Genomic DNA, 115,343 nt, shown 5'->3' on the forward strand with positions numbered 1-115,343 from the left:
ACCACCGACAGCAGCAGGCTGCCCAGTGCCGCCAACGTCCACTCGGGGCGGGCCCAGCGCCACCGATCCCACCGGCTCGGCGTCCGGTCGTCGGACGTCTGTTCGGGGCTCGTGTTCTCGGCGGTTGCTGCGGCGCCGGTGGACCGGGTATTCACGCGATAGATCCTGTCCGATGGTGGGAACCTTGTCCATGCTGTCCGACGCATGGGTCCGCGCCGTGTCGCGGGCGGGAGCCGTACGGCGTGGTGACGCGGTGGTCACTCATTGAACACGAGGACCCAGTCGGCCACGCAGGCCGGCTTGGTCTCGCCCTCGATCTCCACCCGCACCTGCACCACGACCCGGCACGCGGCGGCCATCCGGCGGGCCTCCAGGAGGGTCGCGACGCCGCGCACCCGAGCGCCGGCCGGGACCGGGGCGCGCATGCGCACCTTGTTCAGGCCGGCGTTGATGACCAGGCGGACGCCGTCGACCTCGACCAGCTCGGACAGGAAGGTGGCGCAGAGCGAGAGCGTGAGCATGCCGTGCGCGACCGTGGTCCCGAACGGACTTTCCGCCGCCGCCCGCTTCTCGTCGACGTGGATCCACTGGTGATCGCCTGTCGCGTCGGCGAACGCGTTGATCCGGGCCTGGTCGACGAGGTGCCATCCGGTGGTGCCGAGCTGCTGGCCGGTGTGCTCCAGCAGGGCGTCGATGGTGTCGTAGCGGCTCACCGCGCCCACCCTGCCGGCAACTACGGTCGGTGCGCAACCCTGCCGGTCCTGGTGACGAGGTCCGGGTGGCGGCCTCGCCGGTCTCCGCCTACTCCCGCCAGCCGGTCAGCTCCACCCCCTTGGCGAGCTCCACCCGGAAGCCGATCGCGATCTCACCGCTGTCGCCCGGCGCGAGCGACAGCCGCCAGGCCAGCTCTCCCAGCTCCGTACGCTCCGCCGGAGGCGGTGCCAGGTTCGTCTCCCGCACCACCACCGCCTCGTCGCGGGACACCGGCACCTGGTCGCGTACCTCGATCGTCGCCGTCCGCGGCGTGTGGTTGGCGACGGTGATCCGGTAGTCCATCTCCCGCCGCCGCGTCGACCCGAGCGCGGCCCTGGTCTCCGAGCGCCGGTGCAGCTTCCGCTCCACCCGCAGCCGGTCGTCGACGCCGAGCCCCAGCTCGATCTCCTCGCCCGGCGCCCACATCGGCAGCCCGATGGCCGCGACGAAGTCGGCGCCGTGGAACACCGCCGCCGGACCGGGCAGCATCGTGTGCTCCGACGTGTTGCGTACCGTGGCACGCAGGTGCGCCTCCGCGGCGCGGACCGGCACGGTCACGTGGTCCAGTCGGGCCGGCACCTCCAGCACGGCGATTGTGGCGCGGTGCGCGCTGCCGTCGGCCGGCACCGCCGCCGGCCGGGCCGGCCGATAGGTGGCGGCGCTGACGCCCTGCTCGACCTGGGCGACGCTCTCCTGCAACCGGGGCCGGGGCGCCGCCGCGGACCGGGCGAGCGCGCCGCCCGGTGCCGGTGGCGGCATCCCGACCGGCATGGCCGCCGCCGCGCCCGCGACCGGCATCGGTCGAAGCCGGTCGAGATACCAGGGCGACAATTCGGGTACGGCTGTCGTCGCGGCAGGCCGGGCGGTCGAGAGTTGGAGCTCGCACTCCGGCCAGTCCTCCCCGGTGTTCTGGCTGACCAACCCGAACCAGGTGACGGTGATCGTGTCCTCGACCAGCCGCAGGTCGTAGGAGGGCTGCCACACCGCGCCGTCGACCAGATAGGTCAACTCCAGTTCCACCTCCGCGTCGTCGGCCGCCACCGAGACCGTCACCTCGGCGGCCAACCGGTCCGGCGTCCGCTTGCCCCGCGCGGCGTTCAGGTCGCGCTCGACCGCGGCCACCTGCGCGGCCAACTCGGTGCGCCGCCGCGACAGCCCGCGCCGCCGGCCGCGTGACTCGGCGAGCTGACCGGCCACCGAGTCGCTGAAGGCCGCCACGTCGGTCGGCGCCGCGTCACCGGAGGCCAACGCGCGGGCGTACGTGCCACCGGCTCGCTCGGCCAACCGGGTGAGGAACTCCCCGCGCTGTTCCTCGATTTCGTCCGCGTCCGAGACCTCGGCCAGCTCGTCGACCAGCTCGCGGCGTCGCTGTTCGAGGTCGACGATCTGCGGGTCGGCGCTGCGGGCCTGCCGCCAGGTGGTCACGTCCACCCCGAGGACCGTGGCCGCGCCCCGACCACCGACCCGAATGGAGTCGCGCCGCAGGCCGAGTGGGAGTGGCGCGATGCGGACGCGGTGCTCGCCGGCGGTCAGCCGAGGGCTGCCCCGGCGGGTGACCCGGGCCCGGTCCGGGTAGACGGTGACACCGACGATGGGCGCGTCAATCTCTGTGCTCTCCACGGCGCGAGGGTAATCCAGGCGCGCGCACCACCACCCGGCCATCCATCCGTCGCCCCGACCGCCCGTACGCTCGGCCGGGCGGGCGCCTGATCCGCGAGACGAGGGGGAGGTGAACCGGTGGTGCGTGATGACGTGGCGGAATTGGCGGAGATCTGGGGGCCGCCAACCTGGTCGGCTCCGGTCCGCGCCGAGCGGCTGGCTCAGTTCGCGGGCGCGGTGCCGGATCTGCTGCTGGCGTGTTGGCGTAGGTACGGATTCGCCGGCTTCGGCGACGGGCTGTTCTGGTTGTGTGATCCCGAGGTGTGGCAGCCGGCGGTCGACGCGTGGACGAACGGCCTTGTCCTACCGAGCGAAGAACGATGGATCGCGGTGAGCCGCAGCGCGTTCGGCGATCTGCAGGTGTGGGGGCAGCGGACGGGTGCGCGGTTGTCGATAAGCGCGCAGCACGGGTGGGTGATCCATACGGATCGGTCGGCCGGCGAGATGTCGGACGATCGCCGCGACGACCGGCTCTACGCGCTGCTGATGTGCCAGGACCGCCGCAGTGTCGACCTGTGCGGCGCCGATGGAGAACCGTTGTTCGACCGGGTCCTCGCACTGCGTGGCCCGGTCGGCCCCGACACCGTCTACGGCTTCGTCCCGGCCCTGGGTCTCGGCGGGGCGCTGCGCCCCGACCGGGCGGAGATCTGCGCCGGACCCGTCCATCTGGAGCTGCTCGCCGAGCTCTCCGAGCGTCGCGTCATGGACAACGAAGATCTTCTGCACCTGTGGCTGGACCGATGACGGTGTGGCGGCGAGTGCGGGCCACCGACACGGGCCTCGACGGGCGTGCCGCGCGCCTGCTGACCAGTGAGCCGACCGACGACGCGGGATGGCCGGCCGACCTGCCGGCCGGTGCGACGGAGGTGGTCATCGTCGAGGACACCCCCGGCCCGACAGCCACTCTGCGGGTGCGGACCAGTGGGGACGACGCGCCGAGGAGTGCGCGGGTCAGGTTTGACCAGCTCGCCGTACCTGACTTGGACGGAGCAGGGTGCTGAGGTGCCTAACCCTGGCAGGATGTGGTTGCCGCCGGGAGAGGTCGCAATACTTCGAGTCATGAACGCGAGAGGACAGCTCGGCGATTTCCTCCAGGCCCGACGCTCCCAGCTGAGGCCGGAGGACGCCGGCGTGGTGACCTACGGCGACCGGCGGCGCGTCCGAGGGCTGCGCCGGGAGGAACTGGCCCTCCTGGCCGGAGTGAGCGCCTCGTACTATTCGCGCCTGGAGCAGGGTCAGGCCGTCAACGCCTCACCCGAGGTCCTGGAGGCGCTCGCTCGGGCCCTACAGCTCGACGAGGCGGAACGTCGCCACCTGACCGAGCTCGCGGCCGGGACCCGGCGTCGGCCCGCCGTCCGGCGTCCGCCGCCGGAGCGGGTGAGCCCGGCGGTACGCCAGCTCGTGGCGACGCTCGGTGACGTACCCGTGGTGGTGCTCGGTCGTCGTGCCGACGTGCTGGCCTGGAACGTCGGAGGCCACGCCCTGTTCGCCGGCCACCTGGACGCCACGCTCCCCGAGCGGCCGGACCAGGGCCCGAACATGGCGCGGCTGGTCTTCCTGGACGCGCACACACGTGACCTGTACGTGGACTGGCCCGCCAAGGCCCGCGCCGTGGTGGCGACGCTGCGGATGGTCTCCGGGCAGCACCCGAACGACCCGTCGCTGGCGGCGCTCGTGGGGGAGTTGACGGTGCGGAGTCCGGAGTTCGGCGCCATGTGGGCCGACCACCGGGTCAAGGCCGGCGGTGGCAGCGCGTACGAGATGCGCCATCCGCTCGTCGGCACGATGACCGTGACCCAGCAGGCCCTGCGGACCGAGGACGGTCAGACGGTCGTCGTCGCCACCACCGAACCCGGCTCGGCGTCGCACGCCGCGATGACGTTGCTCCTGCACGGTGCTGTCACCTCCCGCGCCGGCACTCGGCAGCAGCCGGCCATGCGCGAATAGCGCCCTTTCCCAACGACTCGAAGACGAGGTGCTCCGCAAGGAGCGCCGGACCCTTCGCGCCCTCATCAGCCGCAATAACACGGCTTTCCGGAAGGAACAGAAATGCGCAAGAGAATGATGACCCTCGCAGTGGCCCTCGCGGCGGCCGGCGTCAGCGTCGTGACGGTTGCGCCGTCGAGCGTCGCTCAGGCGGGTACCGCACGGGCAAGCGCCGTCGGACCGTCGACCGCGCCGCTGCCCTCGCGGATCGCGGTCCACTTCGATCTGGCGAACGGGCAGATGCCGGAGAACATCGCGATGGGCCCGGACGGCACGGCGTACGTCACCTTCGCGGCCGCCCGGCAGGTCGCCGCCGTCACCCCGTCCGGTGCGACGCGGATCCTGGCGACCCTGCCCGCGCCGGCCGACGGCGGCGTGAACACGCCGGTGCTCGGGTTCGCGCTGACCACCGGCATCGTCCGGATGGCCGACGGGACGCTCTACGTCCTCTACGCCAGCGGCGACGCCGCCACCACCGGCCTCTACCGGCTGCGTCCGGGCCGGGTTCCGCAGCGCGTCGCCGCCCTGCCGGCTGCCGGACTGCCCAACGGCCTGGCGTTCGACGCGGTGGCGAGAAGGTTCTACGTCACCGACTCGGTGCTGGGCACGATCTCGACAGTCCCCCTGCGGGGCGGCCACGCCGAGGTGTGGTCCTCGGCGTCGGAGCTCGCCTCGACGGGTTTCCTCGGCGCCAACGGCATCAAGGTACGCCCCGACGCGATCTGGGCGACGAACCTCGACCAGGGAACGTTGCTGCGCATCCCGCTGCGGCACAGCCGTCCCGGACCCGTCCGGGTGGTGGCGACCGGCCTCGTCGGCATCGACGACTTCGCCTTCGTGGGCGCCGGTGACCACCAGGTCGTCGCCGCGCTCAACGGGCCGAACACGCTCGTGAGCATCGACGCCGCGGGCCGTTCCCGAACGCTGATGAGCGGTGCCGACGGATTGCAGAATCCGACCTCGGTGGCCGTGTGGGGCCGCACCCTCTACGTGCTCAGTGCCGCGTACACCACGGGCGCCGACCCCAACCTGGCGCTGGCCACCCTGCCGCGCCGCTGACCCGTCACCTTTCAGGAGATCCCCTTGCTCTAGGTCACGCAGTGGGGTCGGTTTCCCCGGTACTGAACACGCGGGTTTCCCGCCGCCGTCGTACGACGGCGGCGGGCGCTCGTGCGTCGGGGCTTTCCCGTCATCGGGTCGGGTTGGTGGTCGCGGTGCGCCAGGCCAGCCAGCCGCGGCAGAGCACGTAGGCCGCGGCGACGACGGCGACCAGCCCGATGTCGATGAAGGCCGACAGGCGTGCCTCGGCAACGTCGCCGATCGCCAGGCCGAACACCACGAGGGCGGTCTTACCGGCGAGCAGGATCTCCCAGACGCCCGCCGACTGGCGCGGCCTGATCGCGAGCAGGGCGAAGAGCCCGGCGAAGATGGCGAAGCTGGAGACTCGCCAGCCTTCGATGAACAGGCGGTCGTCGGGCGCGTCGAGGGTCAGCAGGACGCCGTTGACGAACGCCCCGAGGGTGGCGAGGGCGGCGACGGCGGCGAGTCCACGACCGATGCGGTCGGCGGAGGGGGCGGTGGTGTCGGTGCGCAAGGCGGTCGCGGTGGTCATGAGAACCCCATCTCTGCGATACGAATAGAACTTACATCCGTTAACTTACGCGCTTAGCTAACGGCTGTAAAGTGATGGGCCGTGGCAAGTCGAGGGGGCTGCGGGTGCGACCGCGCTCCATCGCTGCTCGGCGGGCAGGTCGGCCACCCGGCGAACCGCCCGCGCCGTGCGACCCGTGCGTAGGCGGCGCCGGGCCTCGGCCATACCCTGGCACCCGGAAGAGGGAGGTGGCGCGCCGCACGCGTCAGGCGGCGCGGCCCGCTCCGTTGCGACTCAGGGCTGGGTAGTGCATGCGCGTCATTCCGGGCAGGACTCCGAAGTACATGGTCATCCGCGACGACCTGATCAAGCGGATCAGCAGGGGGGAGTTCGCCCCCGGTGACGCGCTGCCCGGCCAGCGACACCTGAGCGAGCAGTACGGCGTCAGCCTCATGACGCTGCGCCAGGCACTGGACGAGCTGTGCGACCGGGGAGTGGTGGATCAGCTTCCCGGTAAGGGCACCTACGTCCGGGCGATGCCGGTCCCGTACTCGATGGGCAACCTGCGCAGCCTCGCCGACGACCTGCGTGCGCACGGCATCGAGGTGCTGACCCGGGTGCTGGCCCGCGACGTCGTCGCGGTGCCCGACGAACTCGCCGCGCGGTTGGGGATCGCCGTGGGCGACAGGGTGCTCACGCTGGAGCGGGTCCGGGTCGTCCGGGGCGCTCCGCTGATCCATCAGGTGTCCTATGTTCCGCAGCCCTTCGGCGACCTGCTCCAGGGCGTCGACTTCGAGAAGAACGAGCTGTACGCCGTGCTCGCCGAGCGGGCCGGCGCGGCGGCCGTGCAGGCCGAGGAGACGATCTCGCCGGTGCTCATGCCCGAACGCATCGGTGATCTGCTCGGGCTGCCCGAAGGCGTGCCGGCGATGCGCAGCGAGCGGATCACCCGCGACGCCGACCGGCGCACGCTTGTCGTCGACGTCGCCATCCTCGCGGGAGACAGCGTCGTGATCAGGAACATTCGCGAGGTCGGCGGCAATCAGATCAGCTACGCGGTCGGTGATGGCGCCGGGCTGCCCGGAGCCACCGGCCCCGGACCGGGCTGACGGGTGGGGTGGCGGGAGCCGCCGCACGCTCGCCTCAACTGTTCTAGAACTATTTACCGACAGATCTAGAACACTGGTCGGTCGCCCTGCTATAAAGACCTCATCGTTCTAGAACTGTGAGGGGATGTGCCGTGGATCAGCTCCTACGCTCCGCCCGCCCAGCAGCCCAGGTCGACCCCCGTCGACCCTCGGGGCTCGGCAGGTTCGGTGACTACGGCGGACGCTTCGTGCCGGAGTCGCTCGTTCCGGCCTGTGTCGAGGTCGAGCGGGCCTTCACCGAGGCCTGGGCGGATCCGCTGTTCCGCGGCGAGTTGAACCACCTGCTCTCCGTCTACGTGGGCCGGCCGACGCCGCTGACACCCGCGCTGCGCCTCTCCGCGGAGCTGGGCGTCAACCTGATGCTCAAGCGGGAGGACCTCACCCACACCGGCTCCCACAAGATCAACAATGTGTTGGGGCAGGCGCTGCTGGCCCGGCGGATGGGCAAGCGGCGACTGATCGCCGAGACCGGCGCGGGCCAGCACGGCGTGGCAACCGCCACCGCCGGTGCCCTGTTCGGCATGCCCACGACCGTCCTGATGGGCGCGAAGGACATCGAACGGCAGCAGCTCAACGTCTTCCGGATGAAGATGCTGGGCGCCGAGGTGGTGCCCGTGACCTCCGGCAGCCGCACCCTCAAGGACTCCTGCAGCGAGGCCCTGCGCCACTGGGTCACCTCCGTCGACGACACCTACTACTGCTTCGGCTCGACGATGGGCCCACACCCGTACCCCTGGATGGTCCGCCAGTTCCAGCGGGTGATCGGTGACGAGGCCCGCGCGCAGTGCGCGGCCGACCTCGTCACCAGCACCCCCGACTACGTCGTGGCCTGCGTCGGCGGCGGGTCCAACGCGGCCGGCACGTTCGCCGGCTTCATCGACACGCCGGCCCGGCTGGTCGGTGTCGAGGCGGCCGGTGGCGCCGCGGTCAGCGCCGGCACCCCCGGCGTGTTGCACGGCTTCCGCTCCCTGGTGCTCCAGGACGAGCACGGGCAGATCAGTGAGGCCCACTCGATCGCCGCCGGTCTGGACTACCCGGGCGTGGGGCCGGAGCACGCGTACCTGGCCGAGTCGGGTCGCGCCACCTACGTGACGGTGGACGACGCCGAGGTGCTCGCCGCCACCCACCGGCTGGCCCGTGCGGAGGGCATCCTCTGTGCGCTGGAATCCGCCCACGCGGTCGCCTGGGTGATCCGTGCCGCCGGTGACGGCACGATCCCCCCGGGTGCGACGGTGCTGCTCACCCTCTCCGGGCGGGGCGACAAGGACATGGCGACCCTGATGGAGCTGTCGTGAACGCACTGGAGATCCGGGCCCGCGCCGCCAAGGCCGCCGGCCGCAAGCTGCTCGTGCCGTACCTGACGGGCGGTGTCACCGACAACTGGACCGACCTGTTGCGGGCCGCCGTGGACGCGGGCGCCGACGCCATCGAGGTTGGCCTCCCGTTCTCCGACCCCATCCTGGACGGACCCGTCGTGCAGGAGTCGTCGCACCGGGCCCTGCTCCGGGGCGTCACCACCCGGCAGATCCTCGACGAGGTCACCCGACTCGCACTGCCCGTGCCGTTGATCGCGTTCACGTACGCCAACCTGGTCCTGCACGGCGGGGCCGACCGGTTCTGCGCGGCGCTCGCCGACGCCGGGGTGGACGGTCTGATCGTGCCGGACCTGCCGGTCGACGAGATCGAGCCGGTCTCCACGGCGGCGGCGGGCAGCATGCTCGACCTCGCGCTGCTCGCCTCCCCGGCGACCGTGCCGCAGCGCCTTGACGAGATCGCCACGCGCAGCCGGGGCTTCGTCTACGCGGTAAGCGTCATGGCGACCACCGGCGAGCAGTCCACGTTGGGCCAGGCCGGCGAGCGGTTGGTGACATCGCTGCGACAGGTCACGGATCTGCCCGTGGTCCTCGGCTTCGGGATCTCCGGTCCGCAGCAGGCCGCCGAGGCCGTCGCTTACGCCGACGGGGTCGCGGTGGGCTCGGCGCTCATGCGTCGCGTGCTCGACGGGGCCTCGGCGGCGGAACTTGGTGATTTCCTGGCGCAGCTTCGGACGGCGCTGGACGCGACCGCCAACGGCTGACCACTGCGGCGGAGCGACTCACCGGGTCCGACGGCAGCGGTGCCGTCGGACCCGGCCGCTCAGCGGTCGTGACAGCCGACCTCGTCGCCGATCTCCGCCGGGATGCCGAACGGGCTGCACTCGAGAGCGCTGCCCTCGCCCAGCTTCCGCCAGGTGCCGTCGGAATACTCGAACACCATCACGCCGTCGCCCTGCATCCCGGGGTCGACGGCGCGAATACCCGCGGTGGCCCACCGGCGGGCGCACTTGATGTGGTCGGGGTTGATCCGGTGGGTGCTGCTGTTCAGTCCGGACGCCCGCTGCAGGGTCGCGGCGCCGACGGGACAGGCGGCCTCGGCGGTGGTGGTCGGCGTCGCGGCCACCGCGCTGCGGGTCGGCGACGCGACGGTGGTCGGCGCCGCAGGGGAGGCGGAGGTGGCGCTGGGTACGGGTGACGTCGTGCTGTCGCCGGCTACCGGAGTGGCCGGGGCTGTGGTGCAGGCCGCCAGGCCTGCCAGCAGGGTGACGGGTACGAGGGCGCGGAGCGCGGTGCGGGTCATCGTTCCTCCAGATCAGCAGGGATGGCGGTTTCGCGCTACACGCGGTGGAGTCGACTGTGGTTGCAGTCGATCTGACCTGCTGCGCGTTGCTTGCTCGTGACGATCCGCATACCGCTGGTCCCCTTACTCTTAAGCTTCTTTGAAGTCCCGTGGCTCAGCGTGGTGGCCGGCCGGCCGGCTTACTACCCTCGTCCCGTCTGGATCATCCCTGCTCCGCGAGCGGGGCTGAACGTCCTTCGAGGAAAGTTGCCACCCGCATGAGGCTGTCTCGCCGTACCCTGCTCGGCACCGCGATGGCCAGCACCGCGGCCACCGTCGCCGGGGTCTCCTTCGACGGCTCCGCCGCTGTCGCGGCGAGCCCGCCCGGCGACGTCGTCGGAAAGGTCACCGTCGGGTACCAGGGATGGTTCACCGGGGCCGGCGACGGGAGTCCGTTGACCGGGTGGTGGCACTACGGCCAGGACTGGCAGAAGACTCCCTCGCCGGTCAACGAGGCCCTCAAGTCGTGGCCGGACGTGCGCGACTACGACCGGGTGTACAAGACCGGATATCAGAACCTGGGCAACGGGCAGCCCGCCTCGCTCTTCTCGTCCTACGACCAGCAGACCGTGGACACCCACTTTCGCTGGATGCAGGAGAACGGGCTGGACACCGCCGCGCTGCAGCGCTTCAACCCGGTCGGCGGCGAGGGTCCGATCCGCGACGCCGTGACGGTCAAGGTGCGCAACGCGGCCGAGCAGTTCGGCCGCAAGTTCTACATCATGTACGACGTCAGCGGCTGGACCGACATGCAGCAGCAGATCAAGGACGACTGGGTGGGCAAGATGAGGGCCTACACGGCCTCCCCGGCGTACGCGAAGCAGAACGGCAAGCCGGTGGTCGGCATCTGGGGGTTCGGCTTCAACGACGCCAACCACCCGTGGAGCGCCGCGGTCTGCCTCGACGTCATCAACTGGTTCAAGGCGCAGGGCGTGTACGTCATGGGCGGCACGCCGACGCACTGGCGCAACGGCGACAGCGACTCGCGGCCCGGCTTCTCCGACGTCTACCACGCGTACCACATGATCTCGCCGTGGATGGTGGGCCGGATCGGCGACGTGGCCGGGTCGGACTGGTTCTACACCAACGTCACCCTCGCCGACGTACGGGACTGCGTGGCGCACGGCATCGACTACCAGCCGTGCGTGCTGCCCGGCGATCTGCAGGAGCGGCAGCGCGCACACGGCGACTTCATGTGGCGGCAGTTCTACAACGTGATCCGGGCGGGCGCGCCGGCGATCTACGTCTCGATGTTCGACGAGTACAACGAGGGCAACCAGATCGCCAAGACGGCCGAGAGCGCGGCGTTCGTTCCGGCCGGTTCGACGTTCCTGCCGTTGGACGAGGACGGCACGGCGTGCTCGGCGGACTACTACCTGCGGCTCACCGGTGACGGTGGCCGGATGCTCAAGGGCGCGATCACGTTGACCGCCACCCGGCCGACGGCACCGGTGATCGGCGCCGTCCCGACCCCGCCCACCGCCGTCGGCGTCAGGTCCCGCGCCAACGGCCGCTTCGTGGGTGGTTCGCCGTTGGTCGCCTCGCTGCCGTCGGCGTCGGAGACGTTCACCGTGGTCGACGCCGGTGGCGGTCTCGTGGCCCTGCGGTCCACCAGGACCGGGAAGTACGTCTGTGCGCAGCAGGCCGGCGCGGCGGCGCTGGTGGCCGACCGGGACGTGATCGGCGGCTGGGAGACGTTCACGCGGGTGGCGAATCCGGACGGCAGTGTCAGTTTCCGCAGCAGTGCGAACGGCAGGTACGTCTGCGCGGAGAACGCCGGCGCGGACCCGCTGATCGCGAACCGCACGGCGGTCGGCCCCTGGGAGTCCTTCGACCTGGTCTGATCGACACCCGGCGCGGGGCATCCGAGGCCGGAGACCCCGCGCCGATTTCGCCTGCTCGCCGCCGTACATCTGATGTATGTGTCGCCGGAGCGGCGTCCGCCGGCATCTTGCCGGCGCTCGGCGTCGCCGGGTCCGCTGCCATCGTGACGATCATCGATGATGGCAGGGCCCGGTGGTGCGGATTGTACCCGTCGATCGATCGTTGCCTATTGTGTGGCGCCGGAGTAACCTTCGCGAAACACATCAGATGTCTGGCTGACTCGGGCCCGGCGCTGGCCTGCTCCACAAGGGCCTGGTCGATCCGGGAAGCGGACCCATCTCGGTTACCACAGTTGTCACGCATCGGGGTGGCCGGATCGGTCACCGTTTGGAGGATCGATGTCAGACCTGACCCGACGCCAAGCCCTGAAGATCGGTGCGGCCGGCGCGGGCGGTGCCCTCCTGCCGCTGCCCTGGACGGCCGTCGCCAACGCGGACTCGGTGGCGCCGCCGCAGGTGCTGGCCGCCGGTGACCTCGCGCTCTGGTACGACGAAGGGGCCGGCACCGACTGGCTGCGGGCGTTGCCGATCGGCAACGGCCGGCTCGGCGCCATGGTCTTCGGCAACGTCGACACGGAACGCCTCCAGCTCAACGAGGACACCGTCTGGGCCGGTGGGCCCCACGACCCCAGCAACCCCCGAGGCGCGGGAGCGCTGGCCGAGATCCGGCGGCTGGTCAACGCGAACCAGTGGACCCAGGCCCAGGATCTGATCAACCAGACCATGATGGGGAACCCCGGCGGCCAGCTGGCCTACCAGACCGTCGGCAACCTCCGGCTCGCCTTCGGCTCCGCCAGCGGAGCGTCCCAGCACACCCGGACGCTCGACCTCACCACCGCCACCGCCACCACGACGTACGTGCTGAACGGCGTTCGACACCAGCGGGAGGTGTTCGCCAGCGCGCCGGACCAGGTCATCGCGATCCGGCTGACCGCCGACCGGACCGGCTCGATCAGCTTCACCGCCACCTTCGACAGCCCGCAGCGCACCACGGTGTCCAGCCCGGACGGCACCACCATCGGCCTCGACGGCGTCTCCGGAAACATGGAGGGCGTCACCGGCGCGGTCCGCTTCCTCGCCCTGGCCAACGCCACCGTCAGCGGCGGCAGCGTGTCCAGCTCCGGCGGCACCCTGCGGGTGACGAACGCCAACAGCGTGACCCTGCTGGTCTCCATCGGCTCCAGCTACGTCAACTACCGCAACGTCGGCGGCGACTACCAGGGCATCGCCCGGCAGCGCCTCACCGCCGCGCGGGCCAGCAGCTACGACCAGCTGCGCAGCCGGCACGTGGCCGACTACCAGGCGCTGTTCGGCCGGGTCACCCTGGACCTGGGCCGCACCTCCGCGGCCGACCAGACGACAGACGTCCGGATCGCCCAGCACAACAGCGTCAACGACCCGCAGTTCTCGGCGCTGCTGTTCCAGTTCGGGCGGTACCTGCTGATCTCGTCCTCGCGGCCCGGCACGCAGCCGGCAAACCTCCAGGGCATCTGGAACGACTCGCTGGCCCCGTCCTGGGACTCGAAGTACACGATCAATGCCAACCTGCCGATGAACTACTGGCCGGCCAACACCACAAACCTCGCCGAGTGCCACAACCCGGTCTTCGACCTGGTCCGTGACCTCGCCGTCACCGGAGCGCGCACCGCCCAGGTGCAGTACGGCGCCGCCAGTGGCTGGGTCACCCACCACAACACCGACGCGTGGCGGGCCACCGCGGTGGTGGACGGCGCGTTCTGGGGCATGTGGCAGACCGGTGGCGCCTGGCTGTCCACGCTGATCTGGGACCACTACCTGTTCAACGGTGACATCGAGTTCCTGCGGACGAACTACCCGGCCATGAAGGGCGCCGCGCAGTTCTTCCTCAACACCCTGGTGACCGAACCGACCCTCGGCTACCTGGTGACCAACCCGTCGAACTCGCCGGAGCTCAGCCACCACGCGAACGCCAGCGTGTGCGCCGGCCCCACGATGGACAACCAGATCCTGCGGGACCTGTTCGACGCCTGCGCCCGCGCGAGCGAGATCCTCGACGTGGACAGCACCTTCCGGGCCCAGGTACGCGCCACCCGGGACCGCCTCCCACCGATGAAGGTCGGCTCGCGCGGCAACATCATGGAGTGGCTCTACGACTGGGTGGAGACCGAGCCCAACCACCGGCACATCTCGCACCTGTACGGTCTGGCCCCCAGCAACCAGATCACCAAGCGCGGCACCCCGCAGTTGTTCGAGGCGGCCCGGCGGACCCTGGCGCTGCGCGGCGACGACGGCACGGGCTGGTCGCTGGCCTGGAAAATCAACTTCTGGGCTCGGATGGAGGAGGGTAAGCGGGCCCACGACCTGATCCGTTACCTCGCCACCACCGCACGGCTCGCGCCCAACATGTTCGACCTGCACCCGCCGTTCCAGATCGACGGCAACTTCGGCGCCACCGCCGGCATCGCCGAGATGCTGTTGCAGAGCCACACGGGCGAGCTGCACGTCCTGCCCGCGCTGCCGCCGGCCTGGCCGAGTGGACGGGTGGCCGGCCTGCGGGGTCGGGGCGGGCACACGGTCGACGTCACCTGGAGCAGCGGTCAGGCCACCGAGATCCTCGTCCGACCGGACCGCGCCGGCACGGTCCGCCTGCGCGCCCGGATCCTCACCGGCACCGTCACCGTGGTCGACACCGCCGACGGTACGGCGGCCCGGGTCACCCGGATCGAGTCCGACCTGATCGAGGTCACCGTGCAGGCCGGGCGCACCTACCGGGTCACCAGCACGGGCGTCGCCCTACCGACGCTGGAGCAGAGCTTCAGCAACGTCGGCATCAGCAGCGACAGCAACACAAACGTCGCGAACATCGACGGTGGCGGGGCGTCGTTCTCGGCGCAGGCCCTGGCCGCCGCCGGTGCCAGCCCGGGCGGCACGGTGAGCCGCAACGGCGTCAACTTCCGGTGGCCCAGCGTCAGCTCGGGCGCCGCCGACAACGCCATCGCCTCGGGCCAGACGATAAGCGTGACCGGCACGGGCCGGACCCTCGGCTTCCTCCTGACCGGCACCTACGGCGCCCCGTCGGGCACCGGCACGGTGGTCTACGCCGACGGCACCCGCCAGACGTTCACGCTGAGCACGCCGGACTGGTACGGCGGGCCGAGCTCCGCGGGGACCGCGGCCATCGTGTCGGCGTACCAGAACCGGCCCAACAACCAGCGGCAGAACACCGCCGCCTGCGTCTACTACGTGGGTGTCGCGTTGCAGAGCAAGGCGGTCGCCTCGGTCGTGCTGCCCAACATCAGCGCCCGGCCGGCGACGAACGTGTCGACGATGCACATCTTCGCCATCGCCATCGGGGGCTGACGGCGACAGATCCCGCTCGGGGGAGCGAGACCGGGCCCGTCCCCACTGGGGACGGGCCCGGTCGCGGCTTTCGGTGCCGCGATGGCTCCCGCACGTCGCGCCGCGCGCCGTCCGGGTCCGGCGTGTCACCGGCCCGGCCGACGGTCGGGCTAGCGGACGCGCTCGCCTCGGCTCTCGACCCGGAAGTAGTCGAAGGCGACGTCGAGGTCGGTGGAGGTGCCGGCCCGGTTGAAGGCCACCAGCCCGGCCTTCGTCGTCTCGACGTTCAACGTCGTGGAGCCGATGTAGCGGTAGACGCTCCCGTCGCGTGAGTAGTAGGCGCGGTAGCTGTCGCCGATCTTGGTGAGTCGGAGCCAGATGGCACCGTCGGCCCCGACGATCCGCTGGGCGTCCGCGCCGGTGATCTCCACGGTCGACGTCGCGCCGTTCTGCTCGCGCAGCAGGACGAGCCGGACCTTGTTGACGGCCGCGGTCGCGCTGCCCATCTCCCAGGCGAGCTTCACGTAGTTGTCGTCGTCGGCGTACCCGATGACACCGCCCTGTTCGTTGTTGGCGGCCAGCGGGCGGGAGAAAACGACCCTGGACTCGGCCGTCCAGTCACCGTCGACGTCCTGCAGGGCCAGGTTCTTCGCGGTGTTGGTGGTGCCCTGCAGGTCACCCTGCTGTGCGGTGATGACGAGCGACCCGTCGGCCAGACGCCAGCGGCTGTCGTCCGGTCGTACCCACTGCCACTGGGCGCCGAGGGCGGCCGAGCCGAACTCGTCGCTGCCCGTGCTCGTGGTGTTCAGGTCCACCGTGTAGACCGACGTCGCCGCGCCGTTCGTGACGGTGACCCGAGCCTGCCCGGTGGCGCTGTTCGCCTGCTCGACCGCGACGGTGGCCGCGGGATCGGCGGCCTCGGCGGTGACCGTCGGCACGGCCGTGGTGCCGGCCGGCAGGAGGGCGTTGTAGTGCAGCGTCGTCGGCGCGAAGGAGGTCAGCGGCTGACCGCCGACGCGCAGGCTCGTCAGCGTCGTGTCGGGCACCAGGTTGAAGACGTAGTTCTTCACCAGCGGGCCGAAGAAGCTCTCCGTCGTGACCTTGACGACCGCCTGCCCGGGAACGCTCCCCGCCTGGGACACGATCTGGTAGCGCGCCTTGGGATCGGCCGTCCGCACCTTGGTGATGGTGGGGGAGCCCCCGGCGCGAACCGGGATGGTGTACGAGGCGTCGGACAGGTTGAAGCCGCCGAACGTCTTCCCGTTCACGACGATCTTCGCCGAGAGGGGCGCGTCGTCGACCGGGATGTCCCGCCCGCTGAACTCCTTCCAGTAGTTCACCGACGTGTCCCGCCAGTCGGCGGCGTCCGTCTCGTGGACGGCCAGCTTGGCGCGTACCTCCGCGAACCGCCGTGCGTCGATGTCGGCCTGGAGCGTCTCCCAGGTCTCCCGCATCCAGGTCACGTACTGCACGCCCATCTGGTAGCGGTAGACCAGCTCGTCCCAGAACGGCCGACCGCTGTCCATCCGATGGCCCCACGGCACGTGGTGGAACCACATCAGCAGGTTCTCCGGGACCGAGTCGATGTCTCCGTAGCGCCGCTGGAGCCGGGGGAAGTACTGGGCGGCGAGGTTGCTGCCGGTGGGGGAGCGGTCGTAGCCGAGGCCGACGCTGTCGGCCTGGTTGTAGTAGACCGGGCTCCAGTCGTCGCGGCCCGCCCAGTCGGCCGGGTCGGGACGGTAGTGCGCGCCCTCGGCGAACTGGTGGCCGATGCCCAGCGGCGTCTGGTAGCTCACCAGCGCCTCCCACGACCCCATCATCATCGTGCGGATGGTGTCGACGACGCGCCTGTCGTTGCCCCAGGTCATCCGGACCCAGTCGGTCGCGATGTCCGCCGAGTCGAGCGTCCAGTCCCACGCCTGACGGCCGAAGGCGAAGAGGTTGGCCTGGGCGAAGTGGTGCCCGGTCAGGTTGTCGGCGTTGCCGAGGTTGGCGACACCCACGATGGCGGTGTCCGGATGGTGCTGGGCGCTCCCGTCGACGATGTTGCCGACCAGGCGCTTCTTGAGCAGCTTCCCGTTCGCGTCGGTCGCGTACGTGTCGGTTTTGAGGATCTCCTCGTACATGGGGCCGAGGTAGGTGAGCATCCAGTTCTGACCCGTGTACTCCTGCGTGATCTGGAGTTCCAGGGCCTGGTTGGTGTTCTCCATCCGGCCGAACATCGGGTGGATGGGCTCCCGCGCCTGGAAGTCCAACGGCCCGTTCTTGGTCTGCAGGAACACGTTGTCGGCGAAGCGGCCTCTGCTGCCGTCCGGCTGGACCTCGTCGTCGATCGGCCCGAACTCCAGGTAGGCCCGCTTGAGCCGGTCGTTGTCGACCTCGGCGTTGTAGACGAACGTCCGCCAGTGGACCGTCATCCCGAGTGGCGCGACGGCCGCTCCGATGGCGTTGGCGCCGTCGCCGTGGTCGTACCCGAAGTCCTGCGGGCCGGGCTGGCCCTCCGAGTTGGCCTTCACGGTGAAGCCCATGAAGTCCGGGATGGCGGCCTGGATCTGCTGCGCCCGGCGGTGCCACCAGCCCCGGAAGTCGGTGCCGTACGGGTCGAGTTGGCTGTTGGTGAGCGTGTCCGGTGCGAACCGGGTGTCCGTGGGGGCGGTGTAGCGGATCGACAGGCCCAGCTTGATGCCGTACGGACGCAGCGCGTCGGCGAGGGCCGCCTCCTGCGCGATCCGGGCGCTGGTCAGGTACGCGTTGTCGGCGTTGACGTTGTTGATGGTGATGCCGTTGATGCCCAGCGACGCCAACGCGCGTGCCACGACGACGTAGCGGTCGAGGATGACGGGCAGGTTCCTGTCGGCACTCGGCCCGGTCGCCGCGAAGTTGAAGATCGCCCCGCTCTCACCGTTCACCCCGCCCAGTCCGGAGGCGTTGTTGCCGGCGTAGAGGCGCTCGGTCTCCCAGTTGTTCAGCAGTCGATGCTTGATCTTCGGGGACTCCGCGACCCGGAGGTGGTCGATGGGTTTCTGGGTCTGCATCAGCCGCAGGAACGCGTAGGTCCCGTAGAGCGCGCCGAGGTCGGTGTTGCCGGCGATGACGGTGAACCGTGTCTTCCCGCTGGTCACCGAACGGACGAGATAACCCTCGTCGCCGACCTTGGCCAGGTCCCGCGCCGGGACGGCACGGCTCACCAACGGCGAACTCGTCGGCGTGCCGACGACCACCGCACCGTCCGGCACGCGGTGACCGTCGACCGTCGTCACGGGGGTCGGTTGGCCGAGCAGCCCGCCCAGCCCGCGCACCAGCTCGTCCCGGGCCGCGCCGAGCGTGCTCTCGGCCAGCTTCTCACCGGACCCGGGTGCCATGGCGAGATCCGGCGTGTGCCGGTGGACCTTCGTGGCGTCGGCGTTCTCGACCACGATCCCGGTGACCGTGCGGCGGTAGTCGCGCAGCAGCTTCGGGTCGCTGACCGGCACGTATCGCAACCACAGGTCGGAGCCGCTGTAGTCGTCGGGTGAGGGGGCGGCGGTGACGGGTGTCGTGGTGACCGTGAGGGTGGCCGCGACCGTGGCGAGCACCGTGCCCAGCACGATGAGGGTCCGCCGTAGCCTGGGCGTCGAGCCTCGGATCATCGCCATCTCCTCGTTCGTACACTCGGGACGCCGTGCGGCCCGGCGTGCGAGCACGACGACGTCAACAGATGGATACGCGTCGATGGTGAGCGGCGCGACAATGCTTCGGCAACGAGTTGTCGTTTCTTGTCGCGGCCCGCAGCCTCAGGGCGACTCGGCCGGTGCTGGACCGGGTCGCGGCCCGCGACGGATCAGTCGTCGCTCACGGACGTCAGGGACGCGGCGGACCGGCGGATCCTCAGGCGTAACGCAAGTCCCGCTGTCCGCAGTCAGCCTCGTGCTCAGGGAACCACTATGCGAGCTGTCTCCGCACCCCGCGATGTCGCGACACGACGGGGAGCCAGGGCCGGCCCGTTCGAATCGGGTAGCCTCGCCGGCTGCCTCGTGAAACTGTCGCCGGATGATTCAACCGACTCTACGTACCGCCCGTCTGCTGATGGTTCCCCTCGCGGATCGGCACTTCGAACTGGAGGTCGAGCTCGACTCCGACCCGGAGGTGCTTCGCTACATCACCGGGCGGGCGCGATCCAGGGATGAGGTGGCCACGTCTCACGCGCAGAGGTTGGCGCTGTCCGCCAAGGTGGACGGCCTGGGCTACTGGATGGCGTTCGGGTCCGATGGCGGCGCGCGTGGCACGGTGGCGCCGGAGCATGAGGACCAGGGCGATGTCGTCGGGCTCATGATGCTTCCGCCCGCACACGGCCCCGACCAGCCCGACGATCCGACCGTCGCGGAGTTGGGCTACCGGCTTGCCCGCCGCTGCTGGCGTAGAGGTCTGGCCAGCGAGGCATCCCGGGCCCTGCTGCGGCATGCCTTCGACACGGTCGGGCAGAGTCGGGTGATCGCGCAGACCATGACGGTGAACGTCGGATCTCAGGGCGTGATGAAGGCCGTCGGCATGCGGTACGTGCGCACGTACTTCCCTTCCTGGGACGACCCGGTGCCAGGAACAGAATCCGGCGAGGTGGAGTATGAAATGACCCGTGAGATGTGGGAGGCGCATCGCGGGATATCGTCTCTACAGCGAGATGAGTAGCGACATCCGTCAACACTGGCTTGACCACGGCATCCCGGACGCCGTTGTCGACCGGAGGGTAGAGCTCAGCTCTTCAATGACCCCGAACTGCAGGTTGCCGCGGTCTACGACGGGATTGTCGAAGCCCCGATCTGCCTGGAGAGCGCGCGGATGCTCGGTGAGGATCCGGATGCCGATCCCTGGCACTGATCGTCGGCGACCGCGGGCGACACGGGCACGGCGCCGCGTTCGGCGTCGCCGGTGTTCTGCTCGCTGAACTCGGTCACGGAGAGCGCCTGGTCCACCCAGCCGGCACCGCCGGGTCGGGTGCGGGCTGTTGACGTACCCACGGTCGGGCGCGACCCGCGCTCCGACGGACGGCCGTCGAGTGGCGGACCACGAGGCGTACCGGCAGGACCATCGGTCGGCCGGCGTGCCCGGGGGCGCCCTCGATCATCGTGAGGAGGTGCCGGGTTGCCGCCGAGCCCTCCGCGTAGAACGGTGCCGCGACAGTGGTCAGCCCGGGTGTGACGATGTCGGCGGCGAGGGTGTTGTCGAAACCCACGATGCTGACGTCGCCCGGGACGTCGACGCCCATCCGGGTGAGGCCGCGGATGAGCCCGATCGCCATCTGGTCGTTGAAGGCGAGGACGGCGGTCGCGGGACGGGCACGGAGTTCCTCGGCGGCTCGCTCGCCGCCCTCGATGGTCGGGCTGAACGGGCCGATCTGACGCACCTTGATCTCGAGTTCCATGCCGGCTTCGAGCAACGACCGCCAGCGGATGCCGTTCGGCCATGACGCCTGGGGCCCCGCGACGTAGGTGATGTGGTCATGGCCCAGTTCCCCGAGGTGCTCGGCGGCCCGCCGGACCCCACGGGGGTTGTCGGTCACGACGCAGGGCACGTCGGCGACGGCGCGGTTGAGGACCACCACCGGCCGCTGCTTGGCGAACATCCGGATCGCCGAGTCGGACATCCGGCTGCTGGCCAGCACGATGCCGTCGACCGTCGACATCGTGCGTTCGATCGCGGCCCGCTCCAGCCGGTCGGACTCCTGGCAATCGATGAGCACCGTGGTGTACTCGTCGTGCATCGCCGTCTCCTGCGCACCGCGCACGATCCCGGCGTAGACCGGGTTGGTGATGTCGGCGATGACGAGCGCGATCATGCGCGTGCGGGACGTGGTGAGGGCTCGGGCGAGCGGGTTGGTCCGGTAGCCGAGCCGCTCGGCGACCTGCCGGACCCGCTCGGCGGTCTCGGAGTTGACGCGGCTCGGCCTGGAGAAGGCGCGGGACACCGTGGACGGTGAGACGTCGGCTTCGCTCGCGACGTCGTAGATCGTGACCCTCTTGTCGGGCGGCCTGGTGTGGTCGGGCATCTGCATGCTCCTCCCGGCTACGCGCCGTGATCATGGTATGACGGCGGTGAGTGCTCGGCAATGCCCTCGTAACAAACCAGTGCCGTGAACGCATTCGCGCGAGGCAATACATGGCAACCCATTGCCGTCACGTCACGCCGGCTGCCTGAATCAGCGGGGATGACACCTGGCGGAGGGAACAGCTCATGGGTATGACGCGGCGCGGCGTTCTCCTGGTCACGGCATCGTCGGCAATCGTGGGCGCGGTCGGGTGCGGGGCACCGGACGGTCCCGGCACGTCCACCGGCGACACCACGGGCGAGGTGCCGCAGCGGCCCGGCAAGGCCGTGACGCTCAACGTCCTCGACGTTGCCGGCAACCTCCAGCTGACCCAGGGGATGATCGACGACTTCGTCGCCAAGAACCCGGACACGATCTCCCGGGTGACCTATTCGAAGGCGCCGGCGCCGGAGCTGGCCGGCAAGATCAAGGCTCAGCAGGGCGCGAACCGGGTGGACATCGGCCTCGTGCTGACCGGCGTCGACGGGCTGGCGGCCGGGATCGAACAGGGGCTCTGGCTCGACCTGTTGCCGACGTTCCAGGACCGCCTCGGCGGCATGCGCGACTACCTGGAACCGGCCGCCGCCATGCAGAAGCTCGCCGGCAACTCCGGCGTCACGGTCACCTACTATCCGTCCGGCCCGCTGCTGGAATACCTGCCGTCCCGTCTGGCCACGCCACCGACAAGCGCGCCGGCCCTGCTCGCCTGGGCCAGGGCCAATCCCAAGAAGTTCCAGTACGCCCGGCCGGCCAACTCCGGCCCCGGTCGCACGTTCCTGATGGGGCTTCCCTACATCCTGGGCGACGCCAATCCCAAGGACCCCACCGCGGGGTGGGACAAGACCTGGGCCTTCCTCAAGGAGCTGGGCCAGTACGTGGACTACTACCCGTCCGGCACGACCGAGACGATGAAGAACCTCGCCAACGGCACGGCGCACCTGATCGTCAGCACGACCGGCTGGGACATCAACCCCCGGGTGCTGGGCACGGTGCCGAAGGAAGCCAAGATCACCCCGATCGAGGGATTCCACTGGGTCACCGACGCGCACTACGCCGTGCTGCCCAAGGGCGTCTCGACCGACACCCAGGCGGCGGTGCTGGCCCTGCTGGCGTTCATGCTCACCCCCGAGCAGCAGGCCAAGGCGTACGACGAGGGCTACTTCTATCCGGGCCCGGCCGTGAAGGACGTCGGGCTCGCCTCGGCGCCGCAGAAGAGCCAGGACGCGATCCGGGAGTTCGGCCGCCCCGAGTACGAGGCGCTGATCGCCGGGAACCCGACCGAGGTGCCACTCGACGCGAAGAGCCTCGTGGCCGCGTTCAACCGCTGGGACCGCGAGATCGGCGGCGGGAAGGTCAAGCAGGGATGAGTGCCTTCTCCCAGCTGCGGTTGGACGGGGTGTCCCGGCGGTTCGGCGGCCAGGACGCGCTCACCGAGCTGGACCTCACCATCGAGACGGGCGAGTTCATCGCCCTGCTCGGCCCGTCCGGCTGCGGCAAGTCGACGGCCCTGAACTGCCTGGCCGGGCTCCTGCCGTTGACCCGGGGGAGCATCTGGCAGGACGAGCGGCGGATCGACACGCTGCCACCGGAGCGGCGGGGCTTCGGCATGGTGTTCCAGAGCTACGCCCTCTTCCCGCACCTGACGGTGCGGGCGAACATCGCCTTCGGGCTGCGCATGCGGCGGCTGCCGAAGGAGGAGATCCGCCGGCGTACGGCGGAGGCGGTGCGTCTGGTGCGGCTCGAGGACCACGTCGACAAGCTGCCCGGCCAACTGTCCGGCGGTCAGCAGCAACGCGTCGCCATCGCCCGCGCCGTCGTGTTCGAGCCGTCGCTGGTGTTGATGGACGAGCCATTGAGCAACCTCGACGCCAAACTGCGGCTGGAGATGCGGACCGAGATTCGCCGCCTGCACCAGTCGCTGGGGCTCACCACCGTCTACGTCACCCACGACCAGGAGGAGGCGCTCTCCCTGGCCGACCGGCTGGTGGTGCTGCGCGAGGGGCGGGTGCAGCAGATCGGGTCACCGCGCGAGCTGCACACCCGCCCGGCGAACTGGCACGTCGCCGACTTCATGGGTTACCGCAACCTGTGGCGGGGCCGGGTGGTGCGGCGTGACGGCAGCGGGGCCACCGTCGAGTCGTCAGGTCACCGCCTGCTCGGCGAGGCCGTCGGCGACCTTGCCGACCACGCGGACGTGGTGGTCGCGGTACGCCCCGAGGACATCCGCGTCGACGCCGCCGGCGAGACCTCCAACGCCCTGTCGGCGACCATCGAGGTGGTGGAATACCAGGGCCGCGAGTTGGCGGCCGAGGCGCGTACCGACACGGGTCAGTCGCTGCACCTGCGTACCGAGCAGCGGATCGCACCCGGTGACCAGGTCAAGCTCGCCATCGACCCGCGGCGGCTGCTCGTCTATCCCGCCGGCGCGACAGCGGAGACCGACCGCCTCGCGGACGCCGCGGTGGTGACGCGGTGAGCGGCCCCGGGCCGGGCCGACCGTTGGCGCACTGGCAACACCGCCTCGCCGAACGGGGCATCGATCGCCAACTCTTCCTGTTGGTGCCGGCGCTGGTCTTCGTCATCGCCCTGTTCCTCTACCCGTTCTTCTACGGGCTGTCGCTCTCGTTCCAGCCGACCGACGGCGGGCCGTTCAGCGACTACGCCAGGTTCTTCTCCGACGCCTACGAGCGGGGCACGATCTGGATCACGCTGCGGATCGCGCTGCCCGCCGCGCTCCTGAACGTCCTCGCCGCCGTGCCGATCGCGTACCGGATGCGCGGCCGGTTCCGGGGCAAGCGGCTGGTCACCACGCTGCTTGTCGTGCCGATCACCCTCGGCACCGTCCTCACCGCCCAGGGGTTGCTCAACTTCCTCGGCCCGACCGGTTGGTTCAACCGGATCCTGCTCGCCACGCACCTCGTCGACGAGCCGGTACGACTGACCCACAACTACTGGGGCGTGTTCTTCTCGCTGGTGATCACCGGCTTCCCGTTCGCGTTCCTGCTGGTGCTCTCCTACCTCTCCGGGATCGACCCCACCCTGGAACGGGCCGCCGCGACGTTGGGGGCGGACTGGCGTCGCCGGTTCACCCGGATCACCCTGCCGCTGCTGATGCCGGGTCTCGCCACGACCTTCTGCCTGACGTTCGTGTTGGCGTTCAGCGTGTTCCCGTCGGCCGTCCTGGTCGGCAACCCGGCCGGTGAGACGCGGGTCATCTCCCTCGCCGCGTACCAGGCGGCGTACGAGCAGTACGACTACCCGTACGCGTCGGCGATCGCCATGATCATGGGGTTCGTCGAGCTGGTCGTCATCGCGGTCGTGCTGGCCGCGCGCAGCCGTTTCTACACCGGCGCCACCGGAGGCAAGGGCTGATGGCTTCGATCACCCAGGCGCCACCGGCGCGACCACCCGCCACCGACCAGCGGCGTCGACGCGTCACCGCGCGCCCGGCCGCCTGGATCGTGTGGGGCGTCGTCATCTTCTTCTTCCTCAACCTGCTGGGCGTCGTGGCGTCCGTGCTGGTCAGCTCGTTCGGCCAGCGCTGGTTCGACACCTGGCTCCCGGACGGCTACACCACCAGCTGGTACGGCCGGGCCTGGGACGAGTTCGCCCTCCTGCAGGTCATCGTCGTGACGCTTGAGGTGTCCGTACTCGTCGTGGGCCTCTCGCTGCTGATCGGTGTGCCGGCGGCCTACGTCCTCGCGCGGCGGTCCTTCCCCGGCAAGCGGCTGATCTTCCTCGTGTTCCTGCTGCCCATCCTCATGCCCCCGATCACGTACGGCATCCCGCTGGCGACGGTCCTCTACAAGTTCGGGCTGGCCGGGAACATGTCCGGTGTGGTGCTCGCCAACCTCGTACCCTCGGTGCCGTTCGTCATCCTGACCATGACCCCGTTCATCGAGCAGATCGACCCGCGCATCGAGAGCGCCGCGCGGATGTGCGGCGCGGGCCTGCGTACGGTGTTCCTCCGGGTCCTCACGCCATTGCTCGTGCCGGGCATCCTCGCCTCGGCGATCCTCGTCCTCGTCCGGACCGTCGGCATGTTCGAGCTGACCTTCCTGACCGCGGGCCCCGACTCGCAGACCCTCGTCGTGGCGCTCTACTACTCGATGTCCGCGTCCGGGATCCGGGCGCAGCAGTCGGTGGACGCCATGGCGGTCATCTACACGTCGATGATGCTCGTGCTGCTCGTCGTCGCCCTGCGCTACGTCAACCCGACCCAGCTCGTGGCCCAGGTCAAGGAGGACCCCGAGCACTGACGTCCGGCGACCGGCCCGGTCAACCGCCCACCACGTCCCGGGACGACGTGGTGGCCCGCCAGCCGACGCCCGGCCCGGCCGCCACCTCGTCGAGGATCTCGCCCGCGCGGCCCACGACCGTGCGGAGTGCGGGCAACTTCGCGCGCAGGCCGCGGTAGGTCGCGGCAAGGGTCGGGTCGACCGCGACCGGCTCGGCGCGGGCACTCGCAGGACTGAGCAGAGTGACGGCCTCGTTCAGATCGGCGGCCAGGCCGATCGCGAAGAGCCCGAGCGCCGCCGCGCCGAGGGCGGCGTCATCGTCCTCGCCGGCCACCTGGGTCGGACAGTCCAGGACCGCGGCCATCACCGCACGCCACAGCGGAGATCGGAACGCGCCGCCCGCCAGCCGAACGCTGCTGACCGGCGTCAGCTCGGCCAGGCGGTCCCGGACGCCGCCGAGGTGCAGACACACAGCCTCCACCGCGGCCCGCACCAGGTGACCGCGAGAGTGCTCGCTGCGCAAACCCAGGTACGCGCCCGGCGGGCCGGGATCCACCGCCGACGCCCGGTCGGCCAGCAGATAGGGCAGCATCACCAGGCCGTCGCTGCCCGGGGCGACCCGTTCGGCGAGCGCCAGCAGCTCGGGCGCGGCGAGCTGGTCGTCGGACGCCGGGCGAGGATCGGGTTCGAGGGCGCCACCGGCCCACCGCACCACGTTGCCGCCGTTGTTGACCGTCGCGCCGACCACCCAGGCGTCCTCGGTCAGCGCGGCGCAGGAGAAGATCTCCGCGGGGTCGACGAGCGGAGCCGCGACGACAGTCCGCAGGGCCCCGGTGGCCGCGAGCGTCAGACCGGCGACGGTGCTGTCGATCGCCGCCATGCCCAGGCTGCTCGACGGCCCGTCACCCGCCCCCACGACGACAGGTGTGCCGGACGGCAGGCCGACCGCCTGCCCGGCCGCCGAGGAGAGCCGCAACACGCCCGTCGTGGGCAGGACTGGGGGCAGCTGGCTGCCGGACACCCCGACCAGATCGAGTACGCCCGCACTCCACACCCGCCGATGCACGTCGAACATGCCGGTGCCCGACGCCGACGACAGCTCGGTCACCAACGTCCCGGTCAGCCGGTGGACCAGGTAGTCCTTCAGGCCGACCCACCACCGCGTCGAGGTGCAGAGGTACGGCTCGTGGCGGGCGAACCAGATGAGCTTGCACAGCGGGCTTCCCGGGTGCACGGGCGTGCCGGTGACCCGGTGCAGCTCCCGGCTCTGGCCGGAGACCCGCAGGTCGCGGGCCACCTCCGCGGAGCGCGTGTCCCGTCCGGTCAGCAGCGGCGTCACCGGGCTGAGTGTCGCGTCCAGCCCGATCACGCCGTACCTGGGGGAGCTGACCGCGAGGGCGACGACCTCCGCCCCGGCGGCGTCGGCGACACACGCGGACACCGCCGCCAGGGTGGCCGCCACCAGCACGTCGGGGTCCTGCACCTGCCAACCGGGCAGCGGTTGGAGCAGCGGGTACGCCCGCGCCCGGACGTGTCGGGCGGAGCCGTCCACCGCGAACGCGCCCACCCGTACGGCGGTGGCGCCCACGTCGACACCTAGGATGACACGACGCTCCGGCCCCATGAGCACATGGTCGAGCGGTGTTCGACGGGTGGGCAAGCGGTTGCGCGCTGTTGTCGTGGCGGGGACGCCGCCGAATGCCGTGTGGTGCCGGTGATCGTTGGAGGCGCGGCGTACTTCTGCCCGGCGGTGGTGCCGGCGGTGGTGCCAGAGCCGGGGTCAATGGCCGACGACGCGGCCGAGGAGGCGCTCACCAACCTCGGCGATGTCGTCGGCGGTCCACTCGAGGGCGGGGGTGGCGACGGTCACCTCGGTCATCGCCATACCCGGCACGGCTGTGTCCTGCCACCCGGCGACGAACCACACCTTGTCCTCCTCGGCGAGGGCGAGCGCAGCGTCGTTGAGCGCCTGCGCCGGATGGGGCAGCCAGAGCCGGAATCGATGGGTGTGCGGAGGTTCTGGATACACCCGCGCGCCGGGAAGCGCGCTGAGTGCCGCGGCGACTGTTCGCGCGTGCCGCACGTAGTCGGGGATGCGTGGTAGCTCCCTGTCGAGGCCGGCGAGTGCGGTCAGAGCCGCTGGCCACTGCTGGAACACCTCGCCGCCGCAGCGGTGTCGCCAGATGCGGGCGTAGGAGGCGAGCTGCGTGGTGCCCGCGAGCGCCGCCCCGCTGATACCGCCGATTGTCTTGTAGAACGAGACGTAGGTGCTGTCGGCGAGGTCGGCGATTTCGCTGAGGGTGTGTGCCAGGTGGGGGGTGGATTCCCAGATTCGGGCGCCGTCGACATGGACGCGGGCGCCGATGGCGCGCGCTGCGGCGGATGCGGCGGCGAGCTCGTCCCAGGAGGGGAGGACGAAGCCGGCGTCGCGTAGCGGGAGTTCGATGACGACGGTGCTCACGGGTTCGGCGAGGGCGGTGATCTCGTCGGCGGTGGGGTTGCGGGGCGCGGTGGTCGGCCAGGTGCTGCGCAGGCCGCTCAGATGGGCGTAGGCATGCCGTTCGTCCATCTCCAGGTGGCCGAGCGGGTGCAGGGCGACCGTCGGGTGCCCGGTGCGGTCAGCGCCATAGCGCAGCGCGACCTGCTGGGCCATCGTGCCGGTGGGGAAGAAGACGGCGGCCTCGGTTCCCAGCAGTCCTGCCACGCGTTCTTCCAGCGCGTTCACCGGACCGTCGCCGTAGAAGTCGGGTTGGCCGTCCAGGTCGCCGCCTGCGTCCATGTCCGCGAGCCGCTCCCTCATGGTCGTGGGCCGGATGCCGGAAAGGATCTGGTCGCAGGCGCGCAGCGCGGCAAGCCGACGCTGCCTGGTGTTGGCAGACACCGGCGGATCGTCGCATGTCAGCGCAACAGGGACCAATCGGTTTTCGGCGGCGGGTGATCGGCGTCAACGAACGAGCTGCCCCAGTCGGAATCGGCCTGGCTGGACGACATCGGCGTAGGTCCCGAAGCAGGCTGCCCGCCCGAGCCCGGCCACCGGGATGCGGTAGTGCCGGGCCAGGGTGCTCAGCACCGAGAGGTCGGCCGGCAGTTCGGCCTGGGAGAGTCCGGGGATGACGCACCTCGGAGTGGGCAGGACCACCCGGAGCACGACATCGCCGAGGCGTAGCTCCTGCCCCGGTTCCGGGTCACGCGGTGCGTCGATGACCAGGTTCGGGCGAAACCGCGCCGCGGCCACACTGCCACCTCCCATGCGCTCACCCAGCAGCGACAACGCGCCGGTGGTCACGATGTGAACGGCGCCGAAGTCGACGAACCGGCCGACCCGCCCCGCGCCCGCGATCGCCGTGATGGTGTCCTGGCCGGGCCGGGCGTCGCCCATCCAATCCGGCACCATACCTACGTCGTCAGGCAACGTCCGGTGCAGTCTCGCGTCGGGCGGCAACTCGCGGCTCAGCCGCACCGGGCGGCCCAGGTGCTTGCTGAGCGCGGCATCTGCCGCCGCGCTTCCGGCTGGCAGAGACGCGCCGTCGACGTGCAGCGTCAGGGTCGTCTCCGGGCCGTCGTCCCGCATGCTCGTGCCGACCTCGAGCAGGCGCCCCCATCGTCGTGGGTGTTTGGCGCTGCCGACCGTCCCGTCGACGCTGTCGACACAGGCCCACGTCCGGTCGCCGCGCAGACCGGTCTGCTCGACGTCGGCCGCGGTGAGCACCTCACCCCGGGCGCTCTTGAGCGGGTAACGCCGGAGTGCGACAACCGTCTGCATGACGGTCATGCTGCCTCACCGCGTCACCACAGACGGGTGGCGCGAGGAACATCCGCTCCATGCCGCCGAGCGGGTGTTGCGGTTCGACATTGCGGAGGGCCGAGACCCGGTCGTTGGGGCGCTAGCGGAGATGTTTCGCTGGTGACGGCGCGCATAGTTGACGGACGCTTGCGGTAGCCAGGTGTGGCGGCTGCCAGTGACCACATCTGGCACCCTTACTCACGCTTCGAACTTGCCGGACTTGATCCCCTGGACGAAGTCAACCCACTGACTCTCGCTGAATGCTAGCGCCGGACCGTGACGGTCCTTCGAGTCTCTGACCATGACTGTCGGAGCTGGCGTGGCAACCTCGACACAGTTCCCCTCGTTGCTGCGGGTGCTCGTCTTCCACTTGAGCGTGGTCATGTTAGTTCCTCTGCGATCGATGCCATGAGTTTGCGAGACTGCGCTTCGGTCAGCGCCGGGCTCTCCATGATGTCCCACGCCTCCCCGTACGCTGCGACCTCGGCGGGCTTGTCGAGGTAGAGCGCACCGGTGAGGCTGTCGGAGTAGATGATCGACGGCTCGGCTCCCGCCTCGAATTCGAGGATCGTGAACGTGCCGCTGGTCATGTTGCCCCGGTGCAGGCCACCGGCTAACGGAATTACTCGCAGCGAGACGTTCGGCTGTCTGCTGACCCTGATCAGGTGTCGCAGTTGCTCTGCGTCCACCCCTCGCCGCAAGACAGCCTCCTCAAGCAAGACGTCGAACTGCGGAGCGGGTGGCGCCGAGCGCGTCAGCAACGCCTGGCGACCGAGACGCACGGCCAGCCGTCGCTCGATCTCCGCCCGGGTGATGTCTGGACGGGCCACCTGCAAGACGCGCGTAGCGTACGTCTCGGTTTGGAGCAGGCCCGGAACAAGCTGCGCTTCGTACGTCCGCAGTCGAGCTGCTGCGGCTTCCAGCCCTACGTACAGCTCGAACCACTCCGGGATGGCGTCGCCGTAGGAGTGCCACCAGCCTCGACCCTTCGTCTCCTTCGCGAGGCCCATCAGAGCCTCGGTCAGTTCTGGTGACGCTCTGTAGATTCTGCACATCGCTTCTACGTCGAGCGATCTCATCGAAGTAGCGCCGGTCTCGATGCGCCAGATCTTCGGTGTCGACCATTCCAGCGCGTCGGCCGCTGCCTTGACCGTCACGCGGGCTTCCTCGCGAAGCTGCCGCAGGTACCGCCCTAGCTGTCGCCTCGGCACCGTAGAGCCGGTGTCTGTCGTCACTGCCGCTCTCCTTCCCGTGACTACATATCGGGCGCAGCTTGCACTCGATATGTAACTCCTGCCGATCACGCTTAGCAATGAAATCTATCAAGATGAAATCTACTCTTACGTTTCATCCAAAATGTAATATTGCATATCTGTGTTGCTCGGTAAACCATTGCGCTGGGTGTGGTGGTCGAGCAACTGTGGGTAACCGTGCTGCTGCCGCAACCCTCTACGAGGGAGGGCAGATGGGCCGGCACGTGCCTTACGGCAAGTACCTGGCGGCGGTAGCGATGACGCTGGCGCGCAGGCATCGGCCGGTGTGGTCGTGGATCAAGTGGCGCAACGTCTGCAAGTGCGGGAACGAACTGCCGTGTCGGGCCAGACACAGGGTCCCGATTAACCGGGGCCACTGGCCGGGTGAGAGCTGATGACCGCGCACGGCCCGGTCCTGCCGCTCTGGCTGTGCGAGGGATGCGACAGGCCCTGGCCCTGCGCCATACGCCGCGTCGAGCTGCTGGATGAGTACGCCACGTCTCCGGTCGCACTGGCCGGCTACCTGGGGTCGCACCTCAGCGTGGCCATGCAGGACATGTCCTGGGCTCCCGCCGACACCGTGTACCGCAGGTTCCTCGGGTGGCTGCCGTGAAGTCGGGAGACGTCGTACTGATCGGGGCGGCCTGCTCGGTGCAGTTCTCGCGGGACCGGGCCCTGATGCTGCGTCTGGTATCGATCGGCGAGACCGACCCGTACAACGACTGGATCTGGATCACCGGGTACGTGCTCGACACGAAGGGGCTGGCCACGGCCAAGCGCGACCTGTACGTCTTGAGGGCCGGGTTGCGCATGCAACGGCGTTCCGCCCCGGCGGGTGTGCAACCGAGGCGGTCCGGTTCGCGCGTGACTGCCTGAGCCGTATCGGCGAATATCCCATGGGGCAATCAGACCAGGAACTCCTCCCGCATCCGCGCGCCCAGATTGATGCCGCCGACCGCCCGTGGGCCGGCCGGATCGTGCACGGCGACCGTGTTGTTGCGGCGCATCAGTTCCCGGACGGCGGGCGGCAGTCGCGGCGGGTCGTCCATGGCCGCGAGGACCTGCCCGGCACTGGAGATCAGTCGATCGGCCAGGGCTGCGGCGTCGGTGTCCACCCGCACCCGGCCGTACTCCCAGCCGGCGGTGGTGAGGTCGAGCACCTCGAACACCCGGGTCAGCAGCGGGTTCGGGTCGGTCACCCGGTCGAGCCGGGGTGCCCGGCTGCCGACCACCGTGACAGCGGCGGCCACCTGCGCGTACGGGTGGAAGCCGGACGGCAGCGCGAACAGCGGCCAGCGCAGTGCGGGACCGGCCTCCCGCCACAGCGGCCGGTAGTTGCGGCGGTGCACCAGCAGCCGCCGGCCCGTCCGGCGGTGGATCTCCTGTGCCTGGGACTGCAGGTCCACGTGGGCCTCGTCGGCGACCTGACCCACGATCTGGGCCGCCACCACCAGGCCGTCGTCGCTGTCCAGCGTCGTGGTGAGCGCCTGGACCTGCTCGGTGAACCGGATCCGCGCGTGGGGACCGTACCGGGTCTGCACGTCGTGCAGCAGCGCCTGCTGGCGTCCCGGATCGAGCTGGACCCGCCTGCCGCCCAGCAACCGCCGGAGCCAACGCATGTCGCCTCGTTTCAGCAGAGCCGTCGTCGGACGGCGGCAATGTTAGTGCGTCGGCCCCACCCCGTGTGCCGACGGGTGCCCCCGGGCCGCACTGACGATCATCGACGGCGGGGCGTGACGAGTCCCGACTCGTACGCCCACACGACGAGTTGGGCGCGGTCACGGCAGTGCAGCTTCGCCATCGCCCGATTCACATGTGTCTTGGCGGTCAACGGGCTGATCACCATGCGTGCGGCGATCTCGTCATTGCTCAGTCCGCCCGCGACCAACTCGACGATCTCCTGCTCGCGGGCGGTCAGCACGTCCCGCCCGGCCGTCGGCTCGGCCGGCGGTGGGCCGGACACGAACTCGCTGATGAGCGTCCGCGTCACGGCGGGTGCGAGCAGTGCGTCGCCGCGCGCCACGACGGCGATGGCCTGCAGCAGGTCGGTGGGGTCGGCGTCCTTGAGCAGGAAGCCGCTGGCGCCCGCCCGGAGGGCGGCGAAGACGTACGAGTCGAGCCCGTAGTTGGTCAGGATGAGGACGTGGATCGCGGCGAGGTCGGGATCGGCGGCGATCCGCCGGGTGGCTTCGATACCGTCGAGCCCGGGCATCTGCACGTCCATGAGCACCACGTCCGGGCGCAGGCGTCGCGACAGGTGCACGGCGGCTACGCCGTCGGCGGCCTCGCCGACGACCTCCAGGTCGTCCTCGGCGTCGAGCAGGGCCCGGAAACCGGCTCGCATCAGCGCCTGGTCGTCGACGAGCAGGACCCGGATCATCGCGGCTCCGCGGCGCGCTGAGCTGGCGGGACCTCGCGCGGGCGCTCGGTCGGGCCGGGGCCGTCCAGCGGGATCGTGGCCCGTACCGTGAATCCGTTGTCGTCGTTGGCGGCGGCCCGCAGGGTGCCGCCGAGCCCGGTCACCCGCTCCCGCATGCCGCGCAGGCCCACGCCTGGTGTCATCGGGTGCGCCGGTGACGCCTGGCCGTCGTCGGTGACCGAGACGGTGAGCCGCGCCGGGGCGTACTCGACGTGGACGCTCGCGGTGGCGGGGCCGGCGTGGCGTGCCACGTTTGTCAGGGCCTCCTGGACGACCCGGTAGCCGGCCTGGTCGACCTCGGCGGGCAGGTCCCGGGGCTCACCGGCGACGGTCACCCGCACCGGTACGCCGACCGCCCGGGTCCGCTCGGCCAACTCGTCCACCCGGGCCAGCCCCAGGCGGTCCTCGTCGGAGGGTGAGCGCAGGATGTCGAGGGTGGTGCGCAGCTCCCGCATCGCGGCGCTGCTGGCCTCCTGGATCGCCAGCAGGGTGGCCGACGGCTGCTCGCCGTGTTTGCGCGCGAGGTGCACGGCGATCCCGGCCTGCACCTTGATCACCGAGATGCTGTGGGTCAGGGAGTCGTGCAGGTCACGGGCGATGCGCAGGCGTTCCTCCCCGGCGCGACGCAATGCCATCTCCTCGCGGGTGCGCTCGGCCTCGATCGCCCGCTGCTCGACCTGTTCCAGGTACGCCCGGCGCTGCCGCGCCACAAGCCCCGCGATGTTGGCCGCCACGAACCAGCCCAGCAGCAGGGGCGTTCGCTCGACGACGAGATGGCCGGCCGGGGCCGTCGAGATGTCCCGGGTCAGGAACCCACCGAGGAAGGCGAGACTGGCGAGCGCGGCGGCCGCCCGCTGCCCCCGCCAGGCGGCGACGTAGACCGCCGCGAGCACCGGGAACGCGGCGGACACCCCCGGGTGCACCCGGACGTGCACGGCCAGCATGGCGACGGTGACCACGCCCAGCGCCACCACCGGATACCGCCGGCACGCCGCCAGGGCGACCGCCATGGCCACGACCAGGGCGACATCGAGCGCCCCGACCGTGGCGTCCGGGGTGAGCGCGGCGTTGCCGAGCAGGAGGGCACCGAGGACCAGGCCACCGAGGGCGTACGGCAGATCGCGACGCATTGTCGAAGAGTAGAACGGGCCGTCCGCACCGAGCATCCACCGCACGCAGTAGGAGGGCGTACCGCGGACGCGGTAGCGGCAGATGGTCAAGTGCCTGCGACGGCACGACGTTTTCCCAGCTCGCCGAGACGAGCATCGAACCTATGACATACCGCTTTACCACCCCAGTGAAAGCGTCGGCCGCGACCGGCCGGACCGCGGAGGTCTACCGGCAGATGTCGGACGACTTCCTCGGGCCGCTGCCCACCTTCCAGGTGCTCGCCGCCGTGCCGGAGGTGCTGGCGGCGACCTGGGCCTTGATGCGCGAGGCCCTGCTCGCCGGGGACGCCTCCCGGGTCGAGCGCGAACTCGTCGCGGCGGCGGTGTCACGGGCCAACCGCTGTCAGTTCTGTGTGGACTCGCACGCGATGCTGCTGCACGCCCTTGGCGAACCGAAGCTGGCCGAGGCCGTCGTCCGGGACGGGACACCACCGCAGCCGGGGCATGCCGCGCTCGTCGGTTGGGCGCAGGCGAGCCGCAGCCCCCGGGCCACCGACTGGGCCAGCCCGTACGGCCCGGAGGTCACCGGCACCCTGCTCGCCTTCCACTTCATCAACCGGATCGTGTCCGCCCTGCTCGCCCCCGACCTGCTCCCCGCTGGCCTGCAACGCTCCCCACTTGTGCGCTCGGTCGGCGGCTGGCTCTCCGCCCGGGCGGCCCGGGATCCGAAGGAACCCGGCCGAGGCCTCGCGCTCCTGGACGCCGGCACGACGGCGGCACCCGGTTGGGCGGGGTACAGCCCGGTCGGCGTCGCGTACGCGGCCCTGACGGACGCCGCCACGCGGGGCGGGGACCTCCTGGGCGACGTGGCGCGCCAGACCGTCACGGCCACCGTGCGGTGGGAGGACGGGCGGTTTCCGGCCCGGCCCGCGGACTGGGCCGTCGACCTGGTCCGGGACGTGCCGGGCGTCGATCGCGTCGGCACGAGGATCGCCCTGCTGGCGGCGTTCGCGCCCAGCGCGATAACCGTCGGCGACGTCGCTCTCTGGCGGCTCTCCCATCCCGCCGACGCCGACCTCGTACGGCTTGTCGCCTTCGGGGCGATCACGGCCACCGATCACGTCGCCCGGGCACTGTCCTCGGCGCACCGGTAGGAGATCGCCATGCGTAAGGCATTCGTCATCACCAGCGCCCTGTTGCTCGTCGCGTTCGGCCTGCAGTTCGTCTTCGCCGCCGTGGGCGGGTTCACGAGACCCACGGGCGACGACTCGTACGCCCTGCACAGCGTCAACGGCATGGCCGTCATCCCGGCGCTCACCCTGCTCACCGCGCTGTGCGCGGCACTGGCCAGGGCGCCGGGCCGACTCGTCGGGCTGGCGCTCCTGCCGATCGGCCTCGTCATCGTGCAGGCGCTCCTCGCCATGCTCGCCACCGCGTCCACCGACGCCGCGGGCGTCAGCACCCCGCTCGGTCCGATCATCGGTGGCCTGCACGCCCTCAACGGGATCATCGCGGTACACGTCGTGGTGGCCGTGCTCCGGGGGGCACGGAAGCTGACCGACCCGGAGCCGGCCGACTCCACCGGCGACGTCGTCCGCAGCGGAGAGCCGGCATGACCACCGGTGCGCTGCTCGCGGTCGATCTCGTGCTCGCGGTCCTCACGGCCGCCGGTTGGCTGGGCGGCGGCGCGGCGGCGGCCGTCCGGCGTCGACCGCTCGCGCTGGCGCTGGCGGCCTTCGCCCTGCTCGCCACGCTCGCCCGCGCGATCACGATCGTCGCGCTCGCTCGCGCCGGCTGGTGGTTCGCGGCGGAGAAGGTCCTCGTCGCCGCCCCGCTGTCGCTCGCGGCGGTGGCCGTCGCCGGGCCGCGGTTGCTCCCGGTCCCGGGCGACGTCCGGTCCGTCGCGGTCCCGCTTCTGTTCGCCGGGTACGCCACGAGCAGTGCCCTGCTCGTGACGGTCCTGCACGGCTACCCGGCGTCGGTGGGTGCGGGACTGCTCGCGGTCGCCGGGACCGTCACGGCGACGGCCGTGTCCTGGCGCGCTCTCGGCGCACGCCCGTCCCGGGCGATCTCTCGGGTGGCGCTCGTGGTGGCGGTCGGGGCGTTGGTGACCGGAGTCGGGCTGACCGTCGTCCCGGCCGCGCCCGTCGTTCACCATGGCCACGGGTATCGGGAGGCGCGGACCACCGACGAACCGACCCGACGGTTCACGCTGACGGCCGGGACCGCCACGGTGAGCGTGAGTGGCCGAGACGTCGCGGCGTGGGCGTTCGACGCGCAGGTACCCGGGCCGGAGCTGACCGCCACCGTCGGCGACGTGGTGGAGGTGACGCTGCGCAACCGGAACATCGGGCGAGGCGTCACGCTGCACTGGCACGGGTACGACGTGCCGAACAGTCAGGACGGGGTGCCGGGCGTGACGCAGGCCGCGGTGCTGCCCGGCCAGGAGTTCGTCTACCGGTTCCGCGCCGACCAGGTCGGGACGTACTGGTATCACACGCATTCGGTCTCCGATGTCGGCGTGCGGATGGGCCTCTACGGAGTCCTGGTGGTCCGCCCGGGGCCGGTGGCCGGCCTCGACGTCACGATCCCGGTGCACACGCTGGCGGGCCGGCCGTTGCCCGCACCGAGAACCGAGCGCGTCGAGGCGGGCACCCCGGTACGGCTGCGGCTGATCAACACTGACAGCACGACGCACCGCTACGCCCTGGCCGGGACCGCGTTCCGGGTCGCCGCGATCGACGGCGCCGACCTGCGTGGCCCCACGTCGCTCGTGGACACCGCGGTGCTGATCCCCGCCGGCGGCCGCTACGACCTGGTGTTTCCCGCGCCGGAAACGCCGATGGCGTTGTTCGTCGACGGGCGGGCGGTCTACTCGACCGGACCGGTGTCGACGCCGCCGGGCGACTGGCCGGTGCTGGATCCGCTCGGCTACGGCGTCGCCTCCGCGGTGCCGTGGCCCCGGTTCGATCGAACGTTCACCCTCGTTCTCGACCGTGGCCTCGACCTGCACGACATGCTTCCGCGCTACGCGCACACCGTCAACGGCGCGGCCGATCCGGACATCCCGCCGCAGGTCGTCCGCCTCGGCGACGTCGTCAGGTTCACGATCGTCAACCGGTCGGCGATCGTGCACCCGTGGCATCTGCACGGCCACCACGTCCTGGTGCTGTCCCGCGACCGAAGGCCGGCGGCCGGCAGTCCGCTGTGGCTGGACTCGTTCGACGTTCGACCGGGCGAGGTGTGGGAGGTGGCGTTCCGGGCCGACAACCCGGGAGTGTGGGCCAACCACTGCCACAACCTGGCGCACGCCGACGCCGGCATGACGACGCACCTCATGTACTCGTGATCCGTCGGGCGGCACCGGAGATCGAAGGTTGTGAGTTCAAGGTTGAGGGTATGGGAGCGCTCCCGTAACATACCTGTCGCGGCCTGTTAACGCTCACAAACGCGACCGCGCCAGCGACCGCCGCCAATGCATGGCCGCCGTCCCCTCAGGAAGGTGCTCTATGACCAGATCCAGATACACCAATGTCGGTCTGGCGTCGGCCGGCGTTGCCCTGCTCGTGTCGGCGACGGTTGTCGCGGCGCTGCCGGCCGGTGCCGCGGCGGCCGGCTGTTCGGTGAACTACACCGTCCCGTCGCAGTGGCAGGGCGGCTTCGGCGCCAACGTGGCGATCACCAACCTGGGTGATCCGGTGACCAGTTGGACGTTGACGTGGTCGTACGCGGCCGGGCAGACGGTCACGCAGGCGTGGAACACGTCGCTGACGCAGAGCGGCTCCGCGGTCACCGCGAAGAACGTGAGCTACAACGGCGCGATCGGCACCAACGCCACCGTGTCGTTCGGCTTCAACGGATCGTGGACGGGCAGCAATCCCGCGCCGACGAGCTTCGCCCTGAACGGCGTGACCTGCGGTGACGGCACCACGCCGACGACCCCACCGCCGACGAGCCCGCCCCCGACGGACCCGCCCCCGACGAGCCCGCCGCCGACCACTCCGCCACCCACGACGCCGCCTCCGACGACCCCGCCGCCGACCCCCTGTGACCTTCCCTCGACGTACCGCTGGTCGTCGACGGGGTCGCTGGCGAACCCGAAGTCGGGGTGGGTGTCGCTGAAGGACTTCACCGTCGCGCCCTACAACGGCCAGCAACTCGTCTACGCGACCACGCACGACTTCGGCAAGAGCTGGGGTTCGATGAACTTCAGTCTGTTCTCGAACTGGTCGCAGATGGCCTCGGCCACCCAGACCGGGATGAGCTCGGGGACCGTCGCGCCCTCGTTGTTCTACTTCGCGCCGAAGAACATCTGGGTGCTCGCCTACCAGTGGGGTGGGCCGGCGTTCTCCTACCGGACCTCCACCAACCCGACCAACCCGAACGGCTGGTCGGCGCCGCAGACGCTGTTCAGCGGCAGCATCACCGGCTCCGGCACCGGACCGATCGACCAGACGCTGATCGCCGACGACACGAACATGTACCTGTTCTTCGCCGGTGACAACGGCAAGATCTACCGAGCCAGCATGCCGATCGGGAACTTCCCGGGCAGCTTCGGCAGCAGCTACACGACCATCATGAGCGACACCCAGAACAACCTGTTCGAGGCCCCGCAGGTCTACAAGCTGAAGGGTCTGAACAAGTACCTCATGATCGTCGAGGCGATCGGCTCGACCGGTCGCTACTTCCGCTCGTTCACGGCCACCAGCCTGAACGGTACGTGGACGCCGCAGGCCGCGTCCCAGAGCAACCCGTTCGCCGGCAAGGTCAACAGTGGCGCCACCTGGACCAACGACATCAGCCACGGTGAGCTGCTGCGCACCAGCGCCGACCAGACGATGACTGTCGACGCCTGCAACCTGCAGTTGCTCTACCAGGGTCGTTCCCCCAGCTCCGACGGTGTCGACTACGGCCTCCTGCCGTACCGGCCCGGTCTGCTGACCCTGCAGCGCTGACACTCCTGATCCCGGGCGGGCTCGGCGAAACGCCGAGCCCGCCCACCCGTCCGCCGGCACGGGCGCGAAACGCCGAAGTCTTCGTGAGGGGCGGACGCTGGCGGGAGAGTTTGGGATGATGCGCCGGTCTACCCGCGACATCACCTGAGCTGAAGGGATTTCCGCGATGGCACCTGTCATCTCCACACTGTTCATCTCGGCCGACGGTGTGGCCGAAATCGACCCCGACTGGCACTTCCCGTACTTCGACGAGAACATGGGCCGCGCCGTCACCGAGGACTACGACACCGCCGACGTGCTGCTCATCGGCCGTGAGACCTACGACAGCTTCGCCGGCGCCTGGCCCGGGCGTGAGGCCGCAGGCGGTGAGGACGCGCCGTTCGCCAAGCAACTCGGGGACATGCGCAAGGTCGTTGTGTCGCGCCAACCGCTGGAGTTCTCCTGGCGCAACTCCGAGCTGATCGCCGGCGATCTCCTCGATGCCGTCGCGTCGCTCAAGGCCGACGACGGGGTGCGCGGCATCCTCATCCCCGGGTCCATCTCCGTCGTGCAGCAGTTGCTCGCCGCGGGGCTCGTCGACGAGCTGCGCCTGCTCGTGCATCCGGTGGCGGCGCGCAAGGGCCGCAAGCTGTTCGACGAGGGTGACGCGGCGTACCACCTGCGAGTGGTGGCGACCGAGGCGTTCCCGACGGGCGTGCTGCGCGTGATCTACGCGCCGGGCGCGGCACCCGGTAAGGCCGGCTACGACGATGTGAAAGAGCAGGTGCCGGCCGGGCAGTAGCCACCCTTCACGGGGAGCGTCGTAGGTCCGTGTGACCATCGTCGCCGTGACTGGATGGACATACAACGATCGCCCCGAGGGTGCCCGGTTCCTGACCGACCGGATTCCCGAGCCGGGGCGCGGTGCGATCGAGGACGAGCTCTGGGCCTGGATCGTCCGTGGTGAGACCGACGCCGACGAGTTCGTCGACTACTTCGACGACGACGAGGAGCGGTGCGGCGCGACGGACGAGGAGCTGATCGCGGCGCACGAGAAGGCGTCGGCCGCGCGGCGGGCGCAGCAGCGGGGGTGGGGTGAGGTGCGGAGCAACCTCACCCGCGCCTTCGCCGAACTCAACGAGCTGGGTGTGCTGGCCCGGGAAAACTTCAGCTGTTGTGGCACCTGCGCGAGCGCCGAGATCCATGACGAGCGGGACGACTCCCGGCACTGGCACGGCTATGTCTGGTACCACCAGCAGGACACCGAGTCGTTGCTCGCCAGCGACGACGGGTCGGTCTACCTCGGCTACGGCGCCTACCCGTCGGTCGACTTCGACGAGGCCGCCTACGCCGACCTGTCGGAGGCCGACCAGCAGGCCCGCTACCAGGCAGACCTGGAGCGGCTGCTCGACGACGTCGTGTTCCCGGTGCTGCGCAGGCACGGCATGCGGGTGGAGTGGAACCGCCAGCAGTCCAGGCGGGTCCTGGTCACCGGCGCCCAGTGGTACGCGCCCCTGGTCTGAGCGCCATCGCCCCATCCCACACCCCAGAAAACCATTTAACGAGGCTCATCAATATTGACGTACGGCGTCGGCAGCGAAAGGATCTCGGCACCACCACCCCCGTGATCCCTCTGGGAGGCGTCATGACCCGTCCCCGCCTGCCCCGCCTACGGGCGGCCACCCGGTTGGCCACCCTCGCCGTGGCCGCCGCCGGCGTGCTGCTCACCGTCGCCACACCCGCCAGCGCCGCCGTTCCCGCCGGCCGGTACGTGGCGCTCGGCGACTCGTACACCGCCGGTCCGCTCATCCCCACCCAGGTCGACCTGAACTGCCTGCGCTCCAACCGCAACTACCCCTCGCTGGTGGCCGCCGCCGCGGGCTCGTCGTCGTTCGCCGACGTGAGCTGCTCCGGCGCCACCACCGACGACATCCTCTACGGGGGCAGCGGCCAGTTGGGCACCGCGCTGCCACCGCAGCTCAGCGCGGTCACCTCCAACACGGCCCTGGTGACGGTGCAGATCGGCGGCAACGACATCGGCTTCTCCGGCATCATCGGCGACTGTGCGCAGGCGAGCCTCAGCAGTCCGCTCGGATCGCCGTGCAAGAACCGGTACACCGCCGGAGGTGTCGACCAGTTGCAGGCGCGGATCGCCGCCGCCACGCCTAAGGTGACGGCCGTGTTGCAGGCGGTGCGCCAGGCCGCGCCGGGTGCGCGGGTCGTGGTCCTCGGTTACCCGGCGATTCTGCCGGACACCGGTTACGGGTGCTGGCCGGTCGTCCCGATCGCCTACCAGGACGTGCCGTACCTGCGTGGCGTCGAGAAGTCGCTGAACGCGATGCTGGCGAGCACCGCGACCGCCAACGGCGCCACCTATGCCGACGTCTACGCCCCGTCCATCGGGCGCGACGCGTGCAAGGGCAGCGGCACCCGGTGGGTCGAGGGGCTGGTGCCGCAGAACTCGGCCGCCCCCTTCCACCCCAACGCCAGGGGTGAGCAGGGCATGGCAACCGCCCTGCTCAACAGGCTGAACGGCTGACCGGCGCGAAACGTGTCGACCCGGCCCCGTCGCGCCGCGGCGGGGCCGGCGACGGCGACCGGGTGCTTGGAATCGGCAGATCCGGGGTACCGGATGTCTCATGCCGAGTACGGGACAACTCGTCGGAGACCGTTACCGCCTGGTCGAAAGCATCGCCAGTGGCGGTATGGGGGATGTGTGGCGGGCTGTCGACGAGACCCTGGACCGCTGCGTGGCGGTCAAGATGCTGCAGGCTCGGCTGGTCAGTGACGCCGGCTTCGGCGAGCGGTTCCGCCGCGAGGCGCGGGCCATGGCGGCCCTGCGCCACCCAGGTGTCGCCCAGGTCTACGACTACGGTGAGGTGTCCCGGCCCGGAGAGCCGGTCCTCGCCTACATCGTCATGGAGTGCGTGCAGGGGCAACCCCTGTCGGAGCGGATCGCCGCCCTCGGCCGGCTGGACGTAGCCGAGACGATGTCGATCGTCGCGCAGACCGCCCGTGCCCTGCACGCCGCCCACGAGGCCGGCGTCGTGCATCGGGACGTCAAACCCAGCAACCTGATCATCGAGCCGGACGGGCACGTCGTACTCGTTGATTTCGGGGTTGCGGTGACCTCGGAAGCGGCGGGCCTGACCGGGACGAACCAGGTCGTCGGCACCGCCCTGTACATGGCGCCGGAGCAGATCTCGAAGAACGAGATCGGCCCGGCGATCGACATCTACGCGCTGGGCGCGGTCGCCTACCACTGCCTCGCCGGTAGACCCCCGCACCAGGGCGAGAACGCGGTAGCGGTGGCGCTGCGGCACCTTGAGGAGGACCCGGCGCCGCTGCCCGAGGGCATCCCGGTGGCGGTGCGGCGGTTGGTCGCCACCGCGATGGCCAAGGAGCCCGCCCGCCGATTCCCGACGGCGGCGGCCCTGGCCACCGCGGCGCAGACCCTCGCGGGCCCGTCCGACCACCTGGACCGGACCGCCGCCGGGGCGGCCTCGACCGGGGGACGAGACGAGCGGACGACCGTCCTCGGACCGGGCCACGGCGGTGCGCCGGGTCGGGCGGGCGGTTCCGGGTCTCGGGCCCTCGCGGTGCTGCTCGGGTCGGTGGCCGCCGCGGCTGCCGTCCTGGTGTTCGGCGACCCCACCGGGATGCTGCCCGGCCCGACCGGGCGACCCTCGACGCCTCCCGCGGTGTCGCCCTCGGCGCCGGGCGATGGCGGCACCGACACCGACATCGACGTCGGCAGCACCGGCACTGGCAGCGACACCGGCCAGGGTGTCGGTGGGGGACAACCGGCCACGACCGGCCCCGCTGGCCTGCCGGTCCGGGCGTCCGGATCCCCGACTGCGACGGCCTCTGGTCCCGCTGCGGGGCCCGACCAGTCCGCGCCACCCGAGGACAGCGGTGGCGATCCCCCGACCCCCGCCACCTCCGGGAGCGCCGACGAGGACCCGACGGCAGACCCGACGGGCGAAACGTCGGGGGCACCGACCGCGGCGCCGACGGAGGAGTCGACGGAGGAGCCGGCGGCGGACCCCTCCGGGGGCCCGGCGGAGGAAACGAGCGAGGAACCGACGGCGGGGACGACCGGGGGGAGCGCGTCGCCACGGGGCTGATGGGCGATGGCGAAGGCCACGAGCACGCCACCGCCGCGCCACCCGCTCCACCGAGCTGGACTGGCACGCGGACGCAGCACTGGCGTGGCGGCCGGAGCCGCCACGCCAGTGGTGGTGTCAAACGGTGATCAGATTCAACTGGTACGGCAGGAGATCGTCGGCAAGTTCCAGTTGCCGTTGGCCATGACCGTTATCCCGAAGTTGTTGCCGTTGCCGTTCGGGGTCGCGGTGACGGTGCCGCTGGTGCCGCTGACCGAGGCGTTCCAGCTGTTCTGGATGCTCTGGCCGCCACCCAGACCGAGGCTGACGACCCAGTTGTTGGTGCCGCTGACCGCGACGTTGAGGTTGAACCTGTCACCCCACTGCTGACCGGCGGAGATCGTCGCGTTGCAGTTGCCGCCTCCCGGGTTGCCGGTCCCCGGGTTGCCGGTGGTCGGTCCGGAGGTCGGGTTGCTGCCCCCGCCCTCCCGGACGGTGACGTCGGAGCTGCCGCTGCTCTGGTAGCCCTCGGTGGCCATGATCTGGTAGGCGTGGTTGGTGCCGAGGTTCAGGCCGGCGCGGGCCCAGGCGTCGAAGTGGTTGGCGGTGGTGATGGTGCCGCTGGACCGCTTCTGCTGGCGGACGCTCCAGTACTGGTAGAACGTCTGGTTGCCGTCGATCGAGGGGGCGTTGGTCCGCAGGCTGCGCAGGATGTCGTAGGTGCCGCCGTCAGTGGTGACCGTGCCCATCCGGGTGGCGCCGTTGCTCGGGTTGTAGCTGCCGAAGTTCTCCACCACGTAGTACTCGATGAGCGGGTTGCGCGTCCATCCGTACAGGGCGAGGTAGGTGTTGTTGTTGCCCGGGTTGTAGGTGGCCGAGTAGCTGACGGTCCGCCGGCTGCCGGTGGCCCAGCCCTTGCCGCCGACCCAGTTGTTGGTGCTGCGGTCCCAACTGCTGGAGTAACGGCCGTCGGCGCGCAGCGTCATGCTGGCGTTGCCGCCGTCCTTCCAGAAGGAGAAGTAGTAGCCGTTGTGTGTGCCGGTGAGGCTGGAGGTGAGCGTCCGGTCGGCCTCGGCGTACGCGTTGGTGGCCGTCATCGTGCCGGTGACGGCCAGGACGACGGTGCACGCGGCGCCGAGGAGCAGCCGCATGCGGCCGCGCCGTCTCGGTGTGGTGTTGCTGGTGTCGGTCATGTAACTGTTGCCTCCTGGTGACGGCTGGCGGGGGCCAGCAGTGCGGTACGGCCCGCAGGCTGTCGGTGGCCCGGGACGGCCACCGGCGTGTACCGCGTGGTGGTGGCCGGTCGTTCTGCGCGACGACCGGAGGAGTGGGTCGCGGTGACTGGTGCTGACGGCGATTGAGGTCCGTCGATGGCGACCGTATTAACCTGGCCGTCGACTTGTCAACAATTTTCGGAAACATGGCCGTCCTCGCGCGGTGACCGGCGATCTGCCGCAGGGCGATGTCTATCCAGGTCAGTAGTCGATCAGAAGTTGCCGTGCACGTGGGCGTCGTGCGTCGACCGAAGAGGACGCCGGAAACAGTGGCCGGAAACTTCCGGAGACTTTCCGGACCTCAACACCCCGGCAGTCGACAGGCGCGAGCCGGTCAGCGGCGGCGGGCGTTGAGTCGGGAGGCCTGCCGGGTCAGGTGGTCGCGCTCGGCCAGGTTGGACGCCTTCCGGGCCGCCTCGGCGTACAGCCGGGCTGCCGTCGCCACACTGCCGTCGCGCTCGTGCAGGTACGCGGCGACCGCCGTGAAGCGGGGCAGCGTGTCATCCAGCGCCGCGAGCGCCGCGAGACCGGCGCGCGCGCCGTCGGCCTCGCCCACGGCCACCGCGCGGTTGAGCCGGACGATCGGGCTGTCGGTCAGTCGCGCGAGTTCGTCGTACCACTCGACGATCTGCACCCAGTCGGTCTCCTCGGCGGTGGGCGCGTCGGCGTGCAGCGCCGCGATGGCGGCCTGGGCCTGGAACTCGCCCAGTCGGTCGCGGGCGAGGGCCGCCTGCAGGATCTCGACGCCCGCGGCGATCGACGCGGTGTCCCATCGGCCGCGGTCCTGCTCGGCCAGCGGCACCAGGCTGCCGTCGGGCCCCTTCCGAGCGGCCCGCCGGGCGTGGTGCAGCAGCATGAGGGCGAGCAGCCCCGCCACCTCGGGGTGGTCGATGGCGGCCGCGAGCTGCTGGGTGAGCCGGATGGCCTCGGCGGCGAGGTCGACGTCGCCGGAATAGCCCTCGTTGAAGACCAGGTAGAGGACGCGCAGCACGGTGGCGACATCGCCGGGTTGGTCGAACCGCACCCCGGAGACGGTGCGCTTGGCCCGGCTGATGCGCTGCGCCATCGTCGCCTCCGGCACCAGGTAGGCCTGGGCGATCTGGCGGGTGGTCAGCCCACCGACGGCGCGCAGCGTGAGCGCGACCGCGGACGACGGCGTCAGCGACGGGTGGGCGCACAGGAAGTAGAGCTGGAGCGTGTCGTCCACCGCCGGGGTGGGGCCGGGCGGCGGCTCCTCGTCGACGAGGTCCTCGCGTCGGCGGCGGGCCGCGTCCGCTCGGGTCGCGTCGAGGAACCGGCGCCAGGCCACGGCGACCAGCCAGCCCTTCGGGTCCCGCGGCGGGTCGGTCGACCAGACACGGACCGCCTCGACGAGCGCGTCCTGCACGGCGTCCTCGGCCGCCGCGAAGTCGGCTCCGCGGCGGACGAGGACCCCGAGCACGCTCGGCGTGAGGCTCCGGATGAGGGCCTCGTTCATGACCGGGTCACTCCGTGATGGTGGGCGGCTCGGTCAGGAACGGGCGCAGCTCGAGCCACTCGTGGATCGGCTTCCCGTCCTTGCCGGGGGCGGCGGACAGTTCCCCGGCCAGCTCGACGGCGCGCTCGTAGCTGTCGACGTCGATCGTCATCCAGCCGGCGATGAGGTCCTTGGTCTCGGCGAACGGGCCGTCGGTGACCGGCGGGCGACCCTCACCGTCGTAGCGCACCCAGGCGCCCTCGGGGGCGAGCGCCTGGCCGTCGACGAACTCGCCGGTCTGCTCCAGCCGTGCCGCGAAATCTCTCATGTACGCCACGTGCGCCGAGATCTCCTGCGGCGTCCACTGGTCCATGGGTACGTCGTTGACCCCGGCCGGGCCGCCGCGGTAGTGCTTGAGCAGCAGGTACTTCGCCATCGTGTTCTCCTCGGTGCGGGTGCGGCCGTTCGTGGCCACGTTCACCCCTGGGACGGAGCCGGTCGCCGGTTCTCGACATGGCGCCCGGATTATTTTCCCCTCGCCGCGCGGCGCGGGTGACATCCGTCGACACGGCGGCCCGAAACCGGCCAAAACTTGATTCGTTCCAGAATAGTGAGCTAGTGTTCGCCGGGTGATGTCCGACTTCGAGGCGCAACTGCGGGCCGCCTCGCTGCGGGTGACCCGGCCCCGACTGGCGGTGCTCGCGGCGTTGCGCGACCATCCGCACGTCGGCACCGACGCGGTGATCGCGCTGGTCCGGGCGGATCATCCCACGGTCTCCCACCAAGCGGTGTACGACGTGCTGCGCGTGCTCACCGACGCTGGTCTGGTCCGGCGTATCCAGCCGGCCGGCGCGACCGCCCGCTACGAGTCCCGGGTCGCGGACAACCACCACCATGTCGTGTGCCGCTCCTGCGGCGCGATCGCCGACGTCGAGTGCGCCGTCGGTCACGCCCCCTGTCTCACCGCCTCGGTCGACCACGGTTTCGTGATCGATGAGGCGGAGGTCGTCTACTGGGGCTTCTGTCCCGACTGCGCGACCGAACGCACGCCCCAGAGATCCGCAAGCTCGGAAGGAAGTACATGAGCGACACCCAGGACAACGGCCCCACCAGCGCGCAGGGCGTGGACCAGAAGGCGGCCGCCGGCTGCCCGGTCGCGCACGACTCGGTGACCGCGCACGGCAGCGAGAGCGAGAACCCGGCGATCGACTCGCCGACTCCCAAGACCGGCGGTCGTCCGCGCACCAACCGGGACTGGTGGCCCAACCAGCTCGACCTCTCGGTGTTGCACGCCCACTCGTCCAAGGGCAACCCGCTGGGGGAGGACTTCAGCTACGCCAGGGAGTTCGCCAAGCTCGACGTCGAGGCCCTCAAGCGGGACATCACCGAGGTCCTCACCACCTCGCAGGACTGGTGGCCGGCCGACTTCGGCCACTACGGCGGCCTGATGATCCGGATGAGCTGGCACGCCGCCGGCACGTACCGCATCGAGGACGGCCGGGGCGGCGCCGGCGACGGCGGTCAGCGGTTCGCGCCGCTGAACAGCTGGCCGGACAACGCCAACCTGGACAAGGCCCGCCGGCTGCTGTGGCCGGTCAAGCAGAAGTACGGCCAGCAGATCTCGTGGGCCGACCTGCTCGTGCTCGCCGGTAACGTCGCCCTGGAGTCGATGGGCTTCAAGACCTTCGGCTTCGGCTTCGGTCGCGAGGACGTCTGGGAGCCCGAGGAGATCTTCTGGGGCCCGGAGGACACCTGGCTCGGCGATGAGCGCTACGCCTCCGAGAAGGAGATGGCGGCCGGCGTCGGTTCCACCGAGATGGGTCTCATCTACGTCAACCCGGAGGGTCCTCGCGGCAACGCGGACCCGGCCGCGGCGGCGCACTTCATCCGCGAGACCTTCGGCCGGATGGCCATGAACGACGAGGAGACCGTCGCCCTCATCGCCGGTGGCCACACCTTCGGCAAGACCCACGGTGCCGCCGTCGCCGACAACCACGTGGGCCCGGAGCCCGAGGGCGCCCCGCTGGAGGCGCAGGGCCTGGGTTGGCTGAACACCCACGGCAGCGGCAAGGGCGCCGACACGATCACCAGCGGTCTCGAGGTGACGTGGACCGACGTGCCGACCCAGTGGAGCAACCGCTTCTTCGAGATCCTGTTCGGCTACGAGTGGGAGCTCACCACCAGCCCGGGTGGCGCGAAGCAGTGGGTCGCCAAGGACGCCGAGGCGATCATCCCGGACCCGTTCGACCCGGCCAGGAAGCACCGGCCGACGATGCTCACGACGGACCTGTCGCTGCGCGTCGACCCGGCGTACGAGAAGATCTCGCGCCGCTTCCTGGAGAACCCCGACCAGTTCGCGTTGGCCTTCGCCAAGGCCTGGTACAAGCTGCTGCACCGCGACATGGGCCCGATCGAGCGTTTCCTCGGGCCGTGGGTGGCGGAGCCGCAGTTGTGGCAGGACCCGGTGCCGGCCGTGGACCACGAGCTGGTGGGTGACGCCGACGTCGCCGCGCTCAAGGCGAAGATCCTGGACTCCGGTCTGACGACCGCCCAGCTGGTCTCCACCGCCTGGGCGTCCGCCGCGAGCTTCCGCCACACCGACAAGCGGGGCGGCGCCAACGGGGCGCGGATCCGTCTGGAGCCGCAGCGCAGCTGGGAGGTCAACCAGCCCGAGCAGCTGGCGACCGTCCTGAAGGCGCTGGAGGGCATCCAGCGGGAGTTCAACGAGGCCGGCGGCGCGAAGATCTCGCTCGCCGACCTGATCGTGCTGGCCGGGTCGGCAGCCGTCGAGAAGGCGGCCCGGGACGCCGGCGTCGAGGTGACCGTGCCGTTCCGGGCGGGTCGCACCGACGCCACCCAGGAGCAGACCGACACCGACTCGTTCCGGGTCCTGGAGCCGCGGGCCGACGGTTTCCGCAACTACCTGCGTCCGGGTGAGAAGACCCAGCCGGAGGTGCTCCTCGTCGACCGGGCCTACATGCTCAACCTGACCGCGCCGGAGATGACGGTCCTCGTCGGCGGTCTGCGGTCGCTCGGCGCCAACACCGGTGGCAGCCAGCACGGTGTCCTCACCGACCGGCCGGGTGTGCTCACCAACGACTTCTTCGCCAACCTGCTCTCCCCGGGCACCCGGTGGAGCGCGTCGAAGTCCGACGAGCACGTGTACGAGATCCGCGACCTGGCCACCGACGAGGTGAAGTGGACCGCCACCGCGGTCGACCTCATCTTCGGTTCCAACTCGCAGCTGCGCGCCCTCGCGGAGGTCTACGCCAGCCAGGACGCCCGCGACAAGTTCGTGGCCGACTTCGTGACCGCCTGGACCAAGGTCATGGAGCTGGACCGGTTCGACATCGCCTGACAGCCGGACACCGACGAGCCCCGGCCGATCGCCATCGGTCGGGGCTCGTCGGGCTCGGCGGCGTCACCTCGATGCCGGCGGCGCTATCGACGGGCGTCACGTGTGGCGGCTAACCTGTGGCCCCACACACCATCGATGTGAGGAGATGCGATGGCGCGTCGCACCGGCCGGCCCTCCTACCTGTCGGACAAGCCCGACGTGCGTCGTCGCCGTACGGTGCGCCTCGTGGCGGTCACCGCGGCGGTCGCGCTCGTCACCGCCCTGGTGGGTGGGCTGATCGGCTACCAGGTGGGGCGACCGGACGCCGTCGAGGCGTCCATCGCGTCCATCAAAGAGGCCGACGCCAAGCGGGACGCTCAGCAGATCGTGGAGCTGACGGAGACGGCCCGCACGGTCAGCGGCCAGGTGGCTCCGATCCTGACCGCCCTCAAGACGGAGACGTCAGCCGGCCGCGCGCCGGACCCCGAGCAGGCCAAGCGGTGGCAGGAGACCATGCGGGAAGCCGCCAAGCCGTTCGCCGACCCGCCGTCGGGGTCCACCGCCACGAACGTGGCGCGAGGTGGGCTGCGCGGGGCGATCCAGCAGGCGTCCCTGGCCGTCGACTCCTACGCGCTGGCCGCCAGCGTGCCGACGGCACAACGCGCGGCCCTGTTGGACATCACCGCGCGGCAGGCGGCCGAGGCCGTCACGAGCTGGTCGGTCGCGGCGACCCAGCTCGACCAGGTGAGCGTCGACGCCGGCCACGGCCATCAACACGTGTTCCTCACCACAGACCCCGAAGGATCGGCCTTCACCCCGGACGGGGCGCCCGAGGGCACCGGCGGTTGAGGGCTCGTTGCTGCTCGGGTGTCGGGTTTCGCGGCGGCCGCTGCTGGCCCGTCGGTCGAGCGGCCCGGCGTGATCTGGGACCGGCTCGCTGAAATCGGGTACCGTCGCCTGTCTCAAGTCTCAGCACCAACCTGGCTTCCGGTGACCGGTGAGCCGAACCGGAGGGACACAGCCGTGAGGTTCCAGAACGCTGTTCGGCAGGCCGGACTCGTCGTGGCGGTCGCCGCCCTCGCCGTGACGGCGGGATGCGCCAAGAAGGACGACAGTGAGGTCCAGGCGAGCGGGGTCAAGCTGGTCCAGGCGGGCAAGCTGACCGTCTGCACCCACCTGCCGTACCCGCCGTTCCAGTCCAAGGACGCCAGCGGCACGGTGACCGGCTTCGACGTCGAGATCATGGACCTGGTGGCCAAGGACCTGGGCGTCGCGCAGACGATCATCGACACCCCGTTCGAGGGGATCAAGTCCGGTCAGGACCTGAACACCGGCAAGTGCGACGCGGCAGCCGCCGGCATGACGATCACCGCGGAGCGGCAGAAGGTCATGAACTTCTCCGACCCGTACTTCGACGCCACCCAGGCGATGCTTGTGAAGACCGGCAAGACGTACAAGTCGCTCGACGACCTCCGGGGCAAGAAGGTCGGCGTCCAGGCGGCCACCACCGGTCGCGACTACGCCAAGAAGTTCGAGGCGGAGAAGGGCCTCAAGCTCGTCGAGTTCGAGGATCTCGCCGCCGAGCAGCAGGCCGTCGCCAACGGTCAGGTCGAGGCCGCCATCAACGACCTGCCGGTCTGGAGCGAGTACCTCAAGAAGAACCCGGGCGGGTTCCAGGTGGCCGCCGAGTTCGACACCGGCGAGCAGTACGGCTTCTCGGTGAAGAAGGACGGCAACCCGGAACTGCTCAAAAAGATCAACGAGGCGCTGGCCAAGGCCAAGCAGGACGGCTCCTACGACACGATCTACGAGAAGTGGATCGGCAAGCGGCCGAGCGCGTGAGAACGGCTTCCAGCAGCGGGGCGCGCGTCAGGCGCGTCCAGCCGCAGAGCGCGCGTCCGCGCACTCAACAGCAGAGCGCGCGTCCTGCGCGTCGGTAACCTTCGGGAAGGCAACGAGCGAACGTGAAGCTGCGACGCCGCCAGCGGGAGCGGCTGTCCCTCGGGCTGCAGTACCTGGTCTTCATCGCCATCATCGCCGCGGTGCTCTTCGCCGCGGACTGGGACCGGTTGGCCGACGCGTTCTTCCGCGTCGACATCATCAAGTCGATGTTCCCGACGATCATCACCGTCGCGTTGCGCAACACGGTGCTCTACACGCTCGGCGCGTTCGCCTTCGGCCTCGTGTTCGGCACCGTCCTCGCGCTGATGCGGCTGTCCCGGGTCGCGCCGTACCGCTGGCTGTCGACGGCGTACATCGAGCTGTTCCGGGGCCTGCCCGCGCTGCTGGTGCTCTTCCTCGTCGGTTACGGGATCCCCATCGCCTTTCCCGAGCGCGAGATTCCGGGCGGTGTGTTCGGCTCGATCGCGATCGGTCTCGGCCTGACCGCCGCGGCGTACATGGCGGAGACCATCCGGGCCGGCATCCAGGCCGTGCCGAAGGGGCAGATGGAGGCGGCCCGCACCCTCGGTATGTCGCACTTCACCGCCATGCGCACGATCGTCGTCCCGCAGGCGTTCCGGATCGTGATCCCACCGCTGACGAACGAACTCATCCTCCTCACCAAGGACTCGTCGCTGGCGTACGTGCTCGGTGTGACGGCGCAGACCATCGAGGTCACCAAGTTCGGTCGGGACATGCTGAACGACCGGGTGAACGCCACCCCGCTGCTGGTGGCCGGTCTCGCCTACCTGATCATCACCCTGCCGCTGTCCCAGGTGGTCCGCCGCCTCGAACTGCGCTACGCCAAGGCCCGGTGACCCGCATGACGAGCACGAAACCGCGTCCGGCCGTCGAGATCCGCGACCTGCACAAGTCGTTCGGGCCGCTCGAGGTGCTCAAGGGCATCGACTTCGAGGTCGGCCAGGGCGAGGTGGTCTGCGTCATCGGGCCGTCCGGGTCCGGTAAGTCGACGCTGCTGCGCTGCGTCGACCTCCTCGAAGAGCCGACGGCCGGCAGGATCTGGGTCAACGGGGTCGAGATGACCGACCCGGACGTCGAGATCGACGCGGTGCGCCGCGGCATCGGCATGGTCTTCCAGGCGTTCAACCTCTTCCCGCACCTGACCGTGCTGAACAACCTCACCATCGCCCAGCGCCGGGTGTTGCGGCGCGGCCGGGCCGAGGCCGAGCGCGTCGCTCGGGCCAACCTGGACCGCGTCGGGCTGACCGACAAGGCCGACGCGTTCCCGGCGCAACTCTCCGGTGGGCAGCAGCAGCGGGCGGCGATCGCCCGGTCCCTGTCGATGGAGCCGAAGCTGATGCTCTTCGACGAGCCGACCTCGGCTCTCGACCCGGAGTTGGTCGGCGACGTGCTCACCGTCATGCGCAAGCTGGCCGAGGACGGCATGACGATGATGGTGGTGACGCACGAGATGGCGTTCGCCCGTGACGTCGCCGACCGGGTCGTGTTCATGGACGGGGGTGTGGTGGTCGAGCAGGGGCCGCCGCAGGAGCTGCTCGGCAACCCGAAGCACGAACGGACCCGTGCGTTCCTCTCCCGGGTCCTCGACCCGACCCGTGTCGCGCAGCTCGGTCAGCCCGAGCAGTCGCCGGAGCCGCCGCAGGCGCCGGGCCTGCCGGCCGACGACCGCCACCAGCTCTGACGCCCCTTTTCGTACGCCTGTCCGCCGGGCTGCCCCATCGAGGGCAGCCCGGCGTCGTGCGGTGTGCGCAGGCTCTGTGTCAGGATCATGTCAATCGAAGTACGTCGTAATGTCAAGGTAAACTTTTTGCAATCAGACCTGGACTTTCGTCGATGGACTACATAAGTTTCAGACATCCACCGAAAGCTCTGAGTCTTCCGAGCAAAGTCCGCGACGAGCCTCACCTCAGTCGTGCTGCCGCCCCGTGCTCGGCGGTCGTTGCACCCTGCCCTCGTCGCGTCTTCGCCCGGTCGGGAACGGAGACCCATGGACGATCACGCCACTGGCTCCCCTCGTCACCTGTCCCGCAGATCCCTGATCGCCACCGGGGCGCTCGCCGCCGGTGCGCTGGGGGCGGCCGCCCCCGCGGTCGGCACCGCGTTCGGCCCCAGCCCCGCCCGGGCTGCCGCCGGCGTCACGAAGAAGGTCACCATCTACGCCGAGCAGTTGCCCGGCGGCCTGTTCGGCTACGGTCTGGCGCCCGGCCAGGCCACCGTGCCGGGTCCGCTCCTGGAGATCTACGAGGGTGACACCCTGGAGATCACCCTGGTCAACACCACGAACCAACGGCTCTCCATCCATCCGCACGGGGTGGACTACAGCACCGACTCGGACGGCAGTCCGCTGAACGCCTCGTTCAACAACCCGGGCGAGACGCGCACGTACGTCTGGCGCTCGCGGGAGATGGTCGCCGCGGCGGGCCGCCGGTTCATGCCGGGCAGTGCCGGCTACTGGCACTACCACGACCACGCCATGGGCACCGACCACGGCACCGCAGGGGTGGCCAAGGGGCTGTACGGCGCGCTGATCGTCCGCCGTCGCGGCGACATCCTGCCGGAGAAGCAGTTCACTGTCGTGTTCCACGACATGATGATCAACAACCGGATGGCACCGGAGACGCCCATCTTCGAGGCGAACCTGGGCCAGCGGGTGGAGTGGGTCGCCATCGGCCACGGCAACCTGTTCCACACCTTCCACCTGCACGCGCACCGCTGGGCGGACAACCGCACCGGAATGCTGGAGGGACCGAGCGACCCGAGCCTGGTCATCGACAACAAGGACCTCAACCCGGGCAGCTCGTTCGGCTTCCAGGTGCTGGCCGGCGAGGGCGTCGGACCGGGAGCGTGGATGTACCACTGCCACGTGCAGAACCACTCCGACGGCGGCATGGCCGGGATCTTCCTGGTGCGCAACGCCGACGGCAGCATGCCACCGGGCGCCGAGGAGGCGATCCACCGGTTCCAGGGCCACACCCACACGCACGCAGGCTGACCCAACCGAAAGTGGGGACGGGGATGACCAGACAACCACGACGACTCCTTGCCGCGATAGCGGCCTTCGCGGCACTGATCCCGGCGTCGACGGCGGCAGCCGCACCGGGAGCGGCGGCCGCGCCCCGAACGGCGGCCGCCCCGCAGGCGGCGCGGACCGCGGTCCTCGTGTTCCACGGCCCGGTGGCCGAGCAGCAGGACCCGGTGACCCGCGCGGTGGACACCATCAAACAGCTTGGCGCCAGTCATGACATCGATGTCACGGTCACCACGGACCCGGGCGTGTTCACCGCGACCGGGCTGTCCGCGTACCGCAGCGTGGTCTTTCTCTCCGCGACGGGCGCCGCGCTCAACCGCGACCAGGAGTCGGCGCTACAGAGCTACCTGAAGGCCGGTGGCGGCTTCGTCGGCATCGCCGACGCCGCCCGCGCCCAGGTCGACTCGGCCTGGTTCACCGGCCTGATCGGCACCCGCCCGGCGGGTGCCATTCCGGTGGCCGAGCCGGTGGCCGCGGTGACCGCCAGCGGCGAGAACCCGCCGACCGAGACCAAGGAGAAGCTGACCGACGGCGACGCCAACACCAAGTGGCTGGTCCGCACCCCGACGGCCTGGGTGGCGTACCAACTGGCCGCGCCCACACGGATCACCGGGTACGCGCTGACGTCGGCCAACGACTTCGTCGGGCGGGACCCGAAGGACTGGACCCTGCAGGGTTCCACCGACGGGCAGAACTGGTCCGATCTGGACCGGCGCACCAACCAGACCTTCGGGGACCGGTTGCAGACCCGCCGGTTCGACATCGCCACGCCGCAGGAGTTCACCCGCTACCGGCTGAACATCACCGCCAACAGTGGTGAGCCGCTGATCCAGCTCGCCGACCTGCGCCTGTTCACCGGCACGGCCACCGCGCCGCCGCCGACCCCCGTGAACCGGGCGGTGGTCGACATCCTGGACCGCAAACACCCGGCCACCGCGTCGCTGCCGATGACCATCACCCGGTCCGACCGCTGGGACAACTGGGACCCGAACCCGATCGGTAGCGTGCACACGCTCGCCCAGGTCGAGGAGCGGCACTACGACCCGGGGCCGGGAGCCAACGGCCCGTTCCACCCGGTGTCCTGGTGCCGGGACTACGACGGAGGCCGCTCGTTCTACACCGGCATGGGCCACACCGAGGGCAGCTACGGTGAGGAGGCGTTCCGCGCGCACCTCGCCGGGGCGCTCAACTGGACCACCGGTCGCGTACGCGGCGACTGCCAGGCCACGATCGCCGCTAACTACAAGGTGGAGCGACTCACCGCGGCCAACCAGACCGGGCAGCTCGACCAGATCGGCGAGCCGCACGGGCTCACCATCGCGCCGGACGGCACGGTCTTCTACGTCGGCAAGGCGGCCTGCCCGAGTGGCCCGATCGCGGACTGGAACGACCCGAAGGTCGGCCTGGGCTGCGGCACCATCCACTCCTGGGACCCGCGGACCAAGCAGGTCAAACTGCTCACCACCCTGGAGGTGATGGGCAACCGGGGCAGCGGCTCCGAGTTGGTGAAGAACGAGGAGGGCCTGCTCGGCATCGTGCCCGACCCCGCCTTCGCCGACAACGGGTGGCTCTACGTCTACTGGATGCCGCACGAGTCGATCGACCGGGTGCAGCGGGTCGGGCAGCGCACCGTCTCGCGGTTCACCTACGACCGTGCGGCGCAGAGCATCGACCAGGCCAGTCGCAAGGATCTGCTGAAGTTCCCGGTGCAGATCCACAGTTGCTGCCACGCCGGCGGCGGAATGGCGTTCGACGCCAAGGGCAACCTCTACGTCGGCTCCGGCGACAACAACTCCTCCGAGGGATCGCAGGGCTACTCCGGCAACAACTGGACCCAGGAGTACCAGGGCATCTCCTTCCAGGACGCCCGCCGCACCTCGGGCAACACGAACGACCTCGCCGGCAAGATCATCCGGATTCACCCGGAGGCCGACGGCACGTACACCATCCCGGAGGGCAACCTCTTCCCGCCGGGCACCGAGAAGACCCGCCCGGAGATCTACGTGATGGGCGTGCGCAACATCGCCCGCCTGCAGATCGACCCGGAGCACCAGTGGCTGACCGCCGGTTGGGTCGGCCCGGACGCTGCGTCGCCCAGTCCCACCCTCGGCCCGGCCAAGTACGAGACCGCCACCATCATCACCTCGGCCGGCAACCAGGGCTGGCCGTACTGCATGGGCAACCGGCAGCCGTACCGGGACCGCAGCAGCACCGACGCGAGCGTGCTGACCGGCTGGTACGACTGCGACAACCTGAAGAACACCTCCCCGCGCAACACCGGACTCGTGGACATCCCGGCGGCCCGGGACAACATGATCTGGTATTCGCCCGACGGCGGCGGCCCGGTCTTCCCGAAGCGCGCCGACGGCAGCGGCCTGCCCACCTACGTCGCCGCCGACGCCACCTACACGCAGCCGTACCTGCGCGGTGGCGGGCAGGCCATCATGTCCGGCCCCACCTACCACCGCGACCGGGTCGACCCGAACAGCACTGTGGCGTGGCCGGCGTACTGGGACGAGAAGTGGTTCATCGGCGACCAGTCGAACGCCGCCAACCGGGTCGCGGTCACCGTCGACGAGGCCGGAGTGCCGACGGCGGCCCCGCCGGTCTACGCCGAGACGCTGCGCGCCATCATCCCGAGCGGCAACGGCGACACCCGCCTGCAGAGCTGGATGGACGCCAAGTTCGGCCCGGACGGCGCGCTCTACCTGCTGGACTACGGAGGCGGGTTCTTCAGCCTGCACCCCAACCAGAAGCTCATCCGGATCACCTACACCGGCGGCGCGCCCACCCCGGCACCGGCGGCGACCTCCGTGGCCGTCCAGAACAAGCCCCTGACCATCGCCTTCGACGGCGCGCGCTCCGGCGGCGTCAGCCACCGGTGGGAGTTCGGCGACGGCGCCACGTCGACCGAGGCGAACCCCCGGCACACGTACGCCAGGGTCGGCACCTACACCGCCAAACTGACTGTCACGTACGCCGACGGTGCGACGGCGACGGTGCAGACCACTGTCACGGTGGGCTGCGCGGTCCCGGACGACCGGCAGAACGTGTGGCTCGACGACACGGACACGGGGGTGCCCAGCCGCACGGTCGGGCAGGGCTGCACGGTCAACGACCTGATCGACGACGAGAGCACCTGGGCCGACCACAACAGTTTCGTCCGCCACGTGACCGCGGTGACCCGCGCACTCCAGGACGACGGTCTGCTCAACGCCCGCGAGAGCGGCACACTCACCCGGCTGGCCGCCGCGTCCGAGATCGGGCGCAACGGACACACCGGGTACGAGCCACTCTTCGACGGCACCGCCGAGTCGCTGCGCGGCTGGCAGCAGGCGCCGACGGGATCGTTCAGCATCCAGCCGGACGGGTCGCTGCGCTCCAGCGGCGGCCTCGGCATGCTCTGGCACACGAAGGAACTGGCCGACTTCTCGCTGAGGCTGCAGTTCCGCGACATCGCCCCCGGCACCGGACGGGCCAACACCGGCGTCTTCATCAGGTTCCCGGACCTGCGAACCCCGCTCGACCAGCGGCCACCGGACAGCTGCGGCACCGTCGGGTCGGCCCGGACCTCACCGGCCTGGATGGCCATCTACTGCGGACACGAGATCCAGATCTACGACGGTGAGACAGGCGAGCCGCAGAAGACCGGCTCGGTCTACAACTTCGACCCGGTGCCGCTCGCCCAGGCCGGCGTCACCCCGAAGAACGAGTGGAACGACTACGAGATCCGCGTGGTCGGTCAGCACTACACGATGATCCGCAACGGCGTGGTGATCAACGAGTTCGACAACACGCCGGGCAAGCAGTCCTCCCGTGCCGGCGATCCGCCGACCGACCTGCGGCAGTTCCTCAGCGGCTTCATCGGTCTGCAGAACCACGGTGACAACGACCTGGCCGAGTTCCGCAACATCCGCGCGCGGGAACTCTAGGAGAAACGATGACCCGACGACTCACGGCCGCGCTGTCGGCGCTCCTGCTCACGGTGATCCCGATTGCCGCCAAGCCCGCCAGCGCCGCCCCGCGCGTCGCCGCGGACCAGGTGTTGACCTGGACCGCCGACGACAACACCACCCGCTACAAGTCCGCCCCCGCCCAGGCGGTGGCCGGCGCGACCACAATCATCTGGGAGAACAGCGCGGCCACCGGCAACACCACCGGGATGCCGCACACGCTCACCTTCGACACCAGCACCGAGGGCTACAACCACGACGTCACGCTCAACATCCTGGCCAACCCGTTCGACGCCAACGACGGCCGCCACCAGGCGACGGTGAATCTGACCCCGGGCCGGTACCGCTACTTCTGCTCGATCCCGGGCCACAGCCAGATGGTCGGCGAACTGGTGGTCACCGACGGCGGAGGTGGCGGCGACACCACCGCGCCGACAGTCGACGCCGCCGTCTCGGGTGACCGCGACGGTGACGGCAACTACCTCGGCGCGGCCACGGTGACCGTGACAGCCACCGACGCCGACTCCGGTGTGGCCACCGTCGAGTACCAGGTCGACGACACCACCTTCCAGCCGTACACCCAGCCGGTGCGGGTGACCGCGATCGGCGACCACTCGGTGCAGTTCCGCGCCACCGACCAGGCCGGCAACACCAGCGCGGTCGGCTCGGTGTCGTTCCGGATCGTCGAACCGACCGAGGAGGACACCACCGCGCCGGTGGTCACGGCCACGCCGACCGGCGAGCAGGACGGCGACGGCAACTACATCGGTACGGCCACCGTCACGCTGGCCGCCACCGATGCCGGTTCCGGCGTCGCCACCATCGAGTACGCGCTGGACGGGGGAGCCTTCACCGCGTACGCGAACCCGATCGTCGTGACCACCGTGGGCATGCACATGCTGCACTACCGGGCCACCGACGTCGCCGGAAACACGTCGACCGAGCAGATGCTCCACCTCACCGTCGTCGAGCCGCAGGCCGAGGACACCACCCCACCCACTGTCGCCGCCACCGTGGCGGGCGACCAGAACGACGACGGCGCGTACGTCGGCGGCGCGACGGTCACCGTCACCGCCACCGATGACGGCTCGGGTGTGGCGTCGATCGAGTACGCGCTCGACACCGGTGGCTGGACCGCGTACGCCGGCCCGGTCGCCGTCCGCACGGTCGGTGCGCACACCCTGCGGTACCGGGCGACCGACACCGCGGGGAACACCGCCACCGAACAGTCGGCCACGTTTACGGTGGTGGCCGACGGCACCGACGGCTGCCCCGCGTCGGACACCCGGGCCACGGTGATCATCGACGGTGACGACACCGGAGTGGCGAACGTCGACACCGGCGACGGCTGCACCGTCAACGATCTGATCGACGAACACGCCGACTACCCCGGCCACGCCGCGTTCGTCCGGCACGTCGAGGCGGTCACCGCCGCGCTCGTGACCGGCGGCACGCTCAACCGGCGGCAGCAGGGCGCCATCGTCCGGGCCGCGGCCCGATCGGACGTCGGCGCATGAGTCCTCGAACCTCATCGACAGGGAGTACAACGATGCCCGGACGTACCGTCGCCAAGCTGGCCACCGTGAGCGCCGTCGTCGCCGCCTCGGTGTTCGGGGTGGCGCCCACCGCACACGCCGACCTGGTCACCCACTGCATCGGCACCGGCGGTGCCGTGACCGTGCCCAACGACCTGCTCGTGCCGGCCGGCGAGTCCTGCGCGCTGACCGGCACCACGATCACCGGCAACGTCACCGTCGCGGCCGGCGCCAACCTGGTGGTCGCCGGTGGTCGGGTCAGCGGTGAGGTACGCGTCGCCGCGGACGGCTACCTCGACGCCACCGAGACGACGATCGACGGTCAGGTGGTGTTGGCCGCCGGCGGCTACGGCGTCTTCCTCAAGGATGCCAGCAGCGGCAACGTGACGGTGCGGCCGAAGGGCACCGCGACCGTCGACAGCTTCCTGTTCGTGGAGCAGTCGACGATCGCCGGGACGGTCACCGCCGGCGCCGGTGAGGTCCGGCTCGACCGGGGCACCCAGGTGCAGCGCAACCTCAGCAGCACCGGCACCTACTACACCGACGTGCACGACTCGTTCGTCGACGGCACGCTGTCGGTGCTGAACAGCGCCACCGGCAGCGTGGTGTGCGGCAGCGCGGTCCGCGGTCGGGCCACCTTCGCCGGCAACCTGGGTGGTGTGCAGCTCGGCCCGAACGGCACCCTCGACAGTTGCGCCTCCGGCGGCTACTGGGGCACGGACGTCAGCGTCACCAACACCACCGGCGGTGTCACCGTCGACGACAACATCATCAACGGTGGGTTGACCGTGACGTCCAACGACCCGGCCGCCCAGGTGGCCGCGAACAACCGGATCCGTGGCGGCGTGACAGGTGAGCAGGCGGCGGCGAGCAGCAACCGGGCGGCCCGGGTGGCCGCCCCGGACCGCGAGGAGGCTGGCGACGAGCGGGCTGAGCTTCGCCGTACCTCGGCGGTCCAGGAGGCCACCGCGGCCGGCGCCGCCCGGCTCTAGTCGATTCGTGCGACAACGGCCGGTCACCCCCGAGTGGGGGGTGACCGGCCGTTGCGTCGTGCTCGCCGGCTAGAAGTTGCCGGCCGAGTTGCACTTCACGCCCTGGTCGAGGCAGTTGCGCACCCGCGCGGCGAGCGCCTCGTCCTTCCAGGCGTTGAAGAAGTCCGCGTGCATGGAGAACGAGGTGCCGGACGCGAGGGTGATGCCGTCCGTGTTCGCGCTCAGCGGGTACGAGATCACGAACGACACCGAGGGGACCGGCACCGGGTGGCTCTTCGGGCAGGCCCCGGTGTGGTCACCGTTGGCCATGTGCGCCTTGTGGTCGGGGCTGTCCAGGTGCTTGCCGTCCCAGCAGTCGGGGAAGGTGATCTGCCGGACGATGTTCGCGGTCTTGGCGCAGACCGGGAAGGTCTTGTCGGCGCTGCGGCCGACTTCGCCGCCGATGCCGGCGCACCAGAAGTGGTTGCCCTGCTTGTCCGGGGTGTCGACCTGGTTCTTGGCGTTACCCGTGATCATTCGCAGGCCGAACGGGAAGGGTTGGGTTTTGCTCGGGTCCTTGAGACGCGATCCGTAGTAGACGGTCACCTCCGTCGGGTCCACGACCTTGCCGTTCTGATACATGGTGGGCACCCAGTAGGCGGACTGGTCGTCCGGCGAGTTGCACGTGGTTGCCGTCGACGCCCGCAGTGACTCGGCTGTCGAGGTGGCGTCGGTCGACGTGTTGCCCCAGAAGGTGTGGTTGTGCGAGCCGCCGACCAGCTTCGGCAGCACGATCGGGTCGTCGCTGTTGTGGTGGCTGGTCTTGCAGCCGACGTTGAACTCGGGCACCTTGACCGGGTTGCCGGTCACCGGCTTGGGCTTGCGGGCGAAGAACGCACGCGTCGCGGATGCCTGCGCGGCCGGGTCGATGGTGATCCAGCCACCGGCCACGGTCGGTGGGGCGGCGCCGGTCGGCGGGGTCACCGGCTTTCCCGAGGCGGACGGGGTCGCCGACGCGCTCGGGGTGCCCGGCGCACTCGACGCGCTCGGCGGGGGAGAGGCGTCACCGGGGACACCGGACGTCGGTGCCTCCGGGCCGGGCGAGCCGATACCGGTGTCGCTCGATGGACCAGACGCGCCGGGGGTGCCCGGGGCCTCCTTGCATCCGCCGGCAAGCGCCACGCTCAGCAGCAACAGGGCGGTGACGGAACGGCGTTGTCCAGGGGTGGATCGTAGATTAATCAACGAGGGTGCACCTTTCTTCCGAGAACGAAGAATACGAGTGCACCGCCGGCTCGCTTCCCGGTGCGACGATTAAGTCTCGCTTAAATGACGTTCTGCGATTGCCCGAGCAGTTTTACGGAACCGCAGGCCTGTTAGATCGGTCTCATCTCCCTGATTCTTCTCCCAAAACTGTAATCGGCGGCTCCGCTCGCACTCGACATGGTTGAGTGCCGGTTCGAGACGGTGGGGATCGAGCCCGTCGGCCCCCGGTCCCGCGCCCCGCACGGTGACGCCTTTCATCAGCAACTGTCGCGGGCCTTGCGCTGGAAGGTCTTCCGCGACACGATCTTCGTCGAATTGCGCCCCCCCGGCGCCAGCACCTGGTCCGGGCCGATCCGCGGGAGATCCGCGAGGGTGAAATCGACAGAGATGGCGTTATGCCCGCTGCGCCCGCCGACGCTGTAGGTGACCTCTGGCCGCAGTTCGGTGAGCGGCTCGACGTCCACCACAGTCCCCAACCCCGAGTCGGAAAAGTCGGTGGCGGCGTCGACCTCCCAGCCATCCGGCGGCTGACCGAGCAGGGCAACCTCCACGATGTCGTTCGTGGATGGGCCGCTGACGGCCCACCTGGTCAGCGGGTGCTGGGTCCCGTCGTCCGGGTGGTTCTCGTAGATGCTGAGCCGCGGAAAGCTGCCGCCGCAGGTCACCAGAACGCCCACCGGCTGACCGTCCTGGACGGCGAGGGCGACAAGAGGCTCATCCGGCGGAGTGCAGGCGGTCAGAAGGCTGAGCAGTGGCAGCGGCAATAGAGTCCCAAGGATTCGTCTTCTGCGCATGCCGTCAGCATTCCGATGCGGCATCACGCTCCGATTCCCTCATGGTCACGAAAGGTAGACAGGCGGGGTGGCTATGACTGCCCGGCGGGACGGTAGAAGGCGCTCCGGTCGTTGGCCAGGGACGCCTTGACGTACGCGCTCCACCCGCTCCGGGTGGCGGGCGGTGGCGTACACCTTGGCCGCCCCGCGCTCCAGCAACTGCCGGGTGAAGTGCCGGCCGAGGCCACGATTGGCGCCGGTGGCCAGCGCGATCGAACCGGTGATCTTCGTGATGGATGCCTGCTGGCAAATTCCACGACGAGCCGTACGCGGGCTACGCTAGAACCTGACGCTGACGTGAGAGACAAGTTTGTGTGACTGGTGTCACCGACGGGGGAGGGGCCATGCGCATCGGAGAGCTAGCCGCGCAGACCGGGGTGTCCGTGCGAGCCCTGCGCTACTACGAGGAGCAGGGACTTCTGACGGCCGAACGGAGCAGCGGCGGTCAGCGCCACTACCTCGACAGCGCGGTCGACCGGGTGCACCTGATCCAGATGCTGTACGCCGCGGACCTGTCCAGTCGGACCATCCTGGACCTGCTGCCCTGCGTCGACGCGCAGGTCAACACCCCGGAGTCGCGGGCCCTGCTGCGCGCCGAACGCGACCGCATCGATCAGCAGATCGCCCACCTCCGGCAGGCCAGGGACCGGCTCGACGCGGTCATCGCCCACAGCGAGAGCCCGGGGAACGGCTGCACCCGGACGGAAGCCCCCGCCCTCGTGTCTTAGGGGCGTGTGTCGAAGTCCTCAGGCCGGCCAGGGGCTTTGACACACGCCCTGAGGCGGTGTCCGCACCAATGCGGGGCACCGCGATGGTGACGGCCGACTGACGCGAGGCCCCGCCCAGGCCGCTCGGTAGAAGGTTCCCGGGGGACGGCTGCCTCCGGTGGACCCGGATTGTGCCGGCTTCCCACCGCCGTCCGATGTCGCCTGCGCAGACTGTGCGAGATATGCGACTGAAGATGTCGTCCGCGTTTGTCGCATGTCTATCTTCGATGCGTAGTGCGGCTTGTTGGCGTGGACACGGGGGAGGTCCGGGCGCGATGGCTGAGTTTCCGGCGCATCTGTTCAGGATGGATGGTGATCCGTCGGCGGTTCGGTCGTCGGCGTCGCGGTGGCAGGGTTTTGGGTCGGCGGCGTCGCAGGCGGCGGGGCAGATCACGGGTTTGGATACGAGTCAGTTCGTGGGTCCGGAGGGTGATCTGTTCCGGGAGGGGCTCAATGCCCAGATGCCGGGGCATTTGCGGGTCACGGGTGATGCGTTCGGCAGGGTGTCGACCGGGTTGACGGTGTTCGCGGGGTCGTTGTCGTCGTTGCAGGATCGGATGCGTCCGTTGGCGCAGCGTGCTCCGGGTTTGTGGGCGGCGTTGCAGGCGGCGCGGGGGCGGGCTGATCGGGCGAGGCAGGCTGATGAGCGTCATGAGCGGGAGGTCGCCGACCGGCCGCCGGAGGAAGCCGCGGCGGCGGCGCCGGATGCGTATCGCTCGGATGCGGGGGCTGCGGGTTCGGCGTTGTCGCAGGCGCAGCGGGACTGGGACGAGTGTGTGGGCCAGGCGGGTGCGTTGCGGGGTGAGTTGGCCACGGCGGTGCGTGACTGTGTGCGGGCGGTGAATGATGCGAAGGGTTTGCGGTTCAAGGAGAATCCGAAGTGGTGGGATCTGAAGGGTCAGTTCACCAACTTCGTGCGGGACAATCAGGAGTTGTTGGCGCAGCTGTCGGGTGCGTTGAAGATCGTGTCGCTGGTCGCGGGGTTGTTGTCGTTCATTCCGATTCTCGCGCCGATCATGGGTCCGATCGCGATCGCTGCGGGTGCGGCGGCTCTGCTGATCGATGCGTCGATCTACGCGGCGACGGGTAAGGGCAGTTTGACGAGTTTGTTGATCGATACGGTGTTGACGGTTGTGCCTATCGGTCGGCTCGCGATGCTCGGTAGACCGGTGTTGGCCCTGGCAAAGCGTGGGTTGCCGACGTTGGCCAAGGGCCTTGCCAAGGCGCGTGCGGCGTTGCCGAGGATGCCTCGTCCGAGTATTCCGCTGGGGTTGCGTAAGTGCGCGGGTGATCCGATCGACGTGGCCAGCGGTGAGGTGGTGCTTGCCCAGACTGACGTGGAGCTGCCCGGCCTGCTGCCGCTGGTGCTGAACCGTAGTCACGTGTCGTCGTATCGGGTGGGTAGGTGGTTCGGGCCGTCGTGGGCGTCGACGCTTGATCAGCGGGTCGAGGTCGACGAGCAGGGGGTGTGCTTCGTCGCCGAGGACGGCATGGTCCTCACCTACCCGACGCCCGTGACCGGCGGGCAGGTCCTGCCGGCGACGGGTCCCCGTTGGCCGCTCACCCGGACCGCCGACGGCTATCGCGTTGAGCAGCCCGAGACTGGTCGTGCCCTGCACTTCGAGGTGGTGCCCGACGTCGAGGCAGTACCGGACTTTCGGGCGGTGGCGGACTTGCAGGCAGCGCCCGGCCAGCCCGAGTCCGTGCCGGAGGGCGATGGCGGCCCCGTTCGGGTGCTACCCCTGACAGCCGTGACCGACCGCAACGGTCACCGGATCGACCTGGACTGGCGCGACGGTGTGGTCACCGAGGTTCGGCACAGTGGTGGGTATCGGATCGCTGTCGACACCCTGCACGGTCAGGTCGCGGCGCTGAGCCTGCTCGACGCGGAACCTTCTGGTGAGGCGCGGACCCTGGTGCGGTTCGGCTACGACGGGGCCGGTCACCTCGCCGAGGTGATCAACTCATCGGGGCTGCCGCTGCGGTTCGGCTATGACGACGACGGTCGGTTGACCCGCTGGCAGGACCGCAACGGGCAGGAGTACCACTACACCTACGACGAGCAGGGACGCTGCGTCGCCGCCACCGGTTCCGGCGGGTACCTGTCCGCACGGTTGCACTACGACCCGGTCGAGCGGAAAACCGCCGTGGACGACTCGCTCGGGCACACCACCGTCTACGAGCTGACCGAGCGTGGCCAGACCGACCGGGTCACCGATCCGTTGGGTCATGCCACGGCCTTCACGTGGGACGGGTTCGATCGGAAGCTGTCCGAGACCGATGCCCTGGAGCGGACGACTCGTTGGTCCTACGATGACGACGGCAATCTGGTCGAGGTCACCCGCGCGGACGGCAGCCGGGCGACGGCCGCGTACAACGACCTGCATCAGCCGGTCCTGGTCACCGACGTCGACGGCGCGATCTGGCGTCGCGAGTACGACGAGCGCGGCAACCTGACCATGGTCACCGATCCGATGGGCGCGACCACCCGCTACCGCTACGACGAGAGCGGTCACCTCAGCGGGGTGACCGACGCCCTGGACAGCACTCTGGTGGTGGCGACGGATCCGGTGGGGTTGATCAGCCAAGTCGTCGAACCCACCGGCGCGGTGACGACCTACCGGCGGGACTCCGCCGGACGGGTTGTCGAGGTGATCGACCCGCTTGGCGGCACCACCCATCTTGGCTGGACCGTCGAGGGGCGGCTGGCGTGGCGGCGTGGCCCGGACGGGGTGAGTGAGGAGTGGACCTACGACCCGGAAGGCAACCTGGTCACTCACACCGGCCAGACCGGGGCGACCACCGAATTCGAGATCGGCCCCTTCGACCTGCCGGTGGCGCGTACCGGGCCGGACGGCGCCCGGCTGACCTTCGGCTACGACACCGAGATGCGGCTCACCACTGTCACGAACCCGCACGGGCTGACCTGGCGCTACGACTATGACCCGGGCGGGCGACTTGTCGCCGAAACCGACTTCAACGGCCGGACGCAAACCTACACGCACGACAGTGCCGGCCAGGTCACAGCCCGGACCAATGGGGCCGGGCAGACCATCGAGATGGTCCGTGACCTGCTGGGCAACGTCGTGGAGAAGCGCACCGCCGAGGGCATCACCACCTTCGGGTACGACCCGACGGGTCGGCTGCTGCACGCCACCGCACCCGAGGCCACTCTCCGGTTCGACCGCGACCCACTCGGTCGGGTACTCGCCGAGATCCGCGACGAGCAAACCATCACCTCGTCCTACGACGCGCTCGGCCGCCGGACGTTCCGACGTACCCCCTCCGGGGTCGACAGCGCCTGGGAGTATGACGCCGGCCACCGGCCGGTGGCGCTGCACACCGGCGGCGCGACGGTCAGCTTCACCCACGACGCGGCCGGCCGGGAGACCCGGCGGACCGTCGGCGGCCTGGCTCTCACCCAGAGTTGGGATGCCAACCACCGGCTGCTCTCCCAGATCCTCACCGCTAGCCCTGCTGGGCCAGCCGCCGTGCCGGACCTGGTCGCCCACCGGGCCTACCAGTACCGCGCTGACGGTTACCTGACCCGTGTCGCCGACCAGGTCACCGGGGAGCGGCGGTTGGAGTTGGACCGGGCCGGCCGGATCACCGCGATGCAGGCCGCCGAGTGGACCGAGCGGTACGCCTACGACGAGGCCGGCAACGTGGCCAGTGCCGCCTGGCCCGGTGCGGACGGCGACGGTGGCGCTCGCGGTGAGCGGGAGTACAGCGGCACCCTGATCCGTCGGGCCGGGAACGTGCGCTACGAACACGACGCCGCGGGCCGGGTCACGCTGCGGCAGCGCAAGGAACGCTCGACCAGGCCCTCGACCTGGCGCTACACCTGGGACAGCGAGGACCGACTGACCGCCGTCACCACCCCGGACGGCACCCGATGGCGCTACCGGTACGACGCCCTGGGCCGTCGGGTCGCCAAGCAGCGCCTCGACGCCCAGGGCGGTGTGGTCGAGCAGGTCGACTTCGCCTGGGACGGCCCACGCCTGATCGAGCAGACCCACCGCCATGACGACGGCGACCGGACCAGCACCTGGGAGTACGCCCCCGGCACGTTCACCCCGATCAGCCAGACCGACGGCCCAGGCGACCAGGACGAGGTCGACCGCCGCTTCTACGCGATCGTGACCGACCTGGTCGGCACACCCACCGAACTGGTCAGCCCCGACGGCGAGATCGCCTGGCAGCAGCGCACCACCATCTGGGGCATCCCGACCCACACCAGTGCCACCGGAGTCGACTGCCCACTCCGCTTCCCCGGACAGATCCACGACCCGGAAACCGGCGCCTCGTACAACTACCACCGCTACTACGACCCTGACACCGCCCGCTATGTGTCGGCCGACCCGCTTGGCATGTTCGCCAACGCCGAGGTCCACTCCTACGTGCCGAACCCGGCGCACGAGATTGACCCGCTGGGTTTGACTCCATGCACCATCGACGACATGGCGCGTCGTATCGATGTCGAGACCCTCGGCATGACCAAGACCGTCACGGATCACGCGGGTGTGCCCGTAGGGAAGGCGAGTTCACCCCGGCATGGACTTCCACAGAGACCGTTCCAGGGGCGAAACGATGGGCTCTTGCTACGGGAGATAATGGCCGGGTCGGCGCCTCGGCTCGATCCACGTGGTGCGCCAGGTGCCCTCAGGTGGGATACTCCCGGCGCGATGAACGGCTCGGAGGGGACGTGGGAGCTTGTTGTTGACACGAACACAAACACAGTCTTGCATTGGAACTTCGTAAAATGATTCCAAAGATTGAAATGCAGGTCGGAGACCCACTTGCTGGTCGGCTTCTATTCCGCGCCCAGGAACACAGCTTTTCCTACGAGGTGACTGATGGTGAGGATTTTCGTCGGCGCTCAGGAGATGAGGGTCTAACTAGCCTGGTCGCTGACACTCTTCAATTGGAGGTGGGGATTGAAACGGGTGAGCTCCTCTTCGCCTGGGGTTATTTCCCAGCCACCTCATGGTCTGCAGCGACCCTTCCTCGGCCGAATGTTGTGCCCGGAGTTCTGCGCTTGGTATCAGTCGATGAATTAGAGGCGGGAGTCTCCTTGTCGATCTTTCGGGGCGGCGACTGGAAAGCCGAATTCGATCAGGCTGCTGGATTTCTTCGGGTGTCGCTCGATGACGGCGCGACGGCGTCGGTGGTAGAGATCGCACAGGGGGTAGCGGTCGGGGTTCGAGATGGTCTCATTCGCTCGGTATGGTTGCGGCCCCTATTTGTGCACTAGTGTTTCAATTTCGCGTGCTTGAATGGTCTGAAACCGGCGTGTGGCACGGCCGTGAGCAAAGAATCAGGGTCAGTGGCCGCTCAGCCGGCGCGAAAGAGCGGCAGTGGCACGCCGCAGTGGCCGAGTAGGTACTGCTCCGGGGCCGCCCTTCAATGTCCGGCCGCCGGAGAATACGAGAACGGGACACGTTCCGGGAACCACGGCCACTATCCTTTTGTGAGGTAACGCCAGTGCCCACTTGGTTGGATTTAGTCGAAGATCCGCGCGGCGTGCGCTCCATCTACGGAGCGAATAGCCCGCCTTCGTTGGAGAAGATCCTGTTGCACGAGATTGTGCTCCAGCGGGATGGCCCGTCGGCCGTCCTGAGATTCGATCTGCCGGAATTCCCGACGAGTGCGCCGAGGAAATGGCGTGATCAGGGCTTCAATGTCGTGCAGGTCGGCCTGACGATGATCGGTGTCAAGGATCTCTCCCTGACGGGCTGGAACCACCGCGGTTGGGCCAGTATGGAGTTGGCCTTGCAGGATGATTCGCTGATGCTGGAAGTCCTGTGGGGATCGGCTCGTATTCAGGTGCAGTCGGACGCGGCAGCCGTGACGTCGATATCGGCATATGCCGGCGACCTGTCTCTTGAATAATCTCCGAACTTTAAAAGTCCAACCTGTCAAAGATCGGGCGCTGAAGAAGCGCTCCATGCCAATAGTGGTCGAACCACACCTTGATGCTGGCGACCATGAAATGATCGGAGATTTTCTACGTGTCAGCTTCGGACAGGTACGAGCTCGATTTCTCTCGTCCATAACAGGACTGTCACTAACGTCTACTTCCCACCGCGCTTCCCCGGCCAGCACACGCCCCTGGCGGCCGTCACGGTGCATCGCTGCGTGGTCCGCGACCGGCAGCGGGTCCTGCGGCGGTGCGGGGCGTCGTCGCGCACTCAGGTCGGGGCAAGCTCTGGGATGCCGTAGTGCTTGTCGAGGATCTGCATGGCGGCCCCCGCGGCGATGGCGTCCGCGCCGAGGCTGGACACGGTTACCCGGGTACGGAGCCAGTCCACGCGTCGCGCGTCCGCCTCGACGGCCTCGCTGACGGCCGCGAGGTAGGTCTCCGGGTGCCGGAGGAGATCCGCGCCCGCCAGCACCACGTGGGCGAGGTCGAGGGTCTGGAGCAGGTTGACGACGCCCACGGCCACGACGCGGGCGGCACGGGCCAGGTCGCCGGCCTCGGTGGCGTGGTGGTGCACGATCTCCAGGCATCCGTGCCGGCCGCAGACGCAGCGGGGACCGTTCAGGTCGACGACCGTGTGGCCGAACTCTCCCGCGTTGGTGTGCGCGCCACGGTGGGCCGCGCCGCCCAGCCAGAGGCCCCCGCCGATCCCGGACTCGATCATGATGAGTGCCGCGTCGCCGAACGTCGCGCCGTGTCGCCAGGCTTCGGCCGTGATCCCCGCGGTGACGTCCTTGTCGAGGTGGACGGGCAGCCCCAGGTGCTTCTCGGCGATCTCCCGCAGCGGTACGTCGTGCCAGTGCCGCAGGCCGTGGGCGCCGCGGACCAGGCCGTGGGCGTGGTCCAGTGGGCCGATCATGCCGATGCCCACGCCGGTGAGCCGGCCCCGGACGTCGGCGCTGCCGGTCATCGTGTCGACGCCGGCCGCCAGGGCGTCGAGAAGCTGTTCCGGGGTGAAGTCGTCGGGCAACGGGCTGACCGCCGAGTGGCGGACGGTGCCGGCGAGGTCGACCAGAGCCAGCCGCAGCGTGCGCCGGGCGACGTGGGCGCCGATGGCGTACCGGCTGTCGGGGACGAGTTCGTAGACGACCGCGGGCTTGCCGACGCCCGGTCGGCGCGCGGCGGTGGGACGGATCAGTCCGGCGGCGCTGAGGCGGGCGATGACCTTGGAGACCGCCTGTGGGGTCAGGCCGGTGGCCTGGACCACAGTCGACCGCTCGAACCGCCGAGCGGTACGACCCACGCCCAGCACCAGTGCCTCGTTGTAGCCGCGGAGGAACCTGACGTCCGCAGTGATGCGAGTCATCTCGACACCCTATTACGCAACGCTGTTGCTAAATTTTCTCGGTGATCGAGATGAGCAGAGGTCGACGGGTGGCGGCGCTTGTCGCCCTGGCACTGGGTGGCGTCGCGATCGGCCTGACCGAGTTCGTGGCGATGGGCCTGCTGCCCGACATCGCACGCGGTCTGCTCTCGCGGGAGTACGCCCAGTCGTCGTCGGGAGCTGTCGCCCGAGCGGGTTGGATGATCACCGCGTACGCGCTCGGCGTGGTCGTGGGCGCGCCCCTGATCGCCGCGCTGAGCGCGCGCCTGCCCCGCAAGAGGCTCGTGCTCGGGCTGCTCGTCCTCTTCGCCGTCGGCACGGTCGGCTCCGCGGTCGCCCCCACCTTCGACCTGGTGCTGGTGGCGCGGTTCGCGGCGGCGCTCCCGCACGGCGCGTACTTCGGCGCGGCCGGCCTGCTCGCGGCGTCGCTGATGGGTCCCGGTAACGAGGCCCGGGGCTTCGCCACCGTGCTCAGCGGCCTGACCGTGAGCAACGTGGTCGGCGTACCCCTCATCACGCGGCTCGGGCAGGCGACCAGCTGGCGGGTCGCGTACCTGGTCATCGCCGGTGTCTTCGTGCTCACCCTGCTGGCGGTGCTGGCGGTCGTCCCGGAGGTCGCCGCGGCGGCCGACGGCTCGCCGGCTGCCGAGCTGCGGTCGCTGCGCACCTCGCAGGTCTGGCTGGTCGCCGCGACGGGCGCGGTCGGTTTCGCCGGATTCTTCGCGGTGGACAGCTACATCGCGCCGGTGACCACCGACGTCGCCGGGCTCTCCGCCGCGACGGTGCCGTGGGCGCTTGTCGCGGTGGGCCTCGGCATGACCGTCGGCAATGCTCTGGGCGGGTGGTTCGCGGACCGTGACCTGCGGCGGAGCATGGTCATCGGGTTCGTCGCGATGATCGTGAGCATTACCGCGTTCAGTCTCGTCGCGGCAAACCCGGTCGGCCTGTTCGTGGGGGCGTTCCTGGTCGGTGCGACGAGCCTCTATCTCGGCCCGGTCCTGCAGGCCCGCCTGATCACCGTCGCGCCGGGCGCGCAGCTGATGGGTGCGGCGGTCAACCAGTCGGCCATGAACATCGCCAACAGCCTGGGCGCCGCCCTGGGCAGCGTCGCCATCGCCGCCGGGCTCGGTTATCTCGCGCCCGCCCGGGTGGGCGCGGTCCTCGCGGTCCTCGGGTTGGTCCTGGGGCTGGTCAGCTTCGCCGTCGGTCGGCGGACGCGCGAGCGGGTCCCGGCCACCGTCGCGAGCTGAGGTGGCCGGAGACCCACGGCGGGCGGTTCAGAAGTCGTCGACGTTCACCGTCACCCGATGGGCGCTCGACCTCCAGTTGGGCACGTTGAGCACGGCGTGGCCGCCGCCGCGTTGACCCACGGTGATCCCGACGAGGCCGAGGTGCGCCGGGGCGGCCGGGATGAACACGTCCATGCCCGTGATGAAGGTCTGGCTGAAGAACTCCGGCAGCGGGGCGGACAGGTCGGTCACACCGTCGCTGCCGTCGTCGAAGGCGAAGATGCCGATCGTCCTCTTGGCGCGTGGCGTGTTCGCCGCGTTCAGGACATCCCTGCCGTTGATCCAGAGGTGGTCGCCGGCGTCGCCCTGGTCGCCCCACCACTCCTTCTGGCGCTGGATCGTCAGCGCCGTGTGTCGGTCGCTGGTGTCGACGAGCGCGCTGAGGCCCTCGCCCGGCACGCTTGTCGCGAGGCGCAGGAACGAGTCCGAGCGGCGGAACGGCTGGAAGTAGAAGTGGTGCGTCGGCGCGCCCGCGCGCACGATCGCGAACTCGTAGCGGGCCGTGGCGAGGACCGGCACGGGGCCGAACGCGCCGTCGCCGCTCAGGGGCGCCCGATGCGCGGGCCGCTGCGACAGCCGACCGCCGGTCAACGGGTTGACCGGGTAGACCTCCAGGGTCGCGTCGGTGACGCCCACGTTGCTCGGGAAGAGCACCGCGCGGCCGGAAACCCGGGCGGTGCCGAAGAGCTGCGGCACGATCCGCGTCGTGTGTGGCGGGCGACCACGCAGGAATCGGAAGATCTCGTCGAACGACTCCGGCGACGACACGGTCTGGGTGTGTGACTGGTCGGGGAGGTGCACGTTCGTCGCGCCGACGATGGCGCGGGCCGGGTCGCCCTCACCCCAGATGGCGAGGGTGGGCACCCCGCCGGGTGGGGTCGTCGCGGTGCGGCCGTCCAGGTTGACGTAGTGCGCCACCCGGGCCGCGCGCGCCGGTGAGCTGTTGAGGTAGCCCTGCATGACGAAGGTGCCCAGCGAGTGCGCGAGCAGGTCGACCCGATCCGCGCCGGTCGCCGCCAGCAGGCGGGTGATCCGCGCGTCGAGCCCCGCGTACACCTGGGGCAGGATCGTGGCGATGTTCGGCGAGTCGTACTCGTGGGCCTCGATGACGTCGATCGGATAGCCGTTGCTGGTCAGACGTTTGGCCTGGGACTGGAACTGCGCCGCCGATCCCGCGCTGCCGTGCACGAAGACCACCGGACGGTACGCCGGCGGGGCGGCGGCCTCGGCGGCACGCGGGACGGGGGTGACGGACAGGCTGGCGGCGAGCGTGACCCCGGCCACCGTCCAGAGCAATCTCCGGCGAGACGTGTGCATCGATCCTCCACCGTTCGAGACGAAGTATTTGCACTGCTAGCGCAAGTATCGTGTCAGTGTGAGGTTCGGCGGTCCACACCTTCCGCACATGCTCAGGCGACCTCTTTGGCGAGCAGGTCGCCGACCGCCGCGCGTACCGGATCGGGATTCGACCAACTCCAGTTGGGGTGCGCGCGGTTGGTGAGCAGGGCGAGGACGAGCTTGCGGCGGGGATCGACCAGGAGCGAGGGGCCGGCGAAGCCGGTGTGACCGAAGGTCCGGGCCGAGGCGAGCCGGCCCATGAACCAACTCTGGTTGAGGACGACGCCGAGGCCGTGGGCGGCGGTCCGGTTGGGCCGCTCCGGGTCGACGGCGGGTTTTCCGGCGTTGTGGTCGGTGAGCATCCGGCGCACGGTGGCCGCGCCGAGGATCCGCTTGCCCCGGTGGGTGCCTCCGTCGAGGAGCAGTTGACCGATGGCCGCGAGGTCGGTGGCGGTCGCGAAGACGCCGGCGTGACCGGCGACGCCGCCGAGGTGGTTGGCGACGTCGTCGTGGACGGTGCCACGGAGCAGGCCGCGCGACGATCGGGCGTCGGTGGCGACGAGTCGGCCGGTCTTCGCGGTGCTCGACAGCCACGTGTTGGGGGTGAAACCGGTGTCGCGCAGGCCCATTGGGCCGGTGAGGTTGCTCTTGAGCGCCTGGTCGAGCCGCTGGCCGGTGACCTTCTCGACGATCTTGCCGGCGACCATGAGCCCGACGCTGGAATAGCGGAACGTGTCCCCGGGCACGGCGCCGGAGACCAGCCCGGTGGTGAGCACGGCGTTCCAGCGGGCCGCGTTGTCGGCGAGGCCGGTGACCTTGGCACCGACGGGCAGGCCGCTGGTGTGGGTGAGCAGCATCTCGACGGTGACGCGTTCCGTGCCGGTCCCGGTGAAGCCCGGCAGGTAGTCGCGGACCGGGGCGCCCAGGTCGACGCGGCCCTTGTCGACCTGCTGCAGCAGCAGGATGGCCGTGTAGACCTTCGTCACCGAGGCGAGGTCGAAGATGGAGTCGGGGTGCATCGCGACACGCTGGCCCGCCGGGAGCAGCTTCGGGCCGGCGCCGTAGCGCAGCGCCTCCCCGACGGCGATGTGCACAGTCGTCTTCCCATCGACCAGGACGACCGCGACGGCACCGGGGAAGCCCTTGTGCGCAACTGTCTGCCCGGTGGCGGGGAGGTGCTTGCGCAGCAGCGCCGTCACGCCCTGCGCGTACCGGGCCTGGCCGGCTGGCACGCCACCCGGTGTCGCGGTGGCGCTCGGCGAGCCGGACGGCGCCGCGCTGTTGCCCGCCGAGCCGAAGCCCACCCGGTTTCCGGCGGCGTCGGTCGCGGTCGCCGCGTCGCCGGGATCGCCCAGGCCGGGCGTCGTGGCGCCGTCGTCGGCGCAGCCGGCAAGGGCGGAGGTCACGGCGGCCAGACCGCCCCCGAGCAGAGTGCGACGCGCAATGGGCATGCCGGGAATCGTGACAGTTGACATCGACGTCCGCCAACCGAGTCCTCCCACCTCGGCCATGCCCATCCGCCGTTCCACAGCTAGTCACCATGCGGACACGTTCGGTAAATGTGCGGTGCTTGTGCAACGATCGGCGGGCGTCACCCCGACCGACCATCAATACCCTTGGAGAGCACGATGTCCCTCTCCCGCGCCCGGATCTTCGCCGAGCTGAACGCGGTGCGACCCCCCGACCAGCCGACCCCGGTGCTGGGCACGGCAGTCGTGGTCGGCGGCAGTGTCGCCGGCCTGCTGGCCGCTCGCGTGCTCTCCGACTACGCCGACAGCGTCGTCATCATCGACCGGGACGACCCGCAGGTGAGCGGCGCGCGCCCCGGCGTACCCCAGGGGACGCAGCTGCACGCGCTGCTGCCCGGCGGCTTCCTCCAGTTCGAGCGGCTGTTTCCGGGCTTCCGCGAGGAGGCCCTGGCGCGCGGTGCGGTCGAGGCGCCGCCCGCGGCCAGGCGCAACTACCTCGACGGTCGCCTGCGGGTCGTCGTCCCGGACGACGCCGACAGCCTGGCCGGCAGCCGGCCGCTCCTGGAGGGACTGATCCGCCAACAGGTGCTGCGACTGCCGAACGTCAAGACGGTCACCGCCCGTGCCACGGGTCTCGTGTTCGACGGCACCGTGGTCACAGGCGTGCGCTGCGACGTCGGTGGGGTGCTCGGCGTGGAGAGCGGCGACCTCGTGGTGGACGCCATGGGGCGGTCGAGCAAGCTGTCGGCCTGGCTGGAGCAGGCCGGCTGGGACCGACCGGTCACCCGGCGGATGACCGTGCACCTCAACTACGCGACAGCCCTGTTCCGCCGCCCGGAAACGGCCCCGTCCTCGACTGTCGCACTGGCGCTGAACACCCCGAAGATGGCCTCGGACGTGGCCGGCGCCGCGTTCTTCGCCATCGAGGACGGTCGGTGGATGGCCATGATGGCCGGCTACGGGGACAACCGCCCCGGCAGCACGGCGCAGGATTTCGTCCGCCGACTACGGGAGCAGTTTCCGCCCGAGTTCGGCGACGTCGCCGGCCAGGAGATGCTCGGCGACGTCCAGACCTACCACCACGCCGACAGTCGGCGGCGGGACTTCCACGCGCTGGGGCGGTTCCCGGGCGGGCTCGTCAGCGTGGGCGACGCCGTCGCGTCGTTCAACCCGGTCTACGGGCAGGGCATGACGGCGGCGGCCCTGCACGCGGCCTGCCTGTCGACGTACCTGCGCGGCCGGCCGGACCTGACCGCCCCCGCACGTGAGTACTTCGCGTTGCAGAAGATCGTTGTCGACGCCGCGTGGTCGACGTCGACCTCGGCCGACCTGGCGCTGCCGCACGTCGACGGGCCCTACCCGCGCGGGCACCGGATCACCAGCTGGGCCAGCCGGCAGATCATCGCCGCGACCGTCACCGACGTGGCGATCGCGCGACGGTTCAACCAGGTCGTCTCCATGCGGGAACACCCACTCACGCTGGCCCGGCCCGGTGTGCTCCTCGGCGCCCTGCGGGCCAACCAGCGCGCACGCTGACCAGGGGCTTTGACACAGGGCCTAGCGGGGCAGCTTGCGCAGGATGTCGACGACGAAGCGGTGGTCCTCCACCTGCGGGAGCCCGGACACGCCGACCCAGCCCACCACGCCGGTGCCGCGTACGCGCAGCGGCACCGCACCGCCGGCCGCCGCGTACCGGGAGGCCGGCAGACCGAACTTCTCGGCCAGCGTCACCTGCTTGTCCTGGCACAACCGGGCCATGTAGAGCGAGGAGTGCTCGAACCGCATCACCACGCGCCCCTTGCGACGCAACCACCCGTCGTTGTCCGCCGTCGACCCGGGCAGGCCACAGTGGAACAGCTGCCGACCGGCCCGCCACACCCCCACCGAGACCGGCAACCGCTGTTCCCGGGCGGCGGCGACGGCGAGTTGCCCCAACTCGTACGCGTCGGTCTCGGACAGGCCCGCGAGCTCCAGCTCGGTCTCCTCGCGCAGCAGCTCGTCCAGCGTCGGCCACGATTCACGATCAGCTGACATGACTCTCCTCATCGTCCGTACCCGGCGATCACCAGGCGCAGGGCGCGTAGTCCTTCAGGAAACAGCCGTACAGGTCCTCGCCCAGCTCGCCGCGGACGATCGGGTCGTACACCCGGGCCGCGCCGTCCACCAGGTCCAACGGGGCGTGGAAGCCCTCGTCGGCCAGCCGCATCTTCGTCGGGTGCGGGCGTTCGTCGGTGATCCAGCCGGTGTCGACGCTCGTCATCAGGATGCCGTCGGTAAGCATCTCCTGTGCGCTGGTGCGGGTCAGCATGTTCAGCGCGGCCTTGGCCATGTTCGTGTGCGGGTGCCCCGGCCCCTTGTAGCCGCGACCGAACTGGCCCTCCATCGCCGACACGTTCACCACGTACTTGCGTCGGGCCGACGCGGCCGCCATCGCCGGCCGGAGCCGGCTGACCAGCACGAACGGCGCGGTGACGTTGCACAGTTGCACTTCGAGCAGCTCGACCGGGTCCACCTCCTGCACCCGCTGGACCCAGCTGTTGACCGAGTCGAGATCGGGCACGAGACCCCCGGCGTCGATGGCGGTGGACGCGGCGATCCGCTCCGGTGAGGCGGAACCGCTGGTGAGCGCCAGCGCGGTGAGCGCGTGCGGGGTGAGCGCCGTCGACTGTGGCCCGGCGGTCAGGCTGCCCACCGGGCCGCCCTGGCCGTCCGGCTTGGCGAACGTGATCAGCTCCGGCAGCGGGCCGTCCGGCAGGGCCGCGGCCTCGGCGGCGATGAGCTGCGCGTACGCCCCGGGGGAGCGGCGGACGGTCTGCGCCGCGTTGTTGATCAGGATGTCCAGGGGGCCCTGGCTGCTGACCGAGTCGGCGAGGGCGATCACCTGGGCGGGGTCGCGCAGGTCGATGCCGACGATGCGCAGACGGTGCAGCCAGTCCCCGCTGTCGGGCATGGCGGCGAACCGGCGGACCGCGTCGTGCGGGAACCGGGTGGTGACCGTCGTGTGCGCGCCGTCGCGCAGCAGCCGCAGCGCGATGTACATGCCGATCTTCGCCCGGCCGCCGGTGAGCAGCGCGCGCCGGCCGGTCAGGTCGGTACGGGCGTCGCGGCGCTCCCGGTTGAGCGCGGCGCAGGACGGGCAGAGCTGGTGGTAGAAGGCGTCCACCTCGCGGTAGCGCTGCTTGCACACGTAGCAGCCGCGGGGGTTGTGCAGGAAGCCCGCCGTCTCGCCCGCGGCGGAGGACGCGAGCGGGATGCCCTGGGTCTCGTCGTCGATCCGCCCCGGTGCGCCGGTGGCGGTGGCCTCCGTCACCGCGCGGTCGGCGGCGAGGATGGCGTCCCGCCGTTCCTCGCGCCGCCGCTGCTTGATCACCTTGTAGAGCCGGGCGGTGGCCCGCTGCACCCGCACCACGTCCGGGTGGTCCGAGGGCAGCTCCTCCAACGCCTCGAAGACGCTGAGGCAGGCCTCCAGCCGGCTTCGGTCAATGCCCTCTTGACCGTTATCGGTAATGTTGTCCACCGTCATGCGTCTGTGTCTCGTCCCGTATCCCGTGCCGGTCCAGCCGGCCCGCCCCAAGTCCGACCCGAAACTGTACGCACCTCGTGGTCCGCGCCGCACCTCGCGTGCGCCTGTCGTCCTCGTGGCGGCGGTGGGGCCTCAGGCGTCGTCGGCGCGGCCGAGACGCCAGTAGCCCATGAAGGCGACCGCCCGCCGGTCCAGGCCCCGCTCGGTCACCAGGTGCCGGCGCAGGTTCCGGATGACGCCGGCCTCCCCGGCGAGCCACGCGTACAGCGGCGTCGCGGTCACCTCGTCGGGGACCTCCCACAGGATCTCGGTGTCGACGTCCACGTCCGTGACCGGCTGGTTCGCCCGCGCCGTCCCCGGGGTCAGCAGCTCTTCCGCCGCCACGGCGACGGCGGGCACCAGCTGGCTGCCATGGGCATCGACGCCTCGGGGCAGCCAGCGCACCTCGACGCCGGGGGGCGCGGCGAACGGCAGCACGTCGTCGCCGTCGGGCACCTCCAGCAGGACCACGCCCCGGGCCTCGCGGGGCAGGCGTTCGCAGATGCTGGCGATCGCCGGCACGGCCGTCTCGTCCCCGGCCAGCAGCAGGCTGCTCCCGGCAGCCGGGCGGAACTCGGCCCCGCCGTGGTCACCGTCGTAGGCGGAGTCCGGCCCGACGATGGCGATCTGGTCGCCCTCGCTCACGCGCCGCGCCCAGCGCGTCGCCGGCCCGCCGTCGCCGTGCAGCACCAGGTCGACGTCGACCTCGGCCAGGTGCGGTCGGACGGCCCGCACCGTGTAGGTACGGATCGGGGGGCGTCGGTGCTCGGGCAGGCTCCGCCAGGTCGCGTACCAGTCCGCGCCCTGGGGAAGATCCACCCCGCGCTCACCGGGCAGCGGCAGCGCCAGCTTGATCCGCTGGTCGTCACCGTTGTCGGCGAAGCGGTCGAGGTCCGCTCCGGTGAAGGTCACCCGGGTGAAGGACGGGCTGAGTCGGCGTACCGAGCGGACGGTGACGGCGAACACGCGGTACGGCGCGATGGGCAGGGTCTCGGTCATGGTGCCTCTCTCGACTCGGGCCGGCGTCTACCGGGTGGGGCTCGCCACGGCGCGGGAGCGCCACAGCAGCCAGACGAAGTACGGGGCGCCGATCATGGCCGTGACCAGGCCGGCGGGGATCTGGGCCGGAGCGATGACCGTCCGGCCGAGGGTGTCGGCGATGCTGACCAGCGCCGCGCCGAGCAGGGCGGCCACCGGCAGCACCCGGGAGTGCCGCCCGCCCACGAGCGCCCGCGCGGCATGCGGGGCGACCAGGCCGACGAAGCCGATGACCCCGACGGCCGAGACGGCGGTGGAGGTGAGCAGCGCCGCCGCCCCGAGCGCGACCAGCCGGGTGCGTTCCAGCCGGACGCCCAGCACCCGGGGGGTGTCGTCGTCCAGGGCCAGCAGGTCGAGGTCGCGACGGGCGGCGACCACGGCCGGGGTGAGCACCAGCAGGGCGATCAGCACCGGCAGCACCTGGGTGGGCATCCGACCGTAGGTGGAGCCGGACAGCCAGGTCAGCGCCTTGCCGGTGTTCCACGGGTCGAAGGCGACGACGAGGTACGTGATGACCGCCATCCCTCCCTGCCAGGCGCCGAAGCCGATCAGCACCAGCCGGTCGGAATTCAGCCCGCCGCGCCAGGCCAGGCCGTAGACCAGGGCGAAGGCGAGCATCGCGCCGAGTCCGGCGACGCCGGAGACGGCCCAGACGCCGGCCAGCGGCACGAAGGTGAGCAGGGAGACGGCCCCCAGCCCGGCGCCGGCGGTGATGCCGAGGATGCCGGGTTCGGCGAGCGGGTTGCGGCAGACCGCCTGCACCGTGGTGCCGGCGACCGCGAGCGCCGCGCCGGCCAGGACCGCCGCGGCGACACGCGGCCACCGCTGGTCCAGCACGAAGGTGTACGCGGGCCCGGTGCTGCCGTTGACCCAGTTGACGACGTCACCGAGCAGCACCCAGGTGTCGCCGGCGAGCATGCCGACCGTCACGGCGCAGACGGTCACCGCGGCGGTGACGGCGACGACGCCGCGGTGGAACGCGGCGGAGCGGACGGCCGCGTGCCCGCCGGGCGGGCGGCGGGTGGGGCCGGCGTCGCGGTGCCGGCGCGCCAGCCAGATCAGGATCGCCGCGCCGAACAGGGTGGTGACCACGCCGGTGGGGATGTCGACCCCGGCCTGCCCGCCCATCACGGCGCGCAACAGCACGTCCGAGCCGAGCACGATGATGACGCCGGCGATGCCGGACAACGGCAGCAGGATGCGGTGCCGGTGCACCCCCGGCACCACGGGGCCGAGCAGCCGGACGATCACCGGGGCGCACAGGCCGACGAAGCCGACCGGACCGGTGAGGGTGACGGCCGCGGCGGACAGCAGCACGGCCAGCACCATGACGGTGAGCCGGGTACGCCGCACGTCGAGCCCGAGCACGGTGGCGGTGTCGTCGCCGAGGGCGAGGATGTCGAGGCGGTGCCCGAGCAGCATCAACAGGACGATCGCGGCGACGATCACCGGGGCCAGTTGGGTGAGCGCGGTCAGGTCGCTCTGCACCAGTGAGCCGTTTCCCCAGGCGAACAGGCCGATGGTGGCCTGTTCGAACAGGAGCAGCAGCAGGGTGGTCACCGATCCGAGCGCCAGGGCGGTCGCCGAGCCGGCGAGGATCAGCCGGGTGGTGCCGGCCTGCCCGCCGGAGGACATCGCCAACACCAGGCCGGCGGCGGCCAACCCCCCGCAGAAGGCGAGGCCGCCGGCGGGCAGCGCGGGCAGCGAGACGCCGAACGCGGCCACCGAGACGATCGCCAGGTGGGCGCCCGCGTTGACCGCGAGGGTGTCGGGCGAGGCGAGTGGATTGCGGGCGATCGACTGCAATGCGGCTCCGGCGAACCCGAGCGCGACGCCGATGGCCAGCCCCGCGAGCAGTCGGGGCAGCCGGGCGGCGATCAGGACGCGGGCCGCCTCGTCGTCGGTGCCGGTCACGAGCCGCAGCAGGTCCGGGGCGCCGACGTTCGAGGTGCCCTGGGTGAGGTGCACCGCGCCGACCACGAGCAGCAGCAGGGTCGCGGCGACGAAGACGACGGCGACGCGGGGCGCGGCCGGGCGTCCGTCCGGAGCCGGCCGGGTGGCCGGCTCCGGACGTGGGGGTGCGCTGAGCACGCTCACACCGCGTACGTCTTGACGAGTTCGTCGATGTACTGCTTGCCGGAGAGCGGCCCGCCGAAGGTCCAGATGCCGTTGGGCATCTTGTGCAGGTTGCCCTGCCGCACGAAGGGCAGCGACTTCCAGATGGCGTTGCCGGCGAGACCGTTGGCGAACACGTCGTCGCCGTCGGAGGCGCTGTAGAAGAGGCGCAGGTTCGGATCCTTGAGCACCGTCATGCCCTCGACGTCGGTCTGGCCCAGGCCCCACACCTCGTCGGTCTTGCCGGTCCAGGCGTTGGTGAGGCCGAGCTGGATGCCGATCTGGGAGACCAGCGCGCCCTTGCCGAACATCCGGATGCTGACGGTGCTGCCCTCCTTCCAGCCGTCGGCGATGGCGAACGGCCGGCCGGCGGCTCCCGCGTCGGCGATCTTCTTCCTGCCGTCGGCGATGGCCGCGTCGAAGTCGGTGAGCAGCTTCTCCGCCGCGGTGGTCTTGCCGACCGCCTTCGCGATCATGGTGAGGTCGTTGCGCATCCGGGCGAGGTTGTCGGTGGCGTCGCTGCCCTTGGCGACCACGACGGGGACGTACTTCTCCAGTTGGCTGATCAGGGTGGCGCCCCGGTCGTCCTCCATCACGACGAGGTCGGGTTGGAGGGCGACGATCGAGTCGACGCTGGGCTCGCCGCGAGTGCCGACGTCCTTGACACTCGGGTCGAGCTTCGCGGCGGTGACCCAGGTGCCGTATCCCTTCGGGTCGGCGACGCCGACGGGCATGACGCCGAGGCTGACGAGCATCTCGACCTCGCCCCACTCCAGCCCGACGACCTTTGTCGCGGGGGCCTTGAGGGTGACCTCCTTGCCCCGGCCGTCGGTGAGGGTGACCGGGCCGCCGGCCGCCGCGGCGGAGGGGTCCGGCTTCGCGGCGTTCTCGGTGGTGCCGCAGGCGCCGAGCGTCAACGCGGCGACGACGGCGAGAAGGGCTGTGAAACGGGTACGGGTCATGACGGTCTTTCTCTGTTGCGGATGAAGGGGTGTTCAGACCAGGGCGCGGATCGGGTGCCGCCCGACCGGGCGGGTGGTGACAAGTCCGCTGAGCGGATCGGTGGTCACCTCGATGCGGATCCCGTAGGTCTCGGTGAGGGCGTCCTCGGTGAAGACCGCGGCCGGGGTGCCGGTGGCGCGGACCCGTCCGTGGTGCAACAGGACGACCTCGTCCGCCACGGCGGCTGCCTGGTTGAGGTCGTGCAGCACGACGCCGACGGCGACGTCGTGGTCGTTCGCGAGGTCCCGGACCAGGTCGAGGATCTCCACCTGGTAGCGCAGGTCGAGGAACGTGGTGGGCTCGTCGAGAAGCAGCACCGGGGTGTCCTGGGCCAGGCAGGTGGCCAGCCACACGCGCTGCAGCTCACCGCCGGACAGTTCGTCGACGGGACGCTCGGCCATCGTCGCGACGCCCGTGACGTCCATGGCGCGGGTGATCGCGGCGGGACCCTGCGGGTCCTCCGCGCGCCAGCGCCCCCGGTAGGGGTGGCGACCGTAGCCGACGACGTCGCGGACGGTGACCCCGCTGGGCACCGGCCTGCTCTGGGCGAGCAGGGTGACCCGCCGGGCGAACTCCCGGGCCGCGAGGCTGGCGGCCGTGACGCCGTCGGCGAGGTGCACGATTCCGGCCTCGATCGGGTGCAGTCGGGCCAGTGCCCGCAGCAGCGTGGACTTGCCGCTGCCGTTCGGCCCGACAAGTGCGGTCACGGCACCCGCGCGGAGGGTGATCGCGGCACCGTGCACCACCGGCACGCCGTGATAGCCCAGGTGGAGGTCGACGCCGGACAGGCTGCGCTCCCCGTTGACCGACGCCAACTCGTTCTGCATTAGGTGAGGCTAACCTAAGGAAATGCCCGCGTGTCAAGCCAGCGCAGGGGTCGCGGCCCGCCGGGCGCCCGTCGGTGGTGGGGATGGTGCACGCGTGAGGGATGCTGGTTCCGTGCAGATCAAGACCCTGGGCCCACTCGCCGTCGACGGCCGGCCGGTCCGGGGTGAACGCCTCGCGGCGGTGGTACGTGCGCTCGTCGATGCGCGGGGGCGCGCGGTCTCCACGAGTCTGCTCGTGGACGCCGTCTGGGACGGGACGCCGCCCGACGACGCCACCGGCGCCGTCCAGGCCCTCGTGTCCCGAGTCCGCCGCCTCGGCCTGCCCGTGGTCGCGGTGCCGGGCGGCTACCGGCTGCCCGCCGAGGAGGTCACCGTCGACGCGGTCGAGGCGCGCACGCTCGTCGACCGGGCGCGGACCGTGTTCCACTGTGGCGACGTCCGTGCCGCCCGCGGCCTGGCCGATCAGGCACGTGCCCTGTTCCCCGAAGTCCCGGAGCTGGTCACCAGCGAGGACACCCGCCTGTTCGCGGATGTCACGGCGCTGCGCGCGCAGGCGGCACTCGCCGGCGTCGGTGCGTTCGACGAGGTCGACCTGGGTCGGCTCGTCGCGCGTACGCCCCCGGACGAGCCGTCGGCCGCACTGCTCGTCCGGGTGCTCGCCGCCCAGGGGCGCGAGGCGGAGGCGCTGGAGGTGGTCGAGCGACTCCGGGCCGAGCTGGCCGACCGGTACGGCACCGACCCGTCCTCGGTGATCACGGACGTTCACCTGGCGTTGCTGCGCGGTGAACTCGCCGCACCGCCCGTCGCGGCGCCGCCCCGGAAACCGGCGCGGATCACGCTGCCCGCCGCGTGGCGTCGCCCCATGGCCGCCCTCGTGGGCCGGGAGCGGGACGTGAAGGCCGTCACCGACGGGCTCGCCGAGACACCTGTCCTGACGATCGTGGCGACCGGCGGGGCAGGCAAGACCCGGCTCGCCGCCGAGGTGGCGAGGCGTACGGCAGCGGCCGGGCGGGCGGTCCGCGTGATCGAACTCGCCGGCCTGCGCGCGCCCGAGGAGGTGCTGCCCACGGTGCTCGCCGCGCTCGGCGGTGCCGACACCACGGCGACCGGCGCCAACCTGGGCCTGGAGCGGCGGGTCCTCAGCCCCGAGGAGCGACTGCGCGCCGTGGCGCCCGACCTGGACGGGCTGCTGGTGCTGGACAACTGCGAGCACGTGCTCGACGCGGTGGCCGTCGTCGTCGCGGACCTGGTCGCGGCGGCCTCGCCGGAGGTCGCGGTGCTCGCGACGAGCCGCGCCCCACTGGGCCTGGTCGGCGAACTGGTCCACCGACTGACCGCGTTGCCGGACGCCGACGCGCTCGCGCTCGTCGAGTCCCGGGCACGGGCCGGCGGCGCCGTGCCGACCTGGGACACCGCGCGGGCGCTCGCGCTGTGCCACCGCCTCGACAACCTGCCGCTGGCCCTCGAGTTGGCCGCCGCGCGACTGCGGCACATGCCGATCGACGACGTGCTCGCCGGGCTGACCGACCGGTTCGCGCTGCTCGACGACGCCCTGCGCGGCCTGCCCGAGCGGCACGCGAGCCTGTGGGCGTTGGTCGACTGGAGCAGAGAGCTGCTCGCCGAGGACGACCGGGTCCTGCTTGAGCGGGTCGCGGCCATCCCCGCGCCGTTCACCGCGGACCTCGCCGCCGCCGTCGCGCACGCCCCGGACGTACGTCGCGGCCTGGCGACCCTCGTCGAACAGTCCCTGTTGACCCTGGTCGAGGGGGACGGCCCGCCGCGCTACCGGATGCTCGAAACGGTCCGTGAGTACGGCGAGGCCCGGTTGGACGCGGCCGGCGCCCGGGATCAGGCCATGGCCGGTCTGGTCAGGTGGGCGCGGGAGCAGGCCGTCGCACTGGCCGGGCACTTCGTCGGCCCCGGCCAGGTCGAGGCGTTGCACCAGTGCGCCGCTGAGCAGGACAACCTGGTCGCGGCCCTGCGGTGGGCGATGGGAGCGGACGACGAGCCCGCCGCCGTGGACGTCGCCACCGCGCTGTTCCACCTCTGGTCGGTGCGTGGCCTGCACCTTGAGGTCCTGGCCTGGGCGCGCGGGCTGCTGCACATCGACGAGCCGCAGCGGCGGCTGCGGTCGGCGATCCTGCGCGGCACGGCCAGCGGCCGGCCACTGCCCAACGCCGAGCGGCTGGCCTGGATGTGCGTGGTGATCAGCGTCAACGCCGGCGTCAGCGCCGACCTGCGGCCCGCCGTGCTCGCCCGCCGGGCGCTGCGGACGCTGCTGGCCGAACGTCCCGCCGCGGTGTCGTCCCGGCTGACCGCTCTCGCGTCGGCGCTGCCCGGCTTCGACCTCTCCGACCTGGAGAAGAACCTGAAGAGCGCGACCGAGATGATCGCGCACCCGGACCCGTACGTGCAGGGGCTCGGGCTGTTCGCGCGCGCGGCGGTCCGGGAGAACGGCGGCCTGCCGGAAGCGTCGATCGGCGACGCCGAGCAGGCGTACCACCGCTTCGAGGCCGCCGGCGACCACTGGGGCATGGCGATGGCGGCCGGTGCCGTCGGGCAGTTCCTCGTCCCGAGCGGGGATGCCCGTTCGGCGGAATGGCTGACGCGCAGCGTGCAGCACATGGAGTTGGTCGGCGCCGCACAGGACGCGCGGTCGATCCGGGTCCGGCTGGACGCGCAGCTCGCCCTCGCCGGCGACGCGGACGCGGAGCGGCGACTGGGCGAGACGGCCACACTGGGCCAGTCCGAGCAGATCGACGCCGCGCAGGCGTTCCTCGGCCTGGCCCGCCTCGCCTGGCAGCGCAAGCGGTACGACGACGTGCTCGCCCACGCCGACGAGGTGACCCGCATCCTCGCCGGCTGGAGCGGGCCGCTGCCCCAGCCGCGCGTGATGCTGCGGACCACGGCGGCGATCCTCTACCTGCGGGTCGCCGAGGCTCGGCGGGTGTCGGGGAACGACGCCGCGGCCCAGGCGACCGCGATGCTGTCGCTTGTCCGCGACGACGCGCTGACCTCACGGGACCTGCCGGTGATCGGGGCGTGGGCCGCGGGCGGCGCGGAGCTCGCGGCGTACCGGGATGACATCGCCACCGCCCGCGAACTGTCCGCACTCGCGAAGCGGATCGGCAGCCAGATCGAGATGTTCTTCCCGTCCGAGAACGGCGAACGGCTCACCGCCCTCCTCGGTGACGAGGAACAGCGTGAGCCGTTGCTTGCCGCGTGGCGCGAGCGGCCACCCGCCGCGGTCGTCGCCCGGATCCGCGAGCTGATGGACGACCTGCTCGCGTAGGTCAGATCTTCTTGCGGTACGCGCGCAGCGCCAGCGGCATGAACAGCACCACGAAGCCGGCGCACCAGGCCAGCGTCCACCACACGTGGTTGCCGAGCGGGGCGCCGAGGAACAGGCCGCGCACCGACGCCACCAGGTGGGTCATCGGGTTGACGTCCACGAACGCCTGCATCCAGCCGGGCAACGTGTCGGCACCGACGAACACGTTCGACGCGAAGCTCAGCGGCATGATCAGCGCGAACATCACACCCTGCACGGCACCCGCGGTCCGCACCTTCATCGACACGAGCACCGGCAGCCAGCTCAGGCAGAGCGCGAACAACACCGCGAGCAGACACCCGGCAACCGCCCGGAACGGGTCGGTCTCGATCCGGAAGCCCATCACGTAGCCGATCGCGAGGGTCGACACCGTGACGATCACGTACCGGACGACATCGCCGAGAACCGCGCCGACAAGTGGTGCGGAGCGGGGGATCGGCAACGACCGGAACCTGTCGAAGATGCCCTTGGCGATGTCGGTGTTCAGGTTGACGCCGATCGCGATGGCGCCGGTGGCGATGGTCTGCGCCAGGATGCCGGGCAGCAGGAACTGCAGGTAGTCGTGGGTCGATCCGGCGACCGCGCCGCCGAAGACGTACACGAAGATGATGAGGAACAGCACCGGCTGCAGGGTCACGTCGATGAGTGCCTCGGGCGTACGCCAGGTCTTGATGAGACTGCGCTTGGCCAGCGCCAACGAGTGCCGGACCAGCCGGAACGGTCGCGGGCTCGGGGCGGTCGTCGAGAGCGCCCGATTCCTGGTGGGTGGTGCGTCGATCAGAGTGCTCATGCCGCGACCTCCGTGGGGCGGGTGGTGTCGTCTTCTGCTGCCGTACGCCCTGTGAGGGTGAAGAACACCTCGTCGAGGCTCGGCAGGTGCAGGGATAGTTCGGTGACCGCGATGCCGGCGGAGGCGAACCGCGCCACGCTCTCGGTCAGGGCCGCGTCGTCGGTGACCGGCACCGCGAGCACGCCCTTGCGGATCTCGTCGGCGGGCGCGCCGGAGCCGACCTCGGTCAGGATCGCGGCGGTCCGGGGCAGTTGCGCCACGTCGGCCGGACGGACCTCCAGGGTCTGCCCGCCGACGACCCGCTTGAGCCCTTCGGGGGTGTCGTGCGCGATCACCCGGCCGTGGTCAATCACCGTGATCGCGTCGGCGAGCGCGTCGGCCTCCTCCAGGTACTGCGTGGTGAGCAGCACCGTCGAGCCGTTGCCGACAAGCGAGCGGACCACGTCCCACATGTCCTCGCGCTTGGCCGGGTCGAGGCCTGTCGTCGGCTCATCCAGGAAGATCACGTCGGGGGAGCCGACGAGGCTGGCGGCCAGGTCCAGCCGGCGCCGCATGCCGCCGGAGTAGGTCTTGGCCGGCCGGTTCGCGGCGTCGGTCAGGTCGAACCAGTCGAGCAGCTCGGCGGCCCGCTTCCGTGCGCCCGTACGCCCCAACTCCAGCAGGGTGCCGAACAGCTCCAGGTTCTGCCGCCCGGTCAGGTCCTCGTCGACCGAGGCGTACTGGCCGGTGAGGCCGATACTCTGCCGAACGCGCTCGGCGTCCCGTACCACGTCGAAACCGCCGATCCGGGCGGTTCCGCCGTCCGGGGCGAGCAGGGTGGAGAGGATGCGGACGGCGGTGGTTTTGCCGGCGCCGTTGGGGCCGAGCACCCCGAGCACCGTCCCCCGGGGAACCGCGAGGTCCACGCCCTGCAGCGCCCTCGTCTTTCCAAATGTCTTCACGAGGCCCTCGGCCTCGATCACCAGGTCAGCTGTCATGCGGACAGCCTGCACGGCTCTGCTGACACCGCCCCGACACGCCACCGACACCGGCTGACACGGGCAGCGGGCGGTCCCTGGCCCTCCGCGCAGCTTGATCGACTCGACTTTCGCGAGATCGCGGTATCCACACGCCCGCGACACCCCGACCCCAGCAGAACCGAGTCGATCAAGCCGCGCGCACGCGGGACCAGGTCAGGCCGCGCGGTACGCGCCCACGGCCAGCGTCCGCGTGCGCGAGGGTCGTCGTCCGGCTGTCGTCGTGTGTAGGTTGCGGACGTGACGAGAAGCGAGCGAATTGCGGACCAGCTGGACCGGCACTGGCAGAAGAACCTGCGGCCCCGGCTGGACGGTCTAACCGATGAGGAGTACTTCTGGGAGCCGGTTCGTGGCTGCTGGAGCATCCGTCCACGCGGCACGTCGGCCGCACCGATGTCGGCAGGTTCGGGGGAGTGGACGATGGACTCCGCGTCCCCTGACCCGGTGCCCGCGCCGGTGACCACGATTGCCTGGCGGCTGGCGCACATCATCGTCTCCTGCCTGGCCTATCGGGTCGAATGGCACTTCGGCGGCCAGGAGGCCGACTCGCTTGCCTACGCGGGGACCGCCGACGAGGCGCTGAAACAGCTCGACGAGATGTACGGCAGGTGGGACGCGGGGGTCCGCGACCTCTCGGACGTCGACCTGGAGAATCCGCCCACTGTGGGTCCCGAACGGTTTCCCCTGGAGGGCATCGTGCTGCACGTCAACAGGGAGCTGATCCACCACGGCGCCGAGATCTCCCTGCTGCGCGACCTCTACCGCTGGCAGGACTGAGCGTGTCGCTCCGTCGGGCGGTTGTCTACGGGTAAAGGAGGGCCGATGGGCCGCACGGTGTTGAGCATGAGCGTGTCGTTGGACGGCTTCGCCGCCGGCCCTGACGTCACCCATGAACAACCGATGGGCAGAGGCGGTGAGCGCCTGCACGAATGGCTGTTCCAGGCTGACGAGGATCGCGCTGTGGCCGCCGACGGCGTCACCCCGGTCGGGGTCGACGCCGCGCAGGTACGAGAGCGTCATGACACGACCGGTGCCGTGGTGATCGGCAAACGGACGTTCGATGTCGGCGTGGACCTGTGGCAGGACACTCCGTTTCCGGTGCCGTGCTTCGTGGTCACCCGCGAGTCACGCGACCCGTTGCGGATGAGGAGCGACGTCTTCACATTCGTCGACGACGGGCTCCACAGCGCGCTGCGCCAGGCGCGACAGGCAGCGGGCGACCGGAACGTCCTCATCATGGGTGGGCCCACCACATGTCGACAGTTCGTCAAGGCCGGGCTGGTGGACGAGATCCACGTCCAACTCGTACCTGTGTTCCTCGGTACCGGCACGCGCCTGTTCGACGACCTCGGCACCGCCCCCATCGCACTCGAACGGACCGCGGTGATCGAATCGCCACACGTCACGCACCTGCGCTTCCGTGTCCCGAGGTGACCGCTCGGCGTCGGCCGGCCCGTGGTGCGGACTCGACGTCCGCCGTACGGACCGGCCGGCGCTCGCACGGCCGCACCGATTGTCGAAGTCGCGATATGCTGGCGGCGGCAGAGCGCCTGCCCGCGCCCGATGTGGTGGCCCACGCCCGACCGCATGCCCGGGGCCAAGAGTCTCCGACTCCGCGCCGTTGTGTCGACTCCCGGCGTGCCGGTCACGCCGCCTGTTCGGTGGAGTGCGTGGGGCTGCACCGGAGGCGTCATGTCTGATTCCACCCCCCGCCGAACCTCAGCCCCGGGACGCGCCCGCAAGCGCGCCATCCGCGAGCACGCCGCCCAGACCGGTCTCGCCTACTCGGTGGCTGCCCGCCACCTCGAGTCGGTCGGTCTGCGACCCGGCGAAACCCTCGCCACGTACGGGCGGACGATCTACCCGATCGGGTTCGACCCGCATCGCCAGCTGCTCGTCGAACGCCGCGAACGGCGGTCGTTCGAGGAGCGGGTCTCAGACACGAGGCGGGCAGCGGCCCTACCCGGGGGCCGCGCCGAACACCTCGCCGAGCGCTTCCCGCCCAGCCGTGGGGGTACCGGAACCGGGGTGGGTGTGCTCTACCACGGCGAGGGCCGGCAGGAACTGCTCGCGATGCTGTACATCGTGGTCGCGACAGAGTCGCCAGGACTGCTGCCCGTGGTGGGGGATCTCGCCTGGATCGCGGAGCTGGGCGAGGACACCGCGCTCGACACGGCCTGCGCCGAAGTCGACCGCGAGGCCCGCCGACTACTCGACCAGGAGCCGCTGGGGCTCTGGTCGAGCATCCAGAAGGCGCTGGACATCGCCGGACACAGCGCGGACGGGCAGGTACGCCAGGAGGCGATCCGGCAAGCCGCGCTCCTGCACACGATGATGACGCCACACCTGGGGTACGCGGGTGAGCCGTACGTGGAAGGGTTGCCGGTCGTCGGTGCCCGCCAGACCCTCGACGCGCTGCTCATCGTCGCCGACGACGGACATGCGTCAGGCACCCGAGTGCGCCTGCTCACCCAGCCGAACGACGCGCGCTCCGGCACGATCATCGGTGCCAGGTGGGGATCATCTGGTCCGCCGGTGGGCTATCTCGTCTGGCTAGACGGAGCGACCGCGCCGCTGTCGGTCTGCCCCGAGGATCTGATTGTCCTGGCCGGCCAGGAAACCATTCCCCGCTGAGCCGGACTGGCCTACGCGCGGACCGGCCGGGCTCCTGGGGAGGGAGCCCGGCCGGTGGGGTCGACGCCGTCGTAGCGCTGTCCGGAACGCAGCGGGGGGCGTGCTGCCACGGGAGCGGTACGAACGGCGCGACCGCTCTCCGCGCGGTGGTCCGCCTGCTCAGCTCGGCAGACGACCCCGCGTGGAGACGAAGTGGTACGACATGACGGCGAACCCGGGATCGCGGACCAGCCGGCGGAAGGCGTGCAGTTGTTGGGGCGCCAGTCCGGCGGCGAGCAGGTCGGGCTCCAACTGGCGGGAGTTCGTCTCGTAGAGCGACGTCCCGGTCGATCCACCGGCCCAGCTCTGCGAGTGGGTGATGGTGTCCAGCTCGGTGAGGCCGGCGAGGGCCATCTCGGTGTGCACGTCCTGCGCCCAGCCCAGGTCTGCGCCGTGGTCCTCCAGGACACCCATCATGGCGTCCATGACCTGCGCGAAGAGCTTCGCGGCGTCGTCGGTCGGCGCGGTCAGCACCCGCGGCAGCGCGGTGCAGTCGAACTCCTCGACCACCAGCCACCCGCCGGGAGCCAGTGCGCCGGTGAGCGTCCGGAGGACCCGCCGTCGATCGGGGAGGTGCAGCAACACCAGCCGGGCGTGGATCAGGTCGAACGCGTCCCCGGGCGGCGGTTCGGTCCGCACGTCGTGCCGGCGTACGCGCAGGTTGCCCTCCGCGCGGAGGTGCGTGGGATCGATGTCGGTGGCCAGCACGCGGCCCTGGCCGCCGGTCGCGCGGGCGATCCGCCGGGCCATCGAGCCGCCACCCGCCCCGACCTCCCAGCAGGTAGCGCCGGGTCGCAGCACCGGGCGGGCCAGGCGACGCGTCGTGATCGGATCCAGGAAGGACTCCAGCGCGTGCATCTGGGCGACGGCGTCGGGTGCGCCGTTGTCGAACGTGTACGCGCCATCGCTCGTAGCGGTTGTCATGGGTGTCTACCTCTCCGAGAAGGGTGACTACGGGGTGTCGGCCCAGAGCCGAGGGGCCGCCCGGTTGGGTGGGGGTGGCGGAGCGGCGGCGACGCTCAACATCGCCGCGAGCGGCGCCGGATCGACGCGGGCCTCGGCCGTCGGTCGGTCGTAGACCACCCGGCCGTACTCCAGCACCGCCACCCGGTCCGCGATCTCGATCGCGTGCTGGAGTTGCTGCTCCACGAGCAGCACGGTCAGGCCGTCGGCGGCGAGACCGTTGACGAGTTCACGGACCCGCGCCGCCAGATCGGGCGAGAGGCCCTCACACGGTTCGTCGAGCAGCAGGACCCGTGGTTGGCCGAGGAGGGCGCGGGCGATCGCCAACATCTGCTGCTCGCCGCCGGAGAGTTCGCCGCCACGGTGTCGCAGCCGTGCCGCCAACCGGGGCAGCAGGTCGAGGGTGCGGGCCACCGTCCAGCCCTCGCCACCGGGGGCGGCGGCCCGCCACGGTGCGGCCGCCAGGTGCAGGTGCTCGGCCACGGTCAGTCGGGAGAACACCCGTCGGCCCTGCGGGACGAGTCCGACGCCGGACTGGGCGACGCGGTGTGGTTGTCGGCCGGCCACGTGCACACCGCCGATCTCGATGCGACCGCTGGAGGCCCGCACCAGCCCGGCGATCGTGTGCACGAGCGTGCTCTTGCCCGCCCCGTTGCGACCCACCACGGCCTGGATGCTGCCGGGACGCACCCGCAGGCTGACCTCGTGCAGCACCATCCCTCCGGCGTAGCCGGCGCACAGGCGATCGACCGACAACATCAGGCCACCCCGTCGGCGTAGGCCTGCCGCACCAGCGGCGAGGAGCGGATCTCGTCAGGCGTCCCGGCGGCCAACGTCCGGCCGTCGCGCAGCACGGTCACCGTGTCGGACAGGGCGTACACCAGGTCCAGTCGATGTTCGACAAGTAACACCGCGACGGCCCGGGGCAGTGCCCGGAGCAGCTCGACGAGCCGGCCGACCTCGACGGCGGACAGCCCGGCCGCCGGTTCGTCGAGCAGCAGCAGGCGGGGGCGACCGGCAAGGGCCATGGCGATCTCCAACTGGCGTCGTTGCCCGTGGGCGAGGTGCCCGGCGGGCACCGCCGCGACATCCGCGAGCCCCATCTGGTTCAGCAGTGGGCCGGCCAGGTGCTGTGCGGCGCGTCGGCCTCCGCCCGGCCACCACCGGCGGCGTGGGATGACCCGTGGCAGAGCGGCCACCACCACGTTCTCCGTCGCGGTGAGGGTCGCGAAGACCGCCGGTCGTTGGTGGATGCGGTTGATGCCCCGCCGCGCCCGGGCCGCCGGACCGAGCCGGCCGATGTCCCGTCCGTCGAACCGCACGGTGCCGCGCTGCGGTTTCGTGGCACCACCGAGGACGTTGAGCAGTGTCGTCTTACCGGCCCCGTTCGGGCCGATCAGCGCGTGCCGCTGACCGTCGTGGATGCACAGGTCCACGCCGTCGAGCGCGGCGAGCGAGCCGTACCGCACGCTGACCTCCTGGGCGTCGAGCAGGCCGGTCATCGGCGCAGCTCCCCGACGGTGGCCTGCTCCTGGGCGACGGACGGGTCCGGCCGTGGTGCCGGGACGCCCGACGGGCGCAGCCTGCCCCGGGCCCGGATGCCGCCGCCGGGCAGCAGGTAGACCGTCGCCACGAACAGCAGCCCCAGCACCAGCGGCGCGTGGCCGGGCAGCACCCCGAACAACCAGTCCCGGACGGCGATGACGAGCGCCGCGCCCACCAGGGCGCCACCGACCGAGGCGGTGCCGCCGATGACGACGCCGAGCAGCAGCAGCGCGGACGTGTCGAAACCGAAGTCGGCGGGGGAGATGTACTGCTGGGCGACGACCAGGAGCGAACCGGCCGCGCCGGCGATCGCCCCGGCGGCGACGTGTGCGCCGGAGACGTAGAGCGGCACCCGGTGACCGCTGGCCCGCAGCCGCGTCTCGTCGTCCCGGCCGGCGCGCAGCAGCAGCCCCGCCCGGGTCCGCAGCAGCACCAGCACCGCGCCGACGAGCGTGGCCACGACGACCAGGGCGTACAGGTAGCGTGCCTGGTCGCTGGCGAGCGGCGGGAGCCCCCAGAACGGACGGACCGCGGCGATGCCGGCCAACCCGTCGGTGCCACCTGTCACCGACCGCCAGCGGCCGAGGACGGTGACGGCGAGTTCACCGATGGCCAACGTGATCATCAGGACGATCACCCCCCGGGCGTGCACGACGAGGGGCACGGTCAGCGCGGCCAGCACCGCCCCGGCGGCCGCCGCGACGGCGAGCTGCACGACGCCGACGTCGGAGACCCGGCTGCCGACCACGGCACACGCGTAGGCGCCCGCCGCGTACGGCGCGGTCTGCCCGAGGGTGGGCATGCCGGCGACGCCGGTGAGCAGGGCCACGCTCACCCCGACCAGGGCCAACGCCAGCGTCCGGGCGAGGATCGACGTGGTGTAGTCGTCGACCACCCAGGGCGCCACGACCAGGCCGGCCAGGACGAGCGCCGCGACGGCGCCCCGCGCCCGCCGAACCACCTCGTCTCTCATGCCGCCCTCCACCTGCCGGCCAGGCCCCGCGCCCGCACGGCCAGCACCGCCGCCATGGCGGCGAACAACAGGAACGGCGCGGCGGACGGCAGCAGCGCCACGCCCAGCGTCTGGATCTCGCCGATCGCGAGCGCCGCCAGCAGGGTGCCCCCCATCGACCCGAGACCGCCGAGGACGACGACCACCAGGGACAGCAACAGGACGGTGTCGGCGGTGCCCGTGCCGGGACCGATGATCGGCGCGCCAAGGACCCCGGCCGCACCGGCCAGCGCGCCGGCGGCGGCGAGCACACCGGTGCGGATCCGCGCCGGGCTCACGCCCAGACAGGCGACCATCTCCGGGTCGTCGACCGCCGCGCGGACCAGCATCCCGGCTCTGGTGCGCCGCACCACCAGGTAGAGCGCGACGGCGAGCACCGCCGCGACGACGATGAAGACCAACCGGTACGCGGCGTAGCGGTGCCCGGCGACCACCACCGATCCCTCCAGGAGGGCGGGCACCCGGACCTGCGGATCGTCGGGCCCGAAGCCGGCGACGAGCAGGCTGCCGCCGGCCAGCGCCACACCGAACGTCAACAGCGCCTGACCGAGGTGGTTGCCGGTGGCGACAGGTGTGAGCAGGCCGGCCAGGAGCGCACCGGCGGCGGCGGCGGCCAGCACGCCGACGAGCAGCGCCAACGCCAGGCTGGCCCAGCCACCGTCGAGCACCGCCGCGGCGGTGTAGCCGCCGATCGCGTAGAGCAGGCCGTGTGCCAGGTTGAGGATGTTGGCGACGCCGAAGCAGAAGACCAGGCCCGACGCGGCGACGAACACGAGCAGCCCGTAGGCGACCCCGTCCAGCGCCGGGATCAGGTACGGGTCGATCCGGTTCAGGCCGGCCGCCACCGCGGTCACCGGCCGACGGTCGCGAGGTCACCCACGACGGTGTTGGACAACGCGCGGCCGTCCTGGCGGACCTGCCGCAGGTACCACTTCTGCACCGGGGAGTGCGTGGTGGTGGAGAACTGCCAGGTGCCACGCGGGCTGGCGATCTGACCGAGCTGGCCGATGGCCGTGTTGATGGCGTCCGGAGTCGGGTTGCTCCCGGCGGCGCCGACCGCCCGGTCCAGGACGGCCGCCGCGTCGTACGAGGCGAGCGCGTAGGTCGTCGGCGACCCGTCGTGCTTGGCCTTCCACGCCGCCACGAAGGCGCGGTTCTCCGCGTTGTCCAGGTCGGGTGAGTAGTTGAGCACCGAGAAGATGTCCCGGGCCGCGTCGCCCTGCGCGTTGAGCACGCCGCCCTCGGTGAGGAACCCGGCCGCGTACAGCGGGACGTCCTTGATCTCGGACTGCGCGTACTGCTTGACGAAGTCCACGGCGGCGCTGCCGGCGTAGAAGGTGTAGACGGCCGCCGCGCCGGAGGCCTTGATGCGGGCGAAGTACGGGGTGAAGTTGGTGGTGGTTGGAAACGGGGTGAAGGTGGTCTTGCCGTCGGTGTTCGCGAGTTTCCCGCCGATCTTGCCGAACGTGTCGGTGAACCCCCGAAGCTCGTCCCAGCCACCCTGATAGTCCGGGCCGATCGCGTACACCGAGCCCTGCACGTTGTCGCGGACGTGTTGGGCGATCGCCTCCCCGGGCTCGTCGGAGAGGTACGAGGTGTGCCAGACCCGGGAGACGTCCTTGAGTTCCGGTCGCCCGTTGGAGCCGACGAGCGGCACCTTTGTCTCGTCGAGCAGCGGGGTGACCCCGGCGACCGAGCCGCCGCCGACGATGCCGGTGAGCACTGACACCCGGTCCTGCTTGAGCAGTTTGGTCGCCGCCGGGACCGCGGTCTGGGCGCCGTTGCCCTCGTCGGCGACGATGAGGTCGACCTGTCGACCGCCGAGCTTGCCGTCGTGGGTGTCCAGGTAGAGCTGGAAGCCGTCGCGGATCTCCGTACCGACCGCCTGGTACGTCCCGGACAGCGACGCGAGCAGGCCGATCTTTATCGGGCCGCCGGCACTCGTGCCCGGCGCGTCGTCGCCGCAGGCCGTGCTGGCGGTCAGGACGACCGCGAGCAGAGTGGCGGTGAGGGCATGGCTGCGCCCAGAGGTGAGGTGAGGCATGTCTGAACTCCAGAGGAAGAGGGTCTCCGGCGTGGGGGCGCCGGGGTGGTCAGCGGCTGCGGGCGAGTGCCGCCCGAGCCGCGGGGGTCAGGGCGTCCCCGATGCGGTTGGCCAGCTCGGTCATCTCGTAGGAGACCTTGCCCACGTCGCACTCGGGCGCGGCGAGCACCAGCAGCGAGGCGCCGTCGTTGAAGGCCATGGAGAACATGAACCCGCCCTCCAGCTGCGTGACGTTGGAGATCACCGCGCCGGCGTCGAAGAAGGCCGCCGCCCCGCGCAGCAGGCTGACCAGTCCGCTGCCCGTCGCGGCCAACTGGTCGGCCCGGTCCGGGGGCAGGTCACGGGTGGCCGCCACCATCAGGCCGTCGCTGGAGATGGCGATCGCATGGCTGACCTCGCTCGCGCGCGCGGCGAAGCTGTCCAGCAGCCAGCCGAGGTCCTGTTGGTCGCTCACGTGCTCTCCTGTCGCGTCATGTGTTGCCGAGGTTGATGGGGGTGCGCCTGCGGTTCGCCACACCCCGCGCGTACGCGGCCATCGCCGTCGCCACCTGGGCCGGGTCGCGGTACTCGGACCGCTGTTGCTGGTGGGGCACGCTCACGCCGCCGGGCACGAGATGCCGTTGCGGCTCCCGTTTGGGCAGGCCGGCCGTGGTGGTCGTGGCGACGTCGGGGGTGTGCGCCTGGGCGGCGGTGTGCCAGGCCTCGTCGGCGGGGCTGGACCACTCTCGGTCGTCGGTGCCGTCGGCGGCGTCCGTCTGGAACCAGTGGTTGACCTCTTCGAAGATGAGCAGCTCCTCGGTGGGCGCGTCACCCCGGTCCGGGGGTGGGGGAGTCGGTCGGAACACCGGCGCCGCCGGCAGGACCCGGTCGGCCGGGGGACGTCCGGCGGTGGGCTCGGGACGCGGCTGGTACGGCGGCGGCGGGCTGGCCGTGCGCGCCGCCCGCCGCGAGAGGCGGCCGGGCGCGAGCAGGTACTCCTCCGGTGGCAGCGACCGGATGATCGCCGCGGGCAGCGTCGCCTCGGCGAGGGTGCCGCGTCGGGGGCCGCGTCGCAGTTGGACGGTCGCGCCCAGCCGGGCCGCGAGCTGGCCCACGACGACAAGTCCCATCGCCCGTACGGCCGCCACGTCGATCGCCGGTGGGCGGGCCAGGAGGTCGTTGAGCTGCTGCATCCGCTGCGGGGACAACCCCATGCCCTCGTCGCTGATCTGGACGATGACACGGTCGCCCAGGCTTCGACCGCTCACCCAGGTCTCGCTGCCGGGCGGCGAGTACGTCGTGGCGTTGTCCATGAGTTCGGCGAGCAGGTGCACGACCTCGTCGACGGTCTTCGCCGCCACGGCGACGTCCCCGTCGATCATGCCGAGCCGGATCCGCGCGTAGTGCTCGATCTGGGACAGCGCCGCCTGCAGCACCTGTTGCAGGGGGACGTCGCGCTGGCGTACGCGGCCGACACCGACGCCGCCGAGCACGAGCAGGCTGGCGTTGATCCGTCCCATCCGGGTGGCCAGGTTGTCCAACGTGTACAGCTGGTGCAGCCGGTCGGGATCGGTCTCGTCGCGTTCGACCAGGTCGACCTGGGCCAGCACGGCGTCGACGAGTCGCTGTTCACGGCGGCTCAGGTGGATGAAGATGTCCGCGGTGTTGGCGCGCATCACGGCCTGCTCGGCGGCGGTCCGCACGGCGGCCTGGTGCACCGCGCTGAACGCCTGGCCCAGTTCGCCGATCTCGTCGTCGCTGGACGGTTCGAGGGCGGCGGAGGCCTGTTGGCGGGCCAGCCGGTGCGGGTCGACGGCGGCGCTGCCCGGTTGCTGGAGCTGGGCCACCACGGCGGGGAGCTGTTCGAAGGCCACGGCGTTCGCCGCGTCCCGTAGGCGACGCAACCGTCGGGTGATCTGCCGGGCGACGGCCCAGGTCACCAGCGCGGTGAGGAGCAGCGCCAGCAGGACGCCGACGGCCTCGGCCACGGCCCGGCGGCGCTGGTCGGCGTGCGCGGCCCGGACGTCGTCGCCGACCGCGGCGTCGGCCCGTGCGCGCAGGTCGGCGAGGCGGGCGGCACGCGCCTGGGTGGTGGAGACCCAGCCGGCGGTCTCCAGTTGCAGTCGTGATCCCGGCTGGGCCCGCGACACCTCGTCCTGCATTCGTTGCAGGGTGAGCGCCTCCTTGCCGGTGCCGGCCTGCTCCCACCAGACGCTCCACTCGGGCGGGGCCAGGGCCAGGAACGACAGGCTCGACTCGGTGTAGCTGGTCCGGGCCGCGGTGATGTCCTGTTGCATGGCGGGGGTGAGTTCGCCGCCCGCGACCGCGCGCAGCACGGCGACCTGCTGTTGACCGAGGGCCTCGGCCGTCTTCGACAGGGCCGCCGAGGCGCGGATCCCGTCGGCGAGCGCGGTGTTGACCACGCCGTGTGAGATGTTCTCCCGGAAGCTGATCAGGTCGGCGATCGCGATCCGGTAGCTGAAGGTCATCGCCGACACCGAGGCGTGCGCCGCGGTGCGTACCTGGGTGCGCAGCGGGGCGAGGCTGTCCAGGGCCGCGTCGATGCGGCTCAGGAGAGCGCGGTTGGTGCCGGCGTCGGCCGGCAGCCGGTCGCGCTGTGCGCGGTAGCGCGCGACGGCGTCGTCGGTGGCGGCCAGCTCCACGCCAAAGGTGTCCTGCTGCTCCGGCGTGGGGTAGGTGAGCAGGTCGGCGGCGGCGATGCGTTCGCGTTGCAGCCGGTAGGCCAGGTCGCCGGCCTCCGCGCCGACCTGTGCCAGGATCCGCAGGTCGCTGGCGCGTACGGTCTGCCGTGCGCTCTCGGTCAGCGCGAGACCGGCGAAGCCGATCACGGCGACGAGGGGTGCCGCGACGATGAGGCGCATCCGCCCGGCTATCTTCCAGCCGCGTTGGCGCGTCGGGTAGGGTCTGGCCGCGTGGGACCGGGTGCTCGACGCCAAGATTGACTCCCACGACTCGTCGATGACGGTCTATCCGCACGTTGCCGAATGCAAGTCCCATTCGGCCGGAAGCCGCGCTCGTAGACCAGACCTGGCCGTGGTACAAACTGCCCGTACCAGCATCTGTACCCATCGTCAGCGCCCGGTGACGCCGCGAGACCGATCGGGAACGGTGTGGTCAGCGCTGGTCGTCGAGGGGGTCGGCCCGGGGGTGTCGCCGCTCCGCGTCGTCCTGGTCGGGTGGGCCGTTGAGCACCTGACCGATCAGTTCACGCAGCTCGTCGATCGCGTCCACCACGGCGCCCGGGTCGCGCGCGTCGCGCCGGGCGCGCTGGCGCGGCACCGGCTGATCCCGCCGGGCTGGCTCCGGGGCGCGGGGTCCGCGGCGGCCGTCGGCCGCCAACTGCTCGGCGGCCACCTGTGGCCACAACGCCGCGAGCCGGCCGCCGGTCCCGAGTACGTCGTCGCAGCGCAGCGCGAACTCGTGACTGCCGAACCGGCGACCCGACTCGACCGCCGCCACCGTCTCCCGGCTGAACCGCACCAGATCCGCCAGGGCCCGTTGGGTCAGGCCCCGGCGAACGCGGCAGTTGCGCAGTTCCCAGCGGAACCGTTCGCTGGCCACGGAGGGAGCAGAGCTCGACGGGGACGTGTGCTCCATGCGCTCACCTTCGTGGCTACGGGGAATCAGCAGCGGACTCCAGATCGAGATTCGCCGATGAGCTGAACAATCATAGAGGGCAATTCTTAACCCAGGATGCGATGGGTGTGAAGACGTTCACCGACATGAATCGCCGGGCAAAGCGGAAAAGGTGTCCGCGCGGGCCGAGCTGCGCCGGGCCAGGTGAGCGGCGCCCCCGGTCCGCGCTCGGCCGGCGCAGGTGAGCCCGCTGGCACACGCTCACGGTCAGGCGGCAGCCGCTTCGGTGGCCGCCGCACCGCGCGTCGCCGCACCGTCGGCGGGCGCCCTGATATCGATGACCGCGACCAGCGCGTGGTGGGCGCGAAACGCGACATTGGGTTTGTACGACCGTTGTTGCGCAGTCGCCAGACGGAGACCGGGAATGGCTTCGGTGAGTCTGGTGATGGCGATCTCGGCCTCGAGTCGCGCCAATCCCGCGCCGATGCAGAAATGCGGGCCGTGGCCGAACGACAGGTGATTGCCCACGTCCGCCCGGCCGGGCGCGAACCGGTCCGGGTGGGCGAAAACCGCGGGGTCGCGGTTTGCCGCCCCGATCAGCAGCAGGCAACGCGCCCCGGCGGGAATCGTCACCGTCCCCAGGGTGACGTCGCGGCTGGTCGTCCGCAGCCAGCCGTCGATGGCGGGCGCGAACCGCAGGGTCTCGGCCACGAACGCGGGGACAGCACTACGGTCGGCGGCGAGGTCCGACCAGTGCCGGGGACTGGACAACGCCTGGTCGAGGGCGTGCGCGAGCAGGCCGGCGGTGGTTTCGTGGCCGGCGACCAGGAGGTTGAAGGCCAGGCTCGCCACCTCGGGCACGGTCAGCACCGCGTCGTCGTCGTCCCGGTAGGCCAGGGCGCGGCCGATGAAGTCGTCGCCCGGGTGTCCACCGTCGACGCGCCGGCGGACCAGATCCTCGCAGTAGCGCCAGAAGTCCAGCAGGCCCTGCGCCAGGCGCACCTGCTCGGCCGGGTCCGGTTGCCCCCAGACCAGAGCGATCTGACCGTCCGCCCAGCTCCGGATCCGCGCGACGTCGACGTCGGGCACCCCGAGGATGTCCAGGACCACGAGCAGGGGAAGTTCGGTGGCGAGCTCCGGGATGAGGTCGACCCGCTCGCCCTGGCGGGCGGCGAGCCGGGAGACCAACTGCTCGACCCGCCGCCGGACGATCGCGCCGTACTCGGCCTCGACCCGCTCGGCGGTGTTCGCGAAGGTCGCCCGCAGTGCCCGGCGGGTGCGGGGATGCACGGGCGGGTCCGCGGCGGCCGTGGTGGGTGGCGCGTCGAGCTGCATGAGCACGCTCATCGCCTCCGGGCACACCTGGTAGACCGGGGCGAGGGTGAGGGCGTTCGTGAACGTCGTGGCGTCGGCGAGGGCACGTCGGACGTCGGCGTGCCTGCTGATCAACCACAGGTCCAGGTCCTCGGCGTAGTGCACCTCGCCGGGGTCGTCGAGAATTCGCCGCCACATGCCTGCCGGATCGGTGAGATAAACTCCGGCGAACGGATCCAACCGCATGAACGCCTCCTGGTGAACGCGGCGCGAAAACCCGGCAGCGCCTCCATTCGGCGATCCACGTCAGTCGGGCCGATAATGGCGCGCAACTGCCTCTGGCTCTTCACGGTGCGCCGAGCGGATGCGCAAGTCAAGATTGGCCAGCATCTATTTATTGCGGGCCTGATTGCGTATTGCAATGGACGGCTGAGGTCGGCTGGATGCAAGTTGCGCCTCGGTCCTTGCCACCGTCCCCATGACCGGAGAAACGACCTCCGGTACGCCAGGTGACGCCCGTGCCCGGTTGCGGCCCGACCGGGACGCGCGCCAGCGGCCCGGCCCGTCGCGGGAGGCTCTCCGCCAGGCCGGAGCCTCCCGCGACGGGCCAGCGTCACGTCGTCGTCGCCTGCGGGGTCAGGGCGCCCACGGGGTGGCGATGGCCCAGGTGCTGTCGGCGGCCCACAACGTCGGTGTGTTGTACGCGTCGCCGCCGGTGCCGTTGCTGAGCCAGATCTCCGAGTCGTAGTGCCGCAGGTACCTGCCCCGGAAGTTGTACGACTCCAACGACACGCCCGTGCCGGTCAGTCCGACGCGCGCGCACCAGGTGGCGTCGGCCCGCAGGAGCGCCGAGCCGTCGTCGGGTGAGTTGCGGACCCGCGAGTTCTGGTGGCGCAGGTACTGCCCCGGGAAGTTGACCGACTCGAACGAATAGCAACCGGTGCCGGCCAGCCCGGCCCGGATGGTGTACGTGGCGTCGGCCTTGAGCAGGCTGGAGCTCGCGGCGTCGACCACCTCGGTGTAGGCCAGGCTGTCCCGGTGCCGCAGGTAGCGGTTGGTGAAGCCGGGCGTGGTCACCCGCAACGACCGCCCGGTGTCGACCGGCAGGGCCACCGGCGCCGAGCTGCCGACGGTCTTCGAGGCGTTGATCAGGGCGGTGTTGGCGGCGCGCACCCGCGCCTGATCCATCTTGATCACCTGCCGGTCGTAGGTGAGGAACCCGTTCAGCTCGCCCTCCAGATCGGTGATCTCGGTGTAGATCGACGCGCTGAGCCCCTTGCCGAGCATCAGGTTCTGGCTGCCCTGCACCAGCCCCACGTACCGGTCGGTGAGGGCGCTCGAAGTCGACTGCCACTCGTAGGCGAAGAAGCCGCCGCTCGGGCTGTACTCGTGGCCCGGGGTGTGCAGGCCCAGGCCACCGAACTCGCCGAGCACGGCGATCCGGCTGCTGGACGGCACGGGGGAGTCCGGCCCGAGGTAGACGTGCCAGTCGTCGATGTCGCCGTTGCCGGGGTCGCCGAGGGACTGACAGCAGTTGTGGCCGCTGTGCGGGTTGACCAGCCGCGTCGGGTCCTGGTTCTTGATGTTCTGCGCGACCCGCCGGGTGTCGGTGAGGGACCGCTCACCCCAGCCCTCGTTGTAGGGCGTGTACGCGACGACGGCGGGCGAGCTGCGGTGCTCGTCGACGATCTCGCGTGCCTCGGCCTCGAACTGTGCCTGCTGGGCGTCGGTCGGGTCGACGTCCTGCGCGGTCAGCGACGGGATGTCCTGCCAGACAAGCAGGCCGAGGCGGTCGGCGTGGTAGAACCAGCGCTGCGGTTCGACCTTGATGTGCTTGCGCACCATGTTGAAGCCGAGATCCTTGTGCTTGCGCAGGTCGAAGGCGAGCGCGGCGTCGGTCGGGGCGGTGTAGAGCCCGTCCGGCCAGAAACCCTGGTCGAGGGTGCCGACCTGGAACACGAACTGGCCGTTGAGCTTGGGGCGCAACACCCCGTCGACCAGGCCGGTGGTGATCTCCCGCATGCCGAAGTAGTGCGTGGTCCGATCCACCGCGCTGCCCCCGGCGCCGCGCAGGGTCACCCGGAGGTTGTAGAGGAACGGGTCGTCGGGTGACCAGCGGCGCGCGTTCGGCACCGGGACGCTGAACTCGCTGAAGCCGCCGGTGGCCGAGCCGACCACTGTGCTCCCGTTCAGCGCCTCGGCGAGCACGCTGTGGCCGCTCACGTCGCCCCGGGCGAAGACCCGGACCCGCAGGGTGTTGGTGGCGAGGTTGGGCTGGACGTCGACGCTGGCGATGGAGGTGGTGGGCACCGGCTCCATCCACACCGTCTGCCAGATGCCCGAGCTGGGGGTGTAGAAGATGCCGCCGGGCGTCTTGGTCTGCTTGCCGAGGGCTGGCAGGCTGCCGTTCTGTCGGGTGTCGGTGGGGTCCCAGACCTTGACGACGATCTCGTTCGTGCCGGCGGTGAGCTGGGGCGTCACGTCGAAGGTGAAGGCGTCGTAGCCGCCGGTGTGCGCGCCCACCCGGACGCCGTTGACCCAGACGGTGCTCTGCCAGTCGACGGCCCCGAAGTGCAGCAGGGTCCGCCGACCGGACCAGGTGGTCGGGATGGTCACGGTACGCCGGTAGAACAGGTAGTTGCGGTTGTCGTTGGCGGCCCGCTGGATGCCGGAGAGGGCGCTCTCCACCGGAAAGGGCACGTTGACCCGCTCGGGCAGGCCGACACCGAACTGCGGGGCGTCGTCGGTGGCCGACTGACGTAGCTGCCACTCGCCGTTGAGGTTGAGCCAGTCCGGCCGGGTCATCTGCGGGCGCGGGTACTCGGGCAGTGGTGTGCCGACCAGGGCCTGGCTGGTCCAGGGGGTGGTCAGTGGCGGTGTCTTGGCCGGTGCGGCGTACGCCGGCCGGGTTGGCGCGGCGAGAACGCCGACGACCAGGGCGAGGATGAGCAGCAGCGGCAGGGCGGGGCGGATGGGGACCTGACGTGTCATGCCGTCTCCGAGGGGCGAGTCGCCGCGGGCGGTACAGCCAGGCCCGAAGCGCGTGGGTGGTGGGCATCGGGTGGTCATAGGCGCATCGACATCCGTCATTTCTTGTACAACGTTATAGAGCCGCGATGGTCCTGTCGTCAACGCCCGTGCGCCGAGGCGAGATCCATAGCCCCGGTGGTACGACCCAGAGAGGATGGCCCGCGAGATCCATATCTCTCAATATGATGACCGCTATCTCGAATGGGGTGCGCTCACGAGGCGTGCCATCCTGATGCGGAGGAATGCATGGTTCGCTGGCGTACCCTCACTGGCCTGTTGGCCACCGCGTTGGCCGCGGTGACCGCGGCCAGCCTCACTCTCACCGCGCCGGCCGCGGCGGCCGACAACCCCATGACGCCGAACGTCGTCGGTGGCACCCGCGCCGCCCAGGGTGAGTTCCCGTTCATGGTGCGGCTCTCGATGGGTTGCGGCGGGGCGCTCTACAGCCCCCGGCTGGTGCTCACCGCGGCACACTGCGTGGGCTCGACCGGCACCAACACCAGCATCACCGCGACCGTCGGAGCGGTGGACCTCCAGTCGTCCAGCCGGATCACCGTCCGGTCCAACTACGTCTACCGTGCCCCCGGCTACAACGGCGCGGGCCGCGACTGGGCGCTGATCCGGCTGGCCACCCCGGTGAACGGGCTGGGCACCCTGCCGATCGCCAGCACGACCGCCTACGACAGCGGCACCTTCACCATCGCCGGCTGGGGCGCCGCGCGTGAGGGCGGCGGTCAGCAGCGGTACCTGCTCAAGGCGACCGTCCCGTTCGTCAGCGACTCCACCTGCAACGCCAACTACGGCGGCGACCTCATCCCCGCGCAAGAGATCTGCGCCGGCTACGCCAGCGGCGGCACGGACACCTGCCAGGGCGACTCGGGCGGCCCGATGTTCCGCCGCGACGCCGGCAACGCCTGGATCCAGGTGGGCATCGTCAGCTGGGGCAACGGCTGCGCCCGACCCAACTACCCGGGTGTCTACACCCAGGTGAGCTACTTCGCCTCGTCGATCGCCTCCGCCGCGGCGAGCCTCGGCGGCTGACCGTACGACCGCGCGGGCGGCCCGGACGACGAGGTCCGGGCCGCCCGTCGTGCCGACACCGGGTGGGCGGGGAGTGGGCCACCCGACAGATTCGGCGGGCCGTGCGCGTGGCACCGGCCGCGACGGCGATGATGGGCCGGTGAAGATCCTGTCCATCCAGTCGTCGGTCGCCTACGGTCACGTCGGCAACTCGGCGGCGGCCTTCCCCCTGCAACGGCTCGGGCACGAGGTCTGGCCGGTCGTGACCGTGCACTTCTCCAACCACACCGGCTACGGCGCGTGGCGTGGGCCCATGCTGCCGGCTGCGGACGTGGCCGAGGTGATCGCGGGCATCGAGGACCGGGGGGTCCTCGGCAGCGCCGACGCGGTGCTGTCCGGCTACCAGGGCGACCCGGCCATGGGCGCGGTGATCCTGGACGCGGTGGAGAAGGTCAAAGCGGCAAACCCGACCGCGGTGTACTGCTGCGACCCGGTGATGGGCGACGTCGGACGGGGGATGTTCGTCCGGCCGGGCATCCCGGAGTATCTGCGGGACACCGTCGTGCCCCGCGCGGACATCATCACCCCGAACCAGTTCGAGCTGGACTTCCTCGCCGGCAGGGCGACGAACTCGCTGGCGGAGGTGCTCGACGCGGTCGACGTGGTGCGGGCGACCGGGCCGCGCCACGTCCTTGTGACAAGCGTGCTGCACGGCGACCTGCCGCCGGGTTCGCTGGAGGTGGTGGCCGTCTCGGACGAGGGCGCCTGGGCGGTGACCACCCCGCTGCTGCCCATCAACCCGAACGGCGGCGGCGACGTCACCGCGGCGCTGTACCTCGCGCACCTGTGCACGACCGGCTCGCCGGCGACCGCGCTCGAACGCACCATCGGCTCCGTCTTCGCCGTTCTCGAGGCGACGCTCGCGGCCGGCACCCGGGAGATCCAGCTTGTCGCCGCCCAGGACGTGATCGCCGATCCGCCGGCCCGGTTCACCGCCCGCCGGCTCCGCTGAGGCAGCGGGTCGGGAGACGCCAGCGCCGGCCGGCGGCCCCGGACCGCGACGATGGTCAGCGGGCCGGGGCCCCGTCCCGAGCGACGTTCAGCGGCCCTCGGGTACGGCCATCTCGCCGAGCAACGACCAGTCCTCCTGCGGCACCGTGGCGTTGACGATGCGCGGCGTCTCGGCCAGGTGCGGCGGCAGGGTCTCCTGCGCCGCGCGGAAGTGGTCGGACCGCACGTGGGCGGCGCCGGCCTGGTCGTCGCGGAACGCCTCGACAAGCACGTACTCGGTCGGGTCGTCCAGGCTGCGGGACCAGTCGAACCAGAGGCAGCCCGGCTCGGCCCGCGTCGCCTCGGTGAACTCGGCGGCGATCTGCGGCCACCGGTCGGCGTGCTCGGCCAGGACCCGGAACTTGGCGGTAATGAAGATCATGGGCTTCAGGCTACCCAGCCGGGTGGGCGCGGGCGACGACCTCCTCGGGAGTCAACGGCGCCCTCGGATGGTGGGTCAGGCACAGCGGGGTACGGACCTTGACGAACGAGAATCCCTCCCCGGCGGCGTAGAACTCGCCGCTGTCGAGCAAGCCGATGTCCGGAAGTCGCCCACCCTTGGCCTCGGCGAGCTGCCGGGCCGCGTCGATCTGCGCGGGCGCGTTGAGCAGCCCGAAGAACTGCGTCGTCGCGTTTCCGGAGATCTGGTTGTGCAGACCCTTGGGCGCCTGGGTGGCGAAGACCAACCCGAGCCCGTACTTGCGGGCCTGCGAAGCCAGCGCGATCGTGCTGGCGGTGCAGGCCGTGGTGCCGGTCGACGGGGCGAGCGTCTGCGCCTCGTCCATCACGAACAGCCCACCCAACGGCCGGTCCCCGGCCGGATGCCGTTTGATCCAGGCGAAGAGGGCCATCTGCAACTGGTTGACGAAGCTCTGCCGCTGGTGGTCGGAGGTGAGGCCGACGAAGCTGATCACCGACACCCGGGCACGCCGCCCCGGCGAGGGAGTCAGCAGCAGCCCCGGATCGGCAGGTGCGCCGACCCCACCGAAGAGCGGATCGGTCACCATCGCCGCCTTGAGCGCCTCGGCCAACTCCTCGGCGAGCTTTCCGGCGCGGGCCAGCCGACTGACCCCCTCGGGCAGGTCGGTGAGGAACTCGGTGAAGCCGGGCAGACCCACCATCCCGCTTCGCGCGTAGGCCTGGAGGGCCTCGGTGAGGACGGCCTTGCCCTGCTGGGCGAGCCTGCTCGACCGATCGACGCCGGCGCGGGGCGCGAGCGCCTCCACGGCGGAACGGACCGCCTGGTCGAACTCGTCGGGCCAGTCCCGCAGTGAGGTGAAGTCGGGCAGTGGTTGGAAACTCAGCGGCCGACCGGCGGTGACTCGGGGCGTCCACACCACCACCTCGGTGTGTGCCAGGTAGTCGGTGGCGCGTTCGGCGTCGCCGGGGTCCCAGCCGCTCGGCGGCTGGGGCCACGCGTCACCGAGCCGGGCGAGGTCGTTGTTGGGGTCGAGCACGATCGCGGAGACTCCCTCGCGGGCGCACTCCTCGACCAGTCGACGAATGAGCACCGTCTTGCCCGAACCAGACCCGGCGAACACGACTGTGTGTCGGCGCAATGATTCCAGGGCCACTGTGAACGGATGGCCGCCGTCGACCGTCCGCCCGAGCCCGATGGTCGCACCGTTGGCGTCGACCGCGAGGTCGCCGGAGTCGGCGGGTCCGGCCACGGCGGTCGGAGCTGTCGACCGCCCACCGGTCCCGTCGTCGACCGGCGAGCCGGTCGGGCCGGCCTCGCCGCCCGGCGGAGGCGCGGTGCCACCCGGCGGAGGCTCGGCACCACCCCACGGAGGTTCGGGACCTCGCGGCGGCGGCAGCCCGTCGTCGGGACCTGCCGGCGGTGCGTCGTCGCGGGGCTGCTCGGGGCCGGGCAGGACCGCCCGGAACAGTTCGGTGCCGCTGGCCGGACGACGCGACACCAGCCACTCCTGCAGGGCCGTGGACGGCTCGTTCGACAGCACCCGCAGTGCCGCGAAGACCCGCAGGTCCGCCTCCGGCACCCCGCGCCGCACGCCGCCGGCCGCGTCGAAGCCGGTCAACACCTCGGTGGTACGCCTGCCGGTCGGCCACCCGCCGTTGCGCAGCAGGATCAGTCGCCGTTGGGGTAGGTCCCGATCCAGTCCGGCGAGCGTGCAGGCGGCCTTGACTCGTGCGGTCACCGCGATGGCGTTCGGGTGCGCGACGGCTCGGAAGCACCAGTGCGCCTCGTTCTCGGTAGCCTCGTCGAGCACCTCGATCAACCGGCCGTGCAGAGCGGGCTTGCGCCCCGGCGGCGGATCGTACTTGTAGGTGGCACCGCTCGGCGCCTGCTCGGCGATCCAGGCGGCCAGGCCGGCGGCGAGCAGCGGCGGCATGTGCTCGTCCTCGCCAGCCGGGTCGACGGCGGCCGACACATCCGCGGCCTCGACCAGTTCGGCGAACCGTTCGTCCAACTCGCGCAGGCTGCGTTCGACAGTCGTCGGGTCCGCCGCCGCGCCGCGCACGGTGCCCGCCGTCGGCGTCGAGTTGGTGCCGTCGATGAGTCGGTCGAGTTCGACCACCTCGTCGTGGTCACGGCACCAGGCCACATGCCGGTCCACCCGGCGCAGCAGTGCGCGCGGCGTCAGGGTGGGCGCGTCGGCGAAGGCGGCGGGGGAGATCGGCCAGGTGGGGTGGGGTGGCACGAAACGCGGACCCCCGAACGCAGCGGCGAGGCGCTTCGCCACGATGGCCTGCCCGATCTCCGGGGTGGGGATCCGGTCGGGCAGGGTCGCCGCCCGGAAGCGGTCACCGACCGGAGTGGGCACGGTACGTGTCATCAGCACCCAGGTGTCCGGCAGACACGAGACGACGACGAGCGTACGACGGGTGATGTCGCGGAGCTTGAGGAGGCCGTCGGCGATCGGACCGAGCACCTTGGCCTGCCCGTCCTCCAGCCCCTGGTGCTGGTTGAGCAGTGAGGTGCTGGTTTGGGCGAACAGCGTGTCGAGCTGATCCACGGCGATCACCGTGGGGTCCAGGGTCAGGGCCATCAGCCGGGAGATGTCCTGCACGATCTGCTGCGGGGGGCGGATGGCGCCGCTCAACCCCCACGCCGCCCGCGCGGCCGGGTCGCCCGGTTCGGAGATGAGGTGGGCGTACCCCACGTCCTGTGCCTCGAAGTCGATGGCACCGTGCAGGACGAGCGCCCGAGCGGTGTCCTGGGCGTCCCGCCCGACCTCCCGGTCACGGGCGCGCAGTGCCCAGATGAAGGCGTCGAGCTGCGCACGGGTCACCGGTCGGGCACCGGCGACCGCGTCGCGGACCTCCACCGGCAGGCCGAGCTGCGGGGTGAGTCGGCGCAGGAAGGTCTTCAGCTGGGTGCCCCAGCCGACGTGGGCGCGGCCCATGCCCTCCACCAGGGCCAGGGCGACGCTTTCCCAGAACGTCTTTCCGCTGACCATGTCGACGAGGAAGAAGTAGCCGCCGTCACGCTGGATCCGCTCGCGTACCGCCCCGAGCAGGTGCGTCTTCCCGGCACCTGCGCGGCCCTGCATGGCCACGCCGAGCGGCATGCTCGTGTCGTCGGTGCGGGCCCGCGCCACCCCGCGCAGGATCTCCGCGGCCACCTTCTCGTGCAGCTCCGGCACGTTGTGCGGGCTGGGTCTCCAGACGTCGTCCGGGGTGACCGCCGGGTTGAGACTCACCGCTTCCAGCGCGGCCCGCTGGTCGTCCGAGATCATGCCGGGCCGATCGCCAGGGCGTGGTTGTCCTCGTTCCCGATGCGAACGGCCGCGGCGCGGTCCCGCGCGGTCAACGACTTGGTGTTCGCCACCGGGATGATGCGGACGTCCGCCCGGCCGACCATCGCCCGCAACGTCGCGTCGAGGGACGCCCGGTCGGTGTCGACGAGCCGGTCGCGGACATCGGCGAGGCCGACCCAGTCGCCCGGCGCGGCGGCCAGTTCCCGGTACGCCGCCCGAACCAGCGCCTCCACCTCCGCCGGAGAGGCCGGTGCCGCCGCTGCGGGTGCTGCCGCCGTGGGTGCCGCCGCCGCTGCGGGCGCCGGTGCTTCGTGTCGCGGCTCGCTGGTCGCCGGGGCCGTTGCCTCCGTGTGCTTGAAGAAGTCGCCGTGGCTGACGCGGAGCCGGTCCAGCGAACGGTGCAGGTTGGACAGCACGACGAACAGCGACCGGGTGGTGGAGCCGCCCTGCTTCGGCGGGGTGGAGGTGTGCAGGTGACGGATCACCCGCCAGCCCTCGTCGGTCAGCTCGTGGGCGAACGGCCGGTGCGTCCGATCGGTCTCCACCAGACCCAGGTCGACGAGCTTCTTGTTGTCCTGGCCGGTCAGCGTGAAACCGGCCAGCTCCTTCAGCTCGACGTTTGTGACTCGGCGCGCCTCGACCATCAGCACCACGAGGGCGTTGATCTGGTTCGGCGTCAGGTGCGGGACGTCCGCCGGGCTGGTCATGATCTCTCATCTCCATGGGTGTGCGTGCCGTCGGCGCGTCGCCGGGCCAGCAGCCGACGGATCCCGTCGACCACCGCCGGCGCGTCGGTGAGCACCTGCTCGTTTGTGAAGCGGAGCACGTCCAGCCCGAGGAGTTGCAGCTGCACGTCCCTCCGCCGATCGTTGGCGAAAGCGATTCGCCCACGATGCTCCGGGCCGTCCACCTCGACCGCAAGACCCTCGACGGGCCAAAAGAGATCCAGCCGGTACGACGCACCCAGCGGATGCCACTCGTAGGTGTGGTTCCACCGCCGGCCCCGCGCCCAGTCGTGCGGTGCGAGCGCGCGTTCCAGTGCCTGCTCGGCCGCGCTGTCACCACGCGGCACGCCCGCGATCGGCGGCCAGGCCAGCACCGTCGGGTCCGGCTGTGCGGACGTGGCCGGCGGACGGTCGGTCGAGCTGGCCAACTCGGCGAATCGCGCCGGCACCAGCATCGGCACCGACCGCACCCGGTCGGCGTGGCATAGCGGCCCGCCGGCCAACCACACGGTGAAGCCGCCGTGCCGCACGAGCCATTCGGCGGCGGCCACGAGTGTCCGCTCGGCATCCGCGCCCAGGTCGGGCAGGGCGATGACAACTACGCAGCCCTCCCGGTCGTACGCCTCGGCGAGCACGCGGGCGAGCCCGGCGGCGCGTACCCCCGGGGCGAAGTGGGACCGGCCGGCGGGCCGGCGCGGACCGCGCAGCGCACGCTCGGCGAGGTCGGCGAGAAACGGGCCGAAGTGTCGGGAGCGGGCTGCCGCATGGGCCGCGAGGGCGCGTACCGCCGCCACGCCGAGCGTGCCCTCGCTCTCGAACCGGTCCGCGCCGGCCAGCCAACTGGGGAACATGGCGAGCGCCGCGGTGTCCAACTGGTCGAGGAGATCGTCCACGAGGTCGACGAGCGGACCCACAGTCGCGGGCCGGAAGTGCACGACCGTCGGCGCCGCCGGCGGCAACGGGTCGAGTGCCACCCGCAGCACCTCGGGGTCGACGGCCGGGAGGTGACTCACCCGCCGCATGGGCGGGGCGGCCCACCAGGCCCCGTCGCCCCCGCCCTCGGCCCGGACGGGTTGCGCCATGCCGGCACCCTATGACACCGGCGAGGCCGGCCGGTGTCCCGTCGGTGTGCCGGCGCGACGGCCGCGACCGACAGTCAGCGCAGGCGGCGGATGTCGCCGAACGCCCGGTAGAACCCGCCCCGGCTGGACTCGCGGACCTCGGTCACCAGGTAGCGGGCGCCCGGCTCGCGGATCCCCTTGGGGAACTGCACGGACCAGTCGTGTCGGTAGCCGTCGGACAGCACCTGGACCCGCAGCCGGCCCCGATCGTCGAGGCACTGCACCACCACGCCCGCGCCCGAGTCGCTTGTCACCTCGACGATCGTCGGCTGCACCGGCAGTGGCGCCTGGCGGGGGGCCTTGACGTCGCGCACCTCGGGCACGTCCCCGGCCTGGGCCGACCGGATCGCCGGCTCACTCGCGTCGATGCAGGCCAGGTAACCACCGGTGGTGACGACGTAGAGCCGGTCGTCGTGGTACTGCATCGAATACGCCGAGCCGCAGCCGGTGCCGAGCTTCCACAGCCGGGTGCCGTCCGCGTCGAAGCAGTAGATCGAGGACTGGCTGTCACCGGCGAAGACGTAGCGGCCGCCCTCGGCCGTGGCGCAGGAGAACACCGGGGCGTCGCACCGGTAGCTGCCCTCGGGTCGACCGGCCTTGGACAGCCGCACCACCTCGCGGGTGCTGGTCCCGGCGAACACGCTGCCCCGCTCCTGCCAGCCGAACAGCACCGAGCCGGTGCTGGTGTGCCACAGCTCCTGGCCGGTACGCCACTCGTAGCCGGTCACCCCCCGCGAATGGCCGTGGTAGATGGCGTCGTCGTCGCACCGCACCATCCAGGCCGAACGCCCCCGCCCGGGCCTGCGCCACAGGAACTCGTCCTCGTGGTCGACGGCGGTGATCCCGCCGTCGGCATCCGAGACGCCCAGGACGCCGTCGTGGATGTCCAGCCAGTAGATGTCGATTTCCGGGGCGATCGCGTACGCCACACGGGGCACCTTGCCGGAGAGGTCGTAGACGTTGCCGTCGTCGCAGCCGGCGTAGATCCAGGCGTCGTCGGCGACGATGCACTTCACCCCGTCGGGAAGGCGGACCTGCCCGCGCACCCGGGCGTCGTGGTCGAGCGTGGTGATCACACCGTGCTCGTTGCCGACCATGCAGTGCCGCCCGTCGACGAAGATGCCGAAGGCGGGAGCGCCGGAGTCGTAGCGCCAGAGCACCGGGGCGGTGTGGGCGGTGGAGCGGGTGCTGACGATCTGCCGCCGGGAGACGCTGCGCTTCTGTCGGACGCCCGGGACCGCCGGCGCGTAGCCCTTGCGGACCTTCTCGCCGATCTTCTTCGCCGCGGCCGCTCGGGCCCGAGCGTTGTCCGGGTAGGCGCTGGCCTTGACCTGCCCCTGGTCGCCGATCCGGCCGTAGCGCACGGTCAGTGTGGCGTTGTCGACGATGACCTCGTAGAACTTGTGCGCACCGTCCACTTCGGACAGTTCGAGGTAGGTCGTCTCCTGGGACATGAGGGCCTCCGGGGGGTCAGCGACCGACCTGGGCGGGCCGGCGCGGCGACAGTGCCCACACGTTAACGACCGCCACCGACACAATCGGCGGGTGCCCGGAGAGCGCCGGGCACCCGCCGACACCGGATCGGCCCGGTGCGGTCAGCCCGAGGTGCAGGAACGGACCTGCGGACGGGCGCTGCTGTTGCCGTTGGTCATCGTGGTGAAGCCGAAGGTGTTGCCGCTGCCGTTGGAACGCATGGTCATCACCGTGCCGCTGCTGTCCCAGGTGGCGTTGCCGTTCCAGACGGTGGAGACGCGCTGCGGCGCGGTGATCGCCACCACCACGCTCCACGTGCTGGCGCCGCTGACCGTCACCGACGTGTTGTACCTGTCGCCCCAGACGTTCGTGGTCGTCGCCGTCGCGGTGCAGCCGCCGGTGCCGGGGGGCGGGGTCGCCGTGCTGGGCGGCGGCGTGCCGGTGCTGGGCGGCGGGGTCGTGCCGTCGGGCGCGACCGCGCGACCGGTGGACGGCGAGATCATGCCGGGGCACAGGTTGCGGCTGGTCAGGTTGGCCATGATCTGGGGGATCGCGTCGCGGGTGTTCTGGATCCCGTCGTGCATGAGGATGACCTGACCGGCCTGGAGGCGGCTCGCGTTGGACACGATCTGGCTGACGCTCGCGCCGTTCCAGTCCTGTGAGTCCACGTCCCAGATCACCTGGCGCATGCCGAGCGAGGACGCGACCGACTGGAGGGTGGCGTTGGTCTCCCCGTACGGCGGACGGAACAACTGCGGTCGGACGCCGGTGGCCGACTGGATCGCCGAGCTGGTCTGGGACAGGTCGGACTGCATCTGCGACTGGCTCATCGAGGTCATGTGGGCGTGGTTCCAGCTGTGGTTGGCGACCCACATGCCGGCGGACACCTGCGCCTGCGCCGCGGAGCGGTTGTTCTGGACGTTCTGACCGACGTTGAACATCGTGGCCCGTACGCCGTTGCCGCGCAGCACGTTGAGCAGCGCGCCGGTGCTGCCGGTCGGTCCGTCGTCGAAGGTGAGGCCGACGTAGCCGTTGCAGGAGGCGGCGCTGGACGGGGCCGAGGTGGCGGCGAGGACGACGCCGCACGCCGCGACGGCGGTGGCGAGGACGGCCAGTGCCGCGCGCAAACGCCTCGACCGCAGGGCCGGGCCGGGGGAGACCTTGCTCATCTGATGCCCCTTCTCGCGGGCCGGACGCGCCTGGAACGGGGGCGGCGCGGTCCGGTCGGGTGTGGGTGAGTGGGGAGGCCAACCGAATCCGCCGCGAAGCCGATCGCATTGACCTCGATGGATCGGAGTATTACAGCGGGATTTCCGATGCGTCAACAAGTTCCGGTATTCCTCCGGAACAAGGCAGCGGCACCGCTCCGAGCTCCACCCCGTGCTCTACTGGCAGAAGCGCCGGGACGCAGAGGGCTCGATCATCGGTCGATCAAGCCGGCTGCCATGTCGACAGGCGCATTGATCCGGAAAAGCGGCCGGAAGTATCGGCGACCCCCCGCCGGCATCGCCGCACCGTGATCCACTCGGCTTCCCGACCATCGGTGGGCCGTCTCCACGACCCGCCCCGCCCTGCCGGGGAGGGGTGACGTCAGGTGCCCAGCCGCAGGTGCCAGCGCGTGCCCTGGCTGGTGAGCCGGACGATCGCCAACGGTTCCACGTCCACCTGTCGGTACGTCGACACCGGCAGGTCGAGGGCGTGGACGACAGCGACCCGGAGCACCAGCGGATGGGTCACCGCGACGATCCGCCCGC

General features: G+C 70.9%; 94 protein-coding genes and 1 pseudogene (2 of these 95 cut by a window edge). 45 read left to right on the top strand and 50 right to left on the bottom strand.

Going from position 1 to position 115,343, the window contains the following annotated elements; all coding sequences use genetic code 11:
* The 3 genes from ACGFH8_RS18900 to ACGFH8_RS18910 all read right to left on the bottom strand — a co-directional run.
* Positions 1–35, bottom strand: the 5' portion of a protein-coding gene (locus ACGFH8_RS18900) for a hypothetical protein (protein WP_393369105.1). It extends 1,672 nt beyond the left edge of the window; only the first 35 of its 1,707 coding nucleotides appear in the window; the start codon lies at positions 33–35; its stop codon lies off the left edge, out of view.
* A gap of 222 nt (positions 36–257) precedes the next feature.
* Positions 258–713, bottom strand: coding sequence for a MaoC family dehydratase (locus tag ACGFH8_RS18905; RefSeq protein ID WP_393368471.1), 456 nt, complete (start codon positions 711–713; stop codon positions 258–260).
* An 88-nt stretch (positions 714–801) separates the two neighbouring features.
* Positions 802–2,373, bottom strand: a complete 1,572-nt coding sequence (locus tag ACGFH8_RS18910; RefSeq protein ID WP_393368473.1) for a mucoidy inhibitor MuiA family protein — start codon at positions 2,371–2,373, stop codon at positions 802–804.
* A gap of 117 nt (positions 2,374–2,490) precedes the next feature.
* Between ACGFH8_RS18910 and ACGFH8_RS18915 the strand changes: the two genes are divergently transcribed.
* From ACGFH8_RS18915 to ACGFH8_RS18925, 3 genes are all read left to right on the top strand, one after another.
* Positions 2,491–3,156 carry a GAD-like domain-containing protein gene (locus ACGFH8_RS18915; RefSeq protein WP_393368475.1) on the top strand — a complete coding sequence of 222 codons (666 nt, stop codon included), beginning with the start codon at positions 2,491–2,493 and terminating at the stop codon, positions 3,154–3,156.
* 315 nt (positions 3,157–3,471) lie between these two features.
* Entirely contained in the window at positions 3,472–4,359 is an 888-nt protein-coding gene (locus ACGFH8_RS18920) for a helix-turn-helix transcriptional regulator (protein WP_393368477.1), read from the top strand.
* Between the two features lie 102 nt (positions 4,360–4,461).
* Positions 4,462–5,457, top strand: a complete 996-nt coding sequence (locus ACGFH8_RS18925; RefSeq protein ID WP_393368479.1) for a hypothetical protein — start codon at positions 4,462–4,464, stop codon at positions 5,455–5,457.
* 130 nt (positions 5,458–5,587) lie between these two features.
* Here ACGFH8_RS18925 and ACGFH8_RS18930 read toward each other — a convergent pair whose 3' ends face one another.
* On the bottom strand, positions 5,588–6,010 hold the full coding sequence (locus ACGFH8_RS18930; protein ID WP_393368481.1) for a hypothetical protein: 423 nt from the start codon (positions 6,008–6,010) through the stop codon (positions 5,588–5,590).
* 290 nt (positions 6,011–6,300) lie between these two features.
* On the opposite strand from ACGFH8_RS18930, the gene ACGFH8_RS18935 reads away from it, so the two are divergent.
* The 3 genes from ACGFH8_RS18935 to trpA all read left to right on the top strand — a co-directional run bounded on the left by ACGFH8_RS18935 (position 6,301) and on the right by trpA (position 9,214).
* Positions 6,301–7,098, top strand: a complete 798-nt coding sequence (locus ACGFH8_RS18935) for a GntR family transcriptional regulator (RefSeq protein WP_393368482.1) — start codon at positions 6,301–6,303, stop codon at positions 7,096–7,098.
* Positions 7,099–7,229: 131 nt separating this feature from the next.
* Positions 7,230–8,432, top strand: a complete 1,203-nt coding sequence (gene trpB, locus ACGFH8_RS18940; protein ID WP_393368484.1) for a tryptophan synthase subunit beta — start codon at positions 7,230–7,232, stop codon at positions 8,430–8,432.
* Positions 8,429–9,214, top strand: coding sequence for a tryptophan synthase subunit alpha (trpA, locus tag ACGFH8_RS18945; protein WP_393368486.1), 786 nt, complete (start codon positions 8,429–8,431; stop codon positions 9,212–9,214). The genes trpB and trpA overlap by 4 nt, the downstream gene beginning before the upstream one ends.
* A 59-nt stretch (positions 9,215–9,273) precedes the next feature.
* On the opposite strand, the gene ACGFH8_RS18950 is transcribed toward trpA, so the two are convergent.
* The gene (locus ACGFH8_RS18950; RefSeq protein WP_393368487.1) at positions 9,274–9,753 is read right to left on the bottom strand and encodes a hypothetical protein; all 480 of its coding nucleotides are present in this window, start codon (positions 9,751–9,753) and stop codon (positions 9,274–9,276) included.
* Between the two features lie 257 nt (positions 9,754–10,010).
* Between ACGFH8_RS18950 and ACGFH8_RS18955 the strand changes: the two genes are divergently transcribed.
* Positions 10,011–11,636 carry a lectin gene (locus tag ACGFH8_RS18955; RefSeq protein ID WP_393368489.1) on the top strand — a complete coding sequence of 542 codons (1,626 nt, stop codon included), beginning with the start codon at positions 10,011–10,013 and terminating at the stop codon, positions 11,634–11,636.
* Positions 11,637–12,014: 378 nt separating this feature from the next.
* Positions 12,015–15,014, top strand: coding sequence for a glycoside hydrolase N-terminal domain-containing protein (locus ACGFH8_RS18960; RefSeq protein WP_393368490.1), 3,000 nt, complete (start codon positions 12,015–12,017; stop codon positions 15,012–15,014).
* A gap of 149 nt (positions 15,015–15,163) precedes the next feature.
* On the opposite strand, the gene ACGFH8_RS18965 is transcribed toward ACGFH8_RS18960, so the two are convergent.
* Positions 15,164–18,628, bottom strand: coding sequence for an alpha-glucuronidase family glycosyl hydrolase (locus ACGFH8_RS18965; protein WP_393368492.1), 3,465 nt, complete (start codon positions 18,626–18,628; stop codon positions 15,164–15,166).
* A 394-nt stretch (positions 18,629–19,022) separates the two neighbouring features.
* Here ACGFH8_RS18965 and ACGFH8_RS18970 point away from each other — a divergent pair, with 394 nt between their 5' ends.
* Entirely contained in the window at positions 19,023–19,658 is a 636-nt protein-coding gene (locus ACGFH8_RS18970) for a GNAT family N-acetyltransferase (RefSeq protein WP_393368494.1), read from the top strand.
* Positions 19,659–19,920: 262 nt separating this feature from the next.
* Here the strand turns inward: ACGFH8_RS18970 and ACGFH8_RS18975 are convergent, their stop codons facing one another.
* Positions 19,921–21,015 carry a LacI family DNA-binding transcriptional regulator gene (locus ACGFH8_RS18975; protein ID WP_393368496.1) on the bottom strand — a complete coding sequence of 365 codons (1,095 nt, stop codon included), beginning with the start codon at positions 21,013–21,015 and terminating at the stop codon, positions 19,921–19,923.
* A gap of 185 nt (positions 21,016–21,200) precedes the next feature.
* On the opposite strand from ACGFH8_RS18975, the gene ACGFH8_RS18980 reads away from it, so the two are divergent.
* From ACGFH8_RS18980 to ACGFH8_RS18995, 4 genes are read left to right on the top strand one after another with little or no spacing between them, the layout of a single operon-like run.
* A complete protein-coding gene (locus tag ACGFH8_RS18980; RefSeq protein WP_393368498.1) occupies positions 21,201–22,421 on the top strand; it encodes an ABC transporter substrate-binding protein in 1,221 nt (406 codons plus the stop codon).
* Positions 22,418–23,530 (top strand): ABC transporter ATP-binding protein, encoded by a 1,113-nt coding sequence (locus tag ACGFH8_RS18985; RefSeq protein ID WP_393368500.1) that lies wholly within the window; start codon positions 22,418–22,420, stop codon positions 23,528–23,530. The genes ACGFH8_RS18980 and ACGFH8_RS18985 overlap by 4 nt, the downstream gene beginning before the upstream one ends.
* Positions 23,527–24,426, top strand: a complete 900-nt coding sequence (locus ACGFH8_RS18990; RefSeq protein WP_393368502.1) for an ABC transporter permease — start codon at positions 23,527–23,529, stop codon at positions 24,424–24,426. Before ACGFH8_RS18985 ends, ACGFH8_RS18990 begins: the two co-directional genes overlap by 4 nt.
* Positions 24,426–25,313 carry an ABC transporter permease gene (locus tag ACGFH8_RS18995; protein ID WP_393368503.1) on the top strand — a complete coding sequence of 296 codons (888 nt, stop codon included), beginning with the start codon at positions 24,426–24,428 and terminating at the stop codon, positions 25,311–25,313. The genes ACGFH8_RS18990 and ACGFH8_RS18995 overlap by 1 nt, the downstream gene beginning before the upstream one ends.
* Positions 25,314–25,332: 19 nt before the next feature.
* Here ACGFH8_RS18995 and ACGFH8_RS19000 read toward each other — a convergent pair whose 3' ends face one another.
* The 5 genes from ACGFH8_RS19000 to ACGFH8_RS19020 all read right to left on the bottom strand — a co-directional run bounded on the left by ACGFH8_RS19000 (position 25,333) and on the right by ACGFH8_RS19020 (position 30,311).
* On the bottom strand, positions 25,333–26,916 hold the full coding sequence (locus tag ACGFH8_RS19000; protein ID WP_393368504.1) for a gluconokinase: 1,584 nt from the start codon (positions 26,914–26,916) through the stop codon (positions 25,333–25,335).
* A 156-nt stretch (positions 26,917–27,072) separates the two neighbouring features.
* The gene (locus tag ACGFH8_RS19005) at positions 27,073–28,173 is read right to left on the bottom strand and encodes a threonine aldolase family protein (RefSeq protein ID WP_393368505.1); all 1,101 of its coding nucleotides are present in this window, start codon (positions 28,171–28,173) and stop codon (positions 27,073–27,075) included.
* Between the two features lie 63 nt (positions 28,174–28,236).
* Positions 28,237–29,055 carry an MOSC domain-containing protein gene (locus ACGFH8_RS19010; RefSeq protein WP_393368507.1) on the bottom strand — a complete coding sequence of 273 codons (819 nt, stop codon included), beginning with the start codon at positions 29,053–29,055 and terminating at the stop codon, positions 28,237–28,239.
* Positions 29,056–29,274: 219 nt separating this feature from the next.
* Positions 29,275–29,460 (bottom strand): DUF397 domain-containing protein, encoded by a 186-nt coding sequence (locus ACGFH8_RS19015; protein ID WP_393368508.1) that lies wholly within the window; start codon positions 29,458–29,460, stop codon positions 29,275–29,277.
* Positions 29,457–30,311 carry a helix-turn-helix domain-containing protein gene (locus ACGFH8_RS19020; RefSeq protein WP_393368510.1) on the bottom strand — a complete coding sequence of 285 codons (855 nt, stop codon included), beginning with the start codon at positions 30,309–30,311 and terminating at the stop codon, positions 29,457–29,459. The genes ACGFH8_RS19015 and ACGFH8_RS19020 overlap by 4 nt, the downstream gene beginning before the upstream one ends.
* A gap of 412 nt (positions 30,312–30,723) precedes the next feature.
* Here ACGFH8_RS19020 and ACGFH8_RS19025 point away from each other — a divergent pair, with 412 nt between their 5' ends.
* Both ACGFH8_RS19025 and ACGFH8_RS19030 read left to right on the top strand, forming a co-directional pair.
* A complete protein-coding gene (locus ACGFH8_RS19025; RefSeq protein WP_393368512.1) occupies positions 30,724–30,942 on the top strand; it encodes a hypothetical protein in 219 nt (72 codons plus the stop codon).
* Positions 30,939–31,205, top strand: coding sequence for a hypothetical protein (locus ACGFH8_RS19030; RefSeq protein ID WP_393368514.1), 267 nt, complete (start codon positions 30,939–30,941; stop codon positions 31,203–31,205). Before ACGFH8_RS19025 ends, ACGFH8_RS19030 begins: the two co-directional genes overlap by 4 nt.
* A gap of 29 nt (positions 31,206–31,234) precedes the next feature.
* Here ACGFH8_RS19030 and ACGFH8_RS19035 read toward each other — a convergent pair whose 3' ends face one another.
* The 3 genes from ACGFH8_RS19035 to ACGFH8_RS19045 all read right to left on the bottom strand — a co-directional run bounded on the left by ACGFH8_RS19035 (position 31,235) and on the right by ACGFH8_RS19045 (position 33,878).
* The gene (locus tag ACGFH8_RS19035; protein WP_393368516.1) at positions 31,235–31,948 is read right to left on the bottom strand and encodes a hypothetical protein; all 714 of its coding nucleotides are present in this window, start codon (positions 31,946–31,948) and stop codon (positions 31,235–31,237) included.
* Positions 31,949–32,046: 98 nt separating this feature from the next.
* Positions 32,047–32,709, bottom strand: coding sequence for a response regulator (locus ACGFH8_RS19040; RefSeq protein ID WP_393368518.1), 663 nt, complete (start codon positions 32,707–32,709; stop codon positions 32,047–32,049).
* A complete protein-coding gene (locus tag ACGFH8_RS19045) occupies positions 32,706–33,878 on the bottom strand; it encodes a sensor histidine kinase (RefSeq protein ID WP_393368520.1) in 1,173 nt (390 codons plus the stop codon). Before ACGFH8_RS19045 ends, ACGFH8_RS19040 begins: the two co-directional genes overlap by 4 nt.
* A 143-nt stretch (positions 33,879–34,021) precedes the next feature.
* On the opposite strand from ACGFH8_RS19045, the gene ACGFH8_RS19050 reads away from it, so the two are divergent.
* The 8 genes from ACGFH8_RS19050 to ACGFH8_RS19085 all read left to right on the top strand — a co-directional run bounded on the left by ACGFH8_RS19050 (position 34,022) and on the right by ACGFH8_RS19085 (position 42,918).
* A complete protein-coding gene (locus tag ACGFH8_RS19050) occupies positions 34,022–35,011 on the top strand; it encodes a carboxymuconolactone decarboxylase family protein (protein ID WP_393368521.1) in 990 nt (329 codons plus the stop codon).
* A gap of 9 nt (positions 35,012–35,020) precedes the next feature.
* Positions 35,021–35,473 carry a DUF6220 domain-containing protein gene (locus tag ACGFH8_RS19055; protein ID WP_393368523.1) on the top strand — a complete coding sequence of 151 codons (453 nt, stop codon included), beginning with the start codon at positions 35,021–35,023 and terminating at the stop codon, positions 35,471–35,473.
* A complete protein-coding gene (locus ACGFH8_RS19060) occupies positions 35,470–37,206 on the top strand; it encodes a multicopper oxidase family protein (protein WP_393368525.1) in 1,737 nt (578 codons plus the stop codon). Before ACGFH8_RS19055 ends, ACGFH8_RS19060 begins: the two co-directional genes overlap by 4 nt.
* A gap of 160 nt (positions 37,207–37,366) precedes the next feature.
* The gene (locus ACGFH8_RS19065) at positions 37,367–38,812 is read left to right on the top strand and encodes a non-reducing end alpha-L-arabinofuranosidase family hydrolase (protein ID WP_393368528.1); all 1,446 of its coding nucleotides are present in this window, start codon (positions 37,367–37,369) and stop codon (positions 38,810–38,812) included.
* A 166-nt stretch (positions 38,813–38,978) separates the two neighbouring features.
* Complete coding sequence (locus ACGFH8_RS19070) at positions 38,979–39,593, top strand: dihydrofolate reductase family protein (RefSeq protein WP_393368530.1); 615 nt, start codon at positions 38,979–38,981, stop codon at positions 39,591–39,593.
* A 46-nt stretch (positions 39,594–39,639) separates the two neighbouring features.
* Positions 39,640–40,314 carry a DUF6891 domain-containing protein gene (locus ACGFH8_RS19075; RefSeq protein WP_393368533.1) on the top strand — a complete coding sequence of 225 codons (675 nt, stop codon included), beginning with the start codon at positions 39,640–39,642 and terminating at the stop codon, positions 40,312–40,314.
* A gap of 122 nt (positions 40,315–40,436) precedes the next feature.
* Complete coding sequence (locus tag ACGFH8_RS19080) at positions 40,437–41,330, top strand: SGNH/GDSL hydrolase family protein (protein ID WP_393368535.1); 894 nt, start codon at positions 40,437–40,439, stop codon at positions 41,328–41,330.
* A gap of 100 nt (positions 41,331–41,430) precedes the next feature.
* On the top strand, positions 41,431–42,918 hold the full coding sequence (locus ACGFH8_RS19085; RefSeq protein ID WP_393368538.1) for a protein kinase: 1,488 nt from the start codon (positions 41,431–41,433) through the stop codon (positions 42,916–42,918).
* Between the two features lie 134 nt (positions 42,919–43,052).
* Here ACGFH8_RS19085 and ACGFH8_RS19090 read toward each other — a convergent pair whose 3' ends face one another.
* The 3 genes from ACGFH8_RS19090 to ACGFH8_RS19100 form a co-directional block, all read right to left on the bottom strand.
* Positions 43,053–44,090 carry a glycoside hydrolase family 11 protein gene (locus tag ACGFH8_RS19090; protein WP_393368540.1) on the bottom strand — a complete coding sequence of 346 codons (1,038 nt, stop codon included), beginning with the start codon at positions 44,088–44,090 and terminating at the stop codon, positions 43,053–43,055.
* A 415-nt stretch (positions 44,091–44,505) separates the two neighbouring features.
* Complete coding sequence (locus tag ACGFH8_RS19095) at positions 44,506–45,648, bottom strand: RNA polymerase sigma factor (RefSeq protein WP_393368542.1); 1,143 nt, start codon at positions 45,646–45,648, stop codon at positions 44,506–44,508.
* Positions 45,649–45,655: 7 nt separating this feature from the next.
* Positions 45,656–46,063 carry a YciI family protein gene (locus tag ACGFH8_RS19100; RefSeq protein ID WP_393369107.1) on the bottom strand — a complete coding sequence of 136 codons (408 nt, stop codon included), beginning with the start codon at positions 46,061–46,063 and terminating at the stop codon, positions 45,656–45,658.
* 193 nt (positions 46,064–46,256) lie between these two features.
* Between ACGFH8_RS19100 and ACGFH8_RS19105 the strand changes: the two genes are divergently transcribed.
* The 10 genes from ACGFH8_RS19105 (at position 46,257) to ACGFH8_RS19150 (ending at position 60,395) form a co-directional block, all read left to right on the top strand.
* Positions 46,257–46,712, top strand: a complete 456-nt coding sequence (locus ACGFH8_RS19105) for a Fur family transcriptional regulator (protein WP_393368544.1) — start codon at positions 46,257–46,259, stop codon at positions 46,710–46,712.
* The gene (katG, locus tag ACGFH8_RS19110; protein WP_393368547.1) at positions 46,709–48,985 is read left to right on the top strand and encodes a catalase/peroxidase HPI; all 2,277 of its coding nucleotides are present in this window, start codon (positions 46,709–46,711) and stop codon (positions 48,983–48,985) included. The genes ACGFH8_RS19105 and katG overlap by 4 nt, the downstream gene beginning before the upstream one ends.
* Before the next feature lie 150 nt (positions 48,986–49,135).
* Positions 49,136–49,813 (top strand): hypothetical protein, encoded by a 678-nt coding sequence (locus ACGFH8_RS19115; RefSeq protein WP_393368550.1) that lies wholly within the window; start codon positions 49,136–49,138, stop codon positions 49,811–49,813.
* Positions 49,814–49,987: 174 nt separating this feature from the next.
* Positions 49,988–50,806, top strand: a complete 819-nt coding sequence (locus tag ACGFH8_RS19120; protein ID WP_393368552.1) for a basic amino acid ABC transporter substrate-binding protein — start codon at positions 49,988–49,990, stop codon at positions 50,804–50,806.
* Positions 50,807–50,928: 122 nt separating this feature from the next.
* A complete protein-coding gene (locus tag ACGFH8_RS19125; RefSeq protein ID WP_393368555.1) occupies positions 50,929–51,723 on the top strand; it encodes an amino acid ABC transporter permease in 795 nt (264 codons plus the stop codon).
* A 5-nt stretch (positions 51,724–51,728) separates the two neighbouring features.
* Positions 51,729–52,568, top strand: coding sequence for an amino acid ABC transporter ATP-binding protein (locus ACGFH8_RS19130; RefSeq protein ID WP_393368558.1), 840 nt, complete (start codon positions 51,729–51,731; stop codon positions 52,566–52,568).
* A 306-nt stretch (positions 52,569–52,874) separates the two neighbouring features.
* Positions 52,875–53,879: a multicopper oxidase domain-containing protein gene (locus ACGFH8_RS19135; protein ID WP_393368561.1), complete on the top strand. Its 1,005-nt coding sequence runs from the start codon at positions 52,875–52,877 to the stop codon at positions 53,877–53,879.
* A 23-nt stretch (positions 53,880–53,902) separates the two neighbouring features.
* Positions 53,903–57,847, top strand: a complete 3,945-nt coding sequence (locus ACGFH8_RS19140; protein WP_393368563.1) for a ThuA domain-containing protein — start codon at positions 53,903–53,905, stop codon at positions 57,845–57,847.
* A gap of 8 nt (positions 57,848–57,855) precedes the next feature.
* Entirely contained in the window at positions 57,856–59,385 is a 1,530-nt protein-coding gene (locus ACGFH8_RS19145; protein ID WP_393368566.1) for an OmpL47-type beta-barrel domain-containing protein, read from the top strand.
* 32 nt (positions 59,386–59,417) lie between these two features.
* Positions 59,418–60,395 (top strand): hypothetical protein, encoded by a 978-nt coding sequence (locus ACGFH8_RS19150; RefSeq protein WP_393368569.1) that lies wholly within the window; start codon positions 59,418–59,420, stop codon positions 60,393–60,395.
* A gap of 69 nt (positions 60,396–60,464) precedes the next feature.
* Here ACGFH8_RS19150 and ACGFH8_RS19155 read toward each other — a convergent pair whose 3' ends face one another.
* From ACGFH8_RS19155 to ACGFH8_RS19165, 3 genes and pseudogenes are all read right to left on the bottom strand, one after another.
* Entirely contained in the window at positions 60,465–61,358 is an 894-nt protein-coding gene (locus ACGFH8_RS19155; protein WP_393368571.1) for a DUF1996 domain-containing protein, read from the bottom strand.
* Between the two features lie 539 nt (positions 61,359–61,897).
* The gene (locus ACGFH8_RS19160) at positions 61,898–62,434 is read right to left on the bottom strand and encodes a hypothetical protein (RefSeq protein ID WP_393368574.1); all 537 of its coding nucleotides are present in this window, start codon (positions 62,432–62,434) and stop codon (positions 61,898–61,900) included.
* A gap of 138 nt (positions 62,435–62,572) precedes the next feature.
* Positions 62,573–62,707, bottom strand: a pseudogene (locus ACGFH8_RS19165) (short-chain dehydrogenase); the annotation flags it as partial.
* A 110-nt stretch (positions 62,708–62,817) separates the two neighbouring features.
* Here ACGFH8_RS19165 and ACGFH8_RS19170 point away from each other — a divergent pair.
* The 4 genes from ACGFH8_RS19170 (at position 62,818) to ACGFH8_RS19185 (ending at position 69,132) form a co-directional block, all read left to right on the top strand.
* On the top strand, positions 62,818–63,201 hold the full coding sequence (locus ACGFH8_RS19170; protein ID WP_393368576.1) for a MerR family transcriptional regulator: 384 nt from the start codon (positions 62,818–62,820) through the stop codon (positions 63,199–63,201).
* 344 nt (positions 63,202–63,545) lie between these two features.
* Positions 63,546–68,006 (top strand): DUF6531 domain-containing protein, encoded by a 4,461-nt coding sequence (locus tag ACGFH8_RS19175; RefSeq protein ID WP_393369109.1) that lies wholly within the window; start codon positions 63,546–63,548, stop codon positions 68,004–68,006.
* Positions 67,988–68,494 (top strand): hypothetical protein, encoded by a 507-nt coding sequence (locus ACGFH8_RS19180; protein ID WP_393368579.1) that lies wholly within the window; start codon positions 67,988–67,990, stop codon positions 68,492–68,494. The genes ACGFH8_RS19175 and ACGFH8_RS19180 overlap by 19 nt, the downstream gene beginning before the upstream one ends.
* Positions 68,495–68,646: 152 nt before the next feature.
* Positions 68,647–69,132, top strand: coding sequence for an Imm50 family immunity protein (locus ACGFH8_RS19185; protein WP_393368582.1), 486 nt, complete (start codon positions 68,647–68,649; stop codon positions 69,130–69,132).
* A 299-nt stretch (positions 69,133–69,431) separates the two neighbouring features.
* Here ACGFH8_RS19185 and ACGFH8_RS19190 read toward each other — a convergent pair whose 3' ends face one another.
* A complete protein-coding gene (locus ACGFH8_RS19190) occupies positions 69,432–70,526 on the bottom strand; it encodes an ROK family protein (RefSeq protein WP_393368585.1) in 1,095 nt (364 codons plus the stop codon).
* Between the two features lie 50 nt (positions 70,527–70,576).
* Here ACGFH8_RS19190 and ACGFH8_RS19195 point away from each other — a divergent pair, with 50 nt between their 5' ends.
* Complete coding sequence (locus ACGFH8_RS19195) at positions 70,577–71,794, top strand: MFS transporter (protein WP_393368588.1); 1,218 nt, start codon at positions 70,577–70,579, stop codon at positions 71,792–71,794.
* Positions 71,795–71,821: 27 nt separating this feature from the next.
* Here ACGFH8_RS19195 and ACGFH8_RS19200 read toward each other — a convergent pair whose 3' ends face one another.
* Together ACGFH8_RS19200 and ACGFH8_RS19205 are read right to left on the bottom strand one after the other, a co-directional pair.
* Positions 71,822–73,150 carry an alpha/beta hydrolase gene (locus ACGFH8_RS19200; protein ID WP_393368591.1) on the bottom strand — a complete coding sequence of 443 codons (1,329 nt, stop codon included), beginning with the start codon at positions 73,148–73,150 and terminating at the stop codon, positions 71,822–71,824.
* 92 nt (positions 73,151–73,242) lie between these two features.
* Positions 73,243–74,622: a serine hydrolase domain-containing protein gene (locus ACGFH8_RS19205; RefSeq protein ID WP_393368592.1), complete on the bottom strand. Its 1,380-nt coding sequence runs from the start codon at positions 74,620–74,622 to the stop codon at positions 73,243–73,245.
* A gap of 177 nt (positions 74,623–74,799) precedes the next feature.
* Between ACGFH8_RS19205 and ACGFH8_RS19210 the strand changes: the two genes are divergently transcribed.
* Positions 74,800–76,176 (top strand): FAD-dependent oxidoreductase, encoded by a 1,377-nt coding sequence (locus ACGFH8_RS19210; RefSeq protein WP_393368595.1) that lies wholly within the window; start codon positions 74,800–74,802, stop codon positions 76,174–76,176.
* 21 nt (positions 76,177–76,197) lie between these two features.
* Here ACGFH8_RS19210 and ACGFH8_RS19215 read toward each other — a convergent pair whose 3' ends face one another.
* The 6 genes from ACGFH8_RS19215 to ACGFH8_RS19240 all read right to left on the bottom strand — a co-directional run bounded on the left by ACGFH8_RS19215 (position 76,198) and on the right by ACGFH8_RS19240 (position 83,184).
* A complete protein-coding gene (locus tag ACGFH8_RS19215) occupies positions 76,198–76,674 on the bottom strand; it encodes a heme-degrading domain-containing protein (RefSeq protein WP_393368597.1) in 477 nt (158 codons plus the stop codon).
* 28 nt (positions 76,675–76,702) lie between these two features.
* A complete protein-coding gene (locus ACGFH8_RS19220; protein WP_393368600.1) occupies positions 76,703–78,163 on the bottom strand; it encodes an SDR family NAD(P)-dependent oxidoreductase in 1,461 nt (486 codons plus the stop codon).
* A 132-nt stretch (positions 78,164–78,295) separates the two neighbouring features.
* Positions 78,296–79,201, bottom strand: coding sequence for a siderophore-interacting protein (locus tag ACGFH8_RS19225; protein ID WP_393368603.1), 906 nt, complete (start codon positions 79,199–79,201; stop codon positions 78,296–78,298).
* Between the two features lie 27 nt (positions 79,202–79,228).
* Positions 79,229–81,337: an iron ABC transporter permease gene (locus ACGFH8_RS19230; RefSeq protein WP_393368606.1), complete on the bottom strand. Its 2,109-nt coding sequence runs from the start codon at positions 81,335–81,337 to the stop codon at positions 79,229–79,231.
* On the bottom strand, positions 81,334–82,317 hold the full coding sequence (locus tag ACGFH8_RS19235) for an ABC transporter substrate-binding protein (protein ID WP_393368609.1): 984 nt from the start codon (positions 82,315–82,317) through the stop codon (positions 81,334–81,336). Before ACGFH8_RS19235 ends, ACGFH8_RS19230 begins: the two co-directional genes overlap by 4 nt.
* Before the next feature lie 33 nt (positions 82,318–82,350).
* Positions 82,351–83,184, bottom strand: a complete 834-nt coding sequence (locus ACGFH8_RS19240; protein ID WP_393368612.1) for an ABC transporter ATP-binding protein — start codon at positions 83,182–83,184, stop codon at positions 82,351–82,353.
* A 112-nt stretch (positions 83,185–83,296) separates the two neighbouring features.
* On the opposite strand from ACGFH8_RS19240, the gene ACGFH8_RS19245 reads away from it, so the two are divergent.
* The gene (locus tag ACGFH8_RS19245; protein ID WP_393368614.1) at positions 83,297–86,476 is read left to right on the top strand and encodes a BTAD domain-containing putative transcriptional regulator; all 3,180 of its coding nucleotides are present in this window, start codon (positions 83,297–83,299) and stop codon (positions 86,474–86,476) included.
* Position 86,477: 1 nt separating this feature from the next.
* Here ACGFH8_RS19245 and ACGFH8_RS19250 read toward each other — a convergent pair whose 3' ends face one another.
* Both ACGFH8_RS19250 and ACGFH8_RS19255 read right to left on the bottom strand, forming a co-directional pair.
* Positions 86,478–87,305 carry an ABC transporter permease gene (locus ACGFH8_RS19250; RefSeq protein ID WP_393368617.1) on the bottom strand — a complete coding sequence of 276 codons (828 nt, stop codon included), beginning with the start codon at positions 87,303–87,305 and terminating at the stop codon, positions 86,478–86,480.
* Positions 87,302–88,282, bottom strand: a complete 981-nt coding sequence (locus ACGFH8_RS19255; RefSeq protein ID WP_393368620.1) for an ATP-binding cassette domain-containing protein — start codon at positions 88,280–88,282, stop codon at positions 87,302–87,304. The genes ACGFH8_RS19250 and ACGFH8_RS19255 overlap by 4 nt, the downstream gene beginning before the upstream one ends.
* A gap of 279 nt (positions 88,283–88,561) precedes the next feature.
* On the opposite strand from ACGFH8_RS19255, the gene ACGFH8_RS19260 reads away from it, so the two are divergent.
* The 3 genes from ACGFH8_RS19260 (at position 88,562) to ACGFH8_RS19270 (ending at position 90,955) form a co-directional block, all read left to right on the top strand.
* Entirely contained in the window at positions 88,562–89,098 is a 537-nt protein-coding gene (locus tag ACGFH8_RS19260; protein ID WP_393368622.1) for a DinB family protein, read from the top strand.
* 45 nt (positions 89,099–89,143) lie between these two features.
* The gene (locus tag ACGFH8_RS19265; protein WP_393368624.1) at positions 89,144–89,755 is read left to right on the top strand and encodes a dihydrofolate reductase family protein; all 612 of its coding nucleotides are present in this window, start codon (positions 89,144–89,146) and stop codon (positions 89,753–89,755) included.
* A 258-nt stretch (positions 89,756–90,013) separates the two neighbouring features.
* Entirely contained in the window at positions 90,014–90,955 is a 942-nt protein-coding gene (locus tag ACGFH8_RS19270; protein ID WP_393368627.1) for a hypothetical protein, read from the top strand.
* Between the two features lie 159 nt (positions 90,956–91,114).
* On the opposite strand, the gene ACGFH8_RS19275 is transcribed toward ACGFH8_RS19270, so the two are convergent.
* From ACGFH8_RS19275 to ACGFH8_RS19325, 11 genes are all read right to left on the bottom strand, one after another.
* Complete coding sequence (locus tag ACGFH8_RS19275; protein WP_393368630.1) at positions 91,115–91,918, bottom strand: methyltransferase; 804 nt, start codon at positions 91,916–91,918, stop codon at positions 91,115–91,117.
* 27 nt (positions 91,919–91,945) lie between these two features.
* A complete protein-coding gene (locus ACGFH8_RS19280; protein WP_393368633.1) occupies positions 91,946–92,716 on the bottom strand; it encodes an ABC transporter ATP-binding protein in 771 nt (256 codons plus the stop codon).
* Entirely contained in the window at positions 92,716–93,459 is a 744-nt protein-coding gene (locus ACGFH8_RS19285) for an ABC transporter ATP-binding protein (protein ID WP_393368636.1), read from the bottom strand. Before ACGFH8_RS19285 ends, ACGFH8_RS19280 begins: the two co-directional genes overlap by 1 nt.
* A complete protein-coding gene (locus tag ACGFH8_RS19290; protein ID WP_393368639.1) occupies positions 93,456–94,475 on the bottom strand; it encodes a branched-chain amino acid ABC transporter permease in 1,020 nt (339 codons plus the stop codon). Before ACGFH8_RS19290 ends, ACGFH8_RS19285 begins: the two co-directional genes overlap by 4 nt.
* On the bottom strand, positions 94,472–95,368 hold the full coding sequence (locus tag ACGFH8_RS19295; RefSeq protein ID WP_393368642.1) for a branched-chain amino acid ABC transporter permease: 897 nt from the start codon (positions 95,366–95,368) through the stop codon (positions 94,472–94,474). Before ACGFH8_RS19295 ends, ACGFH8_RS19290 begins: the two co-directional genes overlap by 4 nt.
* On the bottom strand, positions 95,365–96,558 hold the full coding sequence (locus ACGFH8_RS19300) for an ABC transporter substrate-binding protein (RefSeq protein WP_393368644.1): 1,194 nt from the start codon (positions 96,556–96,558) through the stop codon (positions 95,365–95,367). Before ACGFH8_RS19300 ends, ACGFH8_RS19295 begins: the two co-directional genes overlap by 4 nt.
* Before the next feature lie 49 nt (positions 96,559–96,607).
* Entirely contained in the window at positions 96,608–97,012 is a 405-nt protein-coding gene (locus ACGFH8_RS19305) for a roadblock/LC7 domain-containing protein (RefSeq protein WP_184185936.1), read from the bottom strand.
* A 16-nt stretch (positions 97,013–97,028) separates the two neighbouring features.
* Positions 97,029–99,419 (bottom strand): nitrate- and nitrite sensing domain-containing protein, encoded by a 2,391-nt coding sequence (locus ACGFH8_RS19310; protein ID WP_393368647.1) that lies wholly within the window; start codon positions 99,417–99,419, stop codon positions 97,029–97,031.
* A 253-nt stretch (positions 99,420–99,672) separates the two neighbouring features.
* Entirely contained in the window at positions 99,673–100,155 is a 483-nt protein-coding gene (locus ACGFH8_RS19315) for a helix-turn-helix transcriptional regulator (RefSeq protein ID WP_393368649.1), read from the bottom strand.
* 246 nt (positions 100,156–100,401) lie between these two features.
* A complete protein-coding gene (locus tag ACGFH8_RS19320) occupies positions 100,402–101,694 on the bottom strand; it encodes a cytochrome P450 (protein WP_393368651.1) in 1,293 nt (430 codons plus the stop codon).
* 390 nt (positions 101,695–102,084) lie between these two features.
* Positions 102,085–104,439, bottom strand: a complete 2,355-nt coding sequence (locus tag ACGFH8_RS19325) for an AbfB domain-containing protein (RefSeq protein ID WP_393368654.1) — start codon at positions 104,437–104,439, stop codon at positions 102,085–102,087.
* Positions 104,440–104,724: 285 nt separating this feature from the next.
* On the opposite strand from ACGFH8_RS19325, the gene ACGFH8_RS19330 reads away from it, so the two are divergent.
* Both ACGFH8_RS19330 and pdxY read left to right on the top strand, forming a co-directional pair.
* Entirely contained in the window at positions 104,725–105,519 is a 795-nt protein-coding gene (locus tag ACGFH8_RS19330; RefSeq protein WP_393368658.1) for a S1 family peptidase, read from the top strand.
* Between the two features lie 139 nt (positions 105,520–105,658).
* The gene (gene pdxY, locus ACGFH8_RS19335; RefSeq protein WP_393368661.1) at positions 105,659–106,510 is read left to right on the top strand and encodes a pyridoxal kinase PdxY; all 852 of its coding nucleotides are present in this window, start codon (positions 105,659–105,661) and stop codon (positions 106,508–106,510) included.
* Between the two features lie 87 nt (positions 106,511–106,597).
* Here pdxY and ACGFH8_RS19340 read toward each other — a convergent pair whose 3' ends face one another.
* The 7 genes from ACGFH8_RS19340 to ACGFH8_RS19370 form a co-directional block, all read right to left on the bottom strand.
* Positions 106,598–106,930, bottom strand: a complete 333-nt coding sequence (locus ACGFH8_RS19340) for a putative quinol monooxygenase (protein ID WP_393368664.1) — start codon at positions 106,928–106,930, stop codon at positions 106,598–106,600.
* Positions 106,931–106,940: 10 nt separating this feature from the next.
* Positions 106,941–110,249, bottom strand: a complete 3,309-nt coding sequence (locus tag ACGFH8_RS19345) for an ATP-binding protein (RefSeq protein ID WP_393368667.1) — start codon at positions 110,247–110,249, stop codon at positions 106,941–106,943.
* The gene (locus tag ACGFH8_RS19350; RefSeq protein ID WP_393368670.1) at positions 110,246–110,977 is read right to left on the bottom strand and encodes a hypothetical protein; all 732 of its coding nucleotides are present in this window, start codon (positions 110,975–110,977) and stop codon (positions 110,246–110,248) included. Before ACGFH8_RS19350 ends, ACGFH8_RS19345 begins: the two co-directional genes overlap by 4 nt.
* Positions 110,974–112,077 carry an endonuclease domain-containing protein gene (locus tag ACGFH8_RS19355; RefSeq protein ID WP_393368673.1) on the bottom strand — a complete coding sequence of 368 codons (1,104 nt, stop codon included), beginning with the start codon at positions 112,075–112,077 and terminating at the stop codon, positions 110,974–110,976. The genes ACGFH8_RS19350 and ACGFH8_RS19355 overlap by 4 nt, the downstream gene beginning before the upstream one ends.
* A 74-nt stretch (positions 112,078–112,151) precedes the next feature.
* Positions 112,152–113,570, bottom strand: coding sequence for a WGR domain-containing protein (locus ACGFH8_RS19360; RefSeq protein WP_393368676.1), 1,419 nt, complete (start codon positions 113,568–113,570; stop codon positions 112,152–112,154).
* Positions 113,571–113,711: 141 nt separating this feature from the next.
* Positions 113,712–114,758: a polysaccharide deacetylase family protein gene (locus ACGFH8_RS19365; RefSeq protein WP_393368678.1), complete on the bottom strand. Its 1,047-nt coding sequence runs from the start codon at positions 114,756–114,758 to the stop codon at positions 113,712–113,714.
* Positions 114,759–115,179: 421 nt separating this feature from the next.
* On the bottom strand, positions 115,180–115,343 hold the end of the coding sequence (locus ACGFH8_RS19370; RefSeq protein WP_393368680.1) for a histidine phosphatase family protein. Its footprint extends 421 nt past the window's final position; only the last 164 of its 585 coding nucleotides appear in the window; the start codon falls outside the window, past its right edge; its stop codon occupies positions 115,180–115,182.

It is taken from the genome of Micromonospora sp. NPDC049175 (assembly GCF_043197345.1).
In the GTDB taxonomy this organism is placed as follows: Bacteria; Actinomycetota; Actinomycetes; order Mycobacteriales; family Micromonosporaceae; genus Micromonospora.

Bases quoted from the DNA above. Each gene is read 5' to 3' on its own strand.
- ACGFH8_RS18920 (WP_393368477.1), top strand. From the start codon at position 3,472: ATGAACGCGAGAGGACAGCTCGGCGATTTCCTCCAGGCCCGACGCTCC.
- ACGFH8_RS18925 (WP_393368479.1), top strand. From the start codon at position 4,462: ATGCGCAAGAGAATGATGACCCTCGCAGTGGCCCTCGCGGCGGCCGGC.
- ACGFH8_RS18930 (WP_393368481.1), bottom strand. From the start codon at position 6,010: ATGACCACCGCGACCGCCTTGCGCACCGACACCACCGCCCCCTCCGCC.
- ACGFH8_RS18935 (WP_393368482.1), top strand. From the start codon at position 6,301: ATGCGCGTCATTCCGGGCAGGACTCCGAAGTACATGGTCATCCGCGAC.
- ACGFH8_RS18950 (WP_393368487.1), bottom strand. From the start codon at position 9,753: ATGACCCGCACCGCGCTCCGCGCCCTCGTACCCGTCACCCTGCTGGCA.
- ACGFH8_RS18955 (WP_393368489.1), top strand. From the start codon at position 10,011: ATGAGGCTGTCTCGCCGTACCCTGCTCGGCACCGCGATGGCCAGCACC.
- ACGFH8_RS18960 (WP_393368490.1), top strand. From the start codon at position 12,015: ATGTCAGACCTGACCCGACGCCAAGCCCTGAAGATCGGTGCGGCCGGC.
- ACGFH8_RS18965 (WP_393368492.1), bottom strand. From the start codon at position 18,628: ATGGCGATGATCCGAGGCTCGACGCCCAGGCTACGGCGGACCCTCATC.
- ACGFH8_RS18970 (WP_393368494.1), top strand. From the start codon at position 19,023: ATGATTCAACCGACTCTACGTACCGCCCGTCTGCTGATGGTTCCCCTC.
- ACGFH8_RS18975 (WP_393368496.1), bottom strand. From the start codon at position 21,015: ATGCCCGACCACACCAGGCCGCCCGACAAGAGGGTCACGATCTACGAC.
- ACGFH8_RS18980 (WP_393368498.1), top strand. From the start codon at position 21,201: ATGGGTATGACGCGGCGCGGCGTTCTCCTGGTCACGGCATCGTCGGCA.
- ACGFH8_RS18985 (WP_393368500.1), top strand. From the start codon at position 22,418: ATGAGTGCCTTCTCCCAGCTGCGGTTGGACGGGGTGTCCCGGCGGTTC.
- ACGFH8_RS18995 (WP_393368503.1), top strand. From the start codon at position 24,426: ATGGCTTCGATCACCCAGGCGCCACCGGCGCGACCACCCGCCACCGAC.
- ACGFH8_RS19000 (WP_393368504.1), bottom strand. From the start codon at position 26,916: ATGGGGCCGGAGCGTCGTGTCATCCTAGGTGTCGACGTGGGCGCCACC.
- ACGFH8_RS19010 (WP_393368507.1), bottom strand. From the start codon at position 29,055: ATGCAGACGGTTGTCGCACTCCGGCGTTACCCGCTCAAGAGCGCCCGG.
- ACGFH8_RS19015 (WP_393368508.1), bottom strand. From the start codon at position 29,460: ATGACCACGCTCAAGTGGAAGACGAGCACCCGCAGCAACGAGGGGAAC.
- ACGFH8_RS19025 (WP_393368512.1), top strand. From the start codon at position 30,724: ATGACCGCGCACGGCCCGGTCCTGCCGCTCTGGCTGTGCGAGGGATGC.
- ACGFH8_RS19035 (WP_393368516.1), bottom strand. From the start codon at position 31,948: ATGCGTTGGCTCCGGCGGTTGCTGGGCGGCAGGCGGGTCCAGCTCGAT.
- ACGFH8_RS19040 (WP_393368518.1), bottom strand. From the start codon at position 32,709: ATGATCCGGGTCCTGCTCGTCGACGACCAGGCGCTGATGCGAGCCGGT.
- ACGFH8_RS19045 (WP_393368520.1), bottom strand. From the start codon at position 33,878: ATGCGTCGCGATCTGCCGTACGCCCTCGGTGGCCTGGTCCTCGGTGCC.
- ACGFH8_RS19050 (WP_393368521.1), top strand. From the start codon at position 34,022: ATGACATACCGCTTTACCACCCCAGTGAAAGCGTCGGCCGCGACCGGC.
- ACGFH8_RS19055 (WP_393368523.1), top strand. From the start codon at position 35,021: ATGCGTAAGGCATTCGTCATCACCAGCGCCCTGTTGCTCGTCGCGTTC.
- ACGFH8_RS19060 (WP_393368525.1), top strand. From the start codon at position 35,470: ATGACCACCGGTGCGCTGCTCGCGGTCGATCTCGTGCTCGCGGTCCTC.
- ACGFH8_RS19065 (WP_393368528.1), top strand. From the start codon at position 37,367: ATGACCAGATCCAGATACACCAATGTCGGTCTGGCGTCGGCCGGCGTT.
- ACGFH8_RS19070 (WP_393368530.1), top strand. From the start codon at position 38,979: ATGGCACCTGTCATCTCCACACTGTTCATCTCGGCCGACGGTGTGGCC.
- ACGFH8_RS19080 (WP_393368535.1), top strand. From the start codon at position 40,437: ATGACCCGTCCCCGCCTGCCCCGCCTACGGGCGGCCACCCGGTTGGCC.
- ACGFH8_RS19085 (WP_393368538.1), top strand. From the start codon at position 41,431: ATGCCGAGTACGGGACAACTCGTCGGAGACCGTTACCGCCTGGTCGAA.
- ACGFH8_RS19090 (WP_393368540.1), bottom strand. From the start codon at position 44,090: ATGACCGACACCAGCAACACCACACCGAGACGGCGCGGCCGCATGCGG.
- ACGFH8_RS19095 (WP_393368542.1), bottom strand. From the start codon at position 45,648: ATGAACGAGGCCCTCATCCGGAGCCTCACGCCGAGCGTGCTCGGGGTC.
- ACGFH8_RS19100 (WP_393369107.1), bottom strand. From the start codon at position 46,063: ATGGCGAAGTACCTGCTGCTCAAGCACTACCGCGGCGGCCCGGCCGGG.
- katG (WP_393368547.1), top strand. From the start codon at position 46,709: ATGAGCGACACCCAGGACAACGGCCCCACCAGCGCGCAGGGCGTGGAC.
- ACGFH8_RS19115 (WP_393368550.1), top strand. From the start codon at position 49,136: ATGGCGCGTCGCACCGGCCGGCCCTCCTACCTGTCGGACAAGCCCGAC.
- ACGFH8_RS19130 (WP_393368558.1), top strand. From the start codon at position 51,729: ATGACGAGCACGAAACCGCGTCCGGCCGTCGAGATCCGCGACCTGCAC.
- ACGFH8_RS19135 (WP_393368561.1), top strand. From the start codon at position 52,875: ATGGACGATCACGCCACTGGCTCCCCTCGTCACCTGTCCCGCAGATCC.
- ACGFH8_RS19140 (WP_393368563.1), top strand. From the start codon at position 53,903: ATGACCAGACAACCACGACGACTCCTTGCCGCGATAGCGGCCTTCGCG.
- ACGFH8_RS19145 (WP_393368566.1), top strand. From the start codon at position 57,856: ATGACCCGACGACTCACGGCCGCGCTGTCGGCGCTCCTGCTCACGGTG.
- ACGFH8_RS19150 (WP_393368569.1), top strand. From the start codon at position 59,418: ATGCCCGGACGTACCGTCGCCAAGCTGGCCACCGTGAGCGCCGTCGTC.
- ACGFH8_RS19160 (WP_393368574.1), bottom strand. From the start codon at position 62,434: ATGCGCAGAAGACGAATCCTTGGGACTCTATTGCCGCTGCCACTGCTC.
- ACGFH8_RS19170 (WP_393368576.1), top strand. From the start codon at position 62,818: ATGCGCATCGGAGAGCTAGCCGCGCAGACCGGGGTGTCCGTGCGAGCC.
- ACGFH8_RS19175 (WP_393369109.1), top strand. From the start codon at position 63,546: ATGGATGGTGATCCGTCGGCGGTTCGGTCGTCGGCGTCGCGGTGGCAG.
- ACGFH8_RS19185 (WP_393368582.1), top strand. From the start codon at position 68,647: ATGTCCGGCCGCCGGAGAATACGAGAACGGGACACGTTCCGGGAACCA.
- ACGFH8_RS19190 (WP_393368585.1), bottom strand. From the start codon at position 70,526: ATGACTCGCATCACTGCGGACGTCAGGTTCCTCCGCGGCTACAACGAG.
- ACGFH8_RS19195 (WP_393368588.1), top strand. From the start codon at position 70,577: ATGAGCAGAGGTCGACGGGTGGCGGCGCTTGTCGCCCTGGCACTGGGT.
- ACGFH8_RS19200 (WP_393368591.1), bottom strand. From the start codon at position 73,150: ATGCACACGTCTCGCCGGAGATTGCTCTGGACGGTGGCCGGGGTCACG.
- ACGFH8_RS19205 (WP_393368592.1), bottom strand. From the start codon at position 74,622: ATGCCCATTGCGCGTCGCACTCTGCTCGGGGGCGGTCTGGCCGCCGTG.
- ACGFH8_RS19210 (WP_393368595.1), top strand. From the start codon at position 74,800: ATGTCCCTCTCCCGCGCCCGGATCTTCGCCGAGCTGAACGCGGTGCGA.
- ACGFH8_RS19215 (WP_393368597.1), bottom strand. From the start codon at position 76,674: ATGTCAGCTGATCGTGAATCGTGGCCGACGCTGGACGAGCTGCTGCGC.
- ACGFH8_RS19220 (WP_393368600.1), bottom strand. From the start codon at position 78,163: ATGACGGTGGACAACATTACCGATAACGGTCAAGAGGGCATTGACCGA.
- ACGFH8_RS19225 (WP_393368603.1), bottom strand. From the start codon at position 79,201: ATGACCGAGACCCTGCCCATCGCGCCGTACCGCGTGTTCGCCGTCACC.
- ACGFH8_RS19235 (WP_393368609.1), bottom strand. From the start codon at position 82,317: ATGACCCGTACCCGTTTCACAGCCCTTCTCGCCGTCGTCGCCGCGTTG.
- ACGFH8_RS19240 (WP_393368612.1), bottom strand. From the start codon at position 83,184: ATGCAGAACGAGTTGGCGTCGGTCAACGGGGAGCGCAGCCTGTCCGGC.
- ACGFH8_RS19250 (WP_393368617.1), bottom strand. From the start codon at position 87,305: ATGAGCACTCTGATCGACGCACCACCCACCAGGAATCGGGCGCTCTCG.
- ACGFH8_RS19255 (WP_393368620.1), bottom strand. From the start codon at position 88,282: ATGACAGCTGACCTGGTGATCGAGGCCGAGGGCCTCGTGAAGACATTT.
- ACGFH8_RS19265 (WP_393368624.1), top strand. From the start codon at position 89,144: ATGGGCCGCACGGTGTTGAGCATGAGCGTGTCGTTGGACGGCTTCGCC.
- ACGFH8_RS19270 (WP_393368627.1), top strand. From the start codon at position 90,014: ATGTCTGATTCCACCCCCCGCCGAACCTCAGCCCCGGGACGCGCCCGC.
- ACGFH8_RS19275 (WP_393368630.1), bottom strand. From the start codon at position 91,918: ATGACAACCGCTACGAGCGATGGCGCGTACACGTTCGACAACGGCGCA.
- ACGFH8_RS19280 (WP_393368633.1), bottom strand. From the start codon at position 92,716: ATGTTGTCGGTCGATCGCCTGTGCGCCGGCTACGCCGGAGGGATGGTG.
- ACGFH8_RS19285 (WP_393368636.1), bottom strand. From the start codon at position 93,459: ATGACCGGCCTGCTCGACGCCCAGGAGGTCAGCGTGCGGTACGGCTCG.
- ACGFH8_RS19290 (WP_393368639.1), bottom strand. From the start codon at position 94,475: ATGAGAGACGAGGTGGTTCGGCGGGCGCGGGGCGCCGTCGCGGCGCTC.
- ACGFH8_RS19300 (WP_393368644.1), bottom strand. From the start codon at position 96,558: ATGCCTCACCTCACCTCTGGGCGCAGCCATGCCCTCACCGCCACTCTG.
- ACGFH8_RS19310 (WP_393368647.1), bottom strand. From the start codon at position 99,419: ATGCGCCTCATCGTCGCGGCACCCCTCGTCGCCGTGATCGGCTTCGCC.
- ACGFH8_RS19315 (WP_393368649.1), bottom strand. From the start codon at position 100,155: ATGGAGCACACGTCCCCGTCGAGCTCTGCTCCCTCCGTGGCCAGCGAA.
- ACGFH8_RS19320 (WP_393368651.1), bottom strand. From the start codon at position 101,694: ATGCGGTTGGATCCGTTCGCCGGAGTTTATCTCACCGATCCGGCAGGC.
- ACGFH8_RS19325 (WP_393368654.1), bottom strand. From the start codon at position 104,439: ATGACACGTCAGGTCCCCATCCGCCCCGCCCTGCCGCTGCTGCTCATC.
- ACGFH8_RS19330 (WP_393368658.1), top strand. From the start codon at position 104,725: ATGGTTCGCTGGCGTACCCTCACTGGCCTGTTGGCCACCGCGTTGGCC.
- ACGFH8_RS19340 (WP_393368664.1), bottom strand. From the start codon at position 106,930: ATGATCTTCATTACCGCCAAGTTCCGGGTCCTGGCCGAGCACGCCGAC.
- ACGFH8_RS19345 (WP_393368667.1), bottom strand. From the start codon at position 110,249: ATGATCTCGGACGACCAGCGGGCCGCGCTGGAAGCGGTGAGTCTCAAC.
- ACGFH8_RS19350 (WP_393368670.1), bottom strand. From the start codon at position 110,977: ATGACCAGCCCGGCGGACGTCCCGCACCTGACGCCGAACCAGATCAAC.
- ACGFH8_RS19355 (WP_393368673.1), bottom strand. From the start codon at position 112,077: ATGGCGCAACCCGTCCGGGCCGAGGGCGGGGGCGACGGGGCCTGGTGG.
- ACGFH8_RS19360 (WP_393368676.1), bottom strand. From the start codon at position 113,570: ATGTCCCAGGAGACGACCTACCTCGAACTGTCCGAAGTGGACGGTGCG.
- ACGFH8_RS19365 (WP_393368678.1), bottom strand. From the start codon at position 114,758: ATGAGCAAGGTCTCCCCCGGCCCGGCCCTGCGGTCGAGGCGTTTGCGC.